The sequence below is a fragment of the Paenibacillus sp. Soil766 genome, from assembly GCF_001428105.1.
Taxonomy (GTDB): domain Bacteria; phylum Bacillota; class Bacilli; order Paenibacillales; family NBRC-103111; genus Paenibacillus_E.
In genome coordinates, this window is record NZ_LMSJ01000060.1 from 57672 (window position 1) to 173014 (window position 115343).

Annotated in this window: 99 protein-coding genes (2 of these 99 cut by a window edge); 22 read left to right on the forward strand and 77 right to left on the reverse strand. The window is 45.3% G+C overall.

The window, feature by feature from the left end; translation table 11 throughout:
• The 10 genes from ASG89_RS34175 to ASG89_RS34210 all read right to left on the reverse strand — a co-directional run.
• Positions 1-283, reverse strand: partial view of a hypothetical protein gene (locus ASG89_RS34175; RefSeq protein WP_235550034.1) — the 5' portion only. It extends 173 nt beyond the left edge of the window; the window shows 283 of its 456 coding nt (coding positions 1-283); the start codon lies at positions 281-283; its stop codon lies off the left edge, out of view.
• Between the two features lie 43 nt (positions 284-326).
• On the reverse strand, positions 327-752 hold the full coding sequence (locus ASG89_RS34180; protein ID WP_057315803.1) for a hypothetical protein: 426 nt from the start codon (positions 750-752) through the stop codon (positions 327-329).
• Positions 749-895, reverse strand: a complete 147-nt coding sequence (locus ASG89_RS36925; protein WP_157276916.1) for a hypothetical protein — start codon at positions 893-895, stop codon at positions 749-751. The genes ASG89_RS34180 and ASG89_RS36925 overlap by 4 nt, the downstream gene beginning before the upstream one ends.
• A 16-nt stretch (positions 896-911) precedes the next feature.
• Entirely contained in the window at positions 912-1061 is a 150-nt protein-coding gene (locus tag ASG89_RS37270; RefSeq protein ID WP_171628621.1) for a hypothetical protein, read from the reverse strand.
• A gap of 22 nt (positions 1062-1083) precedes the next feature.
• Complete coding sequence (locus ASG89_RS34185) at positions 1084-1983, reverse strand: hypothetical protein (protein WP_057315804.1); 900 nt, start codon at positions 1981-1983, stop codon at positions 1084-1086.
• 13 nt (positions 1984-1996) lie between these two features.
• Entirely contained in the window at positions 1997-2929 is a 933-nt protein-coding gene (locus ASG89_RS34190) for a hypothetical protein (RefSeq protein ID WP_057315805.1), read from the reverse strand.
• The gene (locus ASG89_RS34195; RefSeq protein WP_063868291.1) at positions 2926-4437 is read right to left on the reverse strand and encodes an ATPase, T2SS/T4P/T4SS family; all 1512 of its coding nucleotides are present in this window, start codon (positions 4435-4437) and stop codon (positions 2926-2928) included. The genes ASG89_RS34190 and ASG89_RS34195 overlap by 4 nt, the downstream gene beginning before the upstream one ends.
• Positions 4438-4460: 23 nt before the next feature.
• A complete protein-coding gene (locus tag ASG89_RS34200; protein ID WP_057315806.1) occupies positions 4461-5696 on the reverse strand; it encodes an AAA family ATPase in 1236 nt (411 codons plus the stop codon).
• 33 nt (positions 5697-5729) lie between these two features.
• Positions 5730-6437 (reverse strand): flagellar biosynthesis protein FlgA, encoded by a 708-nt coding sequence (locus tag ASG89_RS34205; protein WP_057315807.1) that lies wholly within the window; start codon positions 6435-6437, stop codon positions 5730-5732.
• A gap of 166 nt (positions 6438-6603) precedes the next feature.
• A complete protein-coding gene (locus ASG89_RS34210; protein ID WP_057315808.1) occupies positions 6604-7401 on the reverse strand; it encodes an SDR family NAD(P)-dependent oxidoreductase in 798 nt (265 codons plus the stop codon).
• 193 nt (positions 7402-7594) lie between these two features.
• Here ASG89_RS34210 and ASG89_RS34215 point away from each other — a divergent pair, with 193 nt between their 5' ends.
• Positions 7595-8278 carry a TetR/AcrR family transcriptional regulator gene (locus ASG89_RS34215; protein ID WP_057315809.1) on the forward strand — a complete coding sequence of 228 codons (684 nt, stop codon included), beginning with the start codon at positions 7595-7597 and terminating at the stop codon, positions 8276-8278.
• 93 nt (positions 8279-8371) lie between these two features.
• On the opposite strand, the gene ASG89_RS34220 is transcribed toward ASG89_RS34215, so the two are convergent.
• Positions 8372-8959: a TetR family transcriptional regulator gene (locus ASG89_RS34220; protein ID WP_057315810.1), complete on the reverse strand. Its 588-nt coding sequence runs from the start codon at positions 8957-8959 to the stop codon at positions 8372-8374.
• 24 nt (positions 8960-8983) lie between these two features.
• On the reverse strand, positions 8984-10147 hold the full coding sequence (locus ASG89_RS34225; protein ID WP_057315811.1) for a YhgE/Pip domain-containing protein: 1164 nt from the start codon (positions 10145-10147) through the stop codon (positions 8984-8986).
• A gap of 348 nt (positions 10148-10495) precedes the next feature.
• On the opposite strand from ASG89_RS34225, the gene ASG89_RS34230 reads away from it, so the two are divergent.
• Both ASG89_RS34230 and ASG89_RS34235 read left to right on the forward strand, forming a co-directional pair.
• Positions 10496-10696 carry a hypothetical protein gene (locus tag ASG89_RS34230; protein WP_057315812.1) on the forward strand — a complete coding sequence of 67 codons (201 nt, stop codon included), beginning with the start codon at positions 10496-10498 and terminating at the stop codon, positions 10694-10696.
• A 27-nt stretch (positions 10697-10723) separates the two neighbouring features.
• Positions 10724-11305, forward strand: a complete 582-nt coding sequence (locus ASG89_RS34235; RefSeq protein ID WP_057315813.1) for a type II toxin-antitoxin system PemK/MazF family toxin — start codon at positions 10724-10726, stop codon at positions 11303-11305.
• A gap of 418 nt (positions 11306-11723) precedes the next feature.
• Here the strand turns inward: ASG89_RS34235 and ASG89_RS34240 are convergent, their stop codons facing one another.
• Together ASG89_RS34240 and ASG89_RS34245 are read right to left on the reverse strand one after the other, a co-directional pair.
• Positions 11724-12206, reverse strand: a complete 483-nt coding sequence (locus ASG89_RS34240; protein ID WP_057315949.1) for a CcdC protein domain-containing protein — start codon at positions 12204-12206, stop codon at positions 11724-11726.
• A gap of 152 nt (positions 12207-12358) precedes the next feature.
• Positions 12359-13123, reverse strand: a complete 765-nt coding sequence (locus tag ASG89_RS34245) for an SDR family oxidoreductase (protein WP_057315814.1) — start codon at positions 13121-13123, stop codon at positions 12359-12361.
• 231 nt (positions 13124-13354) lie between these two features.
• Here ASG89_RS34245 and ASG89_RS34250 point away from each other — a divergent pair, with 231 nt between their 5' ends.
• From ASG89_RS34250 to ASG89_RS34260, 3 genes are all read left to right on the forward strand, one after another.
• Positions 13355-13810, forward strand: a complete 456-nt coding sequence (locus ASG89_RS34250) for a hypothetical protein (protein WP_057315815.1) — start codon at positions 13355-13357, stop codon at positions 13808-13810.
• A 99-nt stretch (positions 13811-13909) separates the two neighbouring features.
• Complete coding sequence (locus ASG89_RS34255; protein WP_057315816.1) at positions 13910-14920, forward strand: DUF3231 family protein; 1011 nt, start codon at positions 13910-13912, stop codon at positions 14918-14920.
• Between the two features lie 223 nt (positions 14921-15143).
• Positions 15144-15362: a hypothetical protein gene (locus ASG89_RS34260; RefSeq protein WP_057315817.1), complete on the forward strand. Its 219-nt coding sequence runs from the start codon at positions 15144-15146 to the stop codon at positions 15360-15362.
• A gap of 94 nt (positions 15363-15456) precedes the next feature.
• Here the strand turns inward: ASG89_RS34260 and ASG89_RS36930 are convergent, their stop codons facing one another.
• The gene (locus ASG89_RS36930; protein ID WP_157276917.1) at positions 15457-15597 is read right to left on the reverse strand and encodes a hypothetical protein; all 141 of its coding nucleotides are present in this window, start codon (positions 15595-15597) and stop codon (positions 15457-15459) included.
• Positions 15598-15803: 206 nt separating this feature from the next.
• Here ASG89_RS36930 and ASG89_RS34265 point away from each other — a divergent pair, with 206 nt between their 5' ends.
• Positions 15804-17240 (forward strand): PLP-dependent aminotransferase family protein, encoded by a 1437-nt coding sequence (locus tag ASG89_RS34265; RefSeq protein WP_057315818.1) that lies wholly within the window; start codon positions 15804-15806, stop codon positions 17238-17240.
• Here the strand turns inward: ASG89_RS34265 and ASG89_RS34270 are convergent.
• From ASG89_RS34270 to ASG89_RS34340, 15 genes are all read right to left on the reverse strand, one after another.
• Positions 17237-18475, reverse strand: coding sequence for an MFS transporter (locus tag ASG89_RS34270; protein WP_057315819.1), 1239 nt, complete (start codon positions 18473-18475; stop codon positions 17237-17239). The genes ASG89_RS34265 and ASG89_RS34270 overlap by 4 nt on opposite strands.
• A 21-nt stretch (positions 18476-18496) precedes the next feature.
• The gene (locus ASG89_RS34275) at positions 18497-19027 is read right to left on the reverse strand and encodes a GNAT family N-acetyltransferase (RefSeq protein WP_057315820.1); all 531 of its coding nucleotides are present in this window, start codon (positions 19025-19027) and stop codon (positions 18497-18499) included.
• A 26-nt stretch (positions 19028-19053) separates the two neighbouring features.
• Positions 19054-19506, reverse strand: a complete 453-nt coding sequence (locus ASG89_RS34280; RefSeq protein WP_057315821.1) for a MarR family winged helix-turn-helix transcriptional regulator — start codon at positions 19504-19506, stop codon at positions 19054-19056.
• 146 nt (positions 19507-19652) lie between these two features.
• Positions 19653-21707: a beta-galactosidase gene (locus ASG89_RS34285; RefSeq protein WP_057315822.1), complete on the reverse strand. Its 2055-nt coding sequence runs from the start codon at positions 21705-21707 to the stop codon at positions 19653-19655.
• Positions 21707-24376, reverse strand: a complete 2670-nt coding sequence (locus tag ASG89_RS34290) for a glycosylhydrolase-like jelly roll fold domain-containing protein (RefSeq protein WP_057315823.1) — start codon at positions 24374-24376, stop codon at positions 21707-21709. The genes ASG89_RS34285 and ASG89_RS34290 overlap by 1 nt, the downstream gene beginning before the upstream one ends.
• Before the next feature lie 70 nt (positions 24377-24446).
• Complete coding sequence (locus ASG89_RS34295; protein WP_057315824.1) at positions 24447-26033, reverse strand: extracellular solute-binding protein; 1587 nt, start codon at positions 26031-26033, stop codon at positions 24447-24449.
• A gap of 66 nt (positions 26034-26099) precedes the next feature.
• Entirely contained in the window at positions 26100-26969 is an 870-nt protein-coding gene (locus ASG89_RS34300) for a carbohydrate ABC transporter permease (protein WP_057315825.1), read from the reverse strand.
• A 2-nt stretch (positions 26970-26971) separates the two neighbouring features.
• Complete coding sequence (locus ASG89_RS34305) at positions 26972-27877, reverse strand: ABC transporter permease (RefSeq protein ID WP_057315826.1); 906 nt, start codon at positions 27875-27877, stop codon at positions 26972-26974.
• Between the two features lie 152 nt (positions 27878-28029).
• A complete protein-coding gene (locus ASG89_RS34310; RefSeq protein WP_057315827.1) occupies positions 28030-29613 on the reverse strand; it encodes a response regulator in 1584 nt (527 codons plus the stop codon).
• 28 nt (positions 29614-29641) lie between these two features.
• A complete protein-coding gene (locus ASG89_RS34315; protein WP_235550035.1) occupies positions 29642-31426 on the reverse strand; it encodes a sensor histidine kinase in 1785 nt (594 codons plus the stop codon).
• A 348-nt stretch (positions 31427-31774) separates the two neighbouring features.
• On the reverse strand, positions 31775-32374 hold the full coding sequence (locus tag ASG89_RS34320; RefSeq protein ID WP_057315829.1) for an ABC transporter ATP-binding protein: 600 nt from the start codon (positions 32372-32374) through the stop codon (positions 31775-31777).
• Positions 32365-33195 carry an ATP-binding cassette domain-containing protein gene (locus tag ASG89_RS34325; protein WP_057315830.1) on the reverse strand — a complete coding sequence of 277 codons (831 nt, stop codon included), beginning with the start codon at positions 33193-33195 and terminating at the stop codon, positions 32365-32367. Before ASG89_RS34325 ends, ASG89_RS34320 begins: the two co-directional genes overlap by 10 nt.
• An 11-nt stretch (positions 33196-33206) precedes the next feature.
• The gene (locus ASG89_RS34330; RefSeq protein ID WP_057315831.1) at positions 33207-34043 is read right to left on the reverse strand and encodes an ABC transporter permease; all 837 of its coding nucleotides are present in this window, start codon (positions 34041-34043) and stop codon (positions 33207-33209) included.
• A gap of 1 nt (position 34044) precedes the next feature.
• Positions 34045-35013 (reverse strand): ABC transporter permease, encoded by a 969-nt coding sequence (locus ASG89_RS34335; protein ID WP_057315832.1) that lies wholly within the window; start codon positions 35011-35013, stop codon positions 34045-34047.
• Between the two features lie 87 nt (positions 35014-35100).
• Complete coding sequence (locus tag ASG89_RS34340) at positions 35101-36753, reverse strand: ABC transporter substrate-binding protein (RefSeq protein ID WP_057315833.1); 1653 nt, start codon at positions 36751-36753, stop codon at positions 35101-35103.
• 286 nt (positions 36754-37039) lie between these two features.
• On the opposite strand from ASG89_RS34340, the gene ASG89_RS34345 reads away from it, so the two are divergent.
• Both ASG89_RS34345 and ASG89_RS38795 read left to right on the forward strand, forming a co-directional pair.
• Positions 37040-37594, forward strand: a complete 555-nt coding sequence (locus tag ASG89_RS34345; protein WP_057315834.1) for a CBO0543 family protein — start codon at positions 37040-37042, stop codon at positions 37592-37594.
• A 52-nt stretch (positions 37595-37646) separates the two neighbouring features.
• Positions 37647-38147, forward strand: coding sequence for a CBO0543 family protein (locus ASG89_RS38795; protein WP_414813334.1), 501 nt, complete (start codon positions 37647-37649; stop codon positions 38145-38147).
• 23 nt (positions 38148-38170) lie between these two features.
• Here ASG89_RS38795 and ASG89_RS34355 read toward each other — a convergent pair whose 3' ends face one another.
• The 8 genes from ASG89_RS34355 to ASG89_RS34390 all read right to left on the reverse strand — a co-directional run bounded on the left by ASG89_RS34355 (position 38171) and on the right by ASG89_RS34390 (position 44892).
• Positions 38171-40576: a putative bifunctional diguanylate cyclase/phosphodiesterase gene (locus tag ASG89_RS34355; RefSeq protein WP_057315836.1), complete on the reverse strand. Its 2406-nt coding sequence runs from the start codon at positions 40574-40576 to the stop codon at positions 38171-38173.
• A 53-nt stretch (positions 40577-40629) separates the two neighbouring features.
• The gene (locus ASG89_RS34360) at positions 40630-41676 is read right to left on the reverse strand and encodes a galactose ABC transporter substrate-binding protein (RefSeq protein ID WP_057315837.1); all 1047 of its coding nucleotides are present in this window, start codon (positions 41674-41676) and stop codon (positions 40630-40632) included.
• 140 nt (positions 41677-41816) lie between these two features.
• The gene (locus ASG89_RS34365) at positions 41817-42206 is read right to left on the reverse strand and encodes a winged helix-turn-helix transcriptional regulator (protein WP_057315838.1); all 390 of its coding nucleotides are present in this window, start codon (positions 42204-42206) and stop codon (positions 41817-41819) included.
• Positions 42207-42274: 68 nt separating this feature from the next.
• On the reverse strand, positions 42275-42835 hold the full coding sequence (gene hxlB / locus ASG89_RS34370) for a 6-phospho-3-hexuloisomerase (protein ID WP_057315839.1): 561 nt from the start codon (positions 42833-42835) through the stop codon (positions 42275-42277).
• Positions 42836-42839: 4 nt separating this feature from the next.
• Complete coding sequence (gene hxlA, locus ASG89_RS34375; protein ID WP_057315840.1) at positions 42840-43475, reverse strand: 3-hexulose-6-phosphate synthase; 636 nt, start codon at positions 43473-43475, stop codon at positions 42840-42842.
• Between the two features lie 161 nt (positions 43476-43636).
• On the reverse strand, positions 43637-43951 hold the full coding sequence (locus ASG89_RS34380) for a DMT family transporter (RefSeq protein ID WP_057315841.1): 315 nt from the start codon (positions 43949-43951) through the stop codon (positions 43637-43639).
• On the reverse strand, positions 43951-44286 hold the full coding sequence (locus ASG89_RS34385) for a DMT family transporter (RefSeq protein ID WP_057315842.1): 336 nt from the start codon (positions 44284-44286) through the stop codon (positions 43951-43953). Before ASG89_RS34385 ends, ASG89_RS34380 begins: the two co-directional genes overlap by 1 nt.
• Positions 44287-44313: 27 nt before the next feature.
• The gene (locus tag ASG89_RS34390) at positions 44314-44892 is read right to left on the reverse strand and encodes a TetR/AcrR family transcriptional regulator (RefSeq protein ID WP_057315843.1); all 579 of its coding nucleotides are present in this window, start codon (positions 44890-44892) and stop codon (positions 44314-44316) included.
• 219 nt (positions 44893-45111) lie between these two features.
• On the opposite strand from ASG89_RS34390, the gene spoVB reads away from it, so the two are divergent.
• Positions 45112-46662 carry a stage V sporulation protein B gene (spoVB, locus tag ASG89_RS34395; protein WP_057315844.1) on the forward strand — a complete coding sequence of 517 codons (1551 nt, stop codon included), beginning with the start codon at positions 45112-45114 and terminating at the stop codon, positions 46660-46662.
• Between the two features lie 107 nt (positions 46663-46769).
• Here the strand turns inward: spoVB and ASG89_RS34400 are convergent, their stop codons facing one another.
• Positions 46770-47534: an ArsR/SmtB family transcription factor gene (locus ASG89_RS34400; RefSeq protein ID WP_057315845.1), complete on the reverse strand. Its 765-nt coding sequence runs from the start codon at positions 47532-47534 to the stop codon at positions 46770-46772.
• Between the two features lie 147 nt (positions 47535-47681).
• Between ASG89_RS34400 and ASG89_RS34405 the strand changes: the two genes are divergently transcribed.
• From ASG89_RS34405 to ASG89_RS34415, 3 genes are all read left to right on the forward strand, one after another.
• Complete coding sequence (locus tag ASG89_RS34405) at positions 47682-48239, forward strand: NADPH-dependent FMN reductase (RefSeq protein WP_057315846.1); 558 nt, start codon at positions 47682-47684, stop codon at positions 48237-48239.
• A gap of 84 nt (positions 48240-48323) precedes the next feature.
• Entirely contained in the window at positions 48324-48671 is a 348-nt protein-coding gene (locus ASG89_RS34410; RefSeq protein WP_057315847.1) for an ester cyclase, read from the forward strand.
• A gap of 43 nt (positions 48672-48714) precedes the next feature.
• Complete coding sequence (locus tag ASG89_RS34415; protein WP_057315848.1) at positions 48715-49152, forward strand: ester cyclase; 438 nt, start codon at positions 48715-48717, stop codon at positions 49150-49152.
• 591 nt (positions 49153-49743) lie between these two features.
• On the opposite strand, the gene ASG89_RS34420 is transcribed toward ASG89_RS34415, so the two are convergent.
• A complete protein-coding gene (locus tag ASG89_RS34420; protein WP_057315849.1) occupies positions 49744-50172 on the reverse strand; it encodes a MarR family winged helix-turn-helix transcriptional regulator in 429 nt (142 codons plus the stop codon).
• Between the two features lie 386 nt (positions 50173-50558).
• Here ASG89_RS34420 and ASG89_RS34425 point away from each other — a divergent pair, with 386 nt between their 5' ends.
• On the forward strand, positions 50559-50828 hold the full coding sequence (locus tag ASG89_RS34425; protein WP_057315850.1) for a hypothetical protein: 270 nt from the start codon (positions 50559-50561) through the stop codon (positions 50826-50828).
• Positions 50829-50966: 138 nt separating this feature from the next.
• Here the strand turns inward: ASG89_RS34425 and ASG89_RS34430 are convergent, their stop codons facing one another.
• Together ASG89_RS34430 and ASG89_RS34435 are read right to left on the reverse strand one after the other, a co-directional pair.
• Positions 50967-51392: an S-layer homology domain-containing protein gene (locus tag ASG89_RS34430; protein ID WP_162259759.1), complete on the reverse strand. Its 426-nt coding sequence runs from the start codon at positions 51390-51392 to the stop codon at positions 50967-50969.
• Positions 51370-53988, reverse strand: coding sequence for an Ig-like domain-containing protein (locus ASG89_RS34435; RefSeq protein WP_057315852.1), 2619 nt, complete (start codon positions 53986-53988; stop codon positions 51370-51372). Before ASG89_RS34435 ends, ASG89_RS34430 begins: the two co-directional genes overlap by 23 nt.
• A gap of 311 nt (positions 53989-54299) precedes the next feature.
• Between ASG89_RS34435 and ASG89_RS34440 the strand changes: the two genes are divergently transcribed.
• Positions 54300-54725 carry an SRPBCC family protein gene (locus tag ASG89_RS34440; RefSeq protein WP_057315853.1) on the forward strand — a complete coding sequence of 142 codons (426 nt, stop codon included), beginning with the start codon at positions 54300-54302 and terminating at the stop codon, positions 54723-54725.
• Positions 54726-54869: 144 nt separating this feature from the next.
• Here the strand turns inward: ASG89_RS34440 and ASG89_RS34445 are convergent, their stop codons facing one another.
• On the reverse strand, positions 54870-55718 hold the full coding sequence (locus ASG89_RS34445; RefSeq protein WP_057315854.1) for an NAD-dependent epimerase/dehydratase family protein: 849 nt from the start codon (positions 55716-55718) through the stop codon (positions 54870-54872).
• A 120-nt stretch (positions 55719-55838) separates the two neighbouring features.
• On the opposite strand from ASG89_RS34445, the gene ASG89_RS34450 reads away from it, so the two are divergent.
• On the forward strand, positions 55839-56666 hold the full coding sequence (locus tag ASG89_RS34450; protein WP_057315855.1) for a helix-turn-helix transcriptional regulator: 828 nt from the start codon (positions 55839-55841) through the stop codon (positions 56664-56666).
• 93 nt (positions 56667-56759) lie between these two features.
• Here ASG89_RS34450 and ASG89_RS34455 read toward each other — a convergent pair whose 3' ends face one another.
• From ASG89_RS34455 to ASG89_RS34495, 9 genes are all read right to left on the reverse strand, one after another.
• Entirely contained in the window at positions 56760-57542 is a 783-nt protein-coding gene (locus tag ASG89_RS34455) for an alpha/beta hydrolase (RefSeq protein WP_057315856.1), read from the reverse strand.
• Between the two features lie 246 nt (positions 57543-57788).
• Positions 57789-59219, reverse strand: a complete 1431-nt coding sequence (locus ASG89_RS34460) for a hypothetical protein (RefSeq protein ID WP_057315857.1) — start codon at positions 59217-59219, stop codon at positions 57789-57791.
• A 162-nt stretch (positions 59220-59381) separates the two neighbouring features.
• Positions 59382-63773, reverse strand: coding sequence for a family 16 glycoside hydrolase (locus tag ASG89_RS34465; RefSeq protein WP_057315858.1), 4392 nt, complete (start codon positions 63771-63773; stop codon positions 59382-59384).
• A gap of 1 nt (position 63774) precedes the next feature.
• Positions 63775-65382, reverse strand: a complete 1608-nt coding sequence (locus tag ASG89_RS34470) for an S-layer homology domain-containing protein (RefSeq protein WP_057315859.1) — start codon at positions 65380-65382, stop codon at positions 63775-63777.
• A 336-nt stretch (positions 65383-65718) separates the two neighbouring features.
• Entirely contained in the window at positions 65719-68004 is a 2286-nt protein-coding gene (locus ASG89_RS34475; protein ID WP_057315860.1) for a helix-turn-helix domain-containing protein, read from the reverse strand.
• A gap of 119 nt (positions 68005-68123) precedes the next feature.
• Entirely contained in the window at positions 68124-69668 is a 1545-nt protein-coding gene (locus ASG89_RS34480; RefSeq protein WP_057315861.1) for an extracellular solute-binding protein, read from the reverse strand.
• A gap of 55 nt (positions 69669-69723) precedes the next feature.
• Positions 69724-70608, reverse strand: coding sequence for a carbohydrate ABC transporter permease (locus tag ASG89_RS34485; RefSeq protein ID WP_057315862.1), 885 nt, complete (start codon positions 70606-70608; stop codon positions 69724-69726).
• Positions 70609-70631: 23 nt separating this feature from the next.
• A complete protein-coding gene (locus ASG89_RS34490; protein WP_235550041.1) occupies positions 70632-71525 on the reverse strand; it encodes an ABC transporter permease in 894 nt (297 codons plus the stop codon).
• A gap of 392 nt (positions 71526-71917) precedes the next feature.
• Entirely contained in the window at positions 71918-73432 is a 1515-nt protein-coding gene (locus tag ASG89_RS34495; RefSeq protein WP_082593777.1) for a malate:quinone oxidoreductase, read from the reverse strand.
• Between the two features lie 612 nt (positions 73433-74044).
• On the opposite strand from ASG89_RS34495, the gene ASG89_RS34505 reads away from it, so the two are divergent.
• Positions 74045-74707, forward strand: a complete 663-nt coding sequence (locus ASG89_RS34505) for a phosphatase PAP2 family protein (RefSeq protein ID WP_057315866.1) — start codon at positions 74045-74047, stop codon at positions 74705-74707.
• A gap of 476 nt (positions 74708-75183) precedes the next feature.
• Here the strand turns inward: ASG89_RS34505 and ASG89_RS34515 are convergent, their stop codons facing one another.
• From ASG89_RS34515 to ASG89_RS34535, 5 genes are all read right to left on the reverse strand, one after another.
• Positions 75184-75426: an HPr family phosphocarrier protein gene (locus tag ASG89_RS34515; protein WP_057315868.1), complete on the reverse strand. Its 243-nt coding sequence runs from the start codon at positions 75424-75426 to the stop codon at positions 75184-75186.
• A 60-nt stretch (positions 75427-75486) separates the two neighbouring features.
• Complete coding sequence (locus ASG89_RS34520; protein WP_057315950.1) at positions 75487-76905, reverse strand: NAD-dependent malic enzyme; 1419 nt, start codon at positions 76903-76905, stop codon at positions 75487-75489.
• 5 nt (positions 76906-76910) lie between these two features.
• Complete coding sequence (locus tag ASG89_RS34525; protein ID WP_057315869.1) at positions 76911-78437, reverse strand: tripartite tricarboxylate transporter permease; 1527 nt, start codon at positions 78435-78437, stop codon at positions 76911-76913.
• 1 nt (position 78438) lies between these two features.
• Positions 78439-78900: a tripartite tricarboxylate transporter TctB family protein gene (locus ASG89_RS34530; RefSeq protein WP_057315870.1), complete on the reverse strand. Its 462-nt coding sequence runs from the start codon at positions 78898-78900 to the stop codon at positions 78439-78441.
• A 65-nt stretch (positions 78901-78965) separates the two neighbouring features.
• Positions 78966-79994, reverse strand: coding sequence for a tripartite tricarboxylate transporter substrate binding protein (locus ASG89_RS34535; protein WP_200963605.1), 1029 nt, complete (start codon positions 79992-79994; stop codon positions 78966-78968).
• 301 nt (positions 79995-80295) lie between these two features.
• Here ASG89_RS34535 and ASG89_RS34540 point away from each other — a divergent pair, with 301 nt between their 5' ends.
• Together ASG89_RS34540 and ASG89_RS34545 are read left to right on the forward strand one after the other, a co-directional pair.
• Complete coding sequence (locus tag ASG89_RS34540; RefSeq protein WP_057315872.1) at positions 80296-81933, forward strand: sensor histidine kinase; 1638 nt, start codon at positions 80296-80298, stop codon at positions 81931-81933.
• Entirely contained in the window at positions 81905-82621 is a 717-nt protein-coding gene (locus ASG89_RS34545) for a response regulator (RefSeq protein WP_057315873.1), read from the forward strand. The genes ASG89_RS34540 and ASG89_RS34545 overlap by 29 nt, the downstream gene beginning before the upstream one ends.
• A gap of 65 nt (positions 82622-82686) precedes the next feature.
• Here ASG89_RS34545 and ASG89_RS34550 read toward each other — a convergent pair whose 3' ends face one another.
• From ASG89_RS34550 to ASG89_RS34600, 11 genes are all read right to left on the reverse strand, one after another.
• On the reverse strand, positions 82687-84300 hold the full coding sequence (locus tag ASG89_RS34550; protein ID WP_057315874.1) for a family 43 glycosylhydrolase: 1614 nt from the start codon (positions 84298-84300) through the stop codon (positions 82687-82689).
• Positions 84301-84392: 92 nt separating this feature from the next.
• Positions 84393-86555: a glycoside hydrolase family 28 protein gene (locus tag ASG89_RS34555; protein ID WP_057315875.1), complete on the reverse strand. Its 2163-nt coding sequence runs from the start codon at positions 86553-86555 to the stop codon at positions 84393-84395.
• A 57-nt stretch (positions 86556-86612) separates the two neighbouring features.
• Complete coding sequence (locus ASG89_RS34560) at positions 86613-87584, reverse strand: bile acid:sodium symporter family protein (protein WP_057315876.1); 972 nt, start codon at positions 87582-87584, stop codon at positions 86613-86615.
• Positions 87585-87605: 21 nt separating this feature from the next.
• The gene (locus tag ASG89_RS34565; RefSeq protein WP_057315877.1) at positions 87606-88712 is read right to left on the reverse strand and encodes a glycoside hydrolase family 105 protein; all 1107 of its coding nucleotides are present in this window, start codon (positions 88710-88712) and stop codon (positions 87606-87608) included.
• 34 nt (positions 88713-88746) lie between these two features.
• Positions 88747-90960, reverse strand: coding sequence for a helix-turn-helix domain-containing protein (locus ASG89_RS34570; protein WP_057315878.1), 2214 nt, complete (start codon positions 90958-90960; stop codon positions 88747-88749).
• 93 nt (positions 90961-91053) lie between these two features.
• Entirely contained in the window at positions 91054-92223 is a 1170-nt protein-coding gene (locus ASG89_RS34575; protein WP_057315879.1) for a mandelate racemase/muconate lactonizing enzyme family protein, read from the reverse strand.
• Positions 92220-93131, reverse strand: coding sequence for a dihydrodipicolinate synthase family protein (locus ASG89_RS34580; protein ID WP_057315880.1), 912 nt, complete (start codon positions 93129-93131; stop codon positions 92220-92222). Before ASG89_RS34580 ends, ASG89_RS34575 begins: the two co-directional genes overlap by 4 nt.
• 33 nt (positions 93132-93164) lie before the next feature.
• Positions 93165-94631 carry an aldehyde dehydrogenase family protein gene (locus ASG89_RS34585; protein WP_057315881.1) on the reverse strand — a complete coding sequence of 489 codons (1467 nt, stop codon included), beginning with the start codon at positions 94629-94631 and terminating at the stop codon, positions 93165-93167.
• Between the two features lie 41 nt (positions 94632-94672).
• A complete protein-coding gene (locus ASG89_RS34590; RefSeq protein ID WP_057315882.1) occupies positions 94673-96190 on the reverse strand; it encodes an extracellular solute-binding protein in 1518 nt (505 codons plus the stop codon).
• Positions 96191-96249: 59 nt separating this feature from the next.
• The gene (locus ASG89_RS34595) at positions 96250-97131 is read right to left on the reverse strand and encodes a carbohydrate ABC transporter permease (protein ID WP_057315883.1); all 882 of its coding nucleotides are present in this window, start codon (positions 97129-97131) and stop codon (positions 96250-96252) included.
• Between the two features lie 16 nt (positions 97132-97147).
• A complete protein-coding gene (locus tag ASG89_RS34600; RefSeq protein WP_057315951.1) occupies positions 97148-98083 on the reverse strand; it encodes an ABC transporter permease in 936 nt (311 codons plus the stop codon).
• Between the two features lie 368 nt (positions 98084-98451).
• Between ASG89_RS34600 and ASG89_RS34605 the strand changes: the two genes are divergently transcribed.
• From ASG89_RS34605 to ASG89_RS34615, 3 genes are read left to right on the forward strand one after another with little or no spacing between them, the layout of a single operon-like run.
• The gene (locus ASG89_RS34605) at positions 98452-99795 is read left to right on the forward strand and encodes a spore germination protein (RefSeq protein WP_057315884.1); all 1344 of its coding nucleotides are present in this window, start codon (positions 98452-98454) and stop codon (positions 99793-99795) included.
• A 3-nt stretch (positions 99796-99798) separates the two neighbouring features.
• The gene (locus ASG89_RS34610; protein ID WP_057315885.1) at positions 99799-100908 is read left to right on the forward strand and encodes a hypothetical protein; all 1110 of its coding nucleotides are present in this window, start codon (positions 99799-99801) and stop codon (positions 100906-100908) included.
• The gene (locus ASG89_RS34615) at positions 100905-101990 is read left to right on the forward strand and encodes a Ger(x)C family spore germination protein (RefSeq protein WP_057315886.1); all 1086 of its coding nucleotides are present in this window, start codon (positions 100905-100907) and stop codon (positions 101988-101990) included. Before ASG89_RS34610 ends, ASG89_RS34615 begins: the two co-directional genes overlap by 4 nt.
• A gap of 598 nt (positions 101991-102588) precedes the next feature.
• On the opposite strand, the gene ASG89_RS34620 is transcribed toward ASG89_RS34615, so the two are convergent.
• The 9 genes from ASG89_RS34620 to ASG89_RS34660 form a co-directional block, all read right to left on the reverse strand.
• Complete coding sequence (locus ASG89_RS34620; RefSeq protein WP_057315887.1) at positions 102589-103296, reverse strand: FadR/GntR family transcriptional regulator; 708 nt, start codon at positions 103294-103296, stop codon at positions 102589-102591.
• A 13-nt stretch (positions 103297-103309) separates the two neighbouring features.
• Complete coding sequence (locus ASG89_RS34625; RefSeq protein WP_057315888.1) at positions 103310-104050, reverse strand: LutC/YkgG family protein; 741 nt, start codon at positions 104048-104050, stop codon at positions 103310-103312.
• Positions 104043-105566: a LutB/LldF family L-lactate oxidation iron-sulfur protein gene (locus tag ASG89_RS34630; protein ID WP_057315889.1), complete on the reverse strand. Its 1524-nt coding sequence runs from the start codon at positions 105564-105566 to the stop codon at positions 104043-104045. Before ASG89_RS34630 ends, ASG89_RS34625 begins: the two co-directional genes overlap by 8 nt.
• Entirely contained in the window at positions 105563-106291 is a 729-nt protein-coding gene (locus ASG89_RS34635; protein ID WP_057315890.1) for a (Fe-S)-binding protein, read from the reverse strand. The genes ASG89_RS34630 and ASG89_RS34635 overlap by 4 nt, the downstream gene beginning before the upstream one ends.
• Positions 106292-106399: 108 nt before the next feature.
• Positions 106400-106582 (reverse strand): DUF4177 domain-containing protein, encoded by a 183-nt coding sequence (locus tag ASG89_RS34640; protein WP_057315891.1) that lies wholly within the window; start codon positions 106580-106582, stop codon positions 106400-106402.
• 89 nt (positions 106583-106671) lie between these two features.
• Positions 106672-107772: a sialidase family protein gene (locus ASG89_RS34645; protein ID WP_057315892.1), complete on the reverse strand. Its 1101-nt coding sequence runs from the start codon at positions 107770-107772 to the stop codon at positions 106672-106674.
• A gap of 80 nt (positions 107773-107852) precedes the next feature.
• Positions 107853-113060 carry a LamG-like jellyroll fold domain-containing protein gene (locus ASG89_RS34650; protein ID WP_057315893.1) on the reverse strand — a complete coding sequence of 1736 codons (5208 nt, stop codon included), beginning with the start codon at positions 113058-113060 and terminating at the stop codon, positions 107853-107855.
• A 125-nt stretch (positions 113061-113185) separates the two neighbouring features.
• Positions 113186-114832, reverse strand: a complete 1647-nt coding sequence (locus ASG89_RS34655; RefSeq protein ID WP_057315894.1) for an extracellular solute-binding protein — start codon at positions 114830-114832, stop codon at positions 113186-113188.
• Between the two features lie 65 nt (positions 114833-114897).
• Positions 114898-115343 carry the 3' portion of a carbohydrate ABC transporter permease gene (locus ASG89_RS34660; protein WP_057315895.1) on the reverse strand. 421 nt of this gene lie beyond the right edge of the window, so only the last 446 of its 867 coding nucleotides appear in the window; the start codon falls outside the window, past its right edge — the gene reads right to left on this strand; it ends in the stop codon at positions 114898-114900.

Below are 115343 nucleotides of genomic sequence, written 5' to 3' on the forward strand. Positions count from 1 at the left end.
CAACCTTAAACAACTCAACCACCACCGTGCTCTGCAAAAACGTATCCGGCAAGGGCTCGTTCTGCGTATTCAAGCGTAAATTTGCCTGCAAATAGGCCATCGCAGCCTCTCTTGCTTTCGTCTCATCAATCCCATGAATCCCTTGTGCAAGCTTCACTGGGTCACTTTGTTGAGCAGCCGCATGCACCGCATGGTTCAGCCCATGTTTCCCCTGAAACACGGTATGCATAGCCAGCTCTTCATCCGTTTGAAGGCCATACAACGACATAAATACCACACTCATTAACACCATTAATAGCAGCTTATACACGCCATTTCCTCAACTCTCACGGCACATATTCACTCATCTTCATGCCCGTCGCACCCATTCGATCCGTAACCAGCGGCACCGAAATACCGACAAGCTGATCAATGACAAAAAGCCGCTGATACGGATACGTAATCGTTAACCGCAAGCCCGTGCCTCGCCAGACCGGCGAGCTTGCATCCATGCCACCAACACCTGAGCTGGTAGCCACCATATAGGCAAGCTCATCAACCGAGAATCCTCTTTCCGCCATACGCTCCTTTGATTCGGCAATCATCGCTGCATTGATATACCCATGGCTGCCATTCGCTCCTACTTCGAGCAAATAATCAACTTCCTTTTGCAGCACCGCCTGCCGCACAATAATGATATGTTTATACACTGGCGCGAACATGAACCAACAGAGCATTGTCGCAAATAAAATAAACACCAAAATCTGCTTCATGGATTAATCCGCTCAATAGATCCACTAATTCTAGCCCCGCTATCACTAACCTGCCTGCGAGTTCCCGTACTTCCCCCAACAACATCCATATATATGCCGATAACTACAATCATCAACAGGACCGTTACAAGAATAGACCTCATACATGACCTGCCATCTCTATGGGGTAAGTGCAGTTATATTCGTATTCGCTGTCGTCCCGTGAGTCCCGATATTTCTTCGCATTCCTGTCGATCCATCATTGATAATCGTTGTAAACAATAAAGCAACCACAATTAGCATCATCACTGTTACTAAAATATTCCTCATTTTCTTACTCTCCCATCGCATGTTAGTTAATTGCATCAAATAATCGTTGCCCTTCGGCGATCCAAGGGTACATAAACACCCGGAACGTATTCAGAATCGGCAGACCCGCAAGTACAAACAGCACATACGATACCGTTTCCTTCTTGCTGTCTCGAATCAACGCCATCTTCACTTTGTAATCCTGAATGCGTTGTTTTAACAGCTCATAATAGCCCCCATGCTCATTCAATCTGAGCGCATTCAGCGTCTCGCCAAAGCTATGGGCTTCTTCCGTTCCTAGTCTCTTTTTAAAATGGGAAATTGCCTCTTCGGCCCCTTGATACCATTCATTGAGCAGCAGCTGAACATGAGGTCGAATCGATGTCGTTTGACCGACACATAAGGACAATTTGTCATGCAGATTCAATTTGGACTCATTGTAGTATAAGAGCTGCCGGCTGATCGCATAAATATCCTTCACAATGCGCTGTGAGCGCTTTTCTTTGAGCTGTGCAAGTACTTTGCCATCCCATATAAGAAAAATCGACACGACTGCCGATCCGACTAACACATACGCAGGCTGCATATGCAAAGCGATCCAAGGACGCTCGAAAGCTGCATATCCCATACCGCCTACTAGCATTGTCCCTGCTAAAAGCAATCTTCTCGCACCCTCATACAGGTTCGCATTCAGCCAAATCCCACATCCTAGCAACAATTGGCGCTTCGCCTCCACCGCTTTCGTACTCATGCCCAGCATTTTATACAACAACGGGGGGATTTCGGCCTCTTTTAGTGTGCTTTTTACCTGGAAAGATCGCCATCTTCTCTTGCGGTGCGGTATGAGCTTAAGCCCCTGATAGATCATAATGATAAAAAGAATAAATAATAGCAAACGCGAAGCGTACTGCAGCATTAACAGCTGGGTATTGACCATAACCACAGCATTCACCTCCTCACATTCTTCGCATAGACAAGTAAATCCCCATCAGAAACGATACAAAAATCAGTAAAAGTGCATCCAAAATCATATTCCGACCAGTAGGATCAATCACATAATATAAATAGGCGTTATCCGCATTTACCTTAAAGTTAATCCACATGAATAAGACCATAAATCCGATTGGTGTAAAATTGGCAATGCGAATTTCCAGCAGTCGATTTCTTTCCATCTGATCAAAACGCTGTGCTTTCCGCATGTCGGTGATCAGTTCCTTCAAGCTATCTCCGACAAAGCTTCCCTCCTTCAAGGCCACTCGCATGATCCCTGTAAAATAGTCCGCCCAGATGTGACCAAGCGCCAGGTTGAAAATTCGCAAACTTTCCTCCGTATCTCTTTGCGTCATTAAATGACGATATAATTGCTCGAAAACCGGCTTAATCGGGTACAGAATACGATTTTCCTCTATACAATACTTCAGTGCAATTTTCATATTTTGATTAGGGTCCATCATGTAAGACTGAAAAAACACTTCAACAGCCGGAAGAAACTCTAGCCTCGTTCGCAAACGGACGCTTACCAACTTCACCCGAAGCAGCAAATACGGTAGCGAAGCACCAATCATCGTCATAATAAGTGCGCCTTTTAAGGTTTGAAAATACATGCATCCAACCAACAAGCCGAATAACAACCCAATTAGACTTATCGTCAGCATGGCCTGCATACTTAGTCTAGATTCGACGGATTCCAGCAACTCTTTAATATGCTTATATATCCAGCCCCGTGTCTCCAAATAAGTGGTAATTCTCGCGCTAACTGTGGCATTTCTTACATAGTGCAGCCTGAACCTTGCCTTGCGTTGTCTAATAAGCAGCTCTAGTAGAGCTTGAAAAACGACATAAACGAGCACAAATAACAACAAGAGAAAGACATATTTGGCGAAATTCACGGCTCAAAACCGCCTTCTTTCCCTTCATTTTCGATTAATCCGTGCTCCATCAACAGCGAATGCTGTACCCGATCTGTCTTCCTTATTTTTCGCGATGCATGAAGCGACAATTTCCCGGGAAATGTCCATTTGTCTGTCGAGTTGTCATAAAGTGCTAGATTCGTGACGAAAACGCATTCATTTTCATAGCGGTATTCGACGATTCGCACAATCTTTCGTTTCCCGTGAACAACCTGCATTTCAATGCCGATATGTGTCACAAATTCCGTGATCCTTTTCGTCAAACGCTTCGAATCCATCCCTCTGCCATCCAACATACACATGTCAGTAATCGCATCCGGTACATCTTCCAGCTCACTCACATGGACCGTCGTCAAACTGCCCTCATGGCCACGAGTACAAGCACGAACATATAAATTAGCATCCTCATCCCTAATTTCTGCATGACATATGCGCTTCGGAGACTGCCTCAATGCTAGCTTAAAAGCCTGCAAACCCGAGTGCCTCGGATCTTCCTCGTCAATTTCGTATTCGACGATATTTTTATGTGGAAAATCTCGCTTTAAATTCAACTCAAATCGGGATTCAATCGTGATAATTCGTTCGTTATCGTTCATTTCGGCAATGAGCGCCTTCATTAAATTGGTTTTTCCTGAATTTGTCGGTCCAATGACGACCATATTGAAATACGTGTGGATGAAACAACGAAGTAAAACTTCCATGTGGGAATCCATCGTGGCCAAATCGGGGGAGGCAAGCGAGGCTAAATCAAATCTTTTGACCGTGTAGAAACGTATTGTTAAGGTGGGTTCAGCCGTAAATCCGAAGCCCGTCATCGTCACACGCGACCCATCCTGCAGAACAACCTCCGCCCAACGTTTTCTAGGATTGAGGGTATCGTGGTTAAACAACACTAAATTTTGTTGGATTCGCTCTAATTCTCGGACGGATGGAAGCTCGTAAGATGAAGGTGTCGCCATTCCTCCTCGCACTTCAAAAATCCGCCTCCCCACAACCTGAATCTCTTCTAAGCCTTCCTTCTGTTTGAGGACGAGTTCAAGGACATTTAAGCCGATAATTTCGGCAAAAATCGCTTCAGGCAACGTCGTATACCCACTAGTCCGAGGCGGGATGTCCGAAAGTCTCCTTTTCGACACGAGATCGTGAATAATGGCCAGCAGCTTGCCACGATCCTCTTCATAGCCCAGAATGGCGCGATTCAACGTCTCGTTATATAGTTGTTTTTCCGTCTCTGATCTGCCTTTCAAGGCGACCAGCTCACTGCGAATCTCCTGCACCCATTGCTGGAAAAAGGCTTCCTCACTGGCGCCCGCTTGATCCTGACTACTTTCGTTCCCGCGCATTTCGGTAGTCCGTTCGACCATGCTATCGCCCGGATCATTAGCTCCAGCTGCGTGTAATGTCGGGTAGCGACTCCATCCACCAACAGCTTCTTCCGTCCTACGTTCATGCATGTAGGTAATCATCGAAAACCTTTTCCCACTCACTCCTTACCCTCCTTATGATTTATTTAACTAACCGCACGTTTGCCGGCGATAAGCTTCTGGAACCATGTTTCCTGCCGCACACTTGTCCTCTCGGGCAGTTTGTAAAAATCAACAAATTTCCGCGCGACAGCTTTCACTTCATGATGCATGGGGTGCGCTGGGTTCAGCAGTTCCATCAGCTTCCCTTGGTTGCAACGCGCGAGCGCATCCCCGTGTCGACTGACATGTCCAATTAAGTGAAGCTGCGTTTCTTTGCGAATATCTTTGATCGTGAACTCGCTTTGCTTCGCATGCCGATCTGTTTGTACTGCCATAAGCTCGAAAGCATCCGGCTGCAAGCCAAATACAGATCCAACCTGCCTAATCCACCTCGAGAAATCCTCCTGAAAATGGGCTATATCACCTGTCGTGACGACAATTTTGCTATCTGCCTCTAGCAGCCCACTTACGGTTGCCGCATTGTCCCAATACGCGCTAACTTCGATGATGCAGATGTCAAAAGCGCCTCGCGCCACACGCAGCAAATGGATAATTTCTGACGGTGTGAAGAACTCTGCCTGCTCACGCAGCATATTGCCATAAAGAATATGTAGACCATGCACTTCTTTCGGCCTATCACACACGTGGAGCAACCTTTCTGGCGTTAAGCTTTGAGCCTTCAGTTCCGCTCTCAAGCCATCTAAGGTAAACAGAAGTTCTTCACGCCCCAAATACCGATGAAGCTTTGAGCTTTTGAGATTCAAACAGAGATAACCAACCCTCTTCGAAGTCTCCATTGCTAGCGTACAAGCCACCCCAAACGACGCCAACGTCGTCCCAATATTCGGTGTAGAGCCGACAAACGTAATGAGTTTACCAGAAAGCGCTTGATTAGATTGACTCGCGTTTGACCCATCAACCCATGCGCGTATTTCATCCGCAATCACAGCCGTGCTGCGTCCTGGGAGGATATAATCCAGCTTCATCAGCCTGCACATTTTCACATACTTCTCATTGATGGAAGCATCATGATAATTCGAAAGTAACACAATAATTTTCATCGTTGGTTCCTGCCCCTGCATGCCTTCAAGAAACTCCTCTAGCTCCCCGTAAGAAAGCTCTCGATCCGAAAGTATGACATGAGTGTAAGGTTTCTCCATTGATTTAGGCTGTAAATCATTCGCCTCGGCAAATATTCGCCACCCGAGCGGTTTGGCATATACCACATTCGTAAGCTCATCAATTAATCGCTGATCTGTCGACACTAGCCCGATTTGCACTGGGTTTCACCTCTCTTTATGCCAAATTACAAGCTATTCCTGGACTTGAATCGATGTGGAACTAAAAGCAATGACCAGCTTCGCCTTCTTCGCCGAGCACAATTGATCGATCTGTAACCATTCATTTTCCGTCAAATTCAAATTGATCTGATCTATAGCACCATTGGCCTCCAATCGGGAGGTATACATCTTTTGCTCATCACCCTGGGCTTTGGATAGCAGATTAGAATTTTTCGGGTTGTCTACCTCCACATTGGCAGATGACTTCACAGATGCCACCGTAATTTCTTTCTCATTAAACAACCTGCGTGAACTGCCATCACTCCCCGACACGTATATACGAACCCGATCACCTGCACGAATCCCATTTGAAACCGTAAGTAGATACTCTTTGGGAATTTGAAAAGTTGCCTGTTGCTCATTAGGAAGGAGTTGATAACGATTCAACTTCCACTTCAGAATAGGCTCCCCTGTACCTAAAGGAATCATGGACTCCTGTCCAACAACATCCGTAAGCTTCGTCATCATACTCGATGTGTAGCTACCTTTCTGAATCGCCTTGAACTCGACCATATCGTCATGAATAAACTGCCCCGCTCGTATAAAATCCTTCGGCACCACAACCTGAACCGTCTGCTGTAGCTCGACCTGATTCACTTGCAACACATACACTCCGTATACGAGCAACCCAGCCAGCAATGCAGCAACCACGCTAATTAGCAGGCTTCTCCTGCGATTCAATCGATCACCTCCTTCCTTCAGCTACAAGCACGCGAAAAAACGCAAACCCCGGAGAGATCATCTCCGAAATTTGCGTTCTTCGCAAATCAAACTATATCATCATAAGTTCGAAACAATATATTTAAAGTATCACATAAACTTCCAATTTTCAACATCTATTTACAATCTAAACTTTCACTTTATTACGAGGGCGGAGCAATCCGCCTACAAGACGAAGCAATTGTTTACTCGACAATAGACGAGAAAGTTGTGCGGTCATATAATTCTGAAAGCCAGGAACGACGTAGGTTTGTCCCTTTTCCAAAGCTTGCAGTGCTACTTTCACGACATATTCAGGAGTACTTCTTTTTCCAACAGAGGCCTCATCTGTTCCGACGACATTGAAGAAGTCGGTCTGCGTTGCCCCCGGGCATAGAGCAAGGAATTTTACACCGCGTGTTCTGTTTTCTTCCCAAAGTGCCTGCGTAAATGACAAAACAAAAGACTTAGTAGCCCCATATACAGCCATGTAAGGATCTGGTTGAAAAGCCGCAGTGGAAGAAACGTTAATGACCGCTCCATTCCCCTTTCGCAACAAACCTGGCAAGAACAGATGTGTGATATGAACAACTGCCATTACATTTAACATCACTTCCTCACGCTGTCGCGCGCCGGAAACTTGCTCAAAATAACCATGAGTAGCGAAACCTGCATTATTGATGACCACATCAACATCCAATTGGCGATCTTGGCATTCCTGATATAGATGGGCAGGCGCCCCTTCTTGGGATAAGTCGGTCACGATAACCTCGACATTAATTCCGTGCTCCTTCTTAAGCTGCTTCGCAAGAGCATTGAGCTTATCCTCCGATCGAGCAACTAAAACTAAATGGTTCCCCCGACTAGCAAGATCTCTCGCGAACACCTCACCAATACCCGAAGAAGCACCAGTAATAAGTATCCATTTATTTCGTAACTGCATCATTCTCAGCCCCTTAGTAATATAGTTTCCGTAAGGTAACATTGTTACCAATATGACCAATTGTATTATCCCCTTTGTTTTATGTCAATAAAATTAATTGTTTTTTCGAAATTGACTCTCATAATACCAGGAAGTACAATAACAAAACAGGAATAGAAACATTGTTTCCTAGAAAAAACATGACGGGACAGTGATTATGAATAACCATACCGTACAGCCTCCCAAAGAAATTCGAATTGCAATAACTTATCAAGAAGCAAGACTTCAACATACAGAAAACTTAAAACAAAACGTTGTCGAGGCCGCAGCCATTCTGCTGCAAGAAGGTGGACCGGAAGCGGTAACCGTTCGTCGGGTCGCGGATAAGATGGCCTGTTCAACCAAGATTATCTACAGTTTGTTCGGAAGTAAGGACGAATTGGCTAAACAGTTATATCTAGAGGGCTGCAAGCTACTAGCCCAATCCTTCGAGGTGGTTCCAAAACAAAATAATCCCCAACAAAGCTTGTGGGACCTCGGAAGTGCTTATTGGAGCTTCGGAGTGAACTATTCAAGTTATTATAAGATGATGTTCGGAGGAGCAATTACTTTCAAACAGGATGAAGAAAGCTTACAGGGTACAGTAACTGCTTTAAAGCAAGTATTGAATGTCCTAGAGGAAGCCGTGCAGCAAGAGCTTATAGAGGTCCAAGACCTGACTCTTGTCATCTTCAAGATCTGGACTTCTCTACATGGCGTGATTCACCTTTATTTAGGCGGCCATCTTCATAATGATGAAACCGCGAGGGTTGTATATGATCAGACGTTGTCAGATTTAATTCAAACGATTTTTGGAATTCACACCGCAAATCCTAGTGATCCTTCTCCCAAATTTGACTAAAAATCTCCATTGCTTTAACTTCATCGTCACCACGCGATATTGTTCTTGAGTCAAGCCAGAAAAAAGGAGACCCAGCTTATAGCTGGATCCCCACTATTTGTTATATCCGAGCGCACGCATGATGAATGTGGTCGTTTGTCCAATCAACGTCTCCAAATCAGGCCGTTCCTCTGTAAACATCGGTTCGAAGAACTCTCGCTGCTTGTAAAAAAACATAGCTCCCAACACAAACATAAGCGTACTATCCAGCGCTTCAAACTCATAGAGCCCAGCTTGTCTACCCTTGTCCAATAATTCACGAACCTTTTTCCACAACGGGAAAACAAGCTCCCGCATTTTGTCCACACGCGGGGTAATCGTAATAATCTCCATTTGAATCATGCTAATCATCTGCGGATCTTCATTTCGAAGTTTGACAACTTCTCTAATCACCAGTTGGATGCCCTCAAGCGGATCTTCTACTTTAAAATACTCCGTTAATTTATCTACAGGGAAAAACTGTTTAAATATTTCATGGAAAACGCTCTCTTTTCCACCAAAATAATAGGAAACCAGAGCCACATTGGCCCCGGCCTCCTCACATATTTGACGAACGCTAGTCGCATCGTATCCATGCTGTGCAAACAGCTTTTTCGCGGCCAAAAGAATTTTCATTTTCATATCTGACTCTTGATGAACCATGCCTAGCGCCCTCCTAATTCTTAGTTAAGCGTTTGATGGAACACGACCTACCACTGGCGCTGTCTTTGCCTTTTTCGCAAATACAACCAACATATCAATGACAAGCGCTCCCCCAGCGATAACAAATAAAAAGCCAACTTCGCTGCCAACACCAGGTCCACCGAATAAAATATTCATCAACCCGTTCACAGCATACGTTGCCGGGAAGAAATTACTCATCGAATGATAGAAATTGGACAGAAGCTCTCTCGGTACAATCGCACCTGATGAGACCAACTGCAAAGATAACATCGCAATGTTAAATAGCATACCTGCGTTCCCGAACAATGTCAAAAACATCTGAGCAACCAAGGCAAACGTTAATAAGAACAACGATTCAAAGCCCCAAAGCGCAACAAATCCTTTATCTACATGCCCTCCCAACGAAACAACCATGACGGCACTAATGAGTCCAACGACAATCGCGGCAATCACCGTAATCGCAATACGTGCAGCCATTTTTTGAGTTTTAGTCAGAGAAGCACCTAAAAGATTGGTCGTAACACTGAAGTTCATTCCCATAATCATCGTACCAACGATGGAAGCTAGCACGAGCATCATCGGCAGCATTTGATTCGGCATATCCTTTACTTTATTCGTGCTTTGAATGTCCGAAGTTACTTTACTCGCTAACCCTTGTGCAATCTGAGTCGCTTGCTCAGCCGGAAGCTGTGGGTTCATCTGTGTTAAGACAGCCGATGCTCCTGACGCCACGGCCTCTTTATTTACCGTAGCCGTAATGTTCCCCGCGACAGCTTGCATGACTGACTTCGTCATAGACGGATTGGACTCATTAACCGTGTAGGTAATGGGTGCTGTCTGTCCTGGCGATTGCAGTTTCTTCGAAAAATCCGCTGAAATATGCATAACCATCTGCACTTCACGCATATCAAGCTTATCCTGTGCTTCTTCATTTGACGCGATAACTTCCGTTTGGAAAGGGAGATTGCTTTGCAGGTTTTGAACAACCTTGCCGCCCATTGCCTGATCTTCATTCACGATCGCAATCTTCAAATTCTTCGTATTATCCGAAACGCCCGAATATCCCGTCATCCATATGATGCTGAACAGCAACTGAAACGTAATCGCTGTAATAATCCCTACCTTGGTTGTTGCAGGCTTCAAAAAAGCCGCTATTGACGATCCCATTTTTGACCACTCCTCATTATTAAACAATCATTTAAAACAACTGTTTAAATAATAAGGCAGTTAGTTTATTTTGTCAACTCACTACAAAAGTCTAACGACAAGAATCTATACAGCGACCTGCACAGAAGATCTTAAATTCTAAGTTGAACACACAGATGACTGAAAAGTTGTTGACACTCATTACAATAGACTTTTCAAGTAAGGTCGCCACGCGCGGCTCTTTTTCATTTGGAAATTGTGTGACCATCCTATTTTTAACAAATTATTCCCAATCCTTTTGCTTTGCTGTATAATAAGATGACTAACTGCTAACACTTTCTACTATTCTAGTAGAAATGAGTGACGCGAATGTTCAAAAAAAAGGGAGTGTTTCAAATGCCTCCACAAGCGACAATGGATACGACAGTTCGTCAACGGCCAGTTCGCAGGACAGTTAAAAAAGATCGATTGAGTACAATGACATCTGAGGAAATGAAAGCTGCAAATGAAATGACGAAAGCTACAAGAGGATTCGGAAGCGAGCCTCATGGTTGGGGCAAGGAGGAATAGTAATTGGCACGAAATAGTACGAGATACATGAGTAAAAGTAATTGGCACGAAATTAAAAGAGGTCATGTGTTTGAAGCGGCTATGCTCTATTCCCCTTCTGACACAAATAGACCTCTTTATTTTTTTGAAGAAGATGGTCCGAACTCTACAACCGGCAGCATTGTTCAGCGTGTTGGTGACTTTGCTCCAAAGAAAATTGGACGAACCTATGCTGCTAAACAGCAGAGAATGGTGATTGGCATCAAGCCTCGGCGGGTTGTCATTATATCTAATGATAAGATTAATAAGCACCATGATTATGATTACATCATGGTGGCACCTATGTTTACGTTTCACCCAGGAGATGAGAAAAAACCAGGCTATCAAAAGATCTTAGACGATGATCATCCATATTTCGTTTACTTCCCTCGTGAGATTGAGCCCGGAAAGATTCTTAAACGCTATATTGATGTCAGTCAGTTGATAAGCATACATAAAGGCATTTTGTTGGAACAAAAAGAAGTAGTCCCTGCTGATCGCATGGAACTGCTTGAAGATCTCTTGATCGACAACCTTGACTTAGCAGCTGAGGGTGAAGACGGAGAGCGTGTGGTTGTTGCTGCTACTTAATAAGCTAGGTGTCCATAACTGGCGCCTAGCTTTTTATGTTCAGAAATTATCCTGTATAGCTTGTATTAGTGCCTGGCACCGATCGAGATCTTCTTTCACCTGTTTCTTATTGTAAAACTCTATTGATCTGAGTTTTACAATATATAGGAGTTGGAATATACGACATCATTTAGCCGAGACAACTAATTTAATACCCTTCTATTATTACTATTCAATATTTAATAGCATATCTCTTATTTGTGTATGGTAATATATCTTCCAATTTATAGCGATAATTATAGGGTCCTGTAAACTGCGAACTATATTTAGAACATATTCATTTGTTCAAATTGCTCTAATTTAAGCTATAATCCTTAGGGCTGCTTATTATGTAGGACTTGCTTGTCGTTGTACTTCATCTTGTTGTTATCTGCGATAATTAAACACTCAGCACAGCTTTCTTGGAAGAGCTGACACCTCGAAATTTTATAAAACTAATGATACGCCAAGTTGCGATATAACCAAAGGTCATCAGGTTACACATAAAACTAAGTGTGCTTGGATCGATTGAATGTATAGTCGCAATCGCGAGGAAACGCAGTGCAAAGATCACGATCAGCAGCACAAAAACCGTTTTGTTACGCTTAATAAACGTATTGCCATTTTCTCGAACTTCAAAGTTGGTCGTCAAAATGAGTGGAATCGAAACAATTACGCCGATCAACAAGGCAATGATGACTTGCCCCTCGTGAATATGCAGAGTTGGATCGAACAATTGCATAAGCGAAGTAGAAATGTATAAGATAGGCAGCAGTAATGTTATTCCTGATTTTTTAAGTGGTTTACTCATGCCACTTAATTGTCCACGTAGGATAAAAAAGAAAATTAAGGCCGAAATCATCATGGATACTGTTGAATTCATAGTAACCAACACTCCCTTAAAGGATTTTATAATCATATTATCTCCTTTAACGGAGTGCTCCAAAAGTGAGTCAAGTCATCAGTTCGAGGTGACAATCGTCATTTTCGCATAAGTTCAGAAGTTGTCCATAAACGGCGGCGCAGCAAGCAACTTTACAAATGAGAGCCCCCACTGGCATCAATCAATTGCCCAGTTACCCAGCGGCTGTCGGGAGAAGCTAGAAAAGCAGCTATATCCGCGACATCTTCTGGTTGCCCCCACCTTCCAAAGATAGAAAAATCAGCACCATATTTTTGAGAGGCAGGATCTTGCAGCATGGCGGCATTCATATCCGTGGCAACGAATCCAGGTTGGATCGCATTGATCGTAATTCCACGTGGGCCGAGTTGGTTGGATAAAGCGAGCGTTAGTGTGTTGATTGCCCCCTTGGTCATACTGTAAGCAGGAATGGCAGGCAGGGAAATTCTTGTTATAGAGGATGACAAATTAATAATTCGACCTTCGTCTCGTAAACGTGGCAAAGCCTGTTGAGTCAGGAAGAACGGCATTTTTACATTAATGTCCATAACATTATCATATGCATCTTCCGTTGTTTCCTCAATTGGTGCTACTAGGGCGACCCCTGCGTTGTTCACTAGTATATCGAAGTGAGTGTCACCTGTACGTTCTTTCAACAACTCATCCAATTTGTTATAAAGTGTCTGAATGCTTGCTAAAGAACCAAGTTTCGTACCAATCGTGAATGCAGTCCCTCCATTCTGCTCAATATTATGTACTGTTTCTTCCGCCGCTTCTCGGTTCGTGCCATAATGAACAGCTACTAATGCACCTTCTTGCGCTAAACGTGTCGCAATGGCACGTCCAATCCCCCGGCTTGCTCCCGTAACCAAAGCAACTTTACCCTTTAATCTAGTCATGATTTTAATCTCCTCCTGTGTGAATTACTAACACGATAGTTATAACACAAGGTAAATTTTGTAATGTTGCTCACTTATTCAATCAACGAATTATTGATGAAGTCACCGTATAACCGAATGGCGTTTGGATACCTTATAAATATCCAATTGATGTTATAATCGCAATGCTCTCTTAGCAGGCTTATCGGTTGTACAGGGACGATCAAAAGTAAATGTAAAGTTGGGAAGGGAATGGGTAAATCTAGCGGGATAGAGGTCATACTTTGGAGCATTGCTTTTCCAGGATTCGGTCAAATCCTCAATGGCAGGTTTATGAAAGGTCTTTTATTGGTTAGCTTGGAATTTATAATCAACAGTCAATCCAATTTAAACAAGGTTATAATTTCCAGCTTTCACGGTGACATAGGTGAATCTATTGCCCAGGCGAATTATCAATGGTTAATGTTTTACCCTTGTGTATACATGTTCGCCATTTGGGATGCCTACAAAGACGCAGGAGGCGTTACAACAAAACCATATTCAGTTGTTCCTGTCGTATTTGGTGCTTATTTCGGAACAATAGGCGTAATGTTCTCACGTGATATTCTTGGCGCGGTATGGCTAGGGCTTCTAGGGATGTTCTTGGGACTAGGTATAGGATTGTTAATCAAAAGAATACTTAATAAAAGGGCAACCACTTCTGGATAAAGTTTGTAACCATCAAACTAAGATAGTACTGGAAATTTCCCTTATGCGAAGTAAGCAGGTTTGCTACTTTATATTAATCTTGGTGAAAATGGAGAGTTTATGGAAGAACATAACATTAGATTTACTTCAGCGGAAATGGCAACGCTTTGGACCACCTATATAAATGAGTCGATGGCGAAATGTGTATTACGTTATTTTCTATGTAATGTCGAGGATGCAGAAATTAAATCCGTCATTGAATTAGCGTCAGAAAATTCTGATAAACATATTCATGAATTATCAAAACTCTTCATTTCTGAAGATTTCCCAATCCCCAAAGGGTTTACGGATGAAGACGTGAATATGAATGCCAAGCGATTATTTTCGGATAATTTTTCCTTGTATTACATCAAAAATATGACTAAGGTTGGCCTGACAACGTTTGGAGCAGCTTATTCCATGGTGTCACGTGCAGATGTAAGGACGTTTTTTAGCAATAGTATCATGCAAGCAATCACGCTGGATCAAAAAGTAACCGAAGTGTTACAAAAAAAAGGACTATATATACGTCCTCCGTATATATCCACACCCGATCGCATTGATTTTGTTAAAAACCAACATTTTCTCTCCGGTGGATTTTTCGGCTTTGGCGAGAAGCGGCCTCTGTTATCGATTGAAATTGCACAACTTTTCGCTAACATTCAAACAAATGCCTTGGGCAAAGCTTTAATGATGGGATTCAGCCAAGTTGTCCGGTCACAGGAAATTCGCCAGTATTTACTAACGGGTAAAGATATATCCTCTAAGCACATGAAAATATTTTCTGATCGCTGCATTAACGAAGACATTCCCGTTCCGATGTCTTGGGATACGGATGTCATGGATTCGATGGAGCCTCCTTTTTCCGATAAGCTAATTCTTTTCCATGTATCGTTATTAGTCGTAGCAGGCACAGCGAACTATGGAATTTCAGCAGCATCAAGCCCGAGAAAAGACATCGCCACAGATTACGTTAGGCTTGCAGCAGAAATCGCAACCTTCGCTGAAGACGGGGCTAAACTGATGATCGCAAATGGTTATTTGGAAGAACCCCCGCAAGCGCCTGACAGAAAAAAATTATCCAAAGTTTGAATGTGTGATCTCAACAAGAAGACGACCTTCAACCCGACAATAAGGGGGATATAGGTCGTCTTTTTATAAGTCTTCAATGGCCTCAATAAGAGAGAGTTTACCCGTTGGGTAGAACCATGTAGAACCTCCTTAATTGGATGGATATATCGATTGTTGATTGGATGGTTACATGACATTGATGAACTGATACTATGGTACTAAAAAACATAAAGGAGTGAAACATATGTCGTTATATGTTTATTACATTATATTTGCTGCTATTTTAATTACCGGGGCGGTAGCAACAATAGCAATCGGGCATTCCAATAAAAATAAAGAAGGTAACCCGGGATATGATCGCCAAACAAAAAGCATATTCGTTAATCTTACTCTTTATTACGCTGTTATCATCCCTTTAGGATTGTTAGCTTTGGTCGTTTATATTGTCAAATTTATTATGTAATAGGGTAATTTGAGACAAAGAACCTTAGTTCAGTAAGTCACTGTACTAAGGTTCTTTCTATTTCAAAAATAGCTTTACTTCAATAAAAAATGGTTCAAATAGAAAGTAACCTTGCCTTTTTATTTTCAATTTCACGGTCATCTTCACGGATGAGACGAGCGCCACCTATAGCGATGATCAATGGACTTGATACAAGCGCAGTACAAAGCAAAATAAAAGATATCAAAGCTGCCACTGGTCCATCTCCTTTCCAGAGTTTATAACAACAAGCGTAACACTAATAACTATCATAAAATTGAATAGGACGAATGTAACCAACCAATTAATCAATTTTTATGCCATCCACTAATACCGCGGTGAAATAGATTATTTTTCCTAGATAAGTGGTATTATAGATATAAATTTGTTTGGTTTGATATGAATATTCAAGGGGATTTTAAGATGTGGAAACCTGATCGTAATAGTAAAAAAGCACTTTACGAGCAAATTGCCGACCATCTCGAGCAAAGAATTTCATACGGGGAATTTCCTCCGGGAAGCTTGCTGCCCTCCGAGCGGAAACTTGCTGAGCAATTTGACGTAAACCGCAGCACTGTCATTTCGGCATTCGCAGAACTTCGATCCTTGGGGATTATCGAAAGCCGTACGGGTAGCGGAACTCGGGTAAGTACATCCAAATGGGGGGCCACTCCTAAACATACGCCAAACTGGAGTCGGTTTGCCGAAGGAGGAAGCTTTCTTCCTAACCTGCCCTTTTTGCGGAGGATCCGCGAAGCGCTAGCTCAAAATCCATCATTGATCGACTTTGCGAGCGGTGAACTATCGGCTGATCTAGCTCCCACTGATGAAATCGCTGCACTAATGAGTAAAAATGCATATACATCCTATCTGGGTTACGATAACCCTCAAGGCTCTAAGCCATTAAGAGAGGCTTTAGTAGATTATCTGAACAATTATCGAGGAATCCGGACAACAGAATCCTCCATTCTTATCACATCAGGCTCTCAGCAATCGCTATTTTTAATCACGCAATGTCTTCTGTCTCCAGGTGATGCAGTTGCAATTGAAGATCCATCCTACTGCTATTCGCTGCCAATGTTTCAATCAGCTGGTCTTCGCTTGTTCCGCCTACCAGTCGATAATCATGGCATACAGCCAGAAGATATTCGCACATTATACAAAAAACACCGTATTAAGATGGTGTTCTTGAATCCCAATTACCAGAACCCAACTGGAACGGTACTCAGTGATGAAAGGCGCAAACGCCTTCTTGATATTATTTGTGAGTTAGGAATTCCTGTAGTGGAAGATGATCCATACAGCTTAACATCTTATGAAGGCGTCCCTCCTTTGTCACTCAAATCCATGGATACGACGGGTTCGGTTCTATATATTGGCTCATTCTCCAAGATCGCTGCTTCTGGCTTACGGATCGGATGGATGGTAGCGCCTCGTTCCATTGTGGAACGGCTAGCCGATGCTAGACAACAGATGGATTTTGGATTAAGCATCATTCCGCAGCAGATAGCGGGGCAATTTCTACAGTCATCTTATTTTGCTCCTCATTTGGATCGATTGCGTATCCAGCTTCAATTTAAACGGGATTTACTTATCGAATCCTTAGAGAAGGAACTTTCAGGTCTAATCGAGTATGTGGCGCCAGTAGGAGGCATTCATTTTTGGTGCAAATTGATTCCGAATATTCCAGACAGTGTTTTATTGGAAGCATCCATTAAAAATGGAATCGTCATGGTACCCGGAAGTGTTTATGGTTCCGATTCGGGTTATGTGCGATTTACATTCGCAAGGGCGAAGCCGGAGGAGATTGCATTGGGGATATCCAGATTCGCTATGGCACTACGAGAGTTGATGATTTAGATGACTTCTTTTCTCTTATGCAAATGCACGTATAAAATAAGTCCAGTTATTGCACATAAGGCTGCACATAATCCAATAAAACCGTAGCCAGCTTGAAGTCCTCGAAGCAAGCTTGTGGGCGAATCCTCGCCAACCATGTGTTTGACGAGCCCTGTGATTCCCCCGATGAGATAATTGCCGATCACACTGCCTATTCCCATCAATGTTACCGTGAATGTGATAACCGTATCACTACCCTTCGGATATCTCTTGGCTATAAAAGCCATCACTGTCGGATAAATCATCGCAATGCCTATACCAGAAGCAGCAAACAGGAACGCGACACTCTCACCACCTAATATGGCAACTAACGTACATAATGCCGAAAACCCTGAGGAAATAATGAGGGATAAGACAAACCCTATCCGGTCTGTTAGTGGACCGAGAATTAGTCTGGCCAGCGCGAAGCATAAGAAAAAGATAGACAACATGCTAGAAGCATTGATGGTATCCCAGCTATACGCTTTTTCCAGAAAATTAACGAGCCAGCCGCCTACAGCCAATTCGGACACAACTCCAAACGTAAGCACCAGCACCATTAACCATAGTACCCGGTCTTTCAACAAGACTTTTAATGGAATACGGTCTTCGTGTGAAATATCATCCACTGGGAATGTACTGAACAATGCAATCAGAATCGGGATCACAGACAAGAGCAACACCACCAAATACATCCCGCGCCAATCCAGCGTGTGGCCAGCAATCGTCACCTTCATAAGGCCAGTTGCAATAAGTGGAGCGACAGTTGAACTTAAGCCATAAAAGCCATGCGTCATATTCATCATCATGCCCGTGTTTCTCACGAAAATCCGAGCGCTTAGAATAGCCAGGCCAATCTCCAACATCCCGTTGCCGATATACATCAGGAAATACGATGCCGAGAACAACATGTACAAATGGGAGAAATAAATGAGGATACCGGATACGGCCATAGAGGCGAACGCGGCAACAGTGACCCATTTGATCCCCCATTTCTTGGTCAAATACGCTGTAAAGGAACAGGCTATTAAATAACCCAGAGCATTCAAAGATAATAAAGTGCCGAGCTGGGATTCATTCAACATAAAGTCGAATTGAATACGTGGTATTGCCGGACCCTTTATATTTTCCGAGAACCCGAAGATGATAAATCCAATAAAAATGGTTGCCAGCTGCATGGCGTAAATTTTGTTGATCTTGCCTAAACTTTTCTTCATTCTTGGTGTACTCCTAACTTGTTATCTTTCTGGCATGAGTAATTTGGTCATTACAAAATCTATTTGTTCCTCATCTCCCATATAGAAAGAGTGGGATCCTGTTTGGACAAACCCCATTTTCTTATAAAAAGCAATAGCGTTCTCATTCTCTTCCCATACCCCGAGCCAAACTTTCTTCTTATCACGTTCCATTGCAGTTTCTACCGCTTTAGTTAGTAGATATTTGCCAAGTCCATGCCCTTGAAATTTGCTTTTTATATAAATCCGCTCAATCTCAAGTGAGTCATCGCCCATTTTTTCTTCAGATTGAGCATCATTGGTGTTGACCTTTAAATATCCAGCAACTTCATCATTTAAATAAACAAAAAAGAATTGCGAAAAGGGATCAGATAATTCCTTTTCTAGCTGTTTTAAGTTATATGCTCTTTCTAGATAGGCATTCAAACTTTCGGGTGAATTATGATCCTTAAATGTCTCCGTAAATGTTTCAACACTAATTTCTTGAAGTTTGCATAAATCGTCAAAGATACACTTTTGTATTTGTATTGTCATTCTACTATATCGCTCCTTTATGATAATCAATAATTCCTCTTGTTTCCCTTCTTTACGAACTCCCAGTCTTTAACAACATTTTTTCTTATTCGTTGAAGAAGCAAGAAAATGGTTTCTACTTCGCTTTCTGACAACCCGTCTAATGCAACACTATTCGAATAGTCATGTTCACTTTTTATAAAAGGGTACACATTTTCTCCTTTCTCTGTTGGAAAGAGCTTTTTAATTTTTTTATTCAGTATGTCATCTCTCTTTACAATAAACCCATTCATTTCGAGTTTTTGAATTGCACGAGCTGCAGTTGTACGATCTACCTTTATCATTTCAGCTAACTTTTCTTGAATAATCCCTGGGCTTTCACAGATCCGTACAAGGTACAGAAACTGACCTTTTGTAAGGTCATACTCTTTAAATTCGATATTACTTATTGAATCTAATGCCCTAGCGATCATTCCAATCTCACGAAGGATTTCCTTCATAATTAAGCTCCTTAAATAATTTATTATATTGCAAATTCAACATAATCAGTAGAACTATTCTAGCCTTATTATATTGCATTTGCAACATAAATATTGCAGAAAAGCCCCTATAAAGGGGCGTGGTGGCTAAAAAAGTTAGTTTCTGTTCAGGAAGATAGAATCTGAACACCGTAAGGATTCAGGGTAACATTATTTTCAATCGTACTTCCATCAAATAGCGATACAACTGGCTTTCTCAAATTGACCGTAACCTGCTTATCTGAATAATTCAATAAGAAAATATACGCCTTCTCTTGTGAGTATCGAATACCCAGCTCAACTTCGGAAGGGATATCCATATACTCAGCTACGGGAGATTTCAGACCAATTTCATCCAAAATAGCATCCACCACAGGCTCGTTGTAAGCGGCTCCGTAATACCATACCTGTCCCTGACCAACCGTTCGCCTTGATAATGCAGGCATACCCATGTAGTACTCGGAGGCGTATTCAGCCATAATATCTACATCGGCTTTTGCAGCATGAAGAATCTCATTAAAGCCGACTGCTATCGTTCCCGAAGGCAAGTGGCTGCCTTTCCAGCTCAATTCAGCAGGCAATACATTCCCTTTGATTAATGTAAAATCATCAATCTTAATCCCGCATAGTTCAGCAACTACTCCCGGGAATGGCCGCATATAACAATGACCGCTTGGATTCTTATATCCGGTACGCGCACCGAAGAATAGCATACCTCCTTGTTCAACGAAATCTTGAAGGAGTGCTGCAGTTTCATCTGTCATGATCGCGGGATGCGGATAGACGATTGCTTTGTATTTCCTTAGATCTTCGAGAACAGTTCTTGGTCGCAATGTAATCATATCTGTTGGCAGATGACGATATTGCAGCTGCTTATACCACGAACGCACACTCTGGTTATTGAGCGGACCGTGCCACTGATCCAGTTCTCCATCCCAACTGTTATCATAATCCTGCATGATGGCAATCTCTGCTCGATAGGTCGTCCCAACAATGAGCTCACCAATTTTTGCAAACTCTTCACCTATCTGGGCTACCTCTCTCACTCTGCGATTCGGTTCGTTATGGTAATCGTTAATGCCATGCCAATACAATTCAGTCCCCATCGTTGCCGTTCGCCAGCGGAAATAGACAAGAAGGTCCGTGCCGTGAAGTACAGATTGATAAGACCATAGGCGGATTTGCCCCGGCCTAGGCGTCCCCATTGCCTTACCATCCACCCAACCCCCAGGACCAGATTGCTGCTCCATCACACAGAAATTCGGCGACATCGAACGGACGTTGGATAACTTCATACTCCAAGCGCGATCATGGAGCGGATTTTCATCATCGCCAACACGAATCGTTGCAAACTGCGGATAAGAATCATACGAAAAGAAATCCAATAGCTTATCCGTCATTTCGTGATTATCAATATGACCGAACGTGCCGTTCGTCGTGACCCAATGATGCGGATCTAGTTCCCTGATGATATCCGCTTGCAGCTTGGCAAATGAAATGGTGATGTCCGAAATAAATCTTTTCTCATCTAAAGCCAAATGTGGATTCGGCGACATCCCTACCATTGTTCGCGTGAGATAAACCTGCTCCCATTCGGTATAGGTCTGGCTCCAGAACACGGTGCCCCAAGCTTTGTTCAGGTTCTCTAACGTCCCATAACGAACTTGGAGCCATTCTCGAAACGCTATATGATCAGTCTCTGCATAAAAGACATCCATCTGACAATTGAGTTCATTATCAATCTGCCAACCAATCAGCGTGGGATGATTGCGATATGCTTCCACCATTTTGCTAACGATACGTTCACACAGCTCTCTGTACTTCGGACTTGAATAATTCGTATGACGTCGCATGCCGTGCCTATATATAACACCATCCACATTCGCATTCAATACTTCTGGATACTTATATGTAAGCCATGCTGGAGGTGTTGCCGTGGGAGTTCCCAAGATCACTTTCAAACCATAATGATGCGCAAGATCCATCACACGCCCAAAGAAACTAAAATCGAAACAGCCTTCCTGCGGCTCTAAAATCGTCCAAGCAAACTCGGCTAACCGAATGACTGTAATATTCATCTCTTTCATTCTTCTAAAATCTTCTGACCACAGCTCTTCCGTCCAATGCTCCGGATAGTAACAAACACCTAACCGCAATTTATCCATTTGAATGGATTTTGCCATTACCTTTGTCCTCCTAAAGCAAAGACGCTCTTCAACCGAACAGGTCCGATAAGTCCGCTTGGTTCCTGCTGCGCAAAGGCCGACAAATAGTCGCGCTGATCCTTCACAAGGGTATTCGTCACTTCAATGACAAGCTTGTTGTTGCCCTTCTTGATCAATCCATTAATCTCCAAGTGGTATGGCGGACAAATACACACTCCTGCTTGCTCGTCGTTTAACCATACTTCTGCCGTTTCATAAACCTCACCCAAATCTAACAAAACGCTGTTCGCCGATTCGCCCCATTCAAACTCCGTTTCAAAACGAAATGTTCCCGAAAAACGTGGTAAATAATCAGGCCCACTCATGTTCGTTAATGCCGTTAATTTTCCCCATTCCTTAAAATGAGGGTAATGCTCCGCTTCAGCGGTAGAAACTGTCCATTCGCCTTTTAGCTCAATTTCCGATGAAATGGCGTAACGCGGCGTAACGGAATAACCCTCAAGATCGGCACCATGAAGCAGGATGATGGATTCGTATGGAGAAAGGTCTAGCTGAACCATTTTTGCCCCGTTCTCTGTGATTACATTCACACTAACCAAACGATTCAGGAAAGCATCGTAGGCAATGAGATCACCTTGGACGGGTATCTCCACTTTCGTCTGAATAGATTGATTCGGGTGTTCGTTAAAGAACATAAACACATCCATATTTTCGTGGAGATAGTGATAGTTACGAAGATACGGCTGGTATTGGTCAACTTTAATCTCGTAATGTCCGTCTGCAACAAGATCTTGCGCCAGCATATCTAAAGAAGTAAGCTTTACATTCCGATGAGCGGCAAGATGATACAGTTCCTCAGTAACATCACTGCCCTCGCTCGAGCGTATTGGCAGTCCATCGACAAAGCGAATCATGAGTCCCTGTTCGGCAAACTCTGCCAAACGCCGAATCATCGCCGCCGGGAGTGCTTCGGCATAAGGCACGATAAGGCATGCAAAATCCTCGTTATGGACATGCAGTTTGTTCTCCTTCACGCTTGCTGCATCGAGAAGTATATCGATAGGCAGGATATCGCAATCAATCTGATGCTGCATCAATTGCTTCACGGGCTTCTGAAAAAGCATCGCTTCCCCTGACCATTCCGCTTCCGCATGATACACGACGGCCGCAGTGGCTATATGCCTCCCACCTGAAATCAGGTGACTAATCCGATTCATGTAATGATTTAAATGTTTGTAATAACGAAATTGCGGATTTTTCCCATTCGCATATAGATGCGGCGGACAATCCGGATCTGGAAAAGCCTTTTGCGTAAAGGCATGAGGGACAAAATAGTTAACTCCGCGCACGAGCATATGGTCTGTGATCCATTTCATCAACTTCAAGCCTTCTGCCCAGCCGTATGCCCCGTATACCTCGCACATCGTCCTGCCTTGCTTTTTGGGATCGATGTGTCCAAGCGACACACCGAGTTTGGTGAGACCATAGTGAAAAAATTCACCATCTGCAATTCCGGTCGCATTGCGGAAATTCAGCTCATCGAAACCGGGGATGATCTGCCACAATACCACATCGATACCGGACATGTCTTGTCCCCAAAGTGAACGGAAGAAGTGTCCCGCCCCGGAGCCAAGCCTAGCATGAACGTTGCCGTCTTCAAGTACGTGCCCGATATATTCGATCCCGCGGGCCCTACACCATTCCCCGATCTGGTCACAGAAATTCTCCGCGTATAACTTGCTAACAATATTCATATAGGCGTACCGCACCACATTCGATTGTTCTCCAGCATCATGCCAGAGGAGATGTAGGTGCTTTCGGTAATCCTCACCTAAAGCTTGTTCAAGTAAAGCCGGCATGTCGCTGCTCCAAGGGAGCACAACCCCTTGTTTCCCAGGTTTTGATTGAAAGTCAAAGGTCGTCTTATCATTGTAAAATCCGGGTTCATCCGAAAAGAAGCCTGCAAGAGTCTTTCCAAAGTCATCCTTGTAGTGCTCATATACAGCCTCATATACCGTATCAATGAGAATTCGAACAGAATCCCGAACGATCGGATTTAAATAATCTTCCTGCTGAAGGCTGCCGCCATCCTTATTCTCCGAAATAATAAACACTCGCCAATATCCTTCAGGGATATCCCAATAAAGGATGCCATCCTGCACAAGTTCAGTAATATCTATGCAGTCACTTGTTAATGTTCCGTTCTCCAAGTCGCGACGAACTGCGACAACAGAAATCAACTTATTTTTCCCACTCGCGTAGTCAAGATTAGAGTAAGTTGGCCGAAGCCCACTCAGTAGCAAGGTATCCAAGAGGAAAGATGATCCCTTAGCAGGACCGATAGTATCGATGAAACGCTCGCCTAAAAACTTGCGATGAAGCTCCTCAGGGGCATCCTTCACCTTGCCTGCCGCATGTCCCGTTGGAAAATGATCGTCATCAAGTATCCATACCTTCATGCCGCGGTTGCGGGCCTCATCCATAATAATGTCGATATCCGTCCACCACTTTGGTCCTAGAAAATCCGGATGAGGACGAGCTTCTATACATACAGCTCCGATGCCTGATTCATGCACACGGGCAATTTCTTCACGTATCATGTCTTCTTCCTCACCATGCTGCCAGAGAAAAGGAAGAATGTAATTGTTCTCTTGGCCTTCAAGTACTGCTTTCAAACGATTACTCATTGTAAAATCCCCTTTTTAACAAGATCCGCCCGACTTCCATAAGAAGCCGAGCGGATCGCGTCATTCCCTATTATTTTTTCACTTTTGCATACCATTCTCTAGAACGTTTCGTAACCTCTTCGCCACCCGATTTGTTCCATTTGTCTACAAACTCATCGAATTTGCTAAGCGGATATTGCCCTAGGATAATCTTCGTAGCATATTCGATAAACAACGTACGGTTGTTAATGTCTGGGAAACCATCGTACACGGTTGCTGGCATACCATCACCAGCAATCGTTTTCGCATACTTTTGTGCTTCTTGCATATTTCTGTTCGTTTGATCAACAGCCCACATTCTATCTTGTGACGCCGTGCTTTTGTTGAGTTCAGTCATGAAGTCAAGTGTGGACAATTTGGAATATGGATCAAGGATTAGGTTCTCTTGTGTGCTTTTATCATCCGGAAGTTTAACAGCTTTGCCGTCTTTCATTGAGTAGTGCATGCCTTCAACGCCAAGGAATAGCGAGTTCCAAACCTTCTTGTCATACATATTATTCAGCAATTTCAATGTAGCCATCAACTTCTTTTGATCCTTGGTGTTCTTGACAACCCATTGTGGTTCTAAGAATCTCTTCCACGTGTAGAATCCTTTGTATCCTTGAACTTCTGGTACAGGGAGGACAGCAAAGTCAGGTTTCACACCCGTATTTTTAAATGTATTTTCCATGTATAAATAGCTTGTTTCTGCCCAGTGGAAGAAGTTTCCGGCTCTTCCGTCATTTACTTTTCCGTCCCACTTCGCCTTGTCGTTAAGGAGCGATTCCTTATCAAGCAGTCCGTCTTTATACAACTTAGCAGCAAATTCCAAAGCGGCTTTCATGTTCGGTGTTACTGCAGCATAGGTCAGTTTGCCATCGTACAGATCCCATTGCGGATATCCTTCAAACATAGCCACGCCATACATCGCGAACAAATGATCCATCCAGCGTGCTTCTTGACGGCCACCTGTTGGAAGCTCATCCTTCTGTCCGTTACCGTTAGGATCCTTGTCCCGGAAAGCTTCTAGTACCTTTACGTACTCGTCTTGCGTTTTCGGCATCTGTAATCCCAATTTATCAAGCCAATCTTTGCGAATCATTCCTGCATATCTTCCATAGTCAACTACGCCTGGGATATAAAATATTTTCCCTTGACCCGTAGGGTCATTCGCTTTGACGATATCCCAAATATCTTTCGGGATGGCATTCCAAAGGTTCGGAGCATATTTAGGCAATAGCTCAGTAAGATCGGCAATCGCACCATTTTTAGCAAGGCTATTTTCAATGCCTTCTTTTGGCAAGAATAGATCTGGTACTTCGCCTGCAGCGATTTTCAGGTTCAACTGATTCAAGTAGTTGGTACCGCCGTTCCACTCTATATAGGGATGAATAACGCCTACACCAAGCTTTTCCTTATATAATTCATACAGCTTGCTTCCTTTAGTAATCGGTTTGTAACCGATGTTGGTACCCCACACTTCAATATCAACAACTTCACTGCCATTCGCATCTTGAACCTGTGCAGAAGGTGCAGTAGTACCTTGGGAAGATTCTTTGTTTGCACTACTACAGCCAGTCACAGCTGTAATCGCAAGGAGACATGTCGCAGATACCAACCCTAACTTTTTAAAACCCATGTTTTAATCCCCCTATGAATTGAAATAATATGTTTAAGGCAAGTGCCTAGAAACCAGAAGATCTTCTTACCCTTTTACCGAGCCAATCATAGCTCCTTTGACAAAGTATTTCTGAAGGAACGGATACACCATGACAATTGGAATAATGGCAAAAATGACAGTTACCGCTCTTAAAGTTCGCTCGTTATAATTCAAGTCAGCTGTTGAAGCGGCCCCCACCATAATCACGTTATCATCTGTGATGAACTGGCGAATCTTAATTTGCAGCGGGAACCAGTTCGGATCTTGCAAGAAAAAGAGAGGATGCTGGAATTGGTTCCACAGCACAACACCGTAAAAGAGTGCCAGTGTCGCCAGTACTGCTTTGGACAGCGGAAGTACGAATTGAAACAGCATTCGGAAATATCCGCATCCTTCGATAAATGCCGCTTCCTCTAACTCTTTCGAAAACTGCTTAAAAAAAGATCTCATGATGATCAGATTGAACGGATTCAGAATGTGCGGCACGATGAGCACCAATGGGTTATTATAAAGCCCGACACCTCGAACCGTTAAGAAGTAAGGGATTAGCGGTGCTTTAAAGATCATCGCGATGACCACGCCGACCATAATGACAGGGCCCCAACGGAATTCCCTTTTCGACAGTGGATATGCAAGTAAAGCAGTCATTAACAAAGCAAGCCCCGTGCCTATTACCGTCGAAACGAGCGTTAGGAAAAACGATTTCCACAAGTCGGGACGGTCAATCATTTGCCCCCACGAGTCCAACGTAAATTGCTTAGGCCAGATGGTGACCAGATTCATATCGACAGCACTTTTCGAACTTAACGATGTGGAAATCACAGACAACAGCGGCACCAATGCCATGACGGACAACAAGATGAGAAAGATCGTAATGGTTGATACGAATATTTTTTCCCCACGCGATTCAAACATATCTACCAGAGCCCCCCATCCGAAACTTTCTTCGATAGTTTATTGAAGATAAACACCAAAGTGAAACCGATCACGGACTGGAACAAGCCTACCGCCGTTGCAAAACTATACTGTGCCTGCTGAATCCCTGTTCTGAACACATACGTATCGAGGATATCTCCAACGTTGTAAGTCATCGGAGTTAGCATGTTAAAGACTTGATCGAATCCTAGATCCAAGAAGTTACCGATTTCAAGCAAGAATAGGATTAGCACTGTAGGCAGTAGAAGCGGAAAGGTAATATGACGAATTTGCCTAAATTTCGATGCGCCATCCATCATGGCCGATTCATAGAGCTGCGGGTCGATCGCACTGATGGCAGCCATATACACCACCGTTCCCCAACCAGCGTCTCTCCAAATCGATGAGATCACATAAATAGGTCGGAAGTACGCGCTCTCCTGCATCGCTAGCACAGGTTCATGACCAAACCATCCAATGACGATGTTGAACAATCCGCTGATCGAAAAGAAATCGAAAATAATACCAGCCACGATAACCCATGACAAAAAGTGCGGAATGTACAGCGCGGTTTGAATCCCTTTTTTTAGTGCTGATTTTCGAATTTCGTTCATCATAAGTGCCAGCAGAACAGCAACTGGAAAAACTAAAACGATTTTCAAAAGTCCCAAAATCATTGTGTTGCTGAACACCCTGACGAAATCAGGATGATGAATTAATGTCTTAAAATGCTTGAGACCTACCCAAGGACTATCGATGAATCCTTTGAATACCGAGTAGTCTTTGAAGGCGATTACAGCGCCGGCCAATGGGATGTATTTAAAAATAACGAGAAAAATAATTCCCGGAATCGCCATGACGTACAAGGGCCAATACACCTTCATTCGATTTATTGAAGCTACTTTCACTGTGTTCCCTCCCCCGTATCCTCTTGTTGATATCGCTTACATATATAATCATACCGTCAGGGGGAACATCCCTCAATTGGGCAAATCCAAGTAAAAACAAGGTCATTTCTTAGAATTTGAAAAACCACTCCTGGTCGGAGTGGCGAAATACATTACGCATTTGGTGTATTCTTTCTATACTCCCTTGGTTTGCATCCAGTTAATTTCTCAAATAATCTAGCAAAGTGCTGCGTATCCGAATATCCGACCATCTCGCAGATCTCGTACACTTTTAAATCGGTGCTCTGAAGGAGTTCTTTGGCTTTGTTGATGCGGATCTGAGTCAAAAAATTCACATACGTTTCGCCCGTCTTTTGTTTGAAAAACTGACTTAAATACAGGGGACTGATAAAAAAACGAGCAGCTAGATCCGCAATTCTGATCGGTTCATTGTAATTTTTTACTAGATAATCCTTAATTTCTGTTATAATGTCTTTCTTCTTGGGGATATTATGCTCCAGTTTGAACGTAATAATTCTTCGTATGACTTTAAGCGTCCATTCTTCAAGGTGCTCTAACGTCCGGGTCCGTGAAATGCCTTCTAGTGACAGAATATGACGGCCCAAGAAATCGTTCTGCTGCAGCTGTTGAAAGGGCATATTCCGAACGGATGATAAAAGTATGTTTAAACACTGAGACTGATGATCTGCCGCTCTCATGTTCTTTTCTGCTTCCATCCCTCTGAAGATCTCTCGAATGGTTTCTACGCACCCTGGCTCATCCATATTGTCGAGCCCATTTTCCAGCTTAGCTATCAGCTCTGTAGGGACAGAATGACTCGGTCCTGTCAGGTTGATGATCTCCGGAAACGGAATCACGGCGTCGGTTCCTTTGATGAATTTGTAGCTTAATGCATAACACGCTTCTTCAAACGACTGACTGACTCCGACAGCACTCCTCTGTACCGTTCCGATTCCCACGGTCGTAGACAGATTCAGTTCAAGGTGTACTTCCTCCTTCAAAAGGTAGCTCGCGCGGACTAGATCCTCATACTTAATAGACCCACCATGGGCTATCACTACAGCCACTTGAGATCCCGCATAGCGAAAACGAAACACGCCCTGGTATTTTTTAAAGGCACGATCTATTTGGTCAAATACGGCATGTAGTCCAAGTTCCTTAATCGCATTAGTGCTTCCGTCTAACTCAAGAAGGGCACACACGAAAGAAGCATTCTCTGTTGGAATCTGTGCAGTCTGAAGAAGCTCTTCCAAGAAATCTGAATTATCGCTTCCGAGATCAAGCACATCTCGCCAGGCTTTCTCTTGCTTACGGGTAAGTACCTCTTGCTTCAACTCATTCATTTCTTGAAGCTTTGTTCTTTCTAAGCGAATCTTCTCCATGACCTGACCTACGCTTTCACGCAGTTGCTCTACTTCAACTGGTTTGTTGATGTAGAAATGTACGCCTAACTGCATGCCTCTTCGTGCGTATTCGAAATCGGTATATCCGCTTAAGAGTATGAATTTCGTCGAAATCCCCTCGTCATTCAGCATCTTGATCATATCAAGACCATCTGCTTGAGGCATTCGGATATCCGTAATGACCAAGTCTGGTTGAAGGGTTTGAATTAATTGGAAGCCTTCCAAGCCATTGTAGGCTGTACCGATAACCTCGCATTCCGGAATATAGCGGTTTATCATTCTTTTGAGACCGTCCACAATACCTTTTTCGTCGTCCACTAAGATCAGCTTCATTCCCCATGCCTCCCTTTCTTTCACATACTTAGCCCAATAGTTTAGGAATACAAATTTCAACCACAGTTCCACGATCCATGCCAGAACGAATCGTCAAATAATACTTGTCTCCGTAATGGAGTTTGATGCGTTCAGCAATATTTTTCAGGCCTAGGCCACTACTCTCCGGTTTATTGTCCCCATCTTCGAGTTTGTATTTATCCAATTCCACATGCTCCAACATTGCAAGCAGCTCTTCAAGCTTTTCTTTTGACATACCTGCCCCGTCATCCGTTATTCGAATGACGATCTCCCCTTCGTCGTTCCAGTCTCCTTCAATCACAATATGCATGGGATGGCTGTAATCGAGGAATCCGTGATTGATACTGTTCTCAACGATTGGCTGAAAAACGAGGGGGATGATCGTGCAGTGCAGAATCTCATCAGGAATCTTGACACTTAGGCTGAACATATTATCAAAGCGGATGTTTTGAAGCTGCATATAATTTGCCGTATACTCCAATTCGTGCTTCACCGAATGGTAACTGCCTCCCTTGCCTAAGGCAAGACGAAACATGCGTGCCAGAATCATGATCATACCGGCGCTCTCCTCATCATCCTTGGCCAATACCTTCATGCGTATGGATTCTAGCGTATTGTAAAGCATGTGTGGGTTGATTTGATTTTGAAGCGCTAAGAATTTAGCTTGACGTTGCTTGATTTCCGCTATATACACCTCTTCAATTAAAGTGCGAATCGTTAAAATCATTTTATTGTAGCTATATACGAGACTTCCGATTTCATCGTTTGCCTGTTCTTTTTCTATAGGCACATATTGGCCTGCTTCCGCCTGCTTCATACTTCTGCGGAGCGCCTTGATCGGCTTCGTGATTGTATAGCTTAATCCAAAAGAGATAAGAGCTATGATCACACAGCTCAACAGGATGACAATCACAGTTACCCCTTTGATACGATTGATTTTCTGAAGCAGTTTTGAACGCGGTATTTCCGTTTTAATAAATAAATCCCCTTCTGAGGTACTTCCAGTTAAAATAATCCGGTCTTCGTCTTCACTATCCTTAATATAGTCAGCACCAGACTGGAGCACATGTTCCCATGTCAACCGACCGCTGGCCGCGTCGGAATGGTAGACGATTTCCTTTTGACGATTGCTGATGATGACACTCATCCCATATTTATCACGTGCCAAGACAAAATCTTGATCAAGCTGCAGCAAAATGAATGGATCAAGGTCGATCAGAAGTAAGCCTGCATAGGCCCCATCGGAGCTGAACAGCACCCTCCCTACCGTTACTACGGCTCCCTTTCCTTTATCCTCATAATAAGAACGATCATGCAGCCCTGTAATAAAAAACGGATCCTCTGTGTTACGATACCGTTCATTCCACTCTTTTGCCCGGGAAAGTAGGGCGTTCTCATTCACTCTGCTTGTTGTTGTCGTATATTGATACACATTGTTGTCGCGGCTCACTAACATTAAGGTACTAATGTCAGATTTGAGCCATGTAACTCGCATCATCAGACGCTGGATCGCCATCTTTTGATTAATTAGCTCATCCATGGACAAACTATGTTCTCCTGCAAGATTGTATATCAAACCGTTCTCGACAAGGACGGACTTGGTCACTTTGTCATATTCTTCGACAAACTGATTTAATGTGGTTCTAATCTGAGACGTATACAAGGATGCAAACTCTTGGGATGAGTCTTCGAGTCCAGCTGCAGATTGATTAAATATGATAACGCTTACACTTATGAGAGGGATGACACAGGCCAGAAGGTATCCGAACATGAGTTTGTTTTGGAATTTCATGTTTCTTATGACTAAAACTGCCCTTCGTGTCCAACGATTGTTCCCCATAACTAGCCCATCCTTTTGTAAACTTCTTCAGATTGATTAATGCAACTAATATTTTGTATCCGTTCACACGAAAATATACCTAATTAGATTGCTTATATAAAGAGGCATTTCAATGTTTTTACAAGGGCATTTAAAGGATATTTATAAATTCCCCACATCGGTTTGCATGTAAAAATACAAAGATGGTCTGAACAAGCGCATTGCTTGCTCAAACCTTCTTAATATTACTTGTTCTTCTTAATTTTGGTCAATTCTCTATTTAGGACATATCATTTTCGTTATCCGCTAGAACATTCCACTTTATCCATTCACCTTGCATATAGTATCACATAATCGATTCAAAAGACTGGTCTCATGGGAGACAACAATGACACCAATATCTCTGCTTTTGCAGATATGTAGAAACGCATTCCATATTTTTGCCTGCGTAATCGCATCTAACATGGTAGTCATCTCGTCAGCAATAATATATTTTGTAGCAGGATTTAGAGCACGGACAATGCAGAAGCGTTGCTTTTCCCCACCAGACAACTCGACAGGCCAGCAGTTCATCCATTCTTCTCGTATTTCAAAAGCATCCAGAATTTCTTGTGATGGCGTATAAGATTCTGTCAAAACGTCCCTCATTCGCCATTTGGGATTCATAGCTTTTTCCGGGTGTTGGTAAATCAATTGTACGGTGCGAAATGTTTGCGAATCTATAGCCTCCTGATCTGAAGTTACAAGACCTGAACGCGGGATAATATACCCCGCCAAAATTCTAGCTAACGTAGTTTTTCCACACCCACTGTAACCGGATAGACCGATTACCTGACCTGGTTCCACAGAAATGTTAACATCCTTAATAATCCATTGGTCTTTTTGATAATAATGACCTATATTTTCTCCGATTAGAGCCATTGTGTGCCAACAACCTTCCCCAGAAATTCCAAATCAAAATCATTCTGCGGTAATGCTCTCCATAAACTCTTAGCATATTCGGTTTTAAGGCCTTCCCCCTTACTTTCAAAAGCAGCTGATTCGGAGATTTCGACCGTTGCTCCATCCTTAATGATAGCCACTCGGTCTGCAATTTGAATAGCTGACATCAAATCATGTGTAATCAGCATGACACCAGCTCCTTCTTCCGCAAATTGCACGAGTTGCTTTAATATTTCGGCCAATGCTTCCGGGTGAATGCCGGGAGTAGGTTCATCGGCGATGACAAGCCGTACCCCCTCTCGGACGCTGGTAGCAAATAATACTCTTCGAAGCATGCCTCCAGAGAGCTCATGAGGTAGCAACTTGCCATCACTACTCTTCAACCCATACCGCTGAAACAACGTTTGCTGAACCCTTAACGCCTCACTCTTTCCCAAACCTATCTGCACTTGCTTTCCTACCCGCATTAGTGGATCGAGATAATTTACGGACTGCGGGATAAAAGAAATTTCTCGCACCCTCAGCTTTGCTTTCCGTTCTTCGGTCAACGATTCACCTCGATAAGATATATGGCCTTCACATATGGCATTGCCAGGCAGAATCCCTAGAACGGCATGAGCCAACAGACTTTTTCCAGAACCACTTGCACCTACGACTGCTACAATTTCACCTTCGCCAATTTTAATATGTAAATTAGATATTGGTTGGACCAATCGTTTGTGTGTTCCGCGTACATATTGAGAGAAGCCAATAGATAGGTTTTCCACCTCCAGCAACGCTCTACTCGTTGTATCGCTCATGCAGAATCCTCCTAATCATGCGAACTAGCTGGCTCTAACAGAATACGGAACAGCTCGCCAATATTGTCAAAACTCTTAATGATGATAACTAATAGCACTCCCGGAAAAACAACCAGCCACCATTTCCCCGTAGAAATATGGCTCATTGCTTCGGAAAGTATGATTCCAATGGCGGGAGTTTGCGGCGAGAACCCGAATCCTAAGAAGGTCAGTGCCGCTTCATGTAGAATTACATGAGGAAACATCAAAAGAAAGCCAATCATAATTTGGGGGAAAATAGATGGCAAAATATGCTTTCTTGCGATATACCATTTGGATTTCCCGTAGCTTTTTGATACTTGTATGTACTCAGCGCTTTTAATTTGTAACACTTCCGAGCGAACTACCCTTGCTAACGCAGTCCAGTGAGTGAGAGAAATGCCTAATACAATGCCATATACGCCTCCACCTACAATGAAACAGATCATAACCATAAAAACGAGATGGGGCATACCAATAAACAAATCAATAAGCCAAGAGATCGTGCCATCCACTGCTTTGCCAAAAGTTGCCGCACAAATTCCAATCACAGTTGCGATAGTGACACTGAGTAAAGAGGCAAATGCCCCTACAGTGAGCGACAAACGCAGTCCTTTAATGGTTCGTGTGAACATATCCCGTCCAAGCCAGTCCGTGCCGAATACATGTTCAAAACTGGGGGCTAGATTTTTGCTGGCAGAACTCAGACGGAGATTGTCATCGCTGAGTATCATGCTGAGAATCAGAAAGGCAGTTAGAAAGCCTAAGGTAAACACAAGCATCCGAATCAATTTTCTTCGTACATTCAACCCTTCATGTATGTTATGCAATTTACCCTACCCCTTTCAACCGTGGATCTACAACTTTATTAATAATGTCGGCAATTAGATTACCCGCAAACACAAACAAGGAGCTTATTAGAATAATACCTACCATTAAAGGCAAGTCACCACGTAACCCAGCTGTGGTCAGGGTACTCCCCAATCCCGGATAGGCAAATACTTGTTCTGCCAACATAGAACCTCCGAATAGCTCTCCAAAGTAGGAAAACTGCAGGGAAATTGCAGGGATGATTGAGTTTCGAATGCCATGGTTTTTGAATATTAACCACTTGCTTTCTCCCCTTGCCTTCGCAAAAATAATGTACTCTGAGTTTAGAATATCAATCATTTTCTCGCGTGTGTGCATCGCTACATTCGCAACTCCCAGAATACTCAATGTTAGAGCAGGCAACACAAAATGCCGTACCCGATCTATGAACTGCACGTCACTTTGAAGTACCCCAGCTGGTACCGCTAAACCAACAGGAAACCAATTAAGCCAAACAGCAAACACGATTAGAAGTAGGAGTCCCATCCAGAAGATCGGAGTGGAAACCAGCGTGAAGCTGTACCATTTAATAATTTTATCTGTTGTCTTACCGCGATTCATTGCGGCAATCATTCCCAGCATATACCCGATTACACCCGACAAAATCCACGCCGTACCCATTAAGGCAAGAGAAGTTAAAAAACGACTTTTAATAATATCAATCACAGGGCTCCGATACAGCTTTGAACTTCCAAAGTTACCTTGCAGCATGGCTCCAGCCCAAGAAAAATATTGTTCCACAGGGCTTTTATCCTGGCCCCAGTATTCCTTGATTTTCTCAATTTGCTCTGGCGACGCAGAGCTATCCCCACCAATATAAGCATTGATCGGATCCAGCGGAGACAGATTGATAAGGGAAAAGGTAAGAATTGATAATCCGATTAACAAAGTCACAACGCGAATCAGACGTATAATGATGCTTTTTGCCACGAAAACTTCCCCCTTCGCAAAAATAAAGAGAGCTTCTGGAAGCGGAGAACCTCCAAAAACTCCCTTTACCTACAGATCATCAGTGTATCAGTTACGCCAAGTCCATTCTGTCACGTTGCCGAACAATGCCCATTCATGCCCGTGCGTGTGAACTGGCTGTTTGCCGAGATTTAGTTTCTCATTCGCCAAGTACAAGTGGTCCACTCGTAAAAGCCAAACAATAGGAGCATCTCCAATACCGCTAAATCCCGTTTCCCCATCCCACTGGGCAAGCTTCCAGTATGTATTGGCTTCCTCTTGTGTGGAAGCTGCAAGTGCTTGTTTCAAATACTTATCCACCTTGGGATTTTGGTAATTGGCCATATTGTCGATCCCTTTGTTCATTCTCTCTGAGGAATTCATTGAGTATAACTGATGAGGATGATGCCTTCCGCCTCCCCATGCGACAGCCGCAGTTTTGCCTTTAAGGTAGATTTCGTCCCATGTAGCCCCAACAAGGTTAATCTTGATACCGAATTCACGTGCTTGATCTGCAACAGAAAGGGAAAGATCACTTCGAAGCTGATCGCTGGAACTGAAGTACATATCAAATTCAGCTTTTCGACCGTTTTTCTCAAGAATGCCATCATTGTTGGTATCTATCCAGCCGCCGTCGGCGAGAATTTTATTAGCTGCTGGAATGTCACCATCTTTAACTACAGTTTTTTCATTGAACCACGGCATATTATCGCAAAGGCAAAATGCTTTTTGACCATGACCATCCAATGCGGTATCCAAAAGTTTCTGACGGCTCAGTCCAATATGAAGTGCCTTACGTATGGCAAGGTCGCTCGTCACATCATTTCCTGTTTTGACTTCCTTGCCGTTTGTCAGGCCCGTGCCACCGCTTGGCTGCGTCGGCAACATGATTCCACGAGAATCAATACTCTCATAGGAACGGAGGGTCATTCCATCTACCTTTTGATTTGCGAATGTTGGAGGAACATAGACAATATCCGCTTTTCCAGCCTTCGCAGCTGCAAGAGCAGCGTCTTCTTGGAAAAGCAGGAATGTTAGCTTTGTGAACTGAGGTTGTTGGCCATACCAATAAGGGTTGTATGTCATAATCACTTGTTGGCCATCGTCATATTGAACCACTTTATAGGGGCCAGATCCAATTGGGTTCTTGGAGTAGTTATCATCATAATGAGCTTTAGGAACAATACCGATTTCCGTCAATTGGCTAACAAAGGTCGAACGCGGTGTGTTGATCGTAATAACAATTGTGTTACCATCAACAACTTCTATCTTTTTGACAAACGTCAAATCAAATTTAATTCCGTCCTTCTTGAGCATTTCATAGGTAAACTTAACATCCTCGGCCGTAACTTGCTCGCCGTTTGAGAATTTGGCATCATCGCGCAATGCAAATGTCCATGTAAGGCCATCCTCACTAATTTTATATGATTTGGCGAGGTCTCCGATAAAGTTAAGGTCTCCATCGATAGCTAGCAGCGAACTATGGGTCAAGCGAATTTGTGTCATTCCCCAGCCCTTTTTAGGATCAAACTGCCCACCGTCCATTTTACCCACAGCAAGTACCAATTCCTCTTTCGCCGCGATCGGCTTCTGTGCGCTAGATGGATTTTCTGATACCGGAGAATCAGTCATACAACCTGCTAATAACAACACTACTGCTATTGCAAGTACTACGTAGGATAAAGTCTGCTTCTTTGTAAACGTTATTCCATTTCCCTTCATGTCTTACCCCCTATTCATTTTAAAAAGAAAAATAAATACCGTGTCTAATCGTAATAAATACGATTACTGGTTTTAATAGTAATTGTTACTATTAATGAAGTCAATCATTATTTTTATTCTAAAATTAGATTTATTTTCTTTTGCACAATGAAAAAAAGGAGCTCCTGTGAAGCAAGCCCCTTCATTATTATTTTCTCGCCTCCACTGGTATTTCCTAACGTTCGCCAGCTTCCTGTATAAAAAAACACCCCATTAGCAAATAATACCACTAATGGGGGGGATAATTATGGATAAAGAAAAGATTGTCGAACATATTGATAACAATGCTAATCAAATTCATTTATTAATTGAACAAAAGATAGCTTTCTGGAAAGAGCATGTTGTCTTTTCAGGATTATGGTGGTTTGGCGTACTTTTATCAATTGTTCCTTGGATAATTTGGTTTTTGGTACGAAATAAAAACAGTACAGATCGAATCCTTTATGTCGGTTTTTTTGTCATGAGTATTTCCGTTTTTCTTGATATCCTTGGCGATCAATTTGGATACTGGCACTATAGATTTAACGTTATTCCTATTGTCCCGACTTATTTACCGTGGGATTTGACACTAATGCCAGTGACCATCATGTTCCTTATACAAATAAAGCCTAAAGTTAACCCATACTTTAAAGCATTATTGTTTGCTTTGCTTACTTCATATGCCGCAGAGCCATTTATCAAATGGCTAATGATCTACAATCCGATAGAATGGAAGTTTAGCTACTCCGTCCCAATCCAATTTGTAATCTATTTAGCAGCTCACTACTTAAGCAGAAGAAATAAATTTAAAGAATTGACTTGATGTATTAGTAAATACTTGTTGCATAAGAGCGAAAGTGGTGGGAAATTTAATGATGTTGGCTACAAATTTATGTTTCTTATTCGCAACTTTTATTTCTCGAGCTTTTAAAGAATGGAAAAAATATTATCAAACAATGCTTTTTGTCTCCTTCTGCAATCTAATGTATAACCTCCTATGTCATGACCATCTGACTTGGGTATATCATCCTGACTTTTTATTAACGCATATAACTACTGATTTAATTAATACATTTGTACTTTTGCCCTCGAGTACTCTCATGTACCTTTACTTTTTTCCATCTAAAAAAATAATTCAGATTATGTATTATCTCGGATGGATTGCCTTATTCTCGGTAATCGAAGGCTGGTGGCATCTCTATGGTCGTATAACCTATGACTTTGGGTGGAATTTCGTTTGGTCCATTGGATTTTACTTTGTAATGTTCTATGTCATTAGAATTCATCACACAAACCTTGTAAGAGCCTTACTTATTTCGCTTATTTCCGTTGTATTCTTAATTATCGTATTTAAAATCCCTATTTCGGTTGAATGAGCCTAAAGTTAACACTTCGACTTTCACAAATTGTTATTTTGAGCTATCGTAGACTCGCTAGCAGCACTTCTATCTTTCAAGAATTCACACACCGATTCAACATCCAGAGGTTTGCTTATATAATAACCCTGGATTTCATCACATCCCAAAGCTTTTAACAAATTAAAATGTTCTTCCGTTTCGATCCCTTCCGCAACTACCTTAAGCTGTAAATGGTGCCCTAGATCAATAATCGCCTTGGCTATGGTCCGATCATAATCAACAACAGTCATATCGCTAATAAACGACTTATCAATTTTTATGGTATGAAGAGGGTAACGGCGCAAATAACTGAGTGAAGAATAGCCCGTGCCGAAGTCGTCTACTGATATTTTCACACCAAGATCTAGGAGCCTCATTAGAGCTCCAGCGGCTTTTCCTTGTGACATGGTCGTACTCTCCGTTATTTCCAGCTCGATGTCTTCCGTTCGAATCTGGGCTTCTGACAAGATCTTCGATAAGACTTCTACGAATTGGTCCTGCTCCAATTGCATAACAGAAACATTCACGGTAACAATTAAATCCGGATAGCCGAATTCCCTCAATTTCTTTATATCCGAACAAGCTTGATTAAGAACCCAATTACCTAAGGCAATAATAGCGCCTGACGATTCAGCTATAGGGATAAACTCCGCAGGAGAAATCCGCCCTATTTCTGGATGATCCCATCGAAGCAAGGCTTCCACCTTAACAACTTGCAATGTCTGTGCGTCTACAATCGGCTGGTAAAACACATGAAATTCGTTGTTAACCATCGCTGATGCCAACTGTGCTTCCAACATGATTTTACGCTCAAGATCTTCCAGCAATATATTCGAATAAGCACTCAGAAGATTTCTTCCGGATTCTTTGGATTTAATCATGGCAATGTCTGCATATTTCACTAATTCTTCCGGGGTGCTCCCATCATCTGGGTATATGCTGATTCCAATGCTAGCTGTCGTATCGAACTGCCTGCCTTTTATTGAATAAGAGGAAGCTAATGCTGTATGAATCTGATGGGCTTTTAAATAAGCGGCTTCTTTGCCAGCAATATTAGTTAACAACACAGTGAACTCATCCCCACCTAATCGCGAGACGGTATTCTCAGGTTCCATCCCCTCTTTAAGCCGGGAGGCTATTACTTTTAGAAGATCATCTCCATAATCATGGCCCCATGTGTCATTCACCCATTTAAATCGGTCGAGATCAATGAACAGAACAGCAAGCCGCACTTCTTGCTCTTTTGCCTTACTGATAGCGCTTTCTAGCTTATTAAAAAAATAAGCTCTATTCGTTAACAGTGTTAATGGATCGTAAATCGCTTGCTTTTCCAATAGATTTCTGGAACCCTCAAGAGAAGACATCATGGTGTTAAATTCTTTTTCCAATTGGGCAAATTCATCAGAACCATGGCTGCTAATCCGTAATGTAAAATCTTGTTTTTGCGTGATGGAACGAAAATTAATAACTAATCCTTCCATTCTCTTCAGAATCATCCGATCGATGACAACCATGATACCTACAGAAATAAATAGAACAATAAGTGTTAATACAAGTGCATACAACTTAACGGCAAACTGGCCTGGATTGTATACATTCCTTGTTTTCTCTGAGGATAGAACAAGATAAGGGTTCCCGAATACATCCTTCACTAGAGAATGGACGACGACCTTTTCATTCGATATATTATCAAACCAAATAAAGGGGGATCCGTCCGCATTTGCATGGGTTTCTGGGATCTGCACCTCATTGGCTAACTGGAAACTAAATTGGGAATAGTTTAAAATCATCAAGCGTTCAATTTCCATTGCATCTAAAAAGCGGCCAATAACCAAAGCACCTACAATAGGTCCCTCCATAGTGCTTCTAATAACGGGAAGTGAAACAACAAGCATAGGTCCCTCGCTGGTTGCAATAACTCCTTTTTCACTCTGGAATTCTCCATCGAAATGAATCAAGGCCCCCCTGTTTGCCATTACGGAATCTATCATTCCGACAGGTGGAAGGGTTTGTCTACCTGCTGCTACATCATAGAAGCGATTGTATATCACCTGGCCATTGGTGCCAATCAGCGCTGCAAAGTGGAGGAGGTTAGTCTGAAAAAATGCATCATTGAATTTGCTTCGAATGTAAGGAGCATCTTCATGTTCTATAGGCTCAGGCATCAATTCTTTTGTCATAAAATCGTATGTCGCGTTGGATGCCGAGTAGTCAGTCATATTTATTTTCAAATTTTCCGTTTCATGCTCCAAGGTTAATATCATATTTTTCATATCCGCATTGAGAGCTCGTTCATCCAGTTGAGCAAATCGGTTCAGCAAAATGCGATCTAATGAAAAATAAGTACAAGCGAGCCCGAAAAGAACAATCATACCGACAAACATCAATACTTTCTTGCGTAAAGTCATATCTTCATCTCCCTATGACCTGCTAGTCCTCTATGTTGTCTTTGGAAACCGATTCATCTGGCGTCATGAAGGTTATCTTTCGTAATTTTTTTATAAGTGGTCCAGATATACTTGCCATCCGTCAACTCGTATCCACCTATATTTTCTTTGGTTGGCGTTTGTTTATTAGCCAGAACCTGAGCCAAGTTAAATAACGCCTTTCCTTGGTTCTTCGCATCATTTAATACCGTTCCAAGCAAGGTGCCATCTTCCAACGCTTTGATTGCATCCGGTGTCGCATCTACACCTACAACGGGCATATATGTATTTTCTTTGAAATATCCCCATTCTTTAAGAGCTTCAATAGCACCTAGTGCCATCTCATCATTGTTTGAAAACACAGCCTCGATTCGATCACCATGCGTTGCCAGGAAGCTAGTCATCTTCTCACGCCCCTTATTCCGCTCCCATCCTGCAGTATCCTCAGCCAACTTCTCAACTTTGATGCCTGTATCTTCAACGGCTTTTACCGAGTATTTCGTGCGAATTTCAGCATCTTGGTGACCTGGCTGTCCTTTTAACATGACATATTGCATCGTACCGTCTTTATTTTTGTCGGCCTCTGGGTGTTTATTATAATACTCGGCCATAAGCTCACCCTCCATTGCACCGGATTGTTCCGCTTTTGCGCCTACGTAATAAATTTTATTCCATTTTTTCATATCATCCGAAAGTGGTTCCCTATTAAAAAAGACAACCGGTATATCTGCACGCTTGGCTTTATCAATGATAATACTCGTCGCGGTCCGATCCACTGGGTTAACCACCAAAGCATCGACCTTTTTATTTATGTATTCTTCAATATTTTCATTCTGGATCTGTTGTGAATTCTGGCTGTCCTTCAAATAGACAGATGCTTGATTTCCTGCCACTTGCGCAAAAACATCTCGCACTTGAGTTAGATACATGTCATCAAAATTATAAACCAAAAAGCCAATTTTCTTGGTTGACACGTCGGGTACGGCTCCGGTTAACGTCGGGTCCGATTGTGCCTTTTGACTGCAGCCTGCTGTGACTGCCAAAATCCCTGCGAATAGAAGGCTAATCACCTTTTTGTTCATTTTGTACCACCTTCGTTGTTGACTTTACCTTCCTATATGAATCTCTTGATCGTAAGCAAACTGCAATTTTTAATATTCGACAGTATTTTTAATGACTCCTCCCCCAAACGACCTGTACGACAGACAAAAAAAAAGAGAAGTCATTTTACTGACCTCTCTTTACCTTCTGACGGAATCGTTTTTTGAATCACGTTCTCTCTGTAGCTTTTGCCCCAATCAAACAACATCTGCAGTAGAGGCATTAGACTTTGCCCATACTCCGTCAGGGAATATTCCACTTTAGGAGGATTCTCCGCGAATACTTCCCGATAAATAAGAAGGTCCTCTTCCAGCTCGCGAAGTTGATTCGTTAACATTTTCTGCGTAATGCCAGGGATGAGCCGCTTTAACTCTCCGAAGCGCTTCGTCCCTTCCAATCCCAGATGCCACATAATAATTAACTTCCACTTTCCTCCGATAACGGCCAGTGTAAGTTCTTTCTCACAATTGATATCCTGCAAATTAATTCGTTCTTTGACTTCAAGTGCCACTCTGTTACGGCCTCCTCTCTGCATACTCTTTCTACAGTAGTTAGGAAGAAGCCTTCTAACTCATTACATCATTCTAAATTTGCATGATTTTCATACATGCTGCTCGTATCCATCTTTAGCATTTGCATGAGACTTATAATCACAACATCGTAGAATAAAAGCAGTGTTTGCTCATATAAACTTCCCATTGGTTGTAAGGAAACTGCGGCATCAGCTTGATCTTTGCGAGCTCCAGTCAGCATAACCGTATAATTCGCAATTCGACCAATGGTCGAGTGAGCAGACAGCGTGACCAAGACGACCTCTGCATGAAGCGCAGCGGATTTGTTGGCATAGGCGACAAGCGGTGCAGTCTCCCCAGAACCTGAGCCAATCACGAGTAGATCGCCGGCCTTTATCGCAGGTGTAACAGTCTCCCCAACCACATAGACGGGAATACCCAACTGCATAAGCCGCATGGCAAAAGCACGTCCCATCAATCCTGATCTTCCCGCTCCCGCTACGAAAACTCTGTTTGCTTTCAGAATCCGCTCGGCAAGCCCTGCAACCTCACCATCATTAATTTGCTGAAATGCATGATAAAGTTCGGCCGCTACCTTGGATGACCCTTCCGTTGTATAAGGAATCATGGATTCACCCTGCAGCTTGAACCAGCCGCTTCATCTCCGCAGCCGCTGCTTGTCGATCCTCTTGCCCTGTAATGCCTCCCCCAACAATGACCAAATCAGGTCTTGCTTCCAATACTTCGGGCAGCGTGTGCAGCTTAATTCCGCCGGCGATAGCCGTTTTAGCGCGTTTAACTACTCGCTTAATTGTGGCTAAGTCTTCTAAAGAGTTTTTCCCAGACGCTTGGTGATCATAACCGGAATGAACGCAAATATAATCTACGCCCAGTGCATCAATTTCTTGTGCTCGTTTGGCCATATCGGGCACATTGATCATGTCGACCATAATCCTCGTTCCTTGCTTTCTTGCTTCAGCAACAGCGCCGCTGATGGTCGAATCATCTGAAACACCTAGCACCGTAATGATGTCCGCTCCCGCTTCAGATGCCTTCATGACTTCATAACTGCCCGCATCCATAATTTTCAAATCTGCCAGTACTTTTACATGCGGATACGCGGCTTTCAATTCTTTGACAGCACGTAAACCTTCATTAATGATAACCGGTGTGCCAATTTCCACGACATCGACATAGGCTGCCACTTCATTTACAATCTCTTTTGCACCTTGAATATCCACTAAATCTAAAGTTAGTTGCAGTTCCATTGAGAATCTCTCCTTCTACTTTGCAATTCTGATGAATGCCATAGACTCATTGTAGGGCTATGCCGCTCATCCGAAAAGTAGGCACTTCTATGTGCGTAGTTACTTGAAAGTAACTGGAGTCTGAAGGAATTCGTGCTTTTGCTAAATGATTGATGAGATGGTTACGCGATTAATTTCAATCCTACTGCAGCACTTAACACCATCGCGATGAACACAATCCGCTTCCAATTCTTAGATTCCCCATAGAACAGCATCCCTACGATTGCACCTCCAACCGTCCCAATCCCTGTCCAGACCGCGTAAGAGGTACCCATCGGCAAGCTTTTCATCGCTTGGCTTAGACATGTAAAACTCAGCACAATACCTACGATAAATATTGCAAAGCTACGAATATTCTTCGCTTTATTGATTTGATTCATTCCAACGACACCCACAACTTCAAACATCCCAGCAAATATGAGAAAAAACCAACCCATTAGGCCGCCGCTCCTTTCTCACCGGTTGTCACAAATTTCAATCCAAATACACCGGATAATAGAAGTAGAATGAGGAATACTTTAAGAAACTGGAAGGGTTCTCCGAAAAATAGCATTTCAACAATGACTGTCCCCGCGGTCCCCATCCCTGTAAATACAGCATATACGGTTCCCACGGGTAGTTTGGTTGACGCACTAATAACGAGATGAAATGAAATATATATGGCAATGACCGTAGCGATCCACGTCCATGTTGTATCCGAATGTTTTAATCCTGTCACCCATATCACTTCAAAAATGACACCAACGAAAATATAGATCCAATACCGATTCATGTGTATAAACCTCCTGCTGCTTTTACTTTACTTTCTAATACCACGCCAAAAGACGAACCAGGAAGATTCAATCCTTTTCATTGACCGAGCTGAACCTCCAAATAGCAATTCCACAAACATGCCATCTAAGACCGCAGAGAATGCAACCGTAGCCTTATCGCTGCTCACTTCAGAGCTAATCATTCCATCGTGTAAAGCTTGATCGAATAGAGGCATTATCATCGTTTCAATCGTATCTAGATACCCGTAACCTTGCTTAACAATCTCATCATAGAGATGGGACGGCGGGAAGAAGGCCACGCGCAAGAAAAATTTCGTGTTATCATCCTGTTCATAACGATCTTGATATTGAATAAGAAAACCATATAGAAGCTGATCGATGGACAGATGCTTATTGTTATCGAGATACGTATGAACGAAGAGCAATTCTTTCGCCAACACTTCATCAAACAGAGCAAGAAATAGTTCATCTTTCCCTTTGAAGTGCGTGTAAATGGATTGTTTCTTGATCCCTACATCCGTAGCAATATCAGCAAGCGATGCACCTTCATAGCCATTCTTAGCAAAATGAGTGCGCGCTACTTCCTTGATCCGTGTTGCCGTCATCTCATCAATCCCCTTCCGAACGTTCGTCAGGGTAATCATAACATCTTATCTTGCGCAGGGCAACCTACGATCCTATTAAATAACTTAGTAGCCGACAACTATTCCAATATACTAAGCGCCATCACATGTTCCAAAAAGATATCATCATCGGCTTGTTCGCATGCTTTTCCAATTATTGAATACATATGTAAGTATTCGATAAACAGGAGGACACAAGTCATGTCACAACATGGGCAATCGTTCATGAAAGGAACGTTCGTCTTGTCTGTCGCTGCTTTCATCAACCGTATTCTCGGTTTTATCAGCGGCATGTATATCGCTCGTGTACTGGGAGCAGAGGGAATCGGCATCTTGATGATGGCTCATCCGCTCGTCCCGCTCGTCATTACGATTACCGAGCTTGGATTGCCGGTGGCCATTTCCAAATTGGTCGCAGAGGCCAACGCTCGCGGAGAACGGATGAAAGTGAGGCGCATCCTGCATGTCTCACTCGCTGTCACGAGCTTCTTGAGCGTAGCGCTCACGACCGTCTCGTTACTCGGATCGGAGTGGATCGCATCCATTCTCCTTAGCGACCAACGCGCCTATTACGCGATGTTGGCCATTACACCGATCGCGCCGATTGTCGCTGTCTCTGCCGTTTTGAAAGGATATTTCCGCGGCATGCAGCAGATGAAGACCATTGCCGCTTCCGATGTGCTGGAGCATACCGTCCAAATCGCCTGTGTATTGGCGTTGGTCCACCTTTTGCTCCCTTATGGCATCGCTTATGCGGCCGCCGGAGCGATGGCCGCCTCTGTGGTCAGCGAAGTGTTCAGCCTGTTGTTCCTCGCGACAAGCTATAAGCTTTACGGCGAATCGAAAAAGCCTGGCGAGACGTGGGCGAGCCACCTGAAACAAGGAAGGAGCACACTCAGCGAGCTGCTGCAGATCGGACTGCCGACGACTGGGCACGGAGTCATTCATTCGTTGTACAGCACCTTCCAGCCGCTGCTTATCACAACCAGCTTGGCGCTGGCCGGCATCGGCACAGCGTTAGCGACGAAGCAATTCGGGATGCTGGCTGGCTATGCGTTTCCACTGCTGTTCATGCCAAGCTTTATCACGCAGTCCTTGTCCACCGCTCTCATTCCTGCGATTGGCGAGGCCGCGGCGAACAAGAATAGTCTGCTCATCCATGAGCGGATGAATCAAGCGATGATCTTGGGACTCCTGATCGGCGCGCCAGCGACCGTTATCCTTTACGTGTGGGCAACGCCACTAACGACACTTGTCTATCATGCGCCGGAAGCAGGGGTGCTTCTACAAATCCTGGCGCCGATGTTTTTCCTGCATTATTTCGACGCGCCACTTCATGCGATTCTACTTGGGCTCGGCCGCGCGAAAGCTACGCTGTGGAATTACGTCGTAGCCACCTTATTCAAGAGCGTCGCAATCTTCGTCTTCGGCAGCCAATATGGCATTATTGGCGTTGCGTACGGCATCGGTATCGGCATTGTGTTGCAAACACTGCTGAACTTCTTTTCCATCTCGAGTTCCATCGGATTTTATTGGAGTATTCGCCCCTATGTCAAAGTTGCGATCTCCATGATACTGATGATGCTTTGCGGAAACTGGACCTATCACTATTTGGTCAGCAGTGGGATGTCATCGTTATGGTGCGTCATCACTTCCATCGTCTGTTCCTTGTTTCTTTATTTCGCTGCGCTCGTATTGACGGGGACATTGCATTGGAAACATACACGCAATAGGTTTTCGATCCCGTGGTAAGAAACTGCATAGTCCGATATCACCGGACTAAACCGAAAATTCCCATGCAAAAAAGCAGCCATGATTGGCTGCTTTTTGTACTTTTTAGCGTCGTGAACGTCTCCAGATTATTCCCCAGCGAGCATCTCACCAGTCTCAAGAAATGTCTTCATACCCGAGAGGACGATCGGCAACCCGTTTTCAAGAACCTTGGAGGTGCTTATCGCCATGTCGAATTCATCATGAACGACGGTTACGAGTGTCACACCAACCATTTCTGCATGCGGACTGATCTCCCACGTAATGCGCGACGGGACGTCACTCTCCGTACCCGGAACCGATGTAAAACGCCAACTCATCATGAGTTTGTGCGGAGGGTCCAATTCGAGAATGACCCCTTCTGCCTTCTTCTCTTCGCCGTTCCACAGCTCAAACGCGCTTTCTGTTTCCCACGTGGACCGGATGGCACAATTGAACCAAAACTTCGATGTTTTGGCAGGATCCGTGAGAGCTTGCCAAACTTGTTCAGGATTTGCTTTAATCGCTATTCGATTGACATGGCGTGGTTTGTTGGCCATATTCGTTTCACGCTCCAATTCGTTTTGAAGAGTTGTTAACCCAAACGCCCATGGTTCAGCGTATTTGCTAACCCATCGCTCGTAGATATGTCGGATAGGCACGGCATTCAAATAGTGCAGTTTTTCACGGCCTATTTTTCTTGTTGTAATGAGCCCGGCTTCCTCCAATATATTCAAATGCTTCATAACGCCGAATCGAGACATGTCGAGTGGCTCACAGAGATCATTCAGCGTCCGTCCGTCAGAGGCGTGAAGCAAATCTAGAAGCATACGGCGGCTGGGGTCCGACAGTGCTTTAAATATGTCATTTTCCAAATTGGAACCCCCCTTTGACGATTCTATTCGTTTGAAGCACTTGACATGTTACCATCAGGTAACCTATTATAAAAATATAAAAAGTGACCTTATAGTCACATAATAACACATACCTCAATAATTTGAAAATGAAAGGTGATGTTACAAATGAAAGTAACCTTAATCGCAGGCAGCAATCGAGCAAATGCAAGCAGCACCCTTCTTCTCCGTTACGTTCAAACTCTTTTGGAAGCCAAGGAAGTAACTGTCCGCTTCATTGATTTAGCGGAGCTGCAACTGCCTCTTTTTTCACCCGATAACTGGGATTTCCATCCCAATGTGAAGCTACTGCTGGAAGCAGTTGTAGATAGTGACGGCTTGCTCCTTGCTACGCCCGAATACCATGGCTCCATATCAGGAACGCTCAAAAACGCCCTCGACTATATAACCGGTAACCAGGTTGCAGGCAAGGCCGTTCTATCTGTAAGTTCCGCTGGCGGTCCACTCGGAGTAAGCTCCCTCACGCATTTGCAGACGATTGTAAGGAATTTGCATGGGATTAATTGTTCTGACTGGATTTCGGTCGGATATGGATCGAACACATTGGGTCCCGATGGCGCTCCATTAGATGAGAAAATGAGAGACCGAGTTCGAGATGCAGTCAACAGTTTCGCGAATCTGACCTGTAGGCTTACAGCGGCAGGGGCAGTTGCGGCTGCAAACTAACAGCACTAATCTTTTTTTTCATCAATAGGTTACCTTTTGGTAACATTATACTACTAACAAACAATCGAATAGGAGATGTTTACCATGAAAACGATGGAACAAAAAAATGTAGAAGCCGTGACAGCCTTTATCTCGGACATTGCGAATCAGCAGCTGTTGGAAAAGACGAATCAATTCTTTGCCCCGCAAATCGCGGAGGCCTTTACGGATCGGCAATTTATCGTGGATGAAATCCTGGCACAAGAGGAGAAGGTCATCGCTAGAATCTTAATAACGGCTGTGCATGCTGGTCATTTTGCAGGAAATGCACCTACAGGCAAAAGCGTGAAGCTAACACTTTTCCGCGAATTTCGCGTAGTTGATGGGATCATCGTGGAACACCGCGGGTGGTTCGATACGGGTACACTTTTGCCTCAAATCAAGGCTCAATAATGATCGAGTAACTAATAATCAACACATAAGGAGATGTTTAGAAATGACAACAATGGCACAAAACAATGTAGAGATGGTACATCAATTTATCGATACATTTTGGAACAAGAATGACTTAGACGCTGTGGATCGATTTCTGTCCGACGATTATCAAGAGCTCTCCTACCAATCCAAGGAAGGACTAGTTGCATTCGCAGGAACGATCTTGGCGGCATTTCCGGATAAACGCTACACAGTGGAAGAGATCATCGGTCAAGGGGATAAGGTGCTCGTGAGAATGACAGTGAAAGGGACACATCAGGGCCTATTCTTTGGAACCGCGCCGACGGGCCATACGATTGATGTCACACTCTACCGTCAATATCGTGTTGTGGATGGCAAGATCAACGAGCATCGAGGTTGGATCGATATGGTGACCATGTGGAGTCAAATTCGGGGCAACCAATTGCCGATGGATTGTCCGATACAACGGTACACATAATTAATGTGATTAATGAACAACTAAGAGGTAATTCGAATTAACTTTTGAAGCTCCTGCCCCGTCAATAGCTGCAGTTTCATACATCTCCTAAGGGTTATCTGCCTGGCCTGCGCGTTAGCCATTGCCATGGATCTTAGCTTAGGCGTGGACATAACGGTGACGATTGTTTCTTTTGAACGATTGCTTCATTGGGTACTTTCTGCTGCTGATTAATATAAGTAAACCCGCCCCTCCCAATCCAAGAGGGGATGGCGGGTTTTTCTATTTGATCAATGTATCAGAAAACACAACGACTCTAACCCCCAAGGTAAAAATCGTGCACATCTGGGCAGGTATTGGCTACCAAAATATTATCTTTCTTGCCTTATTTGGATCGCTTGCGCATCATTCTCATACCGACAAATACACAACAGCACACAAGCAAACATCCAACAACAAGCATGGTTGTCGTAGACATCGTAGTCCCTCCTTTCTCTCACATCCTTCATCGCGTTTGTTATGTTATCTAACTTAATTTTGCCTATAAATAGTTTGATATCTAACTAAATAGTCAAAAAAACCTTTCAAACCAACCAGCACCCTAGTGCTGATCTAATCCTGAAAGTTACGGTCTACGCGCTTCATCCATTGCAACATGAGGGCAATCTCCTGATCGGAAAATCCTTGTCGAATCATCTGCTCGCCTTCTTCCACAATAGCCAAACAAGCAAGTTTAATCGATGAACCCTTCTCGGTAACATAAATGCGGTTAATTCGTGTATCCACCTTGTCTTGTACTCGACGTATCAGATTCTTCTCTTCAAGATTGCGAAGCAGGAAAGTCATGGAGGCTGGTTGAATGCCAAGAATTTGAACCATATCTTTCTGGGTAAGGCCTTCTTGTTCCCACAGAATAATGAGAACACCTAATTGTGAATTGGTGACACCCTGCTCCTCTAACCGCTGGTCCAGATAGTTGCAAGCGTTCCGATAGTTCTTTTTCAGCCAAAATCCAATGGATCCATGCAGAGTAGTGTTCATCGTGTTCTCCCTTTTTCAAACCTCATCGTAAGTTATATAGTCATTATATTCGATCACCTCGCTTTTGAACATTATTGCTGTTGCGCTCACTTAGAGATGACCTCTAGACTGTTTCCACTTCTTGCTCCAATACATGATCCAGCCCGCAGTATAACATATCATGCAGCCAAAGAATCTGGGTTTCAGCAAGGTACTTCGCGTATGGATTGGGCACGATTTCATGGCCCTTCCCTCCCCTCCAATTTATTTAGATATCTAAGTATATAGTAGGTAACGAATTAATTTTTGTCAATATTAACCAAAGAAGTGTTTCAAATTTACCTCCCTCGTTTATATATGTTTTATAAAGTTCAAATACATATTACAGATTGGGAGAGTGGTACACTATGAAATTACTCAAAACTAAAATGGCTTTGCTTCTTGCAACTTCGTGTTTAATGGTTCCAAGCGTCATGAGCGCTGCAACAGAGACTGTGGATGCACCAACCTACACGTATATGAATGGCTCTATTTACACCCTAGTTCAGGATACTTATGTTCCTGGCCGTTATTTAATTAATGAAGACACTGTAGCAGTCTATATCCCTGGAGGGATAGGCATCATTGCGGTCGATAAGGATACTGTATTACCTTGGGGTTCCAAATACTTAGATTAGAATAATCCAAGTTGCAAAAAAGCATCGAGCCTCAGCTCGATGCTTTTTTACTTCCATTCATGTAGTAAGCCAGCCTGTATCCTCAAAATTAGAGACCACCTCCTCAGCGGAGATGGTCTCTGTAGGTGGTGCTTGAAGCTATATGCCCAACGCGGCCAGCAATTTGTAAATCATAGCAGCTGCTTCGCCTCTCGTTGTTGTTTGGCCCGCACGGAAAGCGCCATCCTCGTACCCATTCAGGATGCCCGCAGATAGAGCCTTATCGATCGATGGTTTCGCCCAGGACGGAATGTCCGAAGCATCTTCCAGGATCGGTGCTTTGCTTGTCAGACCTGCTGTACCGTTTCCGTAGATCTGCAAAGCTCTTGCCGTCATCACAGCTGCTTCCGCCCGCGTCACGGTGTGCTCGCCTTTGAAGCTAGTCGTGCCGGCTTCCTCGTAACCTTGAATCAGGCCCGCTTCGACTGCGGCTACGATGTGCGGCTTCGCCCAAGACGGGATATCCGCTTCATCCGAGAAGTTCGTGTCGCGGGAAGCTGCTTCAACCAACCATATCCTTCGCACGATACACATTACCCAATGTGCCGGTTCCCATCGCATAATAGTAGCCGTTATACTTCTCGATCGTTCCATCGTAGAGAGTTGCCTTCTTGCCTAGCTCCGAACCAGAATCGACACGGAACATGTTATCGATTGGCTCGAGAGCGAAGGTATTGACAGTGACTTTACTACTCGCCGTTAAACCTCCGTCCTCGCTTCTAGCTATAATGGTCGCGATGCCCGGTCCCACGGCGTTCACTCTGCCGCTCGCATCGACCGTTGCCACGGATGGATCGGAAGACGACCAGATGACGTTAAGATTCGATGCGTTCTTAGGCACAATCGCAGTTGACAACAGATGCATCCCGTACACCGCTAGCGTGACATTAGGGTGATTCAAAGATATCCCTCCAATCGGTATACCCTTGACTGCGACAACTGCAGAAGCTGTCCGGCCCCCGTCCTCTGTCGTTACAGTGATCGTTGCCGTTCCCGGCTGAAGCGCCGTAACGACTCCTGAATCGCTAACCGCTGCGATAGACGGCTTATCGGAAGCCCAGCTTACCTTCTGATTTGTTGCATTCGTCGGGGTAAACATCGGTGATACGACCTGCGTCGTTCCCACTACCAGTTCCAAGTCTGCTGGCGTAAGACTTACCCCCTCAACCGGGATCTGCTCGACGGTCACGACACTTGATGCCGTATATTCCCCATCGACAGTCTTCACGGTGATTGTCGCTGTTCCTACTGCCCCCCCCAGTACGACCGCCTTCAGTCCCCCACTCGGCGTAACCGTAGCGACGGATTCATCACTGGTGGTCCAAATCACATTTGCATTCGTCGCATGCTTCGGAAGTACCGTTGCAACAAGCTCTTGTGAGAGTCCCTTCCCCAGCGTGACTGCATTCCGATCCAGCAGGACGCTTTGTGCAGGGACCGCGCCTACGATGGGTTCGGCGATAGCATTGTATAAGCGGACATCGTCGATAACCCCTTTGAAGTAGGCTCCCGTCGCTGCTCCCTCGAAAGCGTCAACGGCGAATCTTGCTCCGAGCGCCCCCTCGTTAGCTGCTGCGGAAACTTTGTCAAAAGGCGTTCCCGTTTCTTTGGCCAATTGTCCGTCAAGGAACAGCTTGAATGTGCTGTTGCCGAAAGAGACAGCTACGTGATGCCATACATCCGTACCAGTCAGTTCTGTGGAAAGAATGAGCCGTTTGACCTCAGGCTTGTTATTCACAACAGCAGCCTCGAGCTTCCCTCCGTTAATTTGGATCGCAAGCCCGGCCCCATTGCCCCCGCGCTCGAACAATACCTGTCTGGTGTTCAAATCTTCCGGCTTGAACCACATTGCTGCGGTAAATGCGGCAAACTCATCCCGCAAGAAAGGCATTGTATTCGTATTGAGCTGAATGGTACTTGTCGATCCATTGAAGGAGAAGGCTCCCCCATCAACACCGCCATCCGGCAGCCAAGTTCCGATAGCGCTTACAGAATGATGCCCGTTACCCGTGGAATCCGCTGCAACTTGCTTGCTGTTATAACTGAATGGCGCATCCAGCTTGTACCAAGCCCCTAAAGGCACTAGATCGTCGAGCGGCATGGAGATCCGCAACGGAAGGACGGTTACAACGCTTGCAGCCGTATAATTTCCATCCTCCGTTGTCACGGTAACGGTCGCACTGCCCGCTTTTTTACCTTCGATAGCCGCTAGTCCTGAACCATAAACCGCGATCGTCACGACGGATTCATCGCTGGAAGTCCACGTGACATTGCGGTTCGTCGCGAACGACGGCTGGGGAGAAGCGGCAAGATACACAGATTCGCCGACCGTCGTGGTCAGTCGCGCCTTGTTCAAGCTTACCCCGGTCACTTCGATTGAAGGCGCAACCGCTCTGTTGTACAAACGCACATTATCGATCATCCCGTTGAACCAAGCCCCGGTCTTGTCATCTCCACCGAATGCGTAGACTGCGAATTTTGCGCCGATGGCAGCTTCGTTAAGTGCGCTATTCACTTTAATAAACGACGTAGTCGTCGTGGCCGCGACCTTACCATCCAGGTACAGTGTGAACGTGCCGTTGTCGAAAGAAATCATCACATGGTGCCAAGAAGTAGTATCTGTAAAATCAACAGACACGGTTCCCCGCACACCACCGCTCACTACCGCGGCCTCCAACTTGTTCGCGTTCAGTTGGATTGCCATACCGGACGCATTGCCTCCGCGTTCGTACAACACCTGCAGCTTTTGCGTATCGTTAGCTTTAAACCATAACGATGCAGAATGCTCGGTGAAGGCATCTTTCAGATACGATCCTGCCGGCGTCGACCCCACATTCAGTTGAATCAGATCGCTGACGCCATTAAACGATAAAGCCCCGTCATATACACCGCCCTCCTCGGCCCAAGTGCCTGTTGCACTGATGGAATGTTGACCCTTACTGGAGGAATCCTCTGCCACCGTTTTGCCGCTAAGTTCAAAAGGCGAATCCAGCTTATACCATGCCAACAATCCGGGCTCCTCGCTTCTCTCCAAAGCATTAGCCTTACCCCCCGGAATGGCGCTGCATATGAGCGCTATGATGAGGATGAATGCGAAAAACTGCCGTAAACTCTTGATCAAATTCCCTATCCCCCCAAATATTCGTATTTCCCATGAAAGAAAGCGCTTTCTATCCAGTTTTTTATTATAGTGTAGGATTTCGCCCGGTGGATTCCACTAATATGACATTCCATTCCAAATTTTTGACTTCTTCACAACCTTCATTGCTTTCCATGTTAGTAAGGATAACGAAAGTGTATTCAATCATGCTCCTAGTATTCTAGTGTTGTCGCTTCTACTCGCTACTCTACTTTCTGCCTGTACCATCATTAGTTTAATGTTATAATTATCTATAGGTAATCTAAAATACATATAGTGAGGCGGTAGTTCGCATGGAATCAGTTAATCAAACAATAACGGTAGAAACCACGGTACATGCACCAGCTGAAAAAGTGTGGGAATTTTGGACAGAACCTCAGCATATTACGAAATGGTCTTTTGCTTCAGATGATTGGCATGCACCAAATGCCGAAAATGATTTAAGGGTAGGCGGCAAATTTCTTACAAGATTGGAAGCAAAGGATGGAAGCTTTGGATTTGACCTTGGCGGCGTTTATGATGAAGTGAGAACTAATGAATTTATTTCTTACACCATGGGCGATGGAAGAAAAGTTCAAATCACTTTTATTCGTCAAGAAAACGATACTAAGGTAATTGAAGTTTTTGATGCAGAAACCACCCATTCCATTGAGATGCAACAAGCAGGCTGGCAGGCGTTCCTAGATAATTTTAAAAAGTATAGTGAAATTTCTAAGTAAGATTAGATTTAATCATACCTATTGAAATAGTAAAAAAACCTTCCATTTGGAAGGTTTTTTCATGCTAAGAAAATTAATGGCATTAAACTGTCCATTTACTTCAACATACTAGAGATCGTCTAACTGCAATGCAGAAGCATCAAATCACAAAGCTCCAGCATCTCGTGCTGTATAAAACGAGGGGTAGATTGGACGATAGTTTAACTCATCCCTAATGCGAGTAGTATTGACGATCATGTCCCATGGATTGAAAGGCTGCTGTGCGGCCTCTGCCTCTAACCGTTCGGACTGATGATGAAGCTGAAACAGCTCTGCTACGGTAATCGGCGAATCATCAGCGACATTATAGATGCCGCCGTCAATACTTGGGCTGGTAGCAGCAAGAAGTAAGGCTTGGCTTACATCTGCATGATGAATCATATGAAGTCGTTTAGCGGGATGCCATTTACTCATCATCGGCAAGAATTCGGTAATATGAGGATCACCTTCTCCATAGACAAAAGCAAGTCGTACAATGCGAAGTCCAAGTCCTTTCTCCCGTTGCAGCTTGCGCAAAGCTTCTTCAGCTATTTTTTTGGTCTGAGGATAAGGGTGCGCAGGTTGCAAAGGGTCATTCTCTCGGCTCGGTCCGCTGGTATTCCCAGTGCCATATACGAGATTCGTACTGGCAAACACAAACCTTGGAACATGCACCTTCAAAGCAGCCTCCGCTAAAGAGATGCTTGCATCGATATTTGACTTTCGCGCAGTTGATTCATCGACACCACGAAATTGCGCCGCGAGATGTACAACAACATCTATACCTCTAAGCGCGGAAGAAAAGCTTTCCGGCTGCAAAAGATCACCCTCAATGACGTTGACACCTTGCTGCTTCAGCATACCCGCCTTCGTCGCGTCCCGTACCAACACGCTAACGTTATGACCGCGCTGCAGTAAGCGTGGTACAAAGCGGCTTCCTACTTTCCCTGTTGCTCCTGTTACAAAAATATTCATAGTATTCGAATACCCCCTTAGTTTTGTTGGTGCTATACTTACAGTATTGCAGATACTACAATCATAAGCCTTCCTGCGTTTATCGTAGGTTTGGCAGTGTCAGGATAAGGGGAATCAACTATGGGAGAGATTTCTTTTAGCTTATCGCTTGGCGAATTTTTGCGGGCACGCCGAGAGCGTCTTACTCCGGAAGAAGTGGGGTTACCTTCATTTGGACGGCGTCGTACACCTGGACTGCGACGTGAAGAAGTGGCCCATCTTGCTAATATAGGCACTTCCTGGTATACCTCCTTAGAGCAGGGCCGAGAGGTGAACCCTTCGGTTCAGGTGCTTGATAGCATAGCAGACGCACTGAAACTATCCGTCGATGAGCGGCGTCATCTTCATATGCTGGCAAGGATAGCTGAAGTCGAAGAAGAGGAACCTGCTACCAAGGTAAACATGGGTATGGAGCGAATGTTGCTGGCGCTTGAACCGAATCCTGCTTTTATTTTGGGACGAAACTGGGATATGCTGATGTGGAATCAGGCTGCACGAATTGTGTTTCGCCTGCCGGCGACTGATGTGGAATTAGAGCAACGACCTAATTGGTTGCGTAGGTTTTTGACAGCATCGTCACTTCAGACGAATAATCCGGATTGGGAAGCCAAAGCGCAGGTCATGATTGCTCATTTTCGTGCAGATTACGCGCATTTCCCGCAAGACGAACGGTTCCATGAACTGATAGAGGAGTTTATGCAGAATAGCGAGGTTTTCCGTGCGTATTGGCCGCTTCATGACGTTCAAATAGCTGCTGACTGTCACAAACGATGGTTGGATCCTTCCATTGGCGAGATGGAGTTTGAGCTTGTAACCTTAGAAACACCTCATAGCCCCTATATGAAAGTAATGATTTATACGGCTTCGGCTGATACTGCCGAGCGGTTAAACCATCTATTGAAAACTTAAAGCAAAGAGACTACCGAAGCGTAACCTTCGGTAGTCTCTTCTTTTTAAAATAGTATCATCAACCCGTAACCGCACACGGTGAGCGAGCGTCCCTCAGTCTAGTGCGAACTCAGCTTGCAGGAAAGCTAGAATTGACTGAATGGAGCGTTTCTGCGCGTCCGACATGATTCCATAGCTGAAGCCGTGCTTCACGCCCGGCAGAGCTACCACCTCCGCACGTGATCCCGCCTCAATCAGCTTCTCGGCAAAAGCGCGCACTTCCTCCAAAGGGGTCGTCTGATCATCATCACCTTGCATAATGATGAATGGCGGCGCACCTTCCGATATCCGATCAATCGGCGATCCCTCGCGATACAGCTCGGGAGCGTCCGATTCGGGGATAGCCATAAACTTCAAGACGAACTCCCTATCGACATGCAGCGTCGTCACTGGACAATAGAGGGCTACTGCGTTCGGACGTGTATCCATCATAACCAACGCTGCCGTCCGCCCAAGCCTGTCGTCCGGCTGAATCAGTGCCAGCATGGCGGCCAAGTAGCCGCCGGCCGACGATCCGGCTGATGCTATCTTCGCCGGATTGAAGCCTAATTCGTCCGCGTGGATGCGCATATACTGCATCGCCAGCCTCGCGTCCTCCAGGGCGGCGGGATACGGCTTCTCTGTACTCAGCCGATACTTCATCGATGCACATACGAAGCCGCGCTCCGCGAACCAAGCTGCAACATCGCGGAACTGCCCCTTGTCTCCTTTGGCCCATCCGCCGCCATGAATGAACAGAATAGCAGCGCCATTCTTATTCTCTTCCGGCAGGAACAAATCCAAAACACGCGTCTCTGGCATCTCTGTGCAATAACTAACATCATAGTGTACTTGCATAACCTTTCACCTCAGATCAACTTATTGCATGTAGTATAACTCCTTCAGCTAACACCGTCACATTAGCATCCCAGAAGACGAGCTTGAACTATTCCATTTCCACGCACATGGACAACTGCTTAAGTAGATCTGGATACGTTTTCAAATTGATTTCGACGCCAACCGCCCTGCTTCCTTCCCGGATAAAAACGTTCAGCATATCCCCAAGTGGGAGCCGTCCCCAGGACGTCTGCCTTTTTGTTGATCTTATTTTTCTGAAAAGGAATACACAGATTTGGCTGAAAAAGTTTGCGTAAACGATCCCCCTAAGAGTGTCACATCTGTCATGTTAGTAAGGTTATCCGTTGCACTGGTCTTGAGCTTGGACGCTGCGGTTGAGGATGTACTGAACCCACTCACGGTAGCTGTGATATCGGATGATGAGGTGTTGATGACGACGAGCTGCGCTTTGCTGGTTGAGTTGATTTTCGTTGCCACAACTAATAAGGACGGATTGCTGGAGGCCGTTTGAATGCGAACATAACCAGGTCTCATCACACGGCTGAAATTGCCCATTGCGTATAGAACCTTACTCGTTGCATACGTGCCTCCGCTCGTATCCAGATTGATCAACTGTTGCGCCAAGCTCTCATTGCTGCCAACACTCCACCAATACAAGAACCCTTTGGCCGCGTTCGAACCCCCTGTGGTCAGAGCACGATGAATTCGAACTGCAAGATCGATCGCTTGTTGGTTATCATAGGTCACATTACCAGGATTCCAGAGATTATTCGTCTCATCTTTGAAATTGTACTCTGTCATTAGTTTTGGCTTTGTTTCCGCATAAAGCGTACTATTGTCATTGCCATAATTATGATAGGCTACATAGTCCACAAGGCTCTTGTTCGTTGGCATATTGTTCAGGAAATTCATTGCCACATTCTCCGATGTTGCCTCAGGAGACGTTAATTTAACCTGTGACCTAATCCCTTTACTGGTCAGAGCGCTATCAACGTTACCGATGATACTGTCCATTTCTGCGTTGTAATACCGTGCAGTCGCCCATAGTGGATTCTCATAATCAGGTTCATTTTGAATGCTTAACCACTTGACGTTGTAGCCGAAATCACCGCGATATTTCTGGACCCACCTCGCTACATAGTTGGCATAATCTGTATAGCGAGCAGGGAGCAAATGGCCGCCCTTCACTGTAGCTGTGTCTTTCATCCACGAAGGAGGACTCCATGGAACGGCATAGAACTGCATAGCACTATAACGCGACAACGCCTGGTCTGCGAACCACCGTTGGTGCGAATCCGTGCTCCAGTCTTCTGTACAATTGTTCCATCCGCAATAGGAAATCTCAATGCCCGATGGGTCTTCACTTAGCTTGAAGGGATTGATTTCCCACCGAATCATCGTAAGTCCAGCATTAGAGCCGCTGTTGAGAAACAGTTTATCCAGAATAGCACCTTGATTCACCGTGCTCATATTGTGCTGCAAGTCGTACACGGGCTTATTCGCCGCTGCTCCAAAACCATCGATCGCTTGGTATGTCGTCCCTTTCGTAAGGGTAATCGTATCGGCCGCTGCGGCAATCGGGACGTTAATCGGTAAGCAGGTGAAACCTATCACAACAGTAAACAGCATCATCACTACCTTGATCGATACACTCGAACGGTTCGTGTTCAATTGCATACCACTCCTCACCTATTAGTGCTCCCTCGGCCGCGCGTACCGCTGAAGACAACGTAATTGTAAGCGGATTCAAACATTGTCGTCTATAGTCATATCTCGACTTTCATCAGAAACAGGCCGCAATCACGACACCATAGTCGGATTACAGCCTGTCTATTTCATTTATTCAATGTCCAGCTTATTCGATAGCGAAAGCGGCATGCTTTCGTTCAGGAGATCCCATGAACCAACTACGAAAGCATGAACGTGATAGCCCAAATTCTCGGGGTCCGCTACATCGAAATGTCCGACTACACGATTTCCCGCCCCAATTTCACTTTCCATCGCGACATAGGCAACAGGTGTTGTGCCTTTGAGCAGTTGGAAAAAGACCACTTCCGTTCCCGAATGATCAGGTGCACCTGCAGTACGGTTAACAAGTACACTCGCGTGAAGACCATGACTTCTGTTCAATTGACCTTCTATTGAAAAAGGTAATGGCGTATCAACCGGCGGTACGACAACGACGTCATCTGTCAATTCAGTCACCAGAAAATCGTCGATTCTAGCTGCTTGGTTGGCGACACGGATACCCGCTTTCCCTTGCGTTAGTGGGGGTGGATTCGAGGAAAACAAAGCACCATTATCGATTTCATCGAAAATGAGGTTATCGTCGACATAGCCCTTGATATGGTCGCCATCTACGACCAGCCTCAATTGATACCAATTCCCAGCGATGTAGGGATACGGAATTTTCTTGCTGTCCAACTCTTTCAAGCTGCCATTTACCATCCGGCCCAAAGCTACATAGCCCGTACTGCCGCCGGCTAACCCATTGGTACCATTATGAATACGCAGCATATAGAAGTTCTTCGCATCATCGGAAGCCCGCGCGATCACACCTGGCAGTGACGTTCCGACCTGCGCTTTGACCCTTGCCCGTACATCGTAATTCGTCCATGCGCTTTGGCCTACGGTGAAGGCCGTACTCGTCGTCGTATATTTCTCAAGCACCTTGCCTTGCTCCTCATCCACGACCCGCAAATGCGAGGAGGCAGCATTCGGTGTAGCCCCATTGTTCCACCCGACAGAAAGATCCGAATTGTAGCTGCCATTTTCAAAATCCTCTTGGTATAGCACCGCCCCTGTCGGCGCTGCGGCATTTGCTACCAAATTCAGCGTGTATACCATTGTTGTACCGGCTTCCGAGGTAACCGTCACCATCGCGGTACCCGTTCCATTCACCATAACGCCATCTGAGATCTGCGCTGTTGCCACATTGCTCGCAGTAGGTACAGCCTCGACGACTTTGACATAATTCGTCCTGGAAGGTACGTGAATCGAATAATTCGTTTGCCCTGGGATGAGTGCAATACTCATGGCTGGCAGCTTCTGACCTGGCGCTGTCAGTGGATCGGTCACCATGGACAGCCTCAAGCTGCTTAGCGTCGCATCGGAGCTCGCCTGCTTCAACCTAAGCGAATAATAATTCGCGCCATTCCCTTCACTGGATAGGGCAGCCATCGTGTAGATTTTCTCTTGCCCTACCGCATCAAACGTCACTTGCCCAGAAGCTGGCGAGACGGAGATGCTGCCTGTTCCATAGGCTGAACCTGTGACCGTCACCGTACTTGTCGAAGATGGCACAAGCACCGTGTAGCTGTTGATTTTAGGATCAAATCCGTTGATCGTCACGCCATCTACTTTGATACTGCCAAGCATCGGTACGATCGGATATACCCGCACATCATCAAAGCTCGCTAAAGCGTCATGACTGCGTAAGCCAAATTTGCCACTCGCACGGCTTGTATCTGTCGTTTCAATTACAAGTTGACCATCCACATAGCCTTTCAATGTCGTACCGATCGTTTCCAAATTGAGCTTATACCATTTCGACGAATCAATCGCTGTCGGCAAATCAACCGTCGCAAGAACCGTCGTCGTTCCGTTGATGCGTTTTTCCAGAATAGCTTGATTGGTCGTACTCGTTCTCATTAATTTAAAATAATACTGATTATTATAGGTACCCGCTCTTGCCAGCAACCCCATCTGTACTTGACCCGTGTAGCTGCTATTCGCCACTTTAACACGGGCTTCGACCCCATAGTCCTTTAAGTCTTCCCCAAGGATGGCAAAACTCGGTGTCGTGCCGTACGTATTTTCCGGAATCGCGTAAGTGTTGTTCGTCACGCTGTCAGTTGCGAATGTCCATGGCGTAGAGGCGCTGCTATACCCTATCATCGTCCAAGCGGAAGTATCCCGATCGGCGACCGATTCGAACCCATTTTTGTACATTCCATCTGCAAATAATTTCACTTCATTGATCGATAGCGGGCCATCGTACGTGGAGCCTGTTACCGTTAATTTGACGTAACGTGCTTTCCCCGTGAACCATGCCAAGCTATTTCCTAGAGGCGGCACGTAGGCCGGGTTCGAACTGAATGTCATATCCGAGGCTAGTGTAAAGTTGACGCCGTCTAGGCTGGTCTCGATTTTAAAGGTATATCCTCTTGAAGCGCTATTCGTCCAATCGATGCCCATCCCCGCAAGCTGGTAGGACTTGCCTAGATCGACAGTCACTGTTTGCGGATACGTGTTGGTGGCAGAGACGGCTGCAGTCGTATCATGGCCATCCACAAGGTTGGCCCCGCCTGTCATGCCGGGTGATAACGTCACTGTTTTACCTGCGGACACGATATTTTTGATGCTCGGATCCACGGCTTCCAGCTCGATAAGCATGACCGCGTTTTTCTCCAGCGTTTGGCTTAGCACGATCGTGTCGGTGAGATTGACGATCCCTTCATCGACCATTTGCAGGTCATCTATCTTGTTATAGGCATGATTACTATGGGACTCATCAACAAGCAGCTTTTTGTAGCGCACGCTTTTTCCTTGGAAGCCCGCTGGTAAATTTTTCACGCTAATATCCACATTGGCGGATGCTGCGCCGTCACCTTGCTTGTTCCAAACCATCATCGTAGCCTTCGTATCGCTATTCTTTGTAGCTAACATCCGTATACCATAGATGTCCGTGCTGCCGCCGGTAGCTTTTACGCGCATATCTCCCAACTGAGCAAGCATGCGCATTGTGTTGAAATAAGGTGTGAAAAAGGTATGACCGAGCACCTCGTAATATTTCAGCTTATCGCTCGTCCCAATGAGTTGGAACGTGTTGATGTCCGTGTTCCCCCATTTGATATCCACTCTTGCGATCGCTGGCGCATTCGCGCCTAAGTCAAACTTCAACCACGTCCAATAGTCGGATTGCGTAAATTGTGTTGCATCGTCATTGTCTGTTACAGCTGCAATACTGGGATCATTGATTACATTCGGTATCTGAATCGGATTATTACTGCTGTCAAAGAAGCGAATCTCTTTGATTTTCATCGGCTTCGAAGTCGAAGCGGACTCACGCCAACCGCGTAAGTTCAAATACTGCAAGGATCTCGGATCACTATTGGTAAAAGATTGCCAATTCGTTGTATCCCCGTTACTTAACGCGTAGTCGACATCGAATTGGTTTTTGAAATACGCGTTGAGCGTATGCACCGCCACCCAGTTCATCGGAATGTCGGTGCCTCCACGCGCATAGAAATAGGCCGAATCGGTCATGAAAGCCGCTTGTTTGGCAAGGCCAACATTGTTCGTCGCATCGCTTAAGCCTCCGCCGCCTTTCCAACCGTATTCACTCACGATGGTGGTGGCATTCGGATAAAACTGATGCAGATAGGTCTTCATCTGAATTTCCTGCGTCTCATTCATTCGCACATCCTCTTGATAGCGATGCCACGAAACGAAATCCACTTGGTACCCATTGGCATAGGCGATATCAACGAACTGCTTCTGCTTGTCAAAATTATAGCCAGATAAAACGGGTCCACCAACCTTAACGGATTGGCCAGTTAATCCTTGTGTGTTGACCCATTTCACAGCTTCCGACATGCCTTGATACATGCGCATATAACCGGGAATATCTTCCTTGGTATGTCCATAAAATGCTGGCTCCAAGTTCGGTTCGTTGCCGACCTCGATGTATTCTAGCTCTGGATTTTTTTCCTTCAGGGTATAAATAATTTTCTTCATCGCCTTATCAAATTCAATCCAATTCATCGTGGTTTCACCCGCGATCAAACGGTTCTTCTCCGGATTCGCATCGCCGCCATAGGAATAAGCTAGGGAGATAAGGAGGGAATCGGAGAATTGGGACATGAAATCATACGTTTCTTTGCGTGCGCTCAGCAAATCTGGATTCGTCGCATTCCGCGCATCGTCGATGGAGTAGGCTAGGTAGTCACTGTTCGCACTATCTTTATTGTAATACCAGTTGATTTTGACAAAATCCCGTACGACCTTCGTCTTAATCCCTTTCAATTCATCCACGACATGAACAGGCAAAGGGGTGTAATTCGTATTGTTAAATTGCTCCGTTCGCACGAGCGGCCCTTCCGAGACGGCATAGTCCGCCTCCATATTCACGCTCGCTGCATGCACAGATTGCGGGGCAAAGCTAACGGCAGCTGAAGTGAGCATGAGGGCTGCGGTCAGCGCAGCATAATGCTTTTTCAATAATCCCATCCTACATACCTCCCGATCTATGATAAATCCGGTACAACATAACGGCTGTTTCCGCTCTGCTCGTACTAGCCAACGGTTGCAGCAAACCATCGCTGCCTTCGATGATCCCTTGCTGAATCAGCGCTTGGATGCTCTCCGCAGCATAGCTCGCTACATCAGCTGCGTCCTTGAACGCGGCCAAATTGGCGCCAGATCTGGCAGGCGTAAGCTTACCAGCGATGGTCAGCGCTCTCGCCGTCAACGTCATCATTTCCTGCCTGGAAATGGTTTGGTTCGGCTTGAACTGGTTATCTCCAAAGCCTTGTGTAATGCCAAGCGTTCTTGCTGTCTGTACCGCATCATGAAAATAATCGCTGGCGTTTACATCTGCGAAGCTTTCCCCAGCCGGCGCCGTCATTCCTAGCGTCCGCACAAGAAGGAGGACAAAGTCAGCCCGTTTGATCGAGGTCGCCGGAGAAAACGCCTGCTCCGAAGTTCCTGCTATGATCCCTTTGGCAGCTAGAGCCTCTATCTGCTTCTGAGCCCATGGGAATTTGGCGATATCTCCAAATGTCTTCGTCACATAGACGACGGCATATTGGCTAAAATGTGTGGTGCTAAACGTCACCATCCCTGATCTCTCGTCGTATTTGCCGCTCGTTACAGGTACGGGTATTCCCTTCTCATTGAGATACCAAACCGTGATGTTATCAGGTTGATTCCGCTCCGTTAATGTAGGTTGGTACGGGATCGACACGCTGACTGGTGTATGGTCATTAGCCCAGGGCACTGGTTGACCGTCAAGCTTCACATGGATGTCCACAATGGGCCGATTGCCAATTGCAGCCTTCGCTTGCTCCGACAAGCCATCTGCCTCGACATGACGCAATGTGATGGACACACTCGCTGTCCCTGCCATATCCTCTTGCGTAAACATGTTGCTCGGCAAAGTTAACGAGCCGAACTCGGTTTGAAGCGTCAGCTGTCGTACCATGCCTCCTGCGGTAAAGGCAGCAGCTGGAAGGGTCGTTTCATAGGCGAATGCCCCTTCGACTTTCTGCACGTCCAGCGTCAGCATGGATGAAGCAGCGCCCTGCACGTTCGCGAAGGCTTGGTCTAGCGCTTCCAGTGTCACAGCCACTTTCGCTAATCCCGCTGCGTCAGGCTTGCCCACAGCTTGAAGCGCTAGCTCGCCGATTCCGTCAGGCTTTGCCGGAGTATCCGTATCTGTCCCTGGGTCTGTCCCCGGATCTGTCCCTGGGTCTGTCCCCGGATCTGGATCACCGCCCCCGCTTGCAACGACGACGAACGTTGCCTCACTCACATCGCTCCCGGAACCAACCTTCACCGTATAGCTCCCAAGTGGTGCATCCGTCGGCAATGTGAAGGTCTTCCCCGCGAGCAGCTCCGCCTTCGTCAGTTGGTCCATTTCCAACAGCGTTTGACTGGGTCGCAGAACCTGAACGATGACCTCCTGCAAGCTCGTTGTTCCTTGTATCGTCAACGATTCACCCTGCTTTTTCTGTCCAATCGCAGCAAGGCTCGTTGACGACTCAGCTGCATCGACAATGTTTGCCGTGAAGAGCAACACTATTAGCACTAACATGCTTGTTAATCGTTTTATCAACACCTTTATTACCTCCTGTTCCTATTGAAATAGTCAGATATAATACAAGGAAGCGCTTACTAAAACGCGAGTGAGTCCTTATTGGGACTTCTCACTGAGTTTCTCATAGCAGCAACTACCTAAACTAGATCTCTTTTGTGTCCCCAGACTGGTTAGCTCTAGGAAATTAACTGGTTTTCCTACATTTATTTTTGCTCAAAATTACCCGTTTGGCGATATCGCCTTTAAATAACGGGAGGAAATCCAGTTAATTTTGGAAATCACGGCATTTCGCTTGAATTACATGCAGAAAATCCAGTTATTCATCGGCTACGCCGTCCTTCGGGGACAGATTCGATCTCATTTCTCTGGTTTACCCCGATACTGTCCGGGGGTTATGCCTTCCATTTTGCGGAAATAGCGAATGAAATTCGCCGGATTGTTGTATTTGAGCTTCTCAGCGATATCCGTGACCGTCATATTCGTCTCACGCAGCCACCGTTTGGCAATATCGAGACGATATTGAGCCAAATACTCGGCAAAGTTAATCCCCGTCTCCTGACGGAACACCCGAGAGATGTACTGCGGGTGATAATTAATGCGTGCAGCGCATTTTTCCAAGGTCAAATCCGTATCAAATGCTTCCTCAATCAGTCGCTTCACTTCATCCGAAATCGTGCGGAATTGCGTGTCTCTCCGCTCTTCCAGCAAGCCGATGCTAGGCTCTACAATATGCTCGTAGAACCAAGCTTCGATCTCCCGGGCAGCATGAAGGTGCAGCAACTCGTCGAACAAGGAACGTTCCTTCTGATTCAGCGCATATAACGAGATGCCGGAATCTTGCAGCAGACGGATCAAATCCACCAACAGACGCACGAGTGAAAGCTGATAATCGTTATGATTATCGACGGATTTGGAAGCATTCTCGATGAATATCCCTAACGCTTCATGCGCACGCGTCTTATCTGATGACTGAATCGCATCGATTAATTGCGCTGCCGCTTCCTTCGGATATTGACTCTCCTTGCCTTTCTTAGGCTGCACGTCTTCAATGAACAATGCCGCCTCCCTCCCGAGCTGCACGCGATATTTCAGCGCCACCACGCATTCCGCGTAGCCTTGCTCCGCATCCATCCAATGCGTAAAGCTCCGGCTGATGCCTACACTCGCTTCTACAGACAGGTAGCCTTTTACCGCTTCCTGAATGGTTACAGCCATATCGAACACTTTATCCTTGAAGGTTTCCTCAGAGCCTGTCTGCGTTCCAGCAATCAATAGCACCGCATCTTGAAAAACGATCGGAGCCAACCGCTCATGACTTGGCACTAGTTCCGAGACGATATTGCTGATAGCGAAGAGCAATAAATCACGGTCCTTCTCATCAAACCGACTTTCCGCTAAATCATCGATTTGGAAAAGCAGCACGCGCATTTTATCCCACTCCAACGTATAGCCATAATACTGGAGTCGCTCTTGAATCTCCGATGACTTCGCTTCACCCGTGAGCATTTTGCGAACGAGCAGCTCAGTCATATGCTCCTGCTGGCCTTCCAACTGAAATTGCATACGCGTTTGATTGGACAAAAGCGATTGAATGCCTTCGCTGATCACGCCTAATTCGTCCTTCGCTTCACGGGACGTTTTGGCATCCGCAAGTGAGCGATAAATGCTCCTTACGGGTCTATACACGCTGCGTGTACCGAGTACCGCAATGATAACGGACGTACATAACGCGATGACACTGACCCACAAGGATGTCCAGGCAATGCTTTTGGCCCGCTTCGTCATCTCGCTGATCGGGAGCACAGACACGTAAGTCCAACCATTGTAGGCTGATTTACGATAGGAAATGGACATATCCTCATCTTGAACTTTGGACTTGAACAGCCCCGTTGGCTCGCTAGATTCCGCAATGTGACGAATGAATGCCTCTTGCGACATATCCTTCCCGATCCATGTTCGGTCCTGATGAGCCACAAGCTTGTTCATTTCATCCACGATGTACATTTGCCCCATGTTGTCGTCTTCTAAATCGATCAGGTTGTTCGTTTCCTTCCCTGACAACAGCACTGCCATCATTCCTTGAGGCTTCAAGGAGTTGATCGGCCACTTTTTCACATTCATGATCGTATAGTTATTGCTCACGACCGAAGATTCCGCATCATAGCGTTCAGATAAATCCATGCTGACCCATTTGGAGCCAGCCTGCATCGTGGCGAACCCGCCCAGCAAATCCTTCATTTTCACATGACTATATTCATTAAAACCTGAATTGCTAATTAACCAGTCGTTCTCCAGGCTATACAGGAAGACGTCCTTGATCCCAAGCTCGAAAGTCTGTATGCCCAAAAGGTTATCATAGAGATCGTTGATAAGTTCCGAATCCGTGATGGTAAGCCGCTTGCCAATCGCACTCGTCATCAGCGGGGTATTCAACAATTGCGATGCCGTGTAATCGATCGTCTTCAACGTTTGCTCGACGCGCAACTGCGTTTGACGCAAGATCTGTGCGTTGCTTTCGTTTACTTTTTCCAGAACGGTATGAGAGGAATATGTATAGGAATACCACCCCAAGATGAGAACTGGAAAAGCCCCCACAACGAGTGTCAGCACGATTAATTTGCGTAAATAAGTATGTGTCTTCATGCCCCGGTTGTCTCCTTCAGCAGGCTAGTCTTGGTTACTGTCAATTCCTCTAGTATAACAAATAGGATCTGTGTCATGGGGAAAAACACAGACCCTGACAGCGGGGCACAAGACTTTTATTATTTCTTGGCCGATTTGTTATATTCGGCTGTGTACTCTTCGATCACCTTGCTGCCGCCATTTTGCTTCCATTGTTCCACGACTTTGTTCCAGCCACTCTCATCCAATGCCCCCATAATAAATTTCGTTCTCGCGTCCTCGATCAATTTATCCAGTTCCTTACCTTTCTCACTAGCCGTGTCCGAAATTAACGCATTTATTGGATTCTCAATCGCGATTTTCGCATTTTCTTTCCAAACATTGTCCCGTTGGTGCACAAGTTCAGGACCGAACGTTGTCACTTGATCTCTCAATACAGCAAGCTGGGAAGAATCGCCCATCCCGTATTCTACGAGTAATTTAGGATCTGCTGTTTTCTTATATTCACCGTTTTCAACCGTGTATTGACGGCCTTCAATTCCGTTATAGAGCATATTCTGCATGTCTTTATCGGATAATTTATCGAAATAGTTCAAAATCGCCTTCAGCTCAGTTTCCGTTTTTACAGACGTCTTAGGAATCATGAAAATCCCGTAAGATCCAGTTCCCGCGATACTGCGAAGTCCTTTAGGGCCTTCCAATGCACCAATGATCGTAACTTTAGCTTTCGGATCTACTTTCTTCGCTTGCTCTTCAATGCCGTTCGCATCATTCAAGTTCGCAACCCAAGCTCCAGCTGTTCCTTTGTTCATTACTTGGCGGCCGTCTTTGACCACAGCGAAATCGAGGTTGATCAGCTTCTCATCATACAGCTTTTTGTAGAACTTCATCGTTTCCAAATACGCCGGTGACAGGTGAGCCGGGCTCATCTTGCCATCTTTTAATTCCCAGTCTGCGGGTCCGCCATGCCAAGCCAACATGTCTCTCCAACCCGCTGGCGTTTGCTGCTCGACGAGACCGACCGTATCGTTTTTACCATTTTTATCGGGATCATTATTCGTAAAAGCTTTCAGTACATTGTAAAACTCATCAATCGTCTTCGGTACCTGTAAGCCAAGATTATCTAGCCAATCTTTACGAAGGGTAACACCATCTCTCGCCAAATCGCGCTCCCGATAAATCCCGTATACTTTCCCGTCGATTGAAATCGCCTTCAAGGCAATCGGGTTCATGCGGCTCAGGTTTTTGTAATCCTTCAGGTAAGGACCAAGCTCCCAGAACATGCCAGAACGGACGGAATTCACAATGAAAGGTACCTTCTGATTCAAAACAGTAATGACACTCGGCAGCTCGCCTGAGGCAACCGTTGCGCTTAATTTATCCGAATAGGTCGCAGATGGCACCCAATTCAACTTCAGTTCTGTGTTCGTCACGCTTTGAATTTTCTTGAAAATCTCACCGTCAGTTGCCATCGGCTCCGGATTGAAGCTCGGCATCATGATCGACATTTTATAAGGAGCTGCCGGCTTCGCGGCTTCCGTTGTTGCGGACGGCTTCGCGCTTCCATCAGCGCTTACCGCTTCCTTACTTGCTCCTCCACAACCTGCAGCAACCCCAGCAGTCAGTGTTAGAAGAGAAGCTAATGCGATGGACTTACTCATTGTCGGATGTAACATTTTTTTCATGATAAACGTCCTCCCTTTTTATATGATACATCTATCGAGAAACTGTGGAAACAGTTTACCCTTTAACGGAACCCAGCAATACGCCCTTGGCGAAATGCTTTTGTAGAAACGGATACACAATCAGGATCGGCAATGTGGAAATCACGATAACTGCCATCTTCACACTTTGCTCAGGCGGTTGTACGAAATCAGCTGCGAGTGAAGTCGAATCCCCTAGCCCACCGCCATCTGACATGATGACAATCTGTCTGAGCAGCACCTGAATCGGCCATTTGGTGGAGTCATTGATATAGAGTACGGCACTGAAAAAAGTGTTCCAATGGCCCACCGCATAAAACAGCGAGAACGTAGCAATGGCCGGCAGCGAAAGCGGTATGACGATGCGGAACAAAATCCCCGGATCAGAGCAGCCATCGATCTTGGCAGATTCCTCCAAGCCGTCGGGCAGCTGCTGAAAGAAATTTCGCATAATAATGAGATTAAACGCGCTTATCGCGCCGGGAATCAACAAAGACCAATACGTATCAATCATGCCCAGCTGCTTAATCACCAGAAACGTCGGAATCATACCGCCGCTAAACAACATGGTGAAAATCACAGCGATCTGAATCGGTTTGCGGTAATCCAAGTCCTTCCGCGCCAGCGGGTAGGCCATCAGACACGTCATCATGATATTAATGAACGTACCTGCAATCGTAATGAAAATCGTAACGCCCATGCTGCGCATCAACGTTCCGGTGGAGAAGATGTACTCATAGGCACTTATCGAGAATTCCGTTGGGAACAAGATAAAGCCTCTCTGCAGTAATTCCTTTTGGGTCGCAAACGAGCCCGCAACGATATAAATAAAAGGGATCAATGTCACTATCGCAAACACAACTAACAATGTGATATTGACGCCATCGAACAATCTGCTGCTAAACGAACGATCTTTAACCATGGGATAGCCTCCGTTCCATCACGTTACACGACACCTTCCTCGCCCATTCGCTTGGCGATAAAGTTCGAAGCTGCCACAAGCACCAGTCCAACAATTGATTTGAACAAGCCCACTGCCGTGCTATAGCTATACTGTCCTTCCGAAATCCCTGTCGAATACACATAGGTGTCGAACACCTCGCCAACCTCGCGATTCATCGCATTCAGCATGAGCCAAATTTGCTCAAAGCCGGTGTCCAGAAAATGCCCAAGCCGCAGGATGAGCAGAATCACAATCGTGGAGCGAATAGCTGGAAACGTCACATGCATCATTTGTTGCATGCGGTTCGCACCATCAATGCGAGCAGCCTCATACTGCTGTGGGTCCACACCTGACAACGCAGCTAGGAAAATGATCGTTCCCCAACCTGTTTCCTTCCAGATCACCTCTGCTGTGATAAACGTTCGGAACCAGTCAGCGCTGAGCAAGAAGTTAATCTTGTCACCGCCAAGCGACTTAATCCCCTCGTTCACCAGTCCGCCTTCGGTTGTGAAGAATAAGTAGACAATCGATACGATGACGACCCAGGACATGAAATGCGGGATGTACACCACGGTTTGAATCGTTCTTTTAAACAACTCAACACGAAGTTCATTCAGCATCAGCGCGATAATAATGGGTAATGGGAAAAAGAACACAATATTATAGATCGCTAATATGAAGGTGTTGCTGAGCAGCCGCCAGAACAGCGGGTCTCCAAAGAACCGATCAAAGTGCTTCATCCCCACCCATTGGCTGTCCCAGAAACCGAGGAACGGCTGATAATTCTTGAAAGCGATGAGAACGCCGTACATAGGTACGTACTTAAAAATGAGAAAATACAAGATGCCAGGGAGCAGCATCAGATACAGCCATCGGTTACGCAGCATGCGTTTCATATGTTGCTTACGATGTATCCCTCTCGCGGATGTCGCGGACGCCTTCGTCGCGGCTACGGCTGATTCCGTGTGCATAACTGCACTTCCTTTCCTATCAGACTGAAGTGGTGATGTTCATATTCGAACACGTTGATTGCTACCTCTGCATCATAGGAAACATGCGCTATTGCCGTCCATAGTCATTCCTGCACGTGTTTCATTCGAACGTGAAAAGCCTGTCGTACCAAGGGTTTGCGTCACGTTATAGTCATCATCCAACACCGCATAGTCATTGTTATACTCGGGGATGGAGGGTACAGCAAAAAGCTCTATCCGCTCGGCTTTATGCCTGTGAATAGAGCTTTACAACCAAAAGAGGAGTTCCGCCGCGAAGCTGAACTCCCCCCTATTTATTAACGTGATACCTCTAACGATTTCTTGCCACTTAGACCAAGAATCCGAGTAGTTGACGAATGAATCTCATCAATAAGCTCTGGATGTTTCAGAAGTGACACACCGTAACTCGGAATCATTTCTTTTATTTTCGGTTCCCATTCCTTGATATGTTCAGGGAAACATTTCGTCATTAACTCCAGCATGACTGAAACCGCGGTAGAAGCCCCAGGCGAAGCGCCGAGCAAAGCTGCTAATGAACCGTCAGCTGAACTAATCACTTCCGTACCGAACTGAAGCGTTCCTTTGCCAGCAGCCGTGTCTTTAATAACTTGTACACGTTGACCCGCTACAACTAACTCCCAATCTTCTGTTTTGGCACTTGGGATAAACTCCCGCAGCTCTTCCATACGCTTTTCTTTGGACAACATGACTTGCTCGATCAGGTATTTCGTCAAAGACATGTTCTTGGCACCTGCCGACAACATCGTCACGAGATTATTCGGTTTAACCGAAGTGACCAAATCGAACATAGAGCCGGTTTTCAGGAACTTAGGCGAGAACCCGGCGAATGGACCAAATAATAACGACTTTTTATTATCGATAAATCGTGTATCCAGATGCGGAACTGACATCGGCGGTGCGCCAAGTTTCGCTTTGCCATATACTTTGGCATGATGCTGTGCGACGACAGCTGGATTATTACATACCATGAATATGCCGCTTACCGGGAATCCCCCGATATTTCTACCTTCCGGAATACCGGATTTTTGCAGCAGATGCAGGCTTCCGCCACCACCGCCAATGAAGACGAATTTAGCTGTATGGCGTTCAACACTGCCACTGTTGATATTGCGTATTTTCAGTTCCCATGAGCCATCGCTAGTACGTCTCAAGTTATCCACGCTGTGTTTGTATTTAATATCAACGTTCTTCGTCTTTAAGTGATTGAATAGTATACGCGTTAAAGCGCCAAAGTTTACATCCGTACCGGTGTCAATTTTGGTTGCTGCGATCGGTTCATTGGATGGACGATCCTTAATAATCAGCGGAATCCATTCCATTAACTTCTTAGGATCATCGGAAAATTCCATCCCTTGAAACAGGGAGTTGTTGGACATCGCTTCATAACGTTTCTTCAAAAACGATACATTTTGTTTGCCTAGGACCATACTCATATGAGGCAATGGCATAATGAAGTCTTGCGGATTACGGATTAGGTTGCTATTTACAAGATAGGACCAAAACTGCATGGAATGCTGAAATTGTTCATTAATTTGAATTGCTTTACTAATATCTACAGATCCGTCAGGTTTCTCGGAAGTGTAATTAAGCTCGCACAGTGCCGCATGCCCTGTACCCGCATTATTCCATTCGTTAGAGCTTTCCTCTCCAGCATTTTCGAGCTTCTCAAAGACTTTAATTTCCCAGTCCGGTACTAATTCTTTCAGCAGTGTCCCTAAGGTCGCACTCATGATTCCTGCACCAATTAAGATGACGTCTGTTTTCGTTTCTCTGTTGCTCATTTTAACCATCCTTATACCCTGAAATTTGCAGAAAAGACGCACCTGCTTAAGCGGTACAGCAAGCCAGGTCGCAGCCTAGACACACACCTTTTCTGTATCATTAATAAGCCAATCGATACAATATTTATTACTATTATATGATAGTTATAAGCACTACGACAAGAAGTGAGACGAAGAAGTCGTGTCGATAAAACGAATAACTACTAAGAAAGACCTGCAGCTTGTAGCTGTAGGTCCATTGATGATTAATTGCATCACATATTACGCAGTCGAATGACGATTTCTATTATTTTTCATGCTCGGAAGGTCCTCAAACCAAACTTCGCGCAATTCATTATAAACGAAACCGTGCCCTTCAGCAATACACTTTGCCCCATTGGCATAAAATGACTTCCTCCCCCATGTCAATCTCCATCTATATCCTGCTCCTCCTGCCTGGAATCCATCCATCGTTTTCCTCTACTGTTACGGTTCTAGACATCTAAGATGAGTCGTTGCTTTGCACCTTGGCAAACAATTGATTACTATGATTACATGAAGGTAATGTAAATGGTCATACATTGTAGTTGTAAGGCTGCACTTATCCTACTTAAATCAGATTGAATTGGAGCTAACTTGACGATGCAAGCAAAATTAAAAGTAACTGTTTTCCTAGTACTAAGTATTCTTTCGGTTCTGTGTTTTAGCGTAGTTGCCTCCCTCATCAAAGGGCGGTGGATCGCACAATTCGACAGCAGTGTTATTTCTGCGGTTCAAGGGATGGAATCTCCCTGGCTGACTCCCATCATGCATGGGTTCACATTTATCGGTTCAACGACCGTTGTAGTTGTTATTTCCCTATGTTGCCTATTCCTCTTCTTTAAATTCTTGCATCACCGACTTGAATTAGTTTTATTCATAGTCCTCGTGGCGGGCACAGCCATCTTGAATAAGGTGTTGAAGTTCTTTTTTCAACGGGAACGCCCTACGCTTCACAGACTGATTGAAGAAACCGGTTATAGTTTTCCAAGTGGTCACTCCATGGCAGCCTTTGCGCTGTATGCTGCGCTTTCATTCCTGCTTTGGAGACACCTTCCTTCGAAAAGTGGCAGAACGATTGTCATTGTAACAAGTATCCTAATGATTCTCATGATTGGCACCAGTCGGATCTATCTCGGTGTCCATTATCCGAGTGACATTCTCGGCGCCTATTTGGCTAGCGGATTCTGGTTTACTTTCTGCGTTTGGATCTTCCAGTGGTATATGGAAAATCGCACTCAAAAGCATCGTTCATCTGGACGCTGAGAAAGAATGATCTACTAGCTTTAATAGTTAACTTATACATGTGTCTTTCAAAAATCCTATGTAAATTACAAACTCCAACCCCTGTGGGATTGGAGTTTTTTGATTTAGATTAAGACAAATCGAAGAATTTGGCGAATGAAAAGAAATCTAAAAACGATGAAACCTCTCGAGTTCATGAATTTAATTCTTATTCTAGTTAACCCTCTTGCCACAACTCGTGCATTAAAAACGGTTGTTGTTCCATTCGCATGTCTGTAAACTATTCCATAGAATTGGTTGACCAAAAGCAACATGATATCAACTCCTTTCAAATGAGTTAATATATAGTATTCATTAGGTTTCATAGATGCGAGGGCTAGTTTCATAGATTAATCAATTTTAATTGCCTGTAATTGAGACAAGTATCGTACTTAACTAGTTCTGTCAAAGCAAAAAAAGAAACGAAAGACAATGTCTCTCGTTTCTTTTTTAACTGCTTATACACGATTTAACTTCAGACCATGCTTGTCAAAAATCCTCTGCATGACCTCGTTAGCTTCCTCTTCATCCGGGCCATGAATATCAAGCATATACGCTTGATTGTTGAAGAGCGTGACGCTCAGACCCAGAATACTTTTCACATCAATGTACCTCGTGCCTACCTGGATGACAATACTGGATTGAAACTGATTCGCCGCTTGATTGATTTCTACAATGGCTTTTGTTTCCAAACCACCCATACGAATCCCTCCAATGCTGTTCCTTCGATGATACCCGCTTCAGTCAGATTCATCTGTTGCCTATCGAAACTCACGCGGTATCCGACGTGCCACACCCGTTTGAATAGCAGAATGAATGACAGCTTCCCGAATACGTCTAACAACCTCCTGATTAAACACACTCGGAATGATATACAGTTTGTTCAATTCCTGCTGTGTGACAACTGAGGCAATCGCGGCAGAAGCAGCTAGCTTCATCTCTTCATTGATCGTGGAAGCTTGGCAGTCCAACGCCGCACGGAAAATACCCGGAAAGCAAAGCACATTGTTAATTTGATTTGGAAAATCTGATCGTCCTGTTGCGATAACACCAGCGATATCTTCGATTTCATCTGGATGAATTTCAGGTGTTGGATTCGCCATCACGAACACGACTGGCTGGGCCGCCATCCGCTCCACATCCGCCCGCTTTAACAAGCCCCCAGCGGAAAGGCCAATGAACACGTCAGCTCCTTCGATGATTTCATGCAGGGATCCTGATCGAAGGTTAGGATTCGTACGTTCCGCATACGCTTGCCACGTAGGGTTTGCGTACTTGTTCGTCCGGACCAAAGCCCCTTCCCGGTCAACCCCAATCAATTCCTTTACACCTGCAGCAAGCAAGATGTTGGAGCAGGCAATACCCGCTGCACCAACGCCGCAGACGACAACTTTGGCCTCATTAATCCCTTTACCGACAACTTTCAGTGCGTTAATGAGCCCTGCGTACAACACAACAGCCGTACCGTGCTGATCATCGTGGAACACAGGGATGTCCAGTTCCTCACGCAGCCTCGCCTCAATCTCAAAGCATCGTGGAGAGGAGATATCCTCCAAATTAATACCGCCAAAACCTGGCGCCAAGTGCTTAATGGTCGCGACAATTTCATCCGTACTCTGCGTGCTCAAGCAAATGGGGAACGCATCAACCTCACCAAACTGCTTGAACAGCATTGCCTTTCCTTCCATAACTGGCATCGCCGCATAAGGTCCGATGTTGCCGAGACCTAGAACAGCACTGCCATCGGAAACAACAGCAACCGTATTGCGCTTAATCGTCAATTTGTAGGCATTGTCCTCATTTTCATGAATAGCCATACAGACTCTGGCGACATCTGGCGTGTACACACGGGAAAGATCATCCCTGTTCTGAATCGGTGATTTGGGCTTCATCTCGATTTTGCCCCCGAGATGAAGCAGGAATGTGCGATCGGAAACATGGACGAGCCGTACGCCTGAAAGATCCTTCATCCTGGCTATAATATTGTCTAGTTGAGTTTGCTCTAGTGCAGTTACTGTAATGTCTCGAACTGTCCAATTTGCGCCGGTTTGAATAACGTCAATCGCGATAACATCCCCGCCATTTTCGGTAATTAACGTAATTAATTGCCCGAAATGGATTTGCTCTCTCAGCAATTCCAGACGTAAAATAATACTTTTGCCACCCATCGTATTTTTCATATTCATTACCCTTCCTCATTCACAAGTACATTCTTACCTTTGAGTTTCATTATTAGCGGAATGGTAATCCAGATCAGACCGATGATGAGAAATACAAGCGAAACCGGCTTTTGCAGGAAGATCATGAAATCACCATTCGAAATGGTAAGTGCTCTACGCATGTTGTTTTCCATCATTGGACCCAAAATAAGACCTAGGACGAGTGGTGCTAGCGGGTAATCATTCTTAGACAAGAAGTATCCAACAAGACCACAGCCCATAATGAGCATTAAATCAAACGTCGAATACTGTACGGCATACACCCCGAATACGGAAAAGACGATAATTAACGGGATTAAATACTTAGCAGGTGTTTCAATTACTTTGGCAAACACTTTAACTAGTGGCATATTAAGAATAAGTAACATTAGATTGCCGACGAACATACTTGCAATAACGCCCCATGCTAACTGTGGGTGATCCTGGAATAGCAAAGGACCTGGCTGGACATTGTACATAATAAAAGCACCCATCAGAATAGCCGTCGTTCCTGAGGATGGGATCCCCAATGTCAAAAGCGGAATCATCGCGCCACCCGATGCAGCGTTATTCGCAGCTTCAGGGGAGGCAACTCCTTCAATGGCTCCCTTACCGAATTTCTCTGGATTTTTACTAATCTTTTTTTCCACGATATAAGCGAAGAAAGAAGCAAGAATAGCGCCTGCGCCAGGAAGTAAGCCGATGAAAAAGCCAAGCACTGAACCACGCGCAATCGGTGCCGCGCTGTCTTTCATATCTTGTTTTGTCGGCAGAATGCGATTGATTTTGGCAATCTCACCATCGTTTCCTTCGCGTTGAAGGATGGTTTTGAATACTTCGCCAACAGCAAATGTACCCACGGCCACAGTCAGGAATTCCAAGCCCTGATATAGCTCAGGAATGCCGAATGTGAATCGCTCCACCCCTGACACGTTATCGATACCGATCGTCGCTAGCAACAGACCAAATGCCGTCATCATGAGCGCCTTCACCATCGATTTCCCAGCAAGACCGCTAATCGCGAGCAAGCCGAGCACCATCAAGGAGAAATATTCAGCGGGTCCGAACTTGATCGCGACTGCTGACAAAGGACGAGCCAAGAAGATGAGACCGATCAGCGAAATAATACCCGCAGCGAAGGAACCGATAGCTGAAATCGCAAGCGCTGCCCCTGCTCTACCCTGTTTGGCCATTTGATAGCCATCGAGTGTTGTGACGACGGAAGACGATTCTCCTGGCGTGTTCAACAGAATTGACGTTGTCGAACCTCCGTACATCGCCCCGTAATACACGCCTGCCAGCAAAATGATAGAGCTCGTAGCGGCTTCTTCTGGACCTAAGCCAGCTGTCATTGTTGCCGTGATCGGTATCAAAAGAGCTACACCGCTCATCGGTCCAATTCCGGGAAGCACGCCAACCACCGTACCGATCAATACGCCGAGGAATACAAAAATAACATTATGCCATTGCATCGCCGTGCCTAAGCCGTGAAACACATAATCCAAAGTACTCATCTTATGCCCCCCCTAACCATGTTGGAAATCCGGGAAGCGAACCATCCAGCAGATTCACATATAAGTAATACACGCCATAAGAGAAGCAAGCTGCAATCAGCAAGGAAACCCACACTCTACCCTTTTGCATCGTTTGAAATCCAATCATAAGGAACAGGAACGTGGAGATTACGAACCCGATATTTTCAAGGAAATAGGCATACAACACGGCCGCGATGAAAATAATGAGAAATCGTTTGTAATCCAAATTTTCTTTGCCCTTCTCAGCACGCTGCTTATAGAACGTCTCATAAATAAGACGCAAACTCATCAAAGACAAAAACGAGCCCAAAATCATCGGAAAAATATTAGCACCAACATTACTACCGTAAGCACTTGTAGAAATACCTAAGGAACCAACGACAAATGCAAGGCCTATGGCAAAAAATACAATGCCTGCATATCGGTCAAACATAGTATTCATCTCTTTGCCTCCTACCCTATGGGCAAGGGAGAAGAGGTCATCTTCTCCCTTGTCTCTTACTATTTTTATTTCTGCATACCAAGCGCTGTCAGCATGTCTTTCAATTGGGTTTCTTGCTGGACTAAGAAAGCTTTGAAATCATCCGCTTTCTTATAATCTGTTTCCCAGCTGTTCGCTTGCATTTCTTTTTTCCAAGCATCGGACGCTACCATTTTGTTAATCGTATCTTCCCAGAACTTTTTGGCGTCTGCCGTCATGTCCTTCGGTCCAAAGAAGCCGCGCCAGATCAGGAATTCTGCATCAACGCCCTGTTCTTTCATGGTTGGAACGTCTTTCAAGCTGCCGCCAAGACGGGCAGGAGCTGCTACAGCAAGTATACGAATTTTCCCCGCTTTCACATATTGATCCAGGGACGAAGCATCCGTACCAATTACATCAGCATTTCCGCCGAGCAATGCAGTTACAGCTTCACCGCCACCGTCATAGGACACGTACTTCACCTTTTTTGGGTCAATGCCGTATTTGAATGCAGGTAGAATCGATACCAAGTGGTCCATGGAACCAGGTGCCGAACCGCCCGCGACGGTTAGTTTCGTAGGATCTGCTTTCATATCATCCAGCAGCGACTTCAGATCTTTGTATTTCGAATTGGCCGCTACCGCGACTGCGCCATAATCTTTGGTTAATTGCGCTAGCGGTGTTGTATCCTTGTATCCATACGGTGTGTTTCCTTCTTTTTTCAAATGATTAATCAGGATTGGAGGTGAACTAACGAACAGCTTGTAATTATCTTTGATATCTTTAGTCGCGTATTCCGCCATAAAAACGGTACCGCCGCCGCCTGGTTTGTTTTCAACTGAAACGGGCTTATCGAATGCTTTCGTTTCCGTTAATACTTTCGCGATAGTACGGGCTGTCATATCCCAACCACCGCCTGCGCCTGATGGAGCGATGATGCTGAGTGCTTTTTCTGGATAGTTGGATTTCGCAGTTACTGGTGCTGTTGTCTCTTTCGCTTTATCAGCAGGTACTGCTGACGATGTTGCAGGTTTGGCTGAGTTGCTGCCGCAAGCTGCCAAGCTTACTGCAAGCATGCTAATCGCTGTTACTTTCCAAGACGCTGAAAAAAGTTGTTTTATCAAATGAAACCCCTCCGTGTTTGGTTTATATTTGTCATGTATCCGCTTTCTTTGAAGCGCTTTCAGAATAACACCCCCTTGTGCCTATTGGGAAGTTTATGGCGATTAGTTGTAATAACAGCGTTTTGACCATTTTGTTCATATTGTTCACGGATCTGGAGACCCTATATCCATCAAAATGAGAACGCTTTATGTTACAATACCAAACACATACATAGTTCTAAATTAATCAAAAAACGGGAGGCTTGCGTAGAATATGAGGCTTCAGACCAAGCTTATCCTCATTATTTGTTCATTCCTTTCCATCGTCATCATCAGTTTAGGCAGTATATTTTATTACATGATGACCACAGCATTAGAGGATCAAATCGGAACGCGCGCCTTAAATGTCGCCGAAACCGTCGCTTCTATGCCTGACATTCGTCTTGCCTTTCAAACTTCGGACCCGTCCGAGATCATCCAGCCTATTGCCGAAAGTATTCGGGAAAAAACCGATGCCGAGTACATCGTTGTCGGGAACCGCGAAGGCATTCGCTTCTCACACCCGCTTCCTGAACGAATTGGGAAAGAAATGGTCGGCGGCGACAATGGTCCTGTTCTGGAAGGACAATCGATTATTTCCAAAGCCATCGGCTCACTCGGCCCTGCACTTCGCGGTAAAGCGCCTATATTTAATGATGAAGGCAACGTCATCGGCATTGTGTCCGTCGGATTTCTTACGAAAGATATCAACTCGATTACCTACGCTTATCAGTCGCGAATTGAGCTAATTTCACTCATTGTCCTTGTCGTTGGCCTGATCGGTTCCGTCCTTATCGCACGTAATGTTCGAAGTTCCATACACGGATTGGAGCCTAAGGAAATCGGTGAGCTGTATACCGAGAAACAAGCCATTCTGCAAACAATCCGTGAGGGAATAATCGCGGTAAACCGAGATGGCATCATCACGATGGCCAATCGCTATGCTTTGCAGCTTATGCAGCTGCCCCTCAGTGCTAAAATCACGGGCAGACACATTGAAGATGTGATCCCGAACACTCGATTGCATGACGTGGTACGTACGGGTGAAGCCGAGTTTGACCATGAAATGCTCATCGGCGATCATGATGTCATCGTCAATCGTGTGCCGATTGTGAGCAGGAAGCACGGTGTTACTGGCGCTGTTTCAAGCTTTCGAAGTAAATCCGAGCTCTACCGGTTAGCCGAGGAACTGTCTCAGGTGAAACGCTTCGCCGAAGCACTGCGCGCTCAGACACATGAGTTCTCCAACAAGCTGTATGTCATCTCTGGACTCATCCAACTGGAATCGTATCAAGAAGCTGTCGATCTCATCTCCAAGGAATCAGACGTGCATCAAAACTGGGTGCAGTTCATCATGACCGAAATCCCAGATCCCATGATCGGGGGGCTGTTGATTGGCAAATTCAATCATGCGCAAGAGCTAAAGCTAACTTTTGAAATTGACCGCGAAAGCTCATTTCGAGATATCCCTGAGGAAATTGATCGAAATTTACTCGTCACCATCATCGGCAACCTGATTGACAATGCCATGGAAGCGGTTTTGGCAGTTGAGTTACAGCAAACGCCGTATGTAAAATTATTTTTAACCGATCTTGGCGAGGATTTGATTATTGAATGCGAGGACTGCGGCGTAGGTATTCCTGACGAATTTGGTAACGCCGTATTTGAGAAAGGATTCTCAACCAAAGCAGGTGAACATCGCGGCATCGGTTTAGCCTTAGTCCAGCATGCTGTACATAAGCTTAACGGGTATATCACTTTCCATAAGAATCCGGAGTGCGGCACACTCTTCACCGTCGCCATACCGAAACATCCGATGTCCACAGAAAGGAGTTTAACCTCTGATGATGGAACACCAACTACCGAACATTGAAGTTTTGATCATTGAAGATGATGTGAAAATCGCCGAAATTAATCGAAGGTTTATCGAAAAAGTAGACGGCTTTCACGTTGTCGGTATCGCTACAGACGCTGCCCAAGCCAAAGAACAACTAGACATTTTACGACCAAATTTGGTAATGCTGGATGTTTATATACCTGGCTCCAATGGATTGGACATGCTCTCTTATATTCGTCAACATTTCCGAGATACCGACGTCATTATGATTACAGCTGCCAAAGAAGTCGAGCCTATACGGGAAGCCGTCCGAAGCGGAGCATTCGATTATATTATGAAACCGCTTATTTTCAATCGGTTGCAGGAAACGCTCCTGCGTTATTTGGATTTCCATCGTGAGTTGAATCGTCTAAATGTCACCGGTTCTATTAATCAAAGCGATGTCGACCGCCTAATTTCGGTAACAGGGAAAAAGGATCCCCGACTAGAGGTTTCCTATCTCCCTAAGGGCATCGACAAATTAACGCTAGTCAAAATTGTTCAAGCAATTTCTGCCGCGGCAAACGGGTTGTCCGCGGATCAAATAGCCAAAGAAATAGGCGTGAGTCGTTCGACTGGACGTCGTTATCTGGAACATTTGGTCTCCTCGGGCGAAGTATTCGCCGATCTGACCTATGGCGTCGTTGGGCGCCCGGAAAGGGTTTATCGCAAACGGGAATCGTGATGTGATTTCATCCAAAAAAAAGAGACAGCCAGTCCAATTAAGGATGGCTGCCTTTTGTTGTTCTTTCAATCGCCCAGAACAAGTCCCCGATAGGTAAATTGTCTGAATAAAGCCTTGCCATGCTGCTGATACAATACACCTCTAGCAAAGATGCCTACGCGGGGGGCCGTGTAACAATTAAATCTTGCAAAATGCTCCGGATACAGAAATTCTGCTGATACGGATAATTCCAGCTCTCTATACTCCTCACCCTCAACCGATATAGCGAAAGTGAACTTCTGACTCTCTGCATTGAACTGGGTTCTCAGCCATAAGTCCGCTCCATGTTCCATATCAAGCTTCTTCTGATGCAGCATATGCCGAAAGCATTTCTCCGACCGATCAATCTGTATATAAAGTCCATCATCCTCCTGCTTCTCGTGCATCCTGGTGACATCAAACTTTTGTCCCGCGGTTTGCCCAATCCCATAACGGACACTAACAAGCAGCATGGCATCCATGTCGCGGTAAAGGACCAGCCCGGCTTCGTCGCCCAACGTCTGGGGGACAAAAGAAACCTGTGTGTGCGCCTCAAAACAGAAATGCTCCCATCGGCGTGTAAGGATAAGAGTAGACCCAGGGACGTATAATGGGTACGGTAAGCATTCCAGCTCAACCCCATCTCCCGTTAACCTATGGCCTCCTTCCAATGGATGACGCACCCACTCCCAAACAGGGGACAATTCAGGTTTATCGAAACGGTCTGTTTCAGTCTCAACCCAGTTGGATTCCTGCCCTCTTTCTAAGGGGACATTCACCCACTCCTGCGGGCTTCCCCCTTCTCCTACCTCAAACCATCCATCATCTGTCCAACAAACGGATTCAAGGTAAGTCTCACGCCCTAATGGCGTACTGCCATTTGGAGTCAACGGTCGTCCTCCAAGGTGCAGCATCCACCAATTTCCTTTCGGATCTTCCACCAGTTTACCGTGGCCTGCCTTCTGCAAAGGCTTGTTAGGGTCTCGCTGTGTTAACACGGGATTGTGTGGACATGGCTCATATGGTCCCCAAATCGAACAACTGCGTGCCAATGTTTCCATATGTCCAAATCGCGTTCCTCCCTCTGCCAGCATCAGATAGTAATAGCCCTGACGTTTTACAATATGTGGAGCTTCGGGTGTACTACCTCCAGTCCCAGACCACAACTGTTTGGCCTCTCCAATTAGCCTGGATCCATCAGGATGAAGTTCTTGCAGCCAACCTCCACCAAAGGCAAGATAACGACGACCGTCATCATCGTGAAATATGGATGGATCAATAAAGTGATGGTTCAGTACCACACCTTCAGAATACGGCCCTTCCGGGCGATCAGCTGTGAATAGTAGGTTTGTGCACCGAGGCTGGCCATGAAAAAAAGGAACCACTACCCAAAATTTCCCGTCAGCATACGAGATATCTGGGGCGAATACACCATGTGAATCTGGGACCCCGGTCAAGTCAATTTGGCTGCGCCGAGTAATTACGTGACCAATGGGGTGCCAATGTATCAGATCACGGGAATGGTGCACCATGACACCGGGAAAATATTGAAAAGTTGAGGTAACAACATAATAATCTTCACCCACCCGAACAACCGAGGGATCTGGATGATCCCCTGGAAGCACTGGATTAGGAACGGAATGAACGATATGATCAACCATTTTTGATAGTCACCGCTTTCATCAACTTCGATATATTTAAACGCGAGAACGTATAACCGGAAAGAAAATAATACATGGCTTGACCTCGATGATTACATCCCAGCAAAATCCGATATTCGGTCCAAGATGGTGATCACTTCCGCATAGGTCACATTCCTTTTTGGAGAGAAAATCCGGTCCTCGGTTCCCGTCATGAAACTAAAAAAGCAGCTCCGCTCGACGTTGGTCAAATAAATATCGCCGATTTCCTTTCCGTCTTGAAACGTAGAATCATAAATCGTTGAAGCATTTTTGAACGATACGCCACAGCTCATCATGGCCACAGAAGCGATTTCTTCCCTTGTAATCGTTTCATTGGGGCGGAAGCTGGACTTATGCAGTGCCATCATGCCTTGTTCAATGACAGCAGCAGCTACATTGTAGTCTGGGTCTGAGTTGTCCATATCTGCAATAACGAGCTTGTGTGTTGGCGCGGTTAACTTCCACATTCTCGCCAACATTCGAGCGATCTCTATGCGTGTAATCAATCCTTCTGGGTCAAACGCCATATCCTGGTTTATAAAGCCTTTAGATGCAATTCTGTTGACAGCTGACGCAATCGGACTGTTTTCTGGAAGCCAGGCAGCGTTAACTGTTGCCAGCACTTCGTAAGGTATGCTTATTTTCACCGATCCCCGTACGTCCGAAGCACCTACCTTGACAAACATTCCGATCACATCCTCAGGAACTGTAAACGTCGGACCAATTCCAACAGGGCTGTAGTCACCGTCTCTACGATCAGCCATAAACCAGGTATACGTCAGCTTGTCTATGTCATCACCGATCAACAATGCTGTTGCGTGCAACAACACACTTGGAGCAGGGACACCAAGAATCCTCGCTTCCGTAGGTCTCGGGTACGCTTCTCCATTAATGGTTACGTTTTCCAACAGGACCTCTTTCCCCCAGTTCAACGCACGGATTGGGTTTATTACGTTCGTAATTTCAATATTTCTCAAAGAAAGTCCAGTAATGGGCACCTCTTCAAACGCTTCAAGAAAGATTCCGTATTGCCCGCCATTGCTCTTTACATTTTCCACCACAATATTATTAAACGCAGGGAGAAACTCACCATCCCTCCCCTCTGCATAAAACATCGTCCCATGGATCGTTGCTTGGTTAACTGTTTCGATTACAGAGTTTCGAAGGTAAACATTCTCAATCTTACCGCCTCTTCTAGCATTCGTCTTCAGACGGAGCGGATACGTAAGATTCATACTGTCAAAATGGTTATCATCGGCAAAAATATTCTTAATTCCACCGCTCATCTCGCTGCCAAGCGCGATGCCGCCATGACCATCAGCGAACGTGTTATTTCGAATCACGATATTTTGACACGGGGCATTCAGCGTTCTTCCATCTAGGTCCCGGCCAGATTTAAGCGAGATGCAGTCATCTCCGGAATCGAACATATTGCCTTCAATTAAAACATCCATGCAGCTTTCTGGGTCAACACCATCATTATTTGCGCCGTGGGAGCGTAGTGTCATGTTGCGTACGATCACATTCTTACACAAAACAGGATTCACTTGCCACATGGGGGAATTAATCAGCGTAACGCCTTCTAGGAGCACATTTTCGCAATACAGGGGTTGAATGAAGTTCGGCCGCAAATAGCTGCCATGCCCAAATACCCGCTTCTCTACAGGAACACCTGCATTGTTCATATCCCTTAACTGGTTGCTGGCTTTCTCCTGTAGGCTGACCTTGCTTTCCGACCAAGTATGCTCAATCTGATGCTTCCAGTTCCACCACACATCGGCGCTTGCCTGCCCGTCTAATGTCCCTTTGCCAGTGAGTGCAATATTACTTGCTCTGTAGGCATAAATAAGTGCACGATAGTTATAGGCAGGCGAAGCTTCCCAGTGACCATAAGCGATTGGATAGTTGCGTTCATTAATTTCGGTTGTGAATTTCAATACTGTGTCTTCGTCCTCCAGGTGAAGATTCACATGGCTTAGAAGCTCGATAGAGCCGATCAGGTACGTTCCCTTAGGTACGATGACGGTCCCCCCGCCGTGTTCATGCATATGTCTTATCGCCTTCTCAAAAGCTGGCGTATCCAGCGTAGTTCCATCTGATTTTGCGCCAAAATCCATCACATTCACTTTATTATCAGAAAATACGGGATTGTGAATTCGGCTTAAAATCTCTTCCGCCATATCCCATGTCATTACTGGTGAGGATGCTCTCACGCTGCTTTCCTGTCCTTCCATACGCAAGCCCTCCTGGATAATAAAGCGCATTCATTGTAAGCTATCTCCTGGCTTCCTCTAGATGTTTTTTTGTGATACAGGCTTCAGTTTTATCGAATCAGGTGATTTACACAATAATTGTCCGAACAAGGAAGCGAGTAGTTGTTGAAATAGCATACACATAATAACAGGCATCGCGACTGGTGGCGGAAAAAACGAAATAGCCAGCACTGCCCCAGCGCTATTATTTCTCATACCGCTATTAAACACCATAGTAACCATGATTTCTCGGTCCCACTTAAGCCATCTGGCGATCAGCGAACCAATGACATATCCAGATGAAGCCAAGATGACAATTACACAAGCTGTCAGAACCAACTTACTATCAATTTTAGTGAAATATGGTGCTACCACAGCACTGTTAATCGCAATAGTTAAAGCCAACCCTAACTTAGAGAAAGGTGATAAATGGCGTCCCCATTGCTCCTTTACCTTTCCTTGCGAAAGTTGATTGAGTAGCATACCCAACAATGAGGGAAGGACGATCATAAAGAACAGACCTCTCATCATACCAAACACATCCATCTGCACTTGTACGCCGAGAAACGCCCCCATCGTATAAGGCACGAGAAAAGGAGATAAGAGTGTATCAATCAAAATAACGGACAAAGTAAGTGCTATATTCCCTTTATAAATAGATACCCACATGAAACTTACGACACCCGTAGGAATGACTACCATTAATATAAGTCCCGTTCTTAGATAAACATCATCATGAAAAAATATATGACCCATGATCCAGGCAACAGCAGGCATTAACACATGTAAAGTAATCATCGAGACGAAGATTGGAAACGGCTGTGTTAATACTCTTTTTAAATCCTTAAAGTTCATACTTAAGCTGCCTGTAAATGTCATAAAACCGAAGATCCATGGTACTAAGTAAGTAAAAGACTTTAACCATACAGTCAGTATTATTCCCAAAATAACACTCGTTGGAGTAATCAGCGGCAGCCATTTCTCTAGACTCTTGTTTAATTTATGCAACATTGGTTTCTCTCCCAACAAATCTTAAAGCTCTAGAAGCTTAACTTCACTATAGGCCATAAGCAGCGGTGCAACGCCATGACCATTATTACTCACGATGATTTCGTTTTCCGTATAGTATTTATAACTTCCGTCACGTACCTTACCTGTATCAGGGTTTGTGCCCAGACCTGCACTCCTGCAGATCCCGCCAAGCAGCACTTCTCCATTCTCTTCACGGAGATATCGACGGACAGTGCCATCAAATGCTGACTTTCCTCGGTCAACGTATTCCTTTTCCAGAAAGCCAAGTCGTGCACCTTTCAACATGGCATAAGCAAGCATCAAGGTTCCGCTAGATTCCAAATAATTCCCTGGTCGATCTCCCTTATCAACAATCTGATACCACATGCCATCGCTATGCTGGTAGGGCAGCATGCCTTCTAGTGTTTCCTGTAGGATCACTTTCAGCGGTTCGCTGTCAACGGACTCATCTGCCAAAAGCTCAAGCACGTCCACCAAGGCCATGACAAACCAGCCAACAGCACGTCCCCAGACATTGGGAGACATTCCCGTCGATTTATCACACCAAAACATACTCCTGCTCTCGTCGTACGCATGGTAGTATAATCGATTCTCTTCATTAAAAATAAACTTTTTAACGTTCAAAAATTGGTTTATTGTATCGGAATAATCCTTCTTTTCCTCAAATTCCTTGATGTAACGAACATAAAAGGGTTGCCCCATGTAAAGTCCATCCAACCACACTTGGTTTGGATAATTTTCTTTATGCCAGAAACTTCCTGATTCTGTTCTGGGATAGGTTTTCAATTGATCATAGATCAAATCAAGTACATACTTATATTTGGGATCATTCTCTCTTTGGTATAAATCAAAAAGAATGGTCGCTGGTCTGATTTGATCAATACTATAATAACGCACATCAATGGCCGGAATTCTGCCATTCTCATCATATAGTCGATCAATGAAACTTTTGACGAACAGGTAGTAGTCTTCTTTCCCCGACTGCTTATAGCTGTCTAAATAGGATTTGAGAATGCAATTCTCAATGTAATGCCATCGCAAAGAAAACCATTTTCCTTCGCTCTCCAAGTATTGGTCCCTTATTTGATCCAGCATTTGATCGTTCATACAATTCCTCTCCCAATGGTTCAGATAGGTTCATTTAACTGTCACGATATTGCCCAGGTGTCATTCCTGTCAGCTTTCGAAAAGTTCGGATAAAACCAGTAGAATTGGTATAAGTAAGCCGCTCTGCAATTTCTGAAATCTTCATATTCGTCTCTTTCAGCCATTTTTTTGCCATATTAACCCGATAGTTCGTTAAATAATCAATAAAAGTAACACCGATCTCCTTCTTAAAAACACGACTTACATATACAGGATGATATTTGAGCTGCTCAGCACACGATTCAAGCGTAATATCCTGCTCGAATCCTGCATGAATCATCTCAAGCATCTGATGCGCGAGATTAATATATTGAGAATCTACGCGTCCTTTGAAAAAAGCGAGTACAGGCGGCAGCAAATCCGTCTTAAACCAAGAGGTAATGTCTTGTACCGTGCTCAGCTTCATGAAATAATGGAGAACCGATTTCGTGTCAATTAAGCCTTCCAGCTTCCCGCCTTGCTGTTGGACTAAGCCATGAATCACAGTAATCAATTGGATCATCACGAATTGAAAATCATTAAACCGAATATCTCTTTCCATAATCGCCGCAACGTATTGATCAAAATGTTCAAAAGATGATGTTGTATCGCCCGTTTTTAAAGCGTTTACTAGATAATCCTCTAAGTAATTCAGCGATGCTGCCAAATGTTTGCTGTTCTCATGAATCGTCTCGATATCATCATAATGGATGATAATATCACTCCCTAGACGAATCCTTCTCTTCAGCGCTTCCAATGCCTCTGCATGTGCATTCATGGCGTCCGTATAACGGGAGAATACGCGACTAATACCGATACTGACTTTCAGCTGAAGCAGCTCGTGAACCTTGGATTTTATTTCCTCTGCTGCCTGATGAAAACTCAATTGCAGTTCTAGAGGATCCTCCACATCCCCCGTAAGCAGGGATACTTGAGATTGATCAAGCAACAAAGAACCGAGTAAACGGTTAGCTGGCAATAGCTCGCTGACAATATTGTGAATAGCAAAGAGCAGCAGCTCCTTATCACTTTCCATGTATCTCGTATCCTGGAGTGAATCGATTTGAAGCGCAATCACGCCCATGGACTTCCCTCTTTCTGCAAAGCCATACGTATCGCACTTGAAAGCAAATTCACTTTCCGTCACTTGGCCCATGAACAGCTTCAATAAGAAAAACTCTTTCATCTGTCCCTTTTGACCTTGCAGCTGTTGTTGAAACTGTTTTCCTGTACGGAATAAAGCATTAAACCTATCTTCGATATAGGCAAATTCATCTTTCCTGCGAGCATCTGTCGTTTCGCCGCCTAACTGCTCTGTAATTTGAAATAATCGGCGGATTGGCGAATACATCCTTCTGCTCCCGTAGAATGCAGCAGCAGCAATAACGATAAAGACGATCAAACAGACCTGCATGGTAACAACTGCAATCTTCTTGGATTCCATTGTCACTTGATCAATGGAAACGACGGAAGCATAGATCCAATTCGTAGCAGATACTTTATAATTCACTGCCATATCTTTTCCTTCATAATATCCGTTCACATCGGATACAGTTTTCAATGGTTTCAGAATGGAATCCGAAATAGCGAATGCACCCGTATTACTCAAGAACGGGACGTGCTCGCCGTTCAGTACGTATATGTCTCCCAACTGCTTCGTTTGCGCTAACGCTTTTTCCATTTCCGTCTTCGACATTTCAATAATCAACAAAGCTTTCGGAGTTGTGGAGGGCGCGATCATCGGAAGTTTTACAACCATCCGAATCCCATTAGCATCAGCTAGCCAAAAAAGATTTTTAGGATTCTTTGCATACTCTTTCAAAAGCTCTTTATCCGAATACTCCTCGGTACCAGTAAACCCTAAATTGCTGATCATCCATTCCTTTTCCAGATTAATAAGGTGGGTGTCAGCCACTCCTGATAACGAGTGCAAGTTATATAAACCTTTGGCAAGGTCAGTGATCGTTTGAAAATCATCTTGTGTCAAAGCATTGTAGAAATTTTCTGTTACTAATGGTGAATTTAAATATTGTACGGCGCCCATTTCTATATTCTTCAAAACTTGCTCAATTCTCATCTGGTTTTGCAGCAAAATTTGGGAGTTGCTTTCTTTAACCTTTTTCTCTATATCTTGGGAGGAAATTCGATAGGAAATCATTCCGATTGTTGTGACTGGAATAGCAACCAGCAGCATAGCGAATAGGATCATGCGATATAAATAGGTGGGCAATTTAATTCCTCACTTCTGTTTACTTTCGTTTCAATGACCCTTATTATACCAAACCAGCCGTCCGGTGTTAATTACGGACGGCTGGTTGCATCATTACTTCTTGGTTTGAGAGGTTCGGTCCTGAAGTTGATGAACGGATACGTTCCCCCAGCTTAGATCGTCCACGCGATATGTGTTGATTTGATCCCAGTCAAGCTCCATACCCAGACCAGGTAAGTCACGTCCTGGAACAAGTAGATATCCGTTCTCGTATTGAACTGGATTTTTAACGATATCGCCAATATACAATTCAGGTCCCGTCGGATCTGATGTATAGTTTAAATTCACAAGGGAACTTCCTAGATGTGCCATAGCAGCTGTACCTACAGATAACTCCTGCGTTGTACCAATCAAGCACGATTTCCCAGCGACTTCCGCTGCTGCCGCCGCTTTCCTAGCAGCGGTAATTCCACCGATAAAAATAGGTGAAATGTTAAATATATCCACCGAATCGTGCTTAATCATCTCAGATTGCTGGCGGAAGCTCCACACATGCTCGCTTACTGGATATTCCGTGTTCATACGGTAGTGATGGAGTCCTTCAAAATCATTCTGAACAGCAGGACTCTCCACCATTTGGAAATCATATTGCGATAGTCGTTTCGTAGCCTTTAACGCGGATTTCCAGTCTAACAGATGACTGAAGTCCAACGATTTAATCGTTACTGTCGACCCAAACTCCTGTTTGACGCCATCCAAAAATGCCTCATCGGCATCCAGATTTTTACCAACATAAAGTCGGAATGTATCAAAACCTTTACTAAGTCTCTCGCGAACAATCGCCAGGTTTTCTTCGACCTCTTCCATGAAGCGATGTCTGAAAATCGGATAGCAAACTTTGATTTTCTCTTTGATTCTTCCGCCAATAAATTCAGCTACGGAAATTCCAAGCGATTTCGCACAAAGGTCGTGCAAAGCCGCGTCAATCCCGTTGCGGATAAAATTACCCTTTTCGTAATAAAACATCGTTTCTGGAAAATTGCTGAGCAGTTCTTTATTGAGCAATGAGATGTCAAATGGGCTTTGTCCTAGCAAGATGGACTTAAGCACCACAGCCATATCTTGAATATCTAATGAATAATGAGGAAGATGAGAAAAGTCCGACATTTCGCCAATACCTGTCAATCCATTATCAGCGTCAATCTCAACGATGACATGCTTGCAAACAAAACCAGTATTTCGCGGCATTGCGATAACCGTAAGTCGAAGATCTGATATTTTCATGACGTTAGCAGCCCCCATGCTCTTAGTAAGTTCATTACTTCCTTCTTATCTGATTCATTCAAAGGATCAACAGGTTCGCGCGTTACACCTGCACGAAGTCCTAACTGTTCCATCGCTTCCTTCACAGCGACCACATTGTTACCGGCATTATATTTGGCACGCAAGTTCTCAAAAGGCAGAACATCTTCCCACAGCTTCCAAACGGTTGGCCAGTCTTGATCCCGTAATGCTTGCAGCATTCCTTTCGAAATGCCCGGATTCACATTGATTAAACCCGATGTAAATCCCTTTGCGCCTGCATTGTAGAAATAAGGCGCCCACTTTTCAGCTGTGCCGCATATCCAAGCAATGTTATTACATGCGCTGATCTTGCGCACAGTTTCCGTAAACCGAGGCAAATCGTTAATGGCATATTTCACACCTACACATTTATCCAGTGGTGCCAGGCTAAACAATATATCATCCGACACATGTGCATCTTTCAAATAAAGAATAGACGGAATAGCTAAACTTTCAATCACATTACGGTAATAGGACACCGCACCCGACGTAGTGATATAAGGATGAATGGGCTGATGGATCATCACACAATCCGCACCAACCTGCTCGGCATGCTTACCAAGCTCTACCGCAGTTTCAACGGAATACCCGATACCAGCCATGACAATGGCACGATGATTGACGATTTCTACGACCCGTCTGGTCACTTCCTTTGCTTCTTCCAGTGTTAACGCATAGAATTCGCCCGTGTTTCCGCAAGGCACAATAACTTCAGTACCATTCGCCAGCAAGAACTCGATATTCGCTTCCAGTCCTTCCCAATCAATGCGACGTGTTTCTTCATCAAAAGGTGTAATATTGATAGCTGAAATCGTTTCCAGCCTTTTACTAAATGCAGCATAGTCCATCTGGTTTCTCTTCCTTTCGATTCACTCCAATGACTATGGTGTAACCACCACGGTTTTGACTTGTGTGAAAAACTCGATTGCTGCTCGTCCCTGTTCACGGGAATAGGAGCTGGATAGCTTCATACCGCCAAATGGAGCCTGCGGTTCCACACCAGCGGTTTCACCGTTCACTTTAATCAAGCCCGCCTCAATTCGATTTACAAATTGATGAATATGTTTTTGACTTTGTGTAAAAATCGCGGCTGCCAGTCCGTAACGAACGCCATTAGCCAGATCGATCGCATGATCAAGATGATCTGCCTCGTTTATCACTAAAACAGGACCGAAAATCTCCTCTTGTGCGAGCGTCGACTGCGGGTCGACATGATCTAGAATCGTAGGCTCAATATAGTACCCTCTGGCGAATTCGCCTTCTGTCTTGGCTTTCCCACCAGCAAGCACTTGGGCCCCTTCCTTGATGCCAATCTGGATAAACTCAAGAATAGATTTGTATTGACGTTTGGACACAACAGGTCCAAGATAACAGTCATTCTCCTGCGGATTAGACAGCTTAATGCGGTTCGCCCGTTCGATCAATAGGGTGGTCAATTGTTCCTTCACAGACTTCTCGACGATAACACGGCTAGTCGCCGTACACTTCTGGCCAGCAGACCGCATGGCAGCGCTAATGATCACATCAGCCGCTTTCTCCAGATCAGCGTCCGCAAGCACAATTGTCGCGTTCTTCCCGCCCATCTCCAATTGATATTTCGCATGACGGGACGATGCGGCTTGCGAAACTTGCTTACCGACAGCATCTGAGCCCGTGAATGAGATTCCTGTCACATCAGGATGATCTAGAATACGTTGTCCGACAACGGAGCCTGAGCCGCTAACAAGATTAACAACGCCTTGCGGCAAGCCGCTCTCTTCCAAGAGTTGCATGAGCTTGGATGCTGTAATGGTAGAATGTTCTGCAGGCTTCCATACAACGGTGTTACCGAATATTAAGGCTGGAGCCATCTTCCATACGGGAATGGCAACAGGAAAATTCCAAGGTGTGATCAGGCCTACGACGCCAAGCGGTACCCGCGTCGTATATAAGTGGGATACACCGTCTGTGGAAGGCAATACCTCGCCGATGCTGCGTAGTCCTTCACCTGCATAATACCGGAACAGAACGACAGCGCGATTGACTTCACCTCTTGCCTCGCCGATCGGTTTACCCATCTCAGCTGTAAGAAGTTGTGCCAACTCTTCAAGATGATCCTCAATCTTCTGTGCGGCTTTAAACAAATAAGCAGCTCTTTGTGTTCCTGACAAGCCAGACCAATTTGGAAGCGTTTGCTTAGCACTCGCAACAGCTACGTCCACGTCTTCCTTGCTCAATTGTAGGCTGCGTCCCACTAATAACTCCGTATTCAGGGGGCTGTAATGATCTTTAGAAGGGCGGCTGCCGGGTTCCACCCAGCAGCCATTGATATAAGCGGTTTTTTCGATGACATTTACATTGGTAAGCATCTACTCACTCCATCTCTCAAACTCTATATTTATGGATCACTTTACTTCTTCTGCTTAGCGTATTCTGCCGTGTACTCAGCAATGACCTTCTCGCCGCCTGCTTTCATCCATTTCTCGATTTCAGTCTGCCAGCCAGCATCATCGATTTTACCCATAATATATTTGGTTTGAGCGTCACGAATCATGTTGTCTAGTTCTACACCTTTTTCTGTGTATGTCTTCGAATTGTAAGTCAAAGCCACATTTGGTACGGCATTTTTCAGATTGTCTTGCGCTATTTTCGAACCTTTAGCCTGTAACTCGGATTGCTTTAAAGGTAGACCTTTGCCTGCTGTCTCAAATGAAGGCAAGCTGTCTCGGTATGGTTTAACTTCAAGGTTGAACAACGTCAAATCTTTAAATTGACCTTTGCCATCATCTGTCTTGGTAAAGTGTTTGCCCTCAACTCCTCTCGTCAACAACGTTGACATTTCAGCATCAAGCATCTTATCGAAGAAACCTAATAGACGCTTCAACTCTGCTTCTGTCTTCACGCTTGATTTAGGAAATAGGAAAAAACCGTTGTTTCCAGACTCAGCTGGTACTTTAAGTCCAGATGGACCTTCGAATGGCACGACATCTACACTTGCCGTCGGCGTAGACTTCAAAACGTTGTCAGAAGAAAGCTGTGCAGCTGTTGCCACCGTGTTAACACGAATGCCCACTTTACCCGCATTCCATTTATTATCGGAATCAGCCGATTGCACGATGGAGAAATCCTGATTAATTAATTTCTCAGCATACAAACGTTTTAACAACTTCAACGAATCCATGTATGGCTTCGTCATAAATTCAGCTACGATTTTACCGTCTTCAACCCCCCACTTATTAGGTGCTCCATTTGGTACAGAAAGTCGAGTCATAAAGCTGGCGCTAGTGGCTGGATCGTTATAGTTTTTATCCAAGAAAAAGCCGTAAGTATCCGCTTGACCATTCTTATCAGGGTCTTTTTCTGCCACCGTTTTAGCCATGTTGTACCAATCGTCTAGTGTTACCGGAGGCTTTAAGTCAAGCCCACTAAACCAGTCTTTACGATAAATGATACCTGCACGTCCAATGTCACGGTATAACGGCAGCCCGTATAGCTTTCCATCCACTTTAATGTTGTCATAATACATCGGGCTAAGCTCCGATAAATTTTTATAATCCTTTAATAATGGGCCAATTTCCCAGAACAAGCCGGACTGAATGGCGTTTAAGGTCGAAGCATTAGCTTTCACTTTAAAAGCTTTGGGCATTTCGCTAGAAGCGATCATGATGTTCTTTTTGTCTTCAAATGCTGCATCTGGAATCCATTGAATATCAATTTTAGCATTTGTATATTTCTCTATGGCCTGCTCAATGTCGCTGCCCTTTTTAGGCGCTTCCCCCACTTGCGGCGTAGCAATGGTCACCTCTAGCGGTGTGTTATCTACCGTTATATCTTCATTCTTCGGATCTGTGCTGTTTCCACAACCTGCAAGTGTACCTGTTGTCAACGCGATGGAGCAAAGTAGAGCCATATACCCTTTTTTCATCATTCTTACCCCTCCATAATTATGAATAATGTGGTACATATGCAAAGATAAACCATTTTAGGTTATCCCTTTACCGAACCTAATAAAACGCCTTTCGCGAAATGCTTCTGTAAGAAAGGATATACGAGAACAATAGGTATTGTCGCGACTACAATCGAAGCCATCCGAATCGTTTGAGGCAAATAATCGGTCGGATCAGACTGTGAGGTCGAATCTCCAATTTTATCTTGAGACATGAGAACAATTTGCCTAAGCACTACCTGCACCGGCCATCTCTCAGAATCGTTGATATAAATGACTGCATGGAAGAACGTATTCCAATGTCCCACTGCGTAAAACAGTCCAAAAGTCGCCATGGCTGGCATGGACAAGGGCAGCACGATTCTGAATAAAGTTCCAATATCGTTGCAGCCATCAATTCGCGCAGCGTCCTCCAATCCGTCTGGAATTTGCTGAAAAAAGTTTTTTAGAACGACTAAGTTAAATGCACTAATTGCAGTTGGAATCATAAGAGACCAATACGAATTGATTAGACCAACCGATTTGACTACGAAGTAGGTCGGGATCATACCTCCACTGAAAAGCATCGTAATGAGGATCAATAGCATGAATGTTTTACGGCCTCGCAATGTAGCCCGAGCCAATGGATATGCTGTAAATGAAGTGAGTATTAGATTAATCAGCGTTCCTAAAACGGTTATATAAATCGATACTCCGATACTTCTAATCATCGTGTCCGTTGAAAAAATGTATTTATACGCACTAAGCGTAAATTGGGTAGGTATCAAAAGCAATCCGCCCTTTACAACCTCTGATGGCGCTGCAAATGACACTGAAACAATATAAACAAACGGTATAATCGTGATCAAGGAAACAAGGGTTAATAGCGCATAGTTAACCCAATCGAACATTTTATTGCTTAATGTCTTGTCATTCGTTGGCATTGGATATTTACACCTCCTAGTAAACGCCTTCTTCGCCAAATTTCTTGGCTAGTCTATTCGCGCCGAGCACAAGTACCAGCCCGACTAACGATTTGAACAAACCAACTGCAGCACTATAACTATATTGAGCCTGTGTCAAACCCTTCATATACACATAGGTATCGAACACTTCACCCACTTCACGGTTCATCGAGTTCAACATGAGGAAGATATGTTCAAATCCTGTATCAAGGAAGCTTCCCAATCTTAGAATAAACAGAATCACAATCGTGCTGCGGATCGCAGGAATTGTAATATGCCAGAGTTGACGCCAGCGGCCGGCCCCATCCATACGAGCAGCCTCATATAACTGCAAATCTACGCCGGATAATGCCGCTAAGAAGATAATCGTCCCCCAACCTGCCTCTTTCCAAATCGATTGCGCAATAATCATGGGCCTAAACCATTCTTCGCTTAACATAAATGGAATTTTCTCAAACCCAAACTGCGCTAATAATTCATTAACGACGCCACCCTCTGTTGTGAATAGTACATAAAATATACCTACTGCGACTACCCACGAAATGAAATGCGGCAAATACAGAAGTGTCTGGACGATTCGTTTGAACATCTCCCTTCTCGCTTCATTAATCATGAGCGCTAATAGGACCGGAAGTGGAAAAAAGAAAACTAAATTATAGATAGCTAACAATAACGTATTTCGAAAAAGTGACCAGAATTGAGGCTCCGTAAAAAATCGCTCAAAATGTTTAAAGCCAACCCACGGACTGTTTATAAATCCAGTAAAGGGTTTGTAGTCTTGAAAAGCCATGACCAGACCAAGCATCGGCACATATTTAAATACGACAAAATACAAGATCCCGGGAAACAAAAGGAGATACATCCATCGATCTCTAATGAGATCTCGTACTAGCTGTGATCGTTTAAATGAGCTTAATCGAGCCTTTTGCATTTGTACTTCCAAAGGTTGCGGCACTCGACTTCCTCCTGACTGATTTGTTATTGGCTTCCCTCGTATAATAAGTTATAAAATGAATATCAGGCTATCGTACTCATTTAACTTCTTTTTCCGGCCGTGAAAACCCTTACACGACGGTGGTTTTGCGGATGCGTTATCTTCAAATAATCATTTTTTTGTTGTAATCGTACTGATTTAGCTATGACTACTTTCTGTTTGTTAGCACAAAAAGCCCGTAGTTTTCATCATTAATCCTAGATGTTAACTACGGGCTTATCGTCGGGATATCGATTTCTGATTATTCTCCTCCCTTTCAGGGCACGCTAAGCCAAATGGTAATGTAAGGGAATGGGGGGCTTGGCATGATCGAACACATCCGTGCTGAATTGAATAATCCAGCTGACCTATTCTATGACACGCTAGACAATGGCTATATACAAATGGAAGTGATTTACTTCCCCTCTCTTTGTGACTTAGCTTTAATCAAAAATGGATTAACCGTTCCTTACTCTTACTGTTTTAATCCAGAAGAATTCGATCGTATGCTTAACACCAACCCTGCTTTCGGCAAATCGGATCACCCTGAGCATTGGACGTCATTGCTGCTCAAAGGCACTGTCTTGTTACAAATTGAAGAGCAGGTCTACCGATACGACGTACAGCGGAAGTTCCAGGACAAGCCCGATACCGTTCAGGTTGAGGTTGCCATTCAGGGGCCGCAGAGTGCGCTTACCGAAGACTTGGATTTAAATATTAGCCTCGTTCGGATGCGTTATAATGCGCCCTCCCTTTGCGTAGAAACCCATACGATTGGACAAATCTCAAAAACGCGCGTTACTGTTCTTTATGACAAAGATCAAGTCAATGAAGATGTACTTGGACTATTAAACGAGCGGATTTCCACCATACAAATAAAAATTCTCCAAGCTGCCGGCCAGCTCATGCAGTCGCTTTCGGGGCGGAGACATCGTTTTTTCCCCATCATCCTCCAAACAGAAAGGCCTGACCGTATTGCAGCCATGCTCGAACGAGGGAAGATTGCCCTTCTTCAAGATGGCAGCCGCTTCGGGCTCGTTCTTCCTGTACGGCTCTTTGATTTCCTGCATGCCATGGATGATGACTATGAATCCTATTGGATGAGCAAGTGCCTCGTCCTACTACGCTATTTCGCCATGCTTTTAACGATTACACTACCCGCTCTTTATATTGCGATTGTTTCTTACAATCCTGAAGTACTTCGCGTCCAATTGACCCTTTCGATCGCAGGAAGCCGTGTCGTCGTCCCTTATCCGTCCTTTGTCGAAGTCTTCATCATGTTATTCATGATCGAAGCCTTGAATGAGGCTAGTCTCAGGCTTCCGCGCTATGTGGGCTCTACTGCAACAACAGTTGGAGGCCTCATTCTGGGTCAAGCCATCCAACAAGCAGGGTTAGTCAGCTCCATTATGATTATTGTGACCTCCGTGGTCGCGATTTCTAGTTTCGTGATTCCGAATAACAGCTTTGGTTACTCGGTCCGCTTCGTTAAATATATCTTTGTGATAGCTTCGATATTCTTTGGCTTGCTTGGTGTCGTCGTTCTTGGCTTCATCTTAATTTCCTATTGGTGTAGTCTTCGAAGCTTTGGTCAACCCTATCTGGCCTTCTATATCCCCAAACTTGAGGCGAAAGCACACCACTCCAACCTTAGAAAGGGGTCAAAGTAACTCATGTCGCGCTACACCTACTATCATGTGCTCTATGTCGGCATGATTAATATCATGATGTTTGTCCCCTCTCTGCTGATCCGAGATCGGTTCAATGGCGCCGTTTCGGGCATGCTTGTTGCCATGGTTATTGGCTCCATCCTCTCACTTGGCATCATGGCTTGCTTCGAGCGGTTTCCAGGACTCGGCTTCCCGGAAATATGTGATCGGTATACGCCGCGTTGGTTTAGTCAAATCAATATCTTATTTGCCGCGTTGTGCCTATGGTTACCAGCTGGAATTATCGTGATTTATGCTTATTCAGAAACGGTTCGTATGTTTTTTTACCCCGACATTAGCCCCTATCTGAACCTGATTCTCATGGCAACCGCGGCTGTATGGGCATGCAGCAGGTCCACACGTACAGTCCAGTTCATTCATGAAGTCATGGTGATTCTCAGCTCGCCATTGCTTATTTTGTTTATTATGAAAGCTATCTTCAATGAAAATATTAACTGGGATGCGATTCGTTATGTGGCTGGTTATGTCAATAAACCACCTTCTTTCGAAACGGTCGCTGCCGCTACCTTCTTGTTCTCTGGCTATCTCAGCCTCCTCATTTTCAATCGATTGTATACGGTGGGTTTTAAATTCCGGTTCCGATGGATCGTTCCATTATTCGGTATTTTATTTTTGCTGATTACTTTTTTTGTGCCTATTGGCTTCCATGGTACGGTTGGGGTTGAAAATTATGTTTACCTATGGAGTATGACGGCGGATTCCATGGTGACCGAGTATGGGTTTATTAACCGCGTCTTGTTCGTCTTTCTACTCCTCTTCACAGGGTTATCGCTGTTGTTCGTCATGAATACCTGGCACACGACGATCATGTTACTCCGCTACTGCATCAATGGCGCGGTTGAAGTCGAAGAAGACCCTGTTCCGTGGCTGAACATATGGCTCGGAGTGGGCATTGGTTTACTTGCACTCCTTTTTATGCGTGTCGTCAATCTGGAGCGAAATCAGTACATTTCCGAAGGCTGGTTAGTGCTTCGATTCTTCGTTGAGATCTATCTCCTTTTCCTGATGCTTTATTTCGTTAGGAAGCAAAAAAAGGAACAGGTACACCTATGAAAATGAAACCATTTCTCACCTGTCTATCCCTTCTACTTATCTGTACATGTCTTGGCGGATGCAGCTTTAAGGATATTGACAAGCGTTTCTTTGTCGTCGCTATGGGTGTCGATTGGACAGGCAAAGAGGATAATCCTTATCTCGTCACGCTGCGGCTAGCCATCCCCGCTTCTAAGGTCGGTGAGGGATTGGCAGAGAGCCAGATCGAGTATCAAGAAGCCAAGAGCATTGCGGAAGCTGTAAGAAATCTCAAAGCACATGTGGATAAAGAGCTTGATTTCGGTCATTGCCGTATGTTCTTATTTGGTGCTACCTTAACGAAGGAATCTCTGGAAGAACCATTGAATTGGCTTACGCGAAGACGCGACATTCAACTGATTTCTTATACAGCCGTTGCTGAACCTAGTGCACGCAAATTACTGGAGTCGAACCCCACAACAGAGAGACTTGCTGGAAACTCCTTTTTTCTCACCTTCGGTAAAGAGGGAACGGTTTCTCCCTACACGGTAACCGCGCTTTTGTTTGACACCTTCCGACGTTTCAAGGAAAAAGGGTTAGATCCTTATTTTCCAATCATTAGCTTCGATGGTGATTCTTACGTGGTTGAGCACCTTGCTTTACTTAATAAAAAAAATCAAAGTATCGTTCTCAACCCACAGGAAACTCAGCTCTATAATATGAGTGCGAATGAGTTCAGCAAGGCTGGGATTAGGATTACATATAATGGAGAGCCACTGAGCTTCTATGTAGCTCGTGTCACGAAGCATATTTCGATTACCAAAGATGCTACGCCCGTCGTCAAACTGAAACTTAATCTTATAGGGATGATTGAACAAGGCACCCTGCGTTTGGACACTCACAAAGTACAGCCGCAGCTTGAACAGCATGTCAACCAAACCGTAGAGGATCTCCTCTACAAAATCAGAGATGCCAAGGTTGACCCCTATGGCTTTGGGCTTCATTATTTGGGCCAGCATTTTGGCAAAGAGAAGGATTGGGCGTATTGGCAGTCCGTTTATCCAGAGGTTAAATTCGAAGTGGAAACGCATGTGAAAATTGAGAGTACGGGCTTGGTGCATTGAGGGTAGCTGATCCTCTTCGCCCTCATGCCTGCGGCAGGGGCATTGATTTTCTCGTGTAAGTCGATTTTTTCGACTTACAGCACCGCAGGGGCCTGTTTTTCTCGTGTAAGTCGATTTTTTCGACTTACAGCACCGCAGGGGCACTGTTTTTCTCGTCTAAGTCGATTTTTTCGACTTACACGCCCGCAGGGGCACTGTTCTTTTCGTGTAAGTCGATTTTTTCGACTTACAGCACCGCAGGGGCCCCTGTTTTTCTCGTGTAAGTCGATTTTTTCGACTTACAGCACCGCAGGGGCACTGTTTTTCTCGTGTAAGTCGATTTTTTCGACTTACAGCACCGCAGGGGCACTGTTTTTCTCGTGTTAGTCGATTTTTTCGACTTACAGCACCGCAGGGGCACTGTTTTTCTCGTGTTAGTCGATTTTTTCGACTTACATCACCGCAGGGGCCCTGTTCCTTTCGTGTAAGTCGATTTTTTCGTCGATCTCATGCGCGGCATGGGTCTTTGAGGGTGAGTTTGGGTCACCAGCCCCATTCTCATACCAAAAAAGAGGCCTCCCCCTCAACTCATCGAGTTGTGGGAAGCCCCTCCGGCTACTCATATATATTTGATCAAAATACTTTCCACATGCTCCAAATGCTCGCGCATCGCCTCTGATGCCAGCACCGGATCTCCGCTGAGGATCGCTTCATGAATCACTTTATGCTCCTTCAAAAGCTGGACAGCCACTTCCTGATTCGCATAGAGCTCCGCGCGTCGAATATCGCGAATCATCATTTCCATCGCATTGCGGATCGAGTCACACGTCTGCACCATGATGGCGTTATGCGTCGCTTGCACGAGCAGCTCATGAAAGGCAAGATCGGTTCGTTCACCCTCCGCATCATCGCCAACAGAATTCTCCATGTCTTGCATGATGCGCTCCAGCTGAGCTAAGTCCTCCGTCGTTCGTTTCCGCGCAGCAATGGCCGCGATCGATATCTCGAGAGATTGCCGCACTTCCATGAGCTCCAGAAGCGTGGTTCGATTCATCCGCAGCGATGTCCACTCGGGCAATGAAACCTCCGCTGGCGCCTGCCGAATGACACGACAAGCACCGCCTTGGCGAATCTCAATGAGGCCCATCGCTTTCAATGCGCTGAGGGCTTCCCGCATCGTGGAACGACCGACGCCGAAGCGATCGGACAGCTCTTTGGTAGAAGGAAGCTTATCGCCCATCTTCAACTGACCCTGTATGATCATCTCTTTGATCTGCTGAGCAATCTCATCATAGTGATTCTGTTTCTGCAGCTTCGTAACTTCCATATGAATACCTCTTCTATCCGATAAGTAGCACGTGCACAATCCCTGGACCGTGAACACCAATCGTCAAATCGTTCTCAATGTCCGCCGAGCGGCTTGGACCCGAGATGAAGTGAATGCCGGCAGGCAGGTCTTCCCTTGCTATCTGATCGAGTGGGGCGAGAATTTCGCCTAGTCTCGTTCGCAATCGTTCAATCGGCAGCAAGACGATCAGTGCCGTAGGGAGCAAACTCACCGAGCGGCCCTTCTCTTTCGATGATAACACAGTTAGAGAACCTGTGTAAGCCGCTGCATGATCCGCTAGGACAATCCCCAGATCGGCATTCGCTGCACTAGCCTTCCAGTTCGTATCCTCATCGGTATTCCAGATCGAGAGGTTGACACCGGGAAGAGCTTCATCTAGTTCCAGCGCATGTAATTCCGCTTGGTCCTGATGGATAACTCGTTTAACACTTAACATGCTCACGAGTTCTTGAATGGTTGCCTTCGCCGCTTCCATCGAAGGTACTCGGACGACGTGCCCGCCTGCGGCATGGAAGTTCGCTGTGAAGTTCTCGATGCGTTCTTCTGGAGACCAGTTGAACGTTTTCCAGCTATCTGAAGCCCCTTGGAAAGGATGGGCTGGCTTCTCCGTCACCCGTGCGCGCCCCAGCTTCTGGGCGATGCCCTGGATGAAACGCTCCTGCTCAGCCAGCGATTGTTGATCCAATGCCGTTAATTTCTCCTGCCACTCAGGCGTTATATCACGTTTAGCCATGATGATGTCCTCCCTTTCCTCCCTTTTTACCTCGTGCAGCCAGTGCTTCCGCCAACCTTGCTTGAATCGCAGGATCAGCCTCTGTAAGACCATGGCGAATTTCTTGCTCGAGTGTTTTCCAGCCATCTCGGAAGGATGCCTTCGGCAGGCTTGGCGTCACTCTGTAGGAGTTCCAACCTTTGAGCGGCCCTACCTTCAGACGGATGCCGCCGTCGCGAACGACGAGCTTTTGACCGATGCGCCCCAGCTTGAGAACCGCGTTCATACGCTTCGAGTTCCCCATCAGCGCAGCAAAGCCCTTCATTCCCGCGGCCTCGATCTTATCACCATGGCCGCTTTCGACCTTGCGGCGGCGCAGCGACACGAGCATGTCGTGCAGCGGGATCTTCACTGGGCATGCTTCATAGCAGGCACCGCAAAGACTTGAAGCGTTGGCGATGTCGTCCCATTCCGCCACATTTTTCTTGAGCGCCGGCGTAAGCACCGCGCCGATCGGGCCGCTGTACGTGCCGCCATAGGCATGACCACCAATATGGCGGTACACCGGGCAGGCGTTCAGGCAAGCACCGCAGCGGATGCAGTTAAGCAGCTCTTGGAACTCGGGATCACCGAGCTGCTGCGAGCGCCCGTTGTCTACGATGATGATGTGCATCTCTTCCGGACCATCGGCATCTGCGTCTCTTCTTGGACCTGTGATACCGGACATGTACACGGTCAGCTTTTGCCCTGTTGCAGAACGTGGGAGCAAGGTCGCCATGACCTCAAGATCCGACCACGTCGGGATAATACGCTCCATCCCCATGAGCGTGATTTGCGTCTTAGGCACCGTTGTGACCATGCGGGCGTTGCCTTCATTTTCGAACAAGACCATCGATCCGCTCTCCGCAATGGCAAAATTGCAGCCCGTCATCCCGATATCCGCTTCTAGGAATTTCTCTCTTAATTTCTTACGAACGTAGCCAGCCAGAATCGTCGTGTCGGGAGCCAACGTTTCCCCAGCATCTTTGGAGAGCAGGTCAGCGATCTGGTATCTATTTTTATGAATCGCAGGAATGATGATATGGGACGGCGTCTCGTCCGCCAGCTGAATGATGTACTCGCCTAGATCCGTCTCAATCGCTTCAACACCAATCGAGGCAAGCGCTTTGTTCAAATGCAGCTCCTCCGTCACCATCGACTTGGATTTGACGACCGATTTGGCTTGTTTGGCTGCTGCGATTTCCAGGGAAATTTTAACTGCTTCTACATCTGTATCGGCAAAATGCACATGAACCCCGTTCGCTCGCGCATTATTCGCAAACGTCGTTAAATAATAATCCAAATGCGCGATCGTATGCAGCCGAATTTGTCTGCCGCGTTCGCGCCAATCATCCCAATTGCCGTGATCGGCCGCTGCTTTCAGTTTACCGCCGCGAAGCCGCTCAGTCGTAAACTTCACTGCTTTACGAAGAAACTCATCGTTCAGCGCGAGGTCTGCCCGTTCCTTAACTGTTGACTTAGTCGTCGTGTGACTCATGCTCGCTTCACCCCTTCATATAGCAGCTCAGCTAGATGCATCACCTTCACCGGCTCATTCCGATAGCGCAAATTGCCCGCAATATTCATCAAACAAGCCAAATCCAGACCGACGAGCACCTCAGCCTCAGTTTCCTTCACATGATCGACCTTCTCCTGCACCATCGCACCGGAGATGTCCGCCATCTTCACCGCAAAGGTTCCACCGAATCCACAGCAATCTTCTGCAAAAGGAAGCGGCACAAGCTCCAAGTCTTTGACACCTTGGAGAAGAGCGAGCGGCTCTGACTTCACGCCGAGCAGCCTGCTTCCGTGGCAAGACGGATGGTACGTTACTTTATGTGGAAACACAGCGCCCAAGTCTTCGATGTTTAGAACATTGACGAGGAACTGTGTAAATTCATACGTTTTGTTTTGAAGCTGTGTCGCTTTCTCCATCCACTCTGGTTCATCCTTAAATAAATTCGCATAGTGATGAATCATATACGTGCATGAGCCCGATGGTGAAATCACAAAGTCACTATCCTCAAATGCGGTAAGAATCGTCTTCGCTGTTGCTCGCGCCTCATCCCAGTAACCACTGTTATAGGCAGGCTGGCCGCAGCACGTTTGCACCGTCGGCAATTCTAACAGGACGCCATAATGTCCGAGCAGACGCGCAATTGCCTCGCCAACCTTCGGATATAGTGCATCACTTAGACACGTAATAAATAAGGAAACCTTCATAAGGAGAAGCCCCACTTTCTTTCGATAACTTATCAGGTTGTCAGACAAGTTGAGTGTAACATAAACCCCCTCGTCTTGAGAAGGGGGTTATTGCGGATAGTCCGCGCATTATCCAAGTTTCCGTTCAAAAATAATCTCATAGGCCATTGGCTTCCCATGACCGTTATAATTAGTTGGCAGTACCTGCACCAATCGCCAGCCCTCTTGGGCGTGCTCATCAATGGTTTCGCGATGCTTCGCCGAACTGAAAAATCCACCTAGCGTCGTTTCGACATACTTATACTCGTACATAGTATTCCCTCCCTCTACTACTAAGTATACTAGCATACGGTATGCGATATCCGTTCGCTTCACCTAATTTCCAATGATGGAATCGCTGTTCAAGAAGGCGCAGATCCCGCTAAAGGATCCAGAGATTGTTCCCCATTCGTCAGCCATTCCAAGTTAAATCTCGCTATTACCATAAAATGATACTTCAAATCGCCGTTCCATTTCTCATAATAGCAATAGATGGTTCGTTTGTCAGGACTGACCGCAAGATCCGAGTAAGCGGATCCCCCTGGAGCAATTACTTTGGAATACGTCCAAGACTTCCCTTCATCCACTGACATTTTCACGGATACATTGGACCTGTCTCTTGGGTTATTCACATTCGAGAACAACAGCCTGTTCGTATCATACTCGCTCTGCTCTGTGAATCGCAGCAGGCTGCCACAAACTTTGGGGTCAGTCAAATCACTGACCAAAGCTGGAGCAGACCAATCGCTGCATCCGTTCGAGCTTGTGGCCACCGAGCGCATACAGGTATCCGCATCATTTCTCATATTGAGCATGACAGTCCCGTCAACCAGCTGTACGGCTGTTGTTTCATTGGGACTCGGTATCGCTGGTGTGTCCCAGATAATATCTCCCCGATGCCATGTTGCTCCACCGTCATCACTGTAGATCGTGGACACGACCGCAGGCGCATGGGAGGTATGCAATGAAAGCCAAACAGGCACGACCATTCTGCCGTTATATAACTGAATGCCATGCCCAGGCCCAGTTGCAATAACCGTCCAGGCATACTCGGATTTATACGCATCAAATACGGGTGTAATATCTACAGGAGATGTCCAAGTCGTACCATGATCCGTGCTTTTCATATAGTAAGCTTGGTTATATTCCTTACAGTACAGAAAATGTACAGTCCCGCTATTCTTTTCTGCAATCATAACCGGATTGTTAATCGTATTGCCTGTAGACACGCCGTCCACTAGCAAAACTCTGCTCTCCCACGTACTGCCGCCATCCATACTTCTTCTCATGTAGACGTCAATGATCGCCCAGTCGGATGTCCTCTTCCTCGCTTCCGTGTACGTAATCACCGTACCATTGCCAGTAACAACAATGCCGGGAATTCTGTACTGGGCATAGCCGTCAACCGTCGCCTCAAACAGAATCGTTTCATCATAAAATGGTGTTGCAACCTTATGCTGCATTTCAAAATTTCCTCCTTGCATGCTTATGTGATGAGAAGACCAACTGCCGATAAGGGCATATTGGTCTTCGAGGTTGTGTCTTACTGAATATCCAGCAGTCTGGATAAAATAACTGCTGCTTCCGCTCTCGTTGAGAGACTCCGCGGGGCAAATGTCACGTCATCTACGCCTTGTAATAAGCGGTATTTCACACTGAGATCTGCAAAACGTCTTGCATATTCGGAGATCTGTGCAGCATCCTGGAACGTTTCGAGATATTTACCTGTTGCGGATGAAGCTTTTCCTAATTGATTTACAAGCACCCTTCCAATCATCACAGACATATCCTGTCTTGAGATGTAAGCATCAGGATCAAAGGTACCGTCACCTCTGCCTTCAATTAATCCAGCTTGAACAGCCGAAGATACCTCTTTGTAGAACCAATCACTCGATTTAACATCCTGAAAGCTGCTTACAGCGCCGCTGTCCATGAGTTTGAGCTCTCTGACCAGAAGTGCTGCGAATTGCGCTCTTGTTACATGACCGGAAGGTTGATATGCAGCTTCGCTTGTTCCAACGATGATCCCCTTCGCCGCCATTGCCTCAATCGCGGACTTCGCCCAAACAGATCCGTCGATATCGCCAAAGCTCTTCGCATTCATTTTCACCGCATAATAGCTGAAGTGAGAAGTTGTAAAATAAACGGTCCCCGTTGCTTCATCATAGTTCCCTGCCATATTTTCAAGATCACCGTTGTCATTGATAAAAAATACCGTTATTTGATCTGGTTTCTCGCCTGGCTTCAGGGTATAAGGCAGTGTGATTTCCACGGGCGTGCTGAAGGCGCTGAGCTTCTTGTCTCCGATCGCAGCTGTGAAATCGTATACGGTATTGCCGTCTACTACTGACTTGATAGCCTCGGAAAGCCTGTCGGCGTCCAGCTTTTTAACTGCAAGCGAAACGGCTTCATGCCCTGCTGAGCGGAAAATTTCCGGTGCAAATGCAATCTTTGCAACCCCTGTATCGATGGCAATGCGATCAATCGCAAGCTCTTCCGCTTTGGCGATTAAGCCTGTAGGAAGCTTGGCTTCCACTTCTGTTACATTCGCTCCGGCTGCTGCTTTCATTTCCAGAACAGACGGAACTTTGACATCTGCATGTGCTGCAGCAAGCTCTTGGTTGATTTCCTTCACCGTTTGCTTGATGATACCTAATTTGGCAGCAAGATCAGCTACAATGGAGTCCTCCACAACCAAACTGGATTTATGATCGGTCACGACTGACGTTACGACCGTTACAGCTGTCTTTTGAATCGCCTTATTCGCTGCGTTGAGCAATGCATGGGCAATGGCGTTGATGTCGATGCCAGCTGCTTCTGCTGACTTGATAATCGTCGACGCGCTTTTAATTATCTCAACCGTCTTGCTTACGGCTGCCGCTGGGTCTTGAATAGCCTCAATCGCCTGAGCTGTTTCGTTAATAAGCTGCGCAGCCTGATGTACTGCGTCGGAGGCGGCAGCTTCGTTACCCAGTTTTACCAAAGTCTCTGCTGCCGTGGTCAAGCTGTCCTTCGTCTGCAGGCTTGGATCCGTGATAATGACTGGAGGCAGTTCCGTTGGCTGTTGGCTGCCTTCGTCTTCGCCATCAGTGCTTGCAATCACAAGCCCAGCGATTGCGGCTTGCACGGCTGCCTTCACACGATCAATACCAGCTTGGGTAATAGCATCACTGTCAAGCTCTACCTCTGCGGCTGTCAGCGCCGCTTGCAGGGCAGCCCAACTGAGGGGCGTATACGTTGTTGCGTTATGCGCCTTTGCTTCGCCAATCTTGCTCACGAGATCCGTTGTATTCGCCGGCTGCCTCGACGCAAGCTCCTGTATGTCTGAGACACTCAGCCCGTAGTTGTACAAACGGATCTCGTCCATTTTGCCATTCCAAGGACGATTGGCTCCGCTTCCTGCTTTTCCAATTCTCAGAATATGATTGCCATTAGATACGTTAAAAGGGGTCGAAACTTTGTTAGCCTTCTCTACGCCATTCACATAAATGTAGAGCTTATCTTGCTTTCGTTGGAAAGCTAAATGTGTCCATTGATTCGTACGTAGGGTTGAACTTGGCGTCCACATGGTCGTTTCTGCGCCACTAAAGCCAGTATTAAGCTGCACGGCATCACCCGAAGTGCGTGCCCACCATTGACTGACTGGATTCGAATTAGCACCGTACCAGAAGAGGAATCTGTCCCCATTTAATTGATTCGCATAAACCCAAGTCGTTACGGTAAAGTCACCCGTCCCGAATCGAATTCCCTCATCGGCGCCGGTAATATCGACAAAATCGGTTGCATTGTTGAATTGCAACGATTGTCCGATGTACCCTGGCGCATAGGAGGCACCATAGATGACTGCCGTGACACTTGCTGCTGCCGAAGAATCATAGACGCTATTGCTGCCGGAATGCTCGAATTTATAGTTGCCAATAAGTCCGATTTGCTCAAACTTGGCAACAAGATGAACGTCTTCCGTGCCAAGTGTAAACGTGTACTCTTGCGTATCGCTTACGGTCGTGCCATTACGGGTCCAACCAACGAATTTATATCCCGCGTCCGCTGTAGCATTCACAGTAACACTAGCCCCTTGGAGATACACCCCGCCTCCAACGACAGTTCCTCCGATTGTCGGTGACACGGAAACGGTGTGGGAAATCGTAATCTCATAATTCGCAACAAGCTTAACCGCTTGTGATCCCATCGTAAATGTATAAGTAGGATTAGTGCTGACCTCACTTCCACCGGCAGTCCAGTTCACAAATCGATAGTTAGCGTTAGCTATAGCGGATACAGTCACGCTATCTCCTGTTGCAGCGTAACCGCCGCCGCCAGTCACGCTTCCTCCCTCTACAGGGCTGGCCGTTGCCGTTACCTGATAGCCAGGTACTAGAACCAAAATCATATCCTGCAAATTCGACTTCGCTTGATTCACACCCGATTGCGAGATGCCATCGCTGTCCAGAAGCGCTTCAGCTGCCGCTAAAGCGGATTGAAGGTTTGCCCAGCTTTGCGCGGGATACTCGCTTTCAACTAGCGATTTGCTCTCGGCGATTTTCCCTTCCAGCTCGGTCGTATTGACCGCCGCTCTCCCTGCCAAAACCGAGATTTCCGACTGACTCAACCCGTAGTTGTACATCCGAATTTCGTCCATTTTGCCTTTCCAGCCTCGGTCGCCGCTCTTCGCTCTACCGATAAACAAGTTGGTTTCGGGTCCTCTGGATACATCTAATGGCGTTGAACCTTTTCTTACTTTTCTGACGCCATCGACATAGATTTCCATGACCCCTTTCTTCCGTTGAGTTACGATATGCTGCCACGCTCCAGCCCGAATCGGAGCGTCCGACGTTGAAGCGTTCACTTCGCTTCCCGTGCCGTTCGGTTTATTCCCGGTAGAAAACTCCAGATTGGCTTTCCCTGATGAAGCTTGCTTCGTCCGTACCCAGAATTGACTAATATCGCTTGCATTTCGCCCATACCAGAACAACATATTTTGCTGTCCGCTGGTTAACAATCCGTGATCAACATAGACCCAGCTGGATACGGAGAAATCACCCGTACCGAATTTGGTCGCATCGATGCCTGTCACATCGAGAAGCTCTTTGTCCTGAATCGTCGCGCCTGTCGGCGAATCGTCAAATTTCAGCGCTTTGCCGATATAGCCTTGTTCATACTCGATCCCTCTGAACGCATTTACTGCGCTATTGCCGTACCCAGAAGAGTCATAGACGCTGCCGCTGGGAGATTTTTCGAACCTCCAGTTCGTGACTAGCCGCTTTTTGGCAGCCTTCAGCTTATATGTATTGGATTGTCCGCCATTGGTCACGATGACGTTGATCTCCGCCGTTTCCCCTGAGATAGGAACCGAAAATGGTTGGCCGCTAGTTGCCGGTTGGCCATTAATGGTGATCGTCGAGCCGCTGTTCGGGAAAGCGGTAGGCGTAATCATCATACTCGTTATATTGGCGTCTACCCTGACATCGTAGGAGTAGACTTCGCTGAGGAACGAAGGCGCCAAATCAGCCCCGGCAATCGAAATGTTGTTCAATTGCGCCGTAGGAGGCGGGGACGTCAGCCAATTCAAGCCGAGTTTCTTCACTGTTAAAAACTTATACGGTTCCCTCTCATAGAAAACATAGATGGATTTGTCCTGCCCAACAGCGATGTCCGAATAGGCTGCGCCGCCAAGCTGAAGCATTCTTGAATACGTCCAAGTCTCCCCTTCATCCTCACTCATGCGAAGAGTGAGATTCTCACGGGCCGTCTCGCTGTTTGCATTGACGAACAGGATCCGATTCTTATCGCCAGCCTCTCCTGCTTCACCTGCTTCCGAATAACGGACAATACTGCCGAAGCATAAGGGATCGATTAATTCCTCATCAAAAACTGGTGTCGACCAGTTACTGATCCCATCCGGACTGATCGAAACTGCTCGCCTATTGCCCGAGTCATTGTTCCTCATGTTGATCATCACGCTTCCGTTTGCAAGCTGAACGAGTGTTGATTCATTCGGATTCGATAACTCTGGGCTGTCAGCAGCCACGATGTCACCGATATGCCACGTATCACCATGGTCATCGCTATAAATCGTGGAAACAACCGATGGCGCGTGTCCGGTAGGAGCGCTTTCTCCTCCGTTCGCCATCCATACGGAAGCGATCAGTCTGCCGCTATCCAGCTGTATGCCGTGTCCAGGGCCTACGGCAATAACCCGCCATTGATAAGTGGACTCGCGGAAGGCAGCCGTAATGTCAGTAGGCGCGGTTGATTGCGCATTGGAAGGATTCGTCCACGTCAGGCCGCCGTCTGTACTCTTCAAGTGAAACGTCTGCGCATATTCCTTGCTGTAGAGCAAATGCACTGTATTCGAATCTCGTTCTGCGATCATGACAGGGTTATTCATCGTATTCTGGGTAGATACACCGTCCACGATCTTAACGGGGGCACTCCAGGTTTGACCGCCATCCGTACTCCTGACCATAAGGATGTCGATATCCGCCCAGTCAGAGGTCGTTTTCCTTGCCTCGCAATAAGCAATCAGCGTACCGTCATAGGTGACGACTATGCCTGGAATGCGATAAATTTCATAATATTGCCCATTAATCGTTGTTTTCTCCGTAAATAAGTCCGCCGTGGTAGCTACATTATCCGTATTTACCGTAACGGCAGCAGTAGCCCTAGACGGAACTACGAGAAATAGTTGAGTAAACAACAGACACAACGCAAGCAGGAAGCTGATCTCCCTGTGCCATACACCTCTACGCATAGCTTTCCTCCTTCATTATATGACAGAAAATTCAGATAACATTTTGTGCAGCGAGCATACATCTCAACGCATAAATGGTCAGGAAGAAATAACCAGACTTGCGTCTGGCCATTTCTACTAATTCCTTATTTATTTTTCTTGAAGTATTCCTGACCTGCTGTAATGACTTCTTGACCGCCTGCTGCCATCCACTTCTTCTGTAGTTCATCCCATGCAGCGTCAAAGTTATCGCCCATGATCGCTTTCAACCATCCTTCACCAAATGTCGATCTAAGTTTCGTTTGGTCACCAAGCACTTTGTCATCAAACACGTTCATTAATGGTGGCGCCATCGCATATTTCGCATTAGTCGCAAACCAATCTGGGAATTTGCCTTCTGCCATTTCAGACGTGATCCATGGTACTAGGTTCTTGAACGCCTCGTCGTAGTTATAATTTTTTTCCTTGATTGGAATATACGCATATTCAAAATAGTTCATCGCGCCCCAGGCCAATGGATACAGGTAACCATTTTTCTTCGTATCCCAATCTTTATCGGCCTCAGCTTTATTAACCGTATAAACTCTGCGTCCATTTTCTTCTTTCATATCCGTAAAATGAGTTCCCTTAATACCAAACTCTGTGAGCTCTCTGCCTTCCAACGTAAGCGTGTACTCGATCAACTCCATGGCCTTTTCTGGGTGTTTGGACGTTTTCGGAATTACATTTCCTCTCCAGAAACCGCCGGAATGTCCTAAGTTAGCAGGTACGCCATCCACACCTTTCAGTGGCGGCAGGTAAGCAACTTTCGCGTTAGGATTAACAGCCTTAGCTTTATCTAGGAATAAGTCCGGCTTTGTGGTCGCCGCCATCCCGTATTTGCCTGCTCCGAAATCATCCGACTCAGGACCTTGAGCACCGTCCGGCTTTAAGCTGAGCCAATCCTTGTTAATCAGATCTTCTTTCAACAGCTTTCTGTAGAAAGCTGCCGCTTCTTTGGCTTGTGGGGAAACTTCGTAACGTGTGATGCTTCCGTCTTTCTGAGTGACCCAGTTGTCTGTTCGGCCAGCAATGGCATACGCTTTGGAAATGAACTGTCCAAGCTGCGTAATCGACGGATCCGACATACCGCTTGCACGTGTGTATACACCGTAAGTATCCGCTTTACCGTTTTTATCCGGATCTTTTTCTTTAAAAGCTTTCGCAACGTTATAGAATTCCTCAAGCGTTGTCGGCATGCTTAAGCCTAGGTTTTCTAACCAATCTGTCCGAATAACCCAGCCCCACTGCATCGGAGCAAGTCCGAGCGGTTTGAAGTACGACTTGCCATCGATCTTAAAGCCTTTATACACTTCCGAATTTACAATTGCGTTGATGTTCGGATACTTACCGCTTTTCAAATAATCATCATAAGAGATAATGAGGTCGTTTTTCGCCCATTCATTGATCGTCTTTCCTGCATCTGCAGTAGCAATGTCAAAGCTTTCGCCAGACGCCATCATGAGGTTAAGTTTATTAGCAAATTGATCACTTGGAATGCTAACAATTTCAATTTTCGTGTTCGTACGCTTTTGTAATTCTAGAAGGATACGGTCCTTGGTAGGATCCTGCTCATTAGCTGCTCGTACCCAACGGATAGGAACAGGCTCAGTCGCTTTTTGCTCTTTGGCTGAGCTGGTGGCTGCTGCTGAAGTTGTTGCTGCTGGTTGCTCTTGCTTGGAACAACCGCTAAGCACGGTTGCTGAAAGCAGCACGGACATAGACAAAGGCAGAATCATTTTTAAGTTTTTCATCTTTTTACCTCTCCCTTTTTAAATAGCATGTGTTGTTTATGTAATCCACCAAGTGGGGATTGCCCTTATTCCTTTACTGCGCCCATCATAATGCCTTTGGTAAAATATTTCTGGATGAAGGGATAAACAAGAAGTACAGGAATCATCCCCACGACAATACAAGCCATTTTGAACTGCTCCATATTAGATCCCGAAGTCATGACACCTACCTCAGCAGTCACCATATCCTGAATAATCATCTGTCTCAATAACACCTGCAGCGGAAACATATCATTGGAGTTAATGAATAGTGTTGCTAAAAAGTAGTCATTCCATAAGGCTACGCCATAAAATAAACTGATCGCAGCAAACACAGGCATCGAGATTGGAATGATGATTTTGAACAAAATCTGAATATCATTATAGCCATCAATTTTGGCGGCTTCTTCTAGACTAGGCGGGATACTGGCGAAATAATTTTTCATAATAATCAAATTGTAAGTCGAGATCGCTGTGGGTAAAACCAACGCCC

What these genes read in the sequence shown, in the direction of transcription:
- ASG89_RS34600 (WP_057315951.1), bottom strand. Translation starts at nt 98,083, where the DNA reads ATGCAAAAGGCTCGATTAAGCTCATTTAAACGATCACAGCTAGTACGA.
- ASG89_RS34270 (WP_057315819.1), bottom strand. Translation starts at nt 18,475, where the DNA reads ATGAAGAAAAGTTTAGGCAAGATCAACAAAATTTACGCCATGCAGCTG.
- ASG89_RS34625 (WP_057315888.1), bottom strand. Translation starts at nt 104,050, where the DNA reads ATGGCTAAACGTGATATAACGCCTGAGTGGCAGGAGAAATTAACGGCA.
- ASG89_RS34480 (WP_057315861.1), bottom strand. Translation starts at nt 69,668, where the DNA reads ATGAAAAAAATGTTACATCCGACAATGAGTAAGTCCATCGCATTAGCT.
- ASG89_RS34285 (WP_057315822.1), bottom strand. Translation starts at nt 21,707, where the DNA reads ATGGCAAAATCCATTCAAATGGATAAATTGCGGTTAGGTGTTTGTTAC.
- ASG89_RS34490 (WP_235550041.1), bottom strand. Translation starts at nt 71,525, where the DNA reads ATGAAACGCATGCTGCGTAACCGATGGCTGTATCTGATGCTGCTCCCT.
- ASG89_RS34465 (WP_057315858.1), bottom strand. Translation starts at nt 63,773, where the DNA reads ATGGGATTATTGAAAAAGCATTATGCTGCGCTGACCGCAGCCCTCATG.
- ASG89_RS34585 (WP_057315881.1), bottom strand. Translation starts at nt 94,631, where the DNA reads ATGCTTACCAATGTAAATGTCATCGAAAAAACCGCTTATATCAATGGC.
- spoVB (WP_057315844.1), top strand. Translation starts at nt 45,112, where the DNA reads ATGTCACAACATGGGCAATCGTTCATGAAAGGAACGTTCGTCTTGTCT.
- ASG89_RS34505 (WP_057315866.1), top strand. Translation starts at nt 74,045, where the DNA reads ATGCAAGCAAAATTAAAAGTAACTGTTTTCCTAGTACTAAGTATTCTT.
- ASG89_RS34225 (WP_057315811.1), bottom strand. Translation starts at nt 10,147, where the DNA reads ATGGGATCGTCAATAGCGGCTTTTTTGAAGCCTGCAACAACCAAGGTA.
- ASG89_RS34340 (WP_057315833.1), bottom strand. Translation starts at nt 36,753, where the DNA reads ATGAAGGGAAATGGAATAACGTTTACAAAGAAGCAGACTTTATCCTAC.
- ASG89_RS34635 (WP_057315890.1), bottom strand. Translation starts at nt 106,291, where the DNA reads ATGAAGGTTTCCTTATTTATTACGTGTCTAAGTGATGCACTATATCCG.
- ASG89_RS34290 (WP_057315823.1), bottom strand. Translation starts at nt 24,376, where the DNA reads ATGAGTAATCGTTTGAAAGCAGTACTTGAAGGCCAAGAGAACAATTAC.
- ASG89_RS34520 (WP_057315950.1), bottom strand. Translation starts at nt 76,905, where the DNA reads ATGAAAAATACGATGGGTGGCAAAAGTATTATTTTACGTCTGGAATTG.
- ASG89_RS34590 (WP_057315882.1), bottom strand. Translation starts at nt 96,190, where the DNA reads ATGATGAAAAAAGGGTATATGGCTCTACTTTGCTCCATCGCGTTGACA.
- ASG89_RS34445 (WP_057315854.1), bottom strand. Translation starts at nt 55,718, where the DNA reads ATGAATATTTTTGTAACAGGAGCAACAGGGAAAGTAGGAAGCCGCTTT.
- ASG89_RS34265 (WP_057315818.1), top strand. Translation starts at nt 15,804, where the DNA reads ATGTGGAAACCTGATCGTAATAGTAAAAAAGCACTTTACGAGCAAATT.
- hxlB (WP_057315839.1), bottom strand. Translation starts at nt 42,835, where the DNA reads ATGATTCCTTATACAACGGAAGGGTCATCCAAGGTAGCGGCCGAACTT.
- ASG89_RS34425 (WP_057315850.1), top strand. Translation starts at nt 50,559, where the DNA reads ATGAAATTACTCAAAACTAAAATGGCTTTGCTTCTTGCAACTTCGTGT.
- ASG89_RS34220 (WP_057315810.1), bottom strand. Translation starts at nt 8,959, where the DNA reads ATGGTTCATCAAGAGTCAGATATGAAAATGAAAATTCTTTTGGCCGCG.
- ASG89_RS34215 (WP_057315809.1), top strand. Translation starts at nt 7,595, where the DNA reads ATGAATAACCATACCGTACAGCCTCCCAAAGAAATTCGAATTGCAATA.
- ASG89_RS34645 (WP_057315892.1), bottom strand. Translation starts at nt 107,772, where the DNA reads ATGCAGCATAAGGTTGCAACACCATTTTATGATGAAACGATTCTGTTT.
- ASG89_RS34560 (WP_057315876.1), bottom strand. Translation starts at nt 87,584, where the DNA reads ATGTTGCATAAATTAAACAAGAGTCTAGAGAAATGGCTGCCGCTGATT.
- ASG89_RS34440 (WP_057315853.1), top strand. Translation starts at nt 54,300, where the DNA reads ATGGAATCAGTTAATCAAACAATAACGGTAGAAACCACGGTACATGCA.
- ASG89_RS36925 (WP_157276916.1), bottom strand. Translation starts at nt 895, where the DNA reads ATGAGGTCTATTCTTGTAACGGTCCTGTTGATGATTGTAGTTATCGGC.
- ASG89_RS34650 (WP_057315893.1), bottom strand. Translation starts at nt 113,060, where the DNA reads ATGCGTAGAGGTGTATGGCACAGGGAGATCAGCTTCCTGCTTGCGTTG.
- ASG89_RS34210 (WP_057315808.1), bottom strand. Translation starts at nt 7,401, where the DNA reads ATGATGCAGTTACGAAATAAATGGATACTTATTACTGGTGCTTCTTCG.
- ASG89_RS34250 (WP_057315815.1), top strand. Translation starts at nt 13,355, where the DNA reads ATGGGTAAATCTAGCGGGATAGAGGTCATACTTTGGAGCATTGCTTTT.
- ASG89_RS34300 (WP_057315825.1), bottom strand. Translation starts at nt 26,969, where the DNA reads ATGTTTGAATCGCGTGGGGAAAAAATATTCGTATCAACCATTACGATC.
- ASG89_RS34260 (WP_057315817.1), top strand. Translation starts at nt 15,144, where the DNA reads ATGTCGTTATATGTTTATTACATTATATTTGCTGCTATTTTAATTACC.
- ASG89_RS34355 (WP_057315836.1), bottom strand. Translation starts at nt 40,576, where the DNA reads ATGACTTTACGCAAGAAAGTATTGATGTTTGTCGGTATGATTGTTCTT.
- ASG89_RS34280 (WP_057315821.1), bottom strand. Translation starts at nt 19,506, where the DNA reads ATGAAGGAAATCCTTCGTGAGATTGGAATGATCGCTAGGGCATTAGAT.
- ASG89_RS34630 (WP_057315889.1), bottom strand. Translation starts at nt 105,566, where the DNA reads ATGAGTCACACGACGACTAAGTCAACAGTTAAGGAACGGGCAGACCTC.
- ASG89_RS34535 (WP_200963605.1), bottom strand. Translation starts at nt 79,994, where the DNA reads ATGCTTGCAGTAAGCTTGGCAGCTTGCGGCAGCAACTCAGCCAAACCT.
- ASG89_RS34345 (WP_057315834.1), top strand. Translation starts at nt 37,040, where the DNA reads ATGGATAAAGAAAAGATTGTCGAACATATTGATAACAATGCTAATCAA.
- ASG89_RS34655 (WP_057315894.1), bottom strand. Translation starts at nt 114,832, where the DNA reads ATGAAAAACTTAAAAATGATTCTGCCTTTGTCTATGTCCGTGCTGCTT.
- ASG89_RS34640 (WP_057315891.1), bottom strand. Translation starts at nt 106,582, where the DNA reads ATGTACGAGTATAAGTATGTCGAAACGACGCTAGGTGGATTTTTCAGT.
- ASG89_RS34240 (WP_057315949.1), bottom strand. Translation starts at nt 12,206, where the DNA reads ATGAATTCAACAGTATCCATGATGATTTCGGCCTTAATTTTCTTTTTT.
- ASG89_RS34455 (WP_057315856.1), bottom strand. Translation starts at nt 57,542, where the DNA reads ATGCAAGTACACTATGATGTTAGTTATTGCACAGAGATGCCAGAGACG.
- ASG89_RS34275 (WP_057315820.1), bottom strand. Translation starts at nt 19,027, where the DNA reads ATGACAATACAAATACAAAAGTGTATCTTTGACGATTTATGCAAACTT.
- ASG89_RS34410 (WP_057315847.1), top strand. Translation starts at nt 48,324, where the DNA reads ATGAAAACGATGGAACAAAAAAATGTAGAAGCCGTGACAGCCTTTATC.
- ASG89_RS34545 (WP_057315873.1), top strand. Translation starts at nt 81,905, where the DNA reads ATGATGGAACACCAACTACCGAACATTGAAGTTTTGATCATTGAAGAT.
- ASG89_RS34595 (WP_057315883.1), bottom strand. Translation starts at nt 97,131, where the DNA reads ATGCCAACGAATGACAAGACATTAAGCAATAAAATGTTCGATTGGGTT.
- ASG89_RS34605 (WP_057315884.1), top strand. Translation starts at nt 98,452, where the DNA reads ATGATCGAACACATCCGTGCTGAATTGAATAATCCAGCTGACCTATTC.
- ASG89_RS34310 (WP_057315827.1), bottom strand. Translation starts at nt 29,613, where the DNA reads ATGAAGCTGATCTTAGTGGACGACGAAAAAGGTATTGTGGACGGTCTC.
- ASG89_RS38795 (WP_414813334.1), top strand. Translation starts at nt 37,647, where the DNA reads ATGTTGGCTACAAATTTATGTTTCTTATTCGCAACTTTTATTTCTCGA.
- ASG89_RS34525 (WP_057315869.1), bottom strand. Translation starts at nt 78,437, where the DNA reads ATGAGTACTTTGGATTATGTGTTTCACGGCTTAGGCACGGCGATGCAA.
- ASG89_RS34580 (WP_057315880.1), bottom strand. Translation starts at nt 93,131, where the DNA reads ATGGACTATGCTGCATTTAGTAAAAGGCTGGAAACGATTTCAGCTATC.
- ASG89_RS34245 (WP_057315814.1), bottom strand. Translation starts at nt 13,123, where the DNA reads ATGACTAGATTAAAGGGTAAAGTTGCTTTGGTTACGGGAGCAAGCCGG.
- ASG89_RS34575 (WP_057315879.1), bottom strand. Translation starts at nt 92,223, where the DNA reads ATGAAAATATCAGATCTTCGACTTACGGTTATCGCAATGCCGCGAAAT.
- ASG89_RS34405 (WP_057315846.1), top strand. Translation starts at nt 47,682, where the DNA reads ATGAAAGTAACCTTAATCGCAGGCAGCAATCGAGCAAATGCAAGCAGC.
- ASG89_RS34320 (WP_057315829.1), bottom strand. Translation starts at nt 32,374, where the DNA reads ATGGCTCTAATCGGAGAAAATATAGGTCATTATTATCAAAAAGACCAA.
- ASG89_RS34385 (WP_057315842.1), bottom strand. Translation starts at nt 44,286, where the DNA reads ATGAATCGGTATTGGATCTATATTTTCGTTGGTGTCATTTTTGAAGTG.
- ASG89_RS34555 (WP_057315875.1), bottom strand. Translation starts at nt 86,555, where the DNA reads ATGGAAGGACAGGAAAGCAGCGTGAGAGCATCCTCACCAGTAATGACA.
- ASG89_RS34255 (WP_057315816.1), top strand. Translation starts at nt 13,910, where the DNA reads ATGGAAGAACATAACATTAGATTTACTTCAGCGGAAATGGCAACGCTT.
- ASG89_RS37270 (WP_171628621.1), bottom strand. Translation starts at nt 1,061, where the DNA reads ATGAGGAATATTTTAGTAACAGTGATGATGCTAATTGTGGTTGCTTTA.
- ASG89_RS34495 (WP_082593777.1), bottom strand. Translation starts at nt 73,432, where the DNA reads ATGGTTAAAATGAGCAACAGAGAAACGAAAACAGACGTCATCTTAATT.
- ASG89_RS34515 (WP_057315868.1), bottom strand. Translation starts at nt 75,426, where the DNA reads ATGGGTGGTTTGGAAACAAAAGCCATTGTAGAAATCAATCAAGCGGCG.
- ASG89_RS34360 (WP_057315837.1), bottom strand. Translation starts at nt 41,676, where the DNA reads ATGAACAAAAAGGTGATTAGCCTTCTATTCGCAGGGATTTTGGCAGTC.
- ASG89_RS34295 (WP_057315824.1), bottom strand. Translation starts at nt 26,033, where the DNA reads ATGGGTTTTAAAAAGTTAGGGTTGGTATCTGCGACATGTCTCCTTGCG.
- ASG89_RS34610 (WP_057315885.1), top strand. Translation starts at nt 99,799, where the DNA reads ATGTCGCGCTACACCTACTATCATGTGCTCTATGTCGGCATGATTAAT.
- ASG89_RS34380 (WP_057315841.1), bottom strand. Translation starts at nt 43,951, where the DNA reads ATGGGTTGGTTTTTTCTCATATTTGCTGGGATGTTTGAAGTTGTGGGT.
- ASG89_RS34450 (WP_057315855.1), top strand. Translation starts at nt 55,839, where the DNA reads ATGGGAGAGATTTCTTTTAGCTTATCGCTTGGCGAATTTTTGCGGGCA.
- ASG89_RS34550 (WP_057315874.1), bottom strand. Translation starts at nt 84,300, where the DNA reads ATGGTTGATCATATCGTTCATTCCGTTCCTAATCCAGTGCTTCCAGGG.
- ASG89_RS34540 (WP_057315872.1), top strand. Translation starts at nt 80,296, where the DNA reads ATGAGGCTTCAGACCAAGCTTATCCTCATTATTTGTTCATTCCTTTCC.
- ASG89_RS34565 (WP_057315877.1), bottom strand. Translation starts at nt 88,712, where the DNA reads ATGAACGATCAAATGCTGGATCAAATAAGGGACCAATACTTGGAGAGC.
- ASG89_RS34315 (WP_235550035.1), bottom strand. Translation starts at nt 31,426, where the DNA reads ATGAAATTCCAAAACAAACTCATGTTCGGATACCTTCTGGCCTGTGTC.
- ASG89_RS34615 (WP_057315886.1), top strand. Translation starts at nt 100,905, where the DNA reads ATGAAAATGAAACCATTTCTCACCTGTCTATCCCTTCTACTTATCTGT.
- ASG89_RS34230 (WP_057315812.1), top strand. Translation starts at nt 10,496, where the DNA reads ATGTTCAAAAAAAAGGGAGTGTTTCAAATGCCTCCACAAGCGACAATG.
- ASG89_RS34620 (WP_057315887.1), bottom strand. Translation starts at nt 103,296, where the DNA reads ATGGAAGTTACGAAGCTGCAGAAACAGAATCACTATGATGAGATTGCT.
- ASG89_RS34420 (WP_057315849.1), bottom strand. Translation starts at nt 50,172, where the DNA reads ATGAACACTACTCTGCATGGATCCATTGGATTTTGGCTGAAAAAGAAC.
- ASG89_RS34180 (WP_057315803.1), bottom strand. Translation starts at nt 752, where the DNA reads ATGAAGCAGATTTTGGTGTTTATTTTATTTGCGACAATGCTCTGTTGG.
- hxlA (WP_057315840.1), bottom strand. Translation starts at nt 43,475, where the DNA reads ATGGAACTGCAACTAACTTTAGATTTAGTGGATATTCAAGGTGCAAAA.
- ASG89_RS34485 (WP_057315862.1), bottom strand. Translation starts at nt 70,608, where the DNA reads ATGGTTAAAGATCGTTCGTTTAGCAGCAGATTGTTCGATGGCGTCAAT.
- ASG89_RS34530 (WP_057315870.1), bottom strand. Translation starts at nt 78,900, where the DNA reads ATGAATACTATGTTTGACCGATATGCAGGCATTGTATTTTTTGCCATA.
- ASG89_RS34415 (WP_057315848.1), top strand. Translation starts at nt 48,715, where the DNA reads ATGACAACAATGGCACAAAACAATGTAGAGATGGTACATCAATTTATC.
- ASG89_RS34390 (WP_057315843.1), bottom strand. Translation starts at nt 44,892, where the DNA reads ATGACGGCAACACGGATCAAGGAAGTAGCGCGCACTCATTTTGCTAAG.
- ASG89_RS34325 (WP_057315830.1), bottom strand. Translation starts at nt 33,195, where the DNA reads ATGAGCGATACAACGAGTAGAGCGTTGCTGGAGGTGGAAAACCTATCT.
- ASG89_RS34235 (WP_057315813.1), top strand. Translation starts at nt 10,724, where the DNA reads ATGAGTAAAAGTAATTGGCACGAAATTAAAAGAGGTCATGTGTTTGAA.
- ASG89_RS34460 (WP_057315857.1), bottom strand. Translation starts at nt 59,219, where the DNA reads ATGCAATTGAACACGAACCGTTCGAGTGTATCGATCAAGGTAGTGATG.
- ASG89_RS34475 (WP_057315860.1), bottom strand. Translation starts at nt 68,004, where the DNA reads ATGAAGACACATACTTATTTACGCAAATTAATCGTGCTGACACTCGTT.